The sequence below is a fragment of the Phaeobacter sp. BS52 genome, assembly GCF_045040595.1.
GTDB classification, from domain to species: Bacteria; Pseudomonadota; Alphaproteobacteria; order Rhodobacterales; family Rhodobacteraceae; genus Phaeobacter; species Phaeobacter piscinae.
In genome coordinates, this window is record NZ_CP090662.1 from 173,976 (window position 1) to 286,642 (window position 112,667).

The following is a 112,667-nucleotide window of genomic DNA, read 5'->3' on the forward strand; positions in this document are numbered from 1 at the left end:
TTGGTGGCAGCGTGAGATACAGCGCAATGGCGTTCGCTTGCCACAGAGTCGCAGCGGATTTCTGGTGCCCCATGATCCGCAGAAGATGGCGGATTTGCAGCAATCGCTGCCGGGGGCGACCGAAGATGTTGTGTGACCGCAGAGACTGAGCTTAGCGCCCCCTGCTGGGAAACCAGCTCAGCCGGTTGGGTTTTCTTCGCCCTGTAATCTGCGCGCCTCCGCTGAAGAGCGCAGCAACTGCCCGATCCAGAGCAGCACCGGCAGGGCGACAATTGCGCCCACCGGGCCCCAAATCCACAGTCCGAACACAATGGCAAGAAACACCACCAACGGGCTCAGATGCAGTTGATGACCAACAAAGGCGGGCGTCACGAATTGTGCCTCAATCAGGTTGAGCGCCAAAAACAGCGCCGAGCGGCATCAGCGCTGCAGCACCGCCCAGTTGCGTCATCCCAACAAAGGTCAGCCCTGCGATCATCATCAGCGGGCCAAGGTAGAGAATGAAGTTCAGCAACATCGCCGCAAGCCCCCAGATCAACGCGCTGTTGATCCCAAGCGTCGCAAGACCAATTGCGGTGGTGACGCCCAATCCTGCATTGACCAGCGTCACAGCAGCAAAATACCGCGCGACCTCATGTTCCGCACGGTAGAGCCGTTTGCCCAACGATCCGGCCGCCGCGTAGATATCGGTTCGCGTCAGCACGAAAAAGAACAGCGTTCCGATGAAGATGAACACCTGCGCGCCAAAGTTCGGCGCCACCCACAGCGCATCCATCAACGTTGGAAACCCACTTGTGACGTCTGTTTCGGTAGCGCCCGTGCCGACCGTTTGCTCGATCTCTTGGCTGATGGCTTCTATCCCGCGCAGCAGGCCGGACATCATGTAGATCCAGCTTTTTATCTCCTGTTTGATCTTTGGCAGATCCTCGACCACGCCGGAGATCAGCGGTTCCAGTGACAGGAACAGCAGTACGATAACGGCGCAAGAAAACAGCAACAGGCTGGCCGCAACGATCACGCGTGCAACACCAATCCCCTGCAATCGGTCCGCCAGCGGAGAAACGACGATCCCGACGACTATCGCGAAGACAACGGGCGCAAGAACGGGTTTTGCGAAGAAAAGCGCAAGGCCAAGGGCAAGGGCTGTCAGGATGAGCAGCATGATACGTGCGGCCCGGTCAGAGAGCATGGAATTCAACATCGCAAAGGCCTTGTTCAAAGAAAACCCCTCCGGCATCGTCAGTGCGGAGGGGAATTGTGAGCTCAGTCGAGTGAGGCACGCAGGGCGTCACGCCCTTTGCTGACCTGATGGTGTAGGGCTGTTTCGCCCTTGTCGGCAAGACTGCGCATCTCCTGTTGCAGAATGTCGCGGGCCTCTGCCATCAACGCATCGCGCTTCTCGCCGAGGAGCGCATCTTCCTGCCGGGTCTGCGGCAGCAACGCCGCAGCTATCGCACCAAGGCCGAAGGCCAGCCCGCTTACCACCAGCGGCTGGGCCGCTATGCCCTCCTGCGAGGCCCGGCTAAGCTTGGCGGCGCGGCGCTCAAGGTCTTCCTGAATGTGGAGCGCGGACATGCGCGCCTTGCGGACCTGTTTGCGGGCTTTGGGCGGCAGTTTGTCCAACCCGTGATCCAAGGCGGCGCGCAGGCGTTTGGCACTTGGACCTTTGCTCGCGACTGACTGCACTGTTGGTGTCACAGGCGTCTGGACAGGGGCGCTGGATTGCGGCCGCGCGGGGGCGTCGCGGCGCTGACCAGCGCCGGACATCAGCAGCGCAATGCCGGTGCCAACCAAGGCCAGTGCCGCCGGGTTGGCCCGCGCGGTTGACCACAATTGCTGCGAGATTTCGCCGCCATAGTGCGATGCAGTCGCCGAGACCTGCGTTGCGATGCGATCAGGCGATAGGCTAACGGCCAGTGTATCAAGGGATTTGGACAGGGCCACGCGGTCGCGGGCCACTTCACTCTCAAGGTCGGTCAGATCAGATGTCTCAGGCATGACGGGTGGTCTCCTTCAGGGTCTTCAGGTCGCGCTGGACGTTGCGCAGGCTGCGATCGGGCATCAGGGCGGACGGGGACAGGCGGTTGACGCCCAGCATGACCAGACCAACCGCCAGCGCGATCAGCGGTCCACCAACAATCAGCGCGGCGGTGCCGACGCTCAGGCCCAGAGCAGCGATTGCTGCGACCAGAGCGGCGGCCAGCACATGCAGGCCCACAATGGCCAGTACGGCGCCGACCGCGATCATCGCAAGCGCCACGCCCGCGCGGGAGAGGTTGCGGGACATCTCTGCCCGGATCAGACGCACCTCATCCTGCATCAGCTGGGACATCTGCTTCAGCACGGTCACCATAATGCCCGGCGCCTCGGACGGGCTGGCTGCTGTATTCTGCTCTTCCATCAGGACACCCTCCGCGTGGCGCCTGGGGCAGATCCGTGACCGGTCTCGCGCGCCGTTGCACCGTGGTCAGAGTTGGCGTCGCTGGTCGGATAGACGTGGTTTGCCTCGTAGCTACCCCATGGGTCATCGGCGGTGTCGTCTGCGACAGAGGTGGTGTGGCCTGCATCCGGGGCCGTGGACTTCAGAAACCGGGTCGCGGCAAAGCCAAGCAGCGCGGCCCCGCCAAGAAATAGCATCGGGTTCTTACGGGCGAAATCGCCGGTATCGCGGAGCACCTTGTCGAGATCGGCAGTCCGGACCTTGTCGGCAAATTGTTCCAGGCCCTGCGCAAGTTGCTGGGCAGCTTCGGCTTGCAGCGATCCCGGCGGCAGTTCGGATGCTGCGGCATCTGCGGCGCGGGCCACTGTGGCGGCCTCACCGGCGGCCTGCGCCTGAGCCTCCTCAGCGCGGGCGCGCGCTTCACTTCGTAGCGTATCCTGCGCCTGTTCAGCCAGTTCGCTGGCGTGGTGTTTGGCCCGCTCAATGGGGCGCGGGGTGGTGCTGTGATCAGTCATTTGCCTCTCCTGTTCTGTCTGGATGGCTCATGCTCTCAACGCCGATTGTGGCGGTTGGTTCCCGATCCTCTGCTCAGTTTACGGGTGCGGTCAGGCAACCGGCAGAAGATGCGGCTCAGAGTGCCAGCGCTTGTGCGCACAGCAAAATTTCCGGGAACCAAGCCGATATCGGCACGTTGGTTAGGCGACGACACCGCAACAGCAGGAGCACGCTATGAATCAGGACCAGATCAAAGGCAATTGGGCGACCCTGAAAGGGAAATTCCACGAAGCCTATGGTGAGTTGACGGATGACGAAGTGGAGCAGGCCAAGGGTGACCGCGAGCAGCTGGTCGGCCTGTTGCAAACCAAATACGGCAAAGCCCGCGAAGAAGCGGAGCGCGAATTGGACAAATTCTTCGCCTCTGTCTGACCGGCCCCCGTATCGACCGAAGCAGTTGCAGACAGCAGCACAGGGAACGGGCTGAAGCCCGTCCCCGGCACAAGCCCGAAGACAGGCGCGAGCATAGAAATAAAAGGATTTTACCCGTGGCACGACAGACCGAGACAAAAGACGACGCGATTTCTCAACTCTGGCACCAACTGGAAAAACGCCGCACCTCCATGCTGGCGGTGCGCGACAGCGACCAGCACCCGCAGCCGATGACTCATTTCGCCGATGCTGAGAACGGCGCGATCTGGTTCATCAGCTCATCCGACAGCGATCTGGTCAAGGCAACCGGCCTTGGCGCTGACGCGCAGCTGACCTTTGTGTCGGATGGTCAGGACTATCACGCCAGCGTACGCGGCCCGATTGAGGTCACCAACGACCCTGATAAGCTGGACGAGCTGTGGAGCTTTGCAGTCGGTGCCTGGTTCGAGAAGGGGCGCGATGATCCAAAGGTCACGCTATTGAGAATGACCCCGCGGGAGGCGGCGGTCTGGGCCTCGCAGGGCAACGCGGTTCTGGTCGGTCTGAAACTGCTGCGCGCGAGCATGAGTGAGACCGAGGGCCACCCGGACGTCGGCGTACACCACGTGCTTCAGCTCAATACCTGAGGTCGTTGTGGGCCTCCCGAACATGCAAAACAAACAGCGCCGTCTCGCAAAAGACGGCGCTGTTTTTGTATCATCGAAATACAGCGCAGCGGCTAGCGCGCGCGCGGACCAAAAAGCAGCCAGCAGATGAACCCAAATATGGGCAAGATCAGAACAAAGACCACCCAGATGACCTTTTTGCCCGTGCTGGCGTTGGATCCGACAATTGATACGATTGCCCAGATCGATAGCAGCAGGACAATAAGCCCGCCAATTCCAGCATATTCTACCATCTATCACGTCTCCTGATTGGAAGGGGTTAGAGACCGCGCAGCGCGGGCCTGACCGTGTCAGCCGTTGCGCAAAGCCTTAATCAGTTCGTCTTTGCTCATGGTCGAACGCCCCTCAACCTCAAGCTCGCGGGCACGCTCCATCAACTCATCCTTGGTCCAATCCTCATATGGGGGCGCTTTGCCGCCTTTTTCAGAGGGGGCCATATTGTCGTTGGCCTGGGCATTGGCGATCGCTGCGGCCTTGGACTTGCTATAGCCCTTGTCGCGCAGGGCATCATAGGTGCTGTCATTCTTAATGGAGGGGCTGTGGGTTTTTGCCATGGGATGCTCCTTTGTCTCTGGGGCAACGCAGAGACATCAGCGATTGTTCCGCAGAAACATCGGCCCACACGGTTGCGTTGTGCGAAGTTTATTCCGCTTTCTGACCCTCACTCAGCAGATCGCCACCGCCGTCGGGGGCGTTGCGTTCACGGGTGGCGGCCTCCTCATTGGCGTCTTCAACCCGCGCGGGATCAGCGGCTGCCGGAAGGGGGGTCTCTGCCGCAGCTGGTGCAGGTTGCGGCGACAGATCGGCGGCGTCACCACGCGGCTGATCGGTGATCGGCAACAGGCTGGCCGCTGCATTGGCATCCACGCGCAGGCGGTAGATCGGCTCCGGCAGGCCAAATCCGTTGCTCTCCAGGGCGGTCTTGGCGGTGCGGATCGCCTCGCCGCGCGCTTTCAGGAAGCTGCTGCGGGTCTGGTCCACCCAGCCGGTGAAGGTCAAGATCACGTTGGAATCGCCCACTTCCTTGACCCAGGCCCCGACCGACGGATCGCGCAGCACAAAGGGCAGCGATTGCAGTGCGTCGACTGCCGTCGATAGGGCCGCCGCCAGATCGGCGTCCGCATCCACCCCCAGCTCAAACTCAAACCGCCGGTTGGCGTCCCGTGTATAGTTCACAATCCGGCCCTTAAATACGGTCGCATTGGGGATGCGGATATGGTTGCCCTCCGGTGAGATCAGAATGGTTGCACGCGAGGTCAGCCGGGCCACAGTGCCCATATCGCCAGCGATCTCTACAAAATCATTCGGTCGGAAGGGTTGCCGCAGGCTCAGCAGGATTGAGGCGATGAAATTCTCTACCGTGTCGCGCACCGCAAAACCAACCGCGAGACCTGCCACACCTGCAGCCCCCAGAACCGCACCCAGCAACGCGGTTGCGTTGAGGATATCCAATGCTACCACCAGACCCAGAATGATGAAGGCGATGCGAGCAACGGCGCTGTAGACCTCTGCTATAAAGGAATTGGGCGCCAGACGCTGCCAGATCCGCAGCCGGGTGGTGACCAGCCAACCAAAGGCGGAGATCATCACGAAGACCAGCATCGCAACAAAGAAGATCGGCGCATTGGCAATGATATTGCGGGTCCGCTCTTTCAGTCTTGAAAACGCAGAGTCCAGCCGCTCGTCCAGCCGACCGTTGACCAGGGTCTGGTTCTCAATCGCCACGACGCCGTCAATCCGCTCAATCATGGTGGTAAGCTGGGTCTGGCGCGCATTATCCAGCACCTCGCCCGCAAGGGTCACCACACCATTGGAGACTGAGACACCGACCTTATCAAACCCGTCGATTTCCCCCAGAAGTTCGACGATCCGGCGGCGGATCTGCGAATCCGGAGCCGCTTTGCCGTCCAGTTGGATGGCACTGTCGGTCTGAACCGGTTCGCTGCTGGTCTGGGCCGTCGCCAGAACCGGCATCAGCAAGGATATCACCAGGGTTGCTACCACCAAACCGTGCAACAGCATCTGCAGTGCGCGCTGGGGGCAGGGGATGCATGCCATGGTAGGGCGCGCGCCCAATACAGCGATGACTGGGGGGCGGGCAGGGCAGTCTGGCATGGGCATCCTCGGTCTGGGGCGCAGATGTAAAAGTTCGGCAGCGGATCGAAATCAAAGCGGACTGCCGCACCGCAATGGTTCTGTGACTTCAGGGCTAGGTCAACCGCAGACGGGCGTCGATGTCACGACAAAATTCGCAGGCTCTACCTCAAATACAAAAAACACCCCGCCAGAACGGATCTGACGGGGTGCTCGGGCGCAGTTGGTTTACTGCGCTTCCTGAGATTCTTCGGTAATGGCATCGCCAAGATCTGAGACGTCGCGGCCGAACCCTTCGGTGGTTTCGCAAGCGGCCAGACCGGCCAGAGCAATAGCAGCAATGAAAAGTCGCATATCAATTTCCTTTCGTTTCGCGGCGCTGGGGCCGTTTCCAATCCGGAATGTCTCCCGGTCTTATGCGCGCCAGTCTGCGACCAGCGGAAGGGTGGGGCGCGGGCAAATGCCCGGTCGCGGCCCCGGTTGCCCCCAATCAGCTGGGGCCTGCCCCGTCTCATCACGGGGTTGCGCTGTGCTAACGCCTCGCATCAGGAAACGGTTCCCGCAGACGTTGCGGGTTCCTTGAAAAACTGCGGCCGAGTGGTGGGCTGGAGGTTGGCACAATGGCTTGGTTCGGCGGGTTGCGGCGCGGACACGACGGAACCACGGCGGCTTGAACACGTTTTGCCCGTGTATCGGACGCGCGCCGCCAACAGGAGCCTGCACAGAATGACCGCCGAAAACCAACCCGTTGCCGAAATGATCGACGCCACAACAGAGCTGCTTGAGGAAGACAGCATCAGCGTTGCGGACGTTGTGGAGGATCTGGGCCACTCATCGATGTCGGCGACCCTGCTGCTCCCTGCAATGGCGGTCGTGTCCCCTCTCAGCGGGGTGCCGCTATTCTCCACAATCTGCGGGATGTTGATCTTCCTGATTGCGGGTCAGATGGCATTGGGACGCGATCATCTTTGGTTGCCGGATTGGCTTCGCAGGCAGCGGGTCTCCTCTGACCGTGCGCGAAAGGTTCTGGGGCCGATGCGCCGCATGGCGCGGTTTCTGGACCGTCACACGGAGGCCCGCGTCAAGATTTTGCTGCGGCAGCCTTTTCTGACAATCCCACGGGTCATCTGCGCGCTCTGCGGGCTGGCAATGCCCTTTCTGGAACTGGTGCCGTTCAGTTCCTCCACACTGGGGATTGTCGTCAGCAGCCTCGCCGTTGCGATGTTGACCCGCGACGGGTTGGTGATGCTGGTGGCCCTGCTGTTGCTGGCGACGGCGGCGGTCGGCCTGCCGTATCTGCTGCTCTGATGTCAGGTCATCCGGGCCGTTGATGACGTCGCCGCACCTGTGCCGGGCGGCCTGGGATGGACAGAGCCGCATCACCGCGCGCGCTTCGGCTGATCACCTTGCCGCGTGAAATCACCGCAAGGCGCGCAGGCCGCAGACGCAGCGCCTCGGTCGGAGTGGCGGCATCCAGCACCACCAGCGATGCACGGTCACCTTTCTTCAGCCCATAGCCCTCCAGCCCCATGATGGCGGCATTGCTGTCGGTCACCATGGTGAAGCAATGGGCCATCTCATTCGGGTGGGTCATCTGCGCCACATGCATCCCCATGAAGGCCACATCCAGCATGTCCCCGGTGCCTAGGCTGTACCAGGGATCCAGCACGCAGTCCTGCCCCCAGCCCACCGTGACACCTGCCTCCAGCAGTTCCTTCACCCGCGTCAACCCGCGTCGTTTGGGGAAACTGTCGTGCCGTCCCTGCAACACGATATTGATCAGCGGATTGGGAATGGCCGGAATCTCAGCCTCAGCGATCAGCGGCAGCAGCTTGGAGACGTAGTAATTGTCCATCGAATGCATGGAGGTGAGGTGACTGCCTGCAACGCGTCCCTGTAACCCGTGTCGCAGGGTTTCCTGCGCCAGGGTCTCAATATGACGCGAGTGGGGGTCATCGGTCTCGTCGCAGTGGATATCAACCTGCAAACCCCGATCCGCCGCGATCTTGCAAAGGTCACGCAAAGAGTCCGCGCCGTCCTGCATGCTGCGTTCGAAATGTGGGATGCCACCGACCACATCGACCCCCATATCCAGCGCGCGGATCAGGTTTTTGCGCCCGTTTTCAGCGCGATAGAGCCCATCCTGTGGGAAGGCGACCAACTGCAGGTCGATATACTCCTTCACGGCCTCGCGCACCTCCAGCATCGCGGTCACGCCCCGCAGGTGGTCGGGGGTGGTATCGACATGGGTGCGGATCGCCAGCAACCCCATGCTGGCCGCCCAGTCGCAATAGGTCAACGCGCGGCTGACCATATCCTCAACACTGGCCTCCTCGCGCAGCTCCCCCCAGAGACTGATCCCCTCCAGGAGCGTGCCGGAGGCGTTGACCCGTGGCAGCCCGTAGGACAACGTCGCATCCATATGGAAATGCGGATCGACAAAGGGCGGCGCGACCAGATCGCCGCTCGCCTCGATGGTCTCTCCGGCTGTCGCGTCAATGGAGGGCGCCACCTCGGTGATGGTGTCACCGGTGATGCCGATATCCGCGATAGAGCCATCGGGCAGGGTGCCGCCCTTGATCAACAGGTCCAACATCATCTTTCTCCCTTGTTGAATGGCACCATCAGCGCGGCAGGCACCTCGGCGCGGCGCGACATCAGGATCAGCGCCAATATCGACAGAATATAGGGCAGCATCAGGAACAGCTGATAGGGCACCACCGCGCCGATCCCAGTTTGTTGCAGGCGGATCTGCAGCGCATCAAAGGCTGCAAAAAGGATCGCCCCCAGCACCGCCTTGCCCGGCCGCCACGCGCCAAAAACCACCAGCGCAATGCAAATCCAGCCGCGCCCATTCACCATATCGAAGAAAAAACTGTCAAAGGCAGAGAGCGTCAGGAACGCGCCGCCCACCGCCATAAACCCGCTGCCGACCACCACCGCGCCCATGCGGATCGCGGTCACCGACAGCCCCTGCGCGGCCACTGCCGACGGGTTCTCGCCTGCGGCCCGCACAGCAAGGCCCAGCGGCGTGCGATACAGCGTATAGGCGCACAGCCCGGCCAGCACAAAGGCGGCATAGGTCAGTGGTGTCTGGGAAAACAGCGCCGGGCCAAGTAGTGGCAGATCCGCCAGAAACGGGATTTCATAGGGTTGGAAGGCGTCGATCTTGGGCGGCGATGACACCTCCGGCAGCACCACGCGGTAGGTGTAGAAGGTCAGGGAGGTGGCCAGAAGTGTCAGCCCGATGCCCACCACATGCTGCGACAGCCCAAAAGGCACGCTGAGCGTGGCATGTAGCAGGCCAAAACCCATGCCGGTCAGCAGCGCCACACCAACCCCGCCCCAGAGCGGCAGTCCGGCCCAGACGGCAATCCAACCGGAGAAGGCGCCAGCCACCATGATCCCCTCAATCCCAAGGTTCAGCACCCCGGCGCGTTCGCAGATCAGCTCTCCCAATGTGGCGAAAATCAGCGGGGAGGCGATGCGGATGGCGGCGGCCCAGAAGCTGGCGGAAAACAGGATTTCGAGAATGTCCATCTCAGTCCCTCCGCAGCCGGAATTTGCTCAGAAGGATCGCCAGCACCATCAGCAGCAGAGCAGAGGCCAGCATGATATCGGCCAGATAACTCGGCACCCCGGCAGCCCGGCTCATACTGTCCGCACCGACAAAAATCGCCGCAACAAACAGCGCTGCAAAAACAACTCCTATGGGATGCAGCAGCGCCAGCATTGCAACAACGATGCCCGTGTAGCCAAAACCGGGGCTGAGATCGAGCGTCAGCGCCCCTTTCAGACCCGCCACCTCGGAATAGCCCGCCAACCCGGCCAGCCCCCCTGATAGCAGCGCGGTTTTCAGGATCACCCGCGTCACTGGAATACCCGCAAATCGAGCGGCCTCGGCGTTCTGGCCAACTGCGCGCATCTCATAGCCCAGGGTTGTGCGGGTATTGATCACCCAGATCGCGACCGCCGAAATCAGCGCCAGCGCAAACCCCCAGTGCAGCCGCAGACCGTCCACCACTCGGGGTAGCCGTGCGTCGGGGCTGAGCCGGGGGGATTTCGGCCAGCCCATCCCCATCGGATCCTTCAGCGGTCCTTCCAGCAGGTAGGAGACAAACAGTAGAAAAATGAAGTTGAACAAAAGCGTGGTGACCACCTCATCCACCCCCAGCCGCGTTTTCAGCAGCGCAGGCCCCAGCAATAGCGCCGCCCCGGCGACCATCGCGGCCAGACCCAGAAGCGGCAGTAGCAGCGGGGCAGGCAGGGATAGCGCGCCGGTGCCCAGCACAACTGTGATCACCGCCCCGGCATAAAGCTGCGCCTCAGCGCCGATATTCCACAGCTTGGCGCGAAAGGCGACGGCAATGGCGAGGCCGGTAAAAATCAGCGGCGTTGCCCGGTTCAGCGTCTCAAGGAGCGCAAATTTCGACCCGAACGCGCCGGTCAGGATCAGGCCAAAGATCGACAGCGGCTCTCCGCCCGCGATCTGCGCCAGCAGCGCGGCAATGGCAAAGGTCGCCAACAGCGCCAGCGCAGGCGGCATCAGCCGCCGCGGCCAGCTTGGCGCGGCAATCGGTTCAAGCCGCATGGCCATCCTCCGTCTGTGGCGTATCAAAGCCATGACCGGCCATCCAAGCCCCCAGGTCTTCTGGCTGTTTAGAGCCTCGGGCAAACCCGGGGCTTAGACGCCCTTCGCTGATCACATGGATCACATCAGAAAGCTGCATGATTTCATCCAGATCCTCGGATATCAGCAGAACCGCCGCACCCCGGGCGCAGGCTTTGGCCAGCTGTTCATGCACATAGGTAACCGCGCCAATATCCAGCCCGCGCACCGGCTGATTGGCGAGGATGATCTGCGGGGCCTGCTCCAGCACGCGGCCAAGGATCAGCTTCTGCATATTGCCACCGGACAGCAGCCGAATGCGGGTGTCCGGGCCGGGGCAGCGGACATCATAGCCCGCGATCACGGTCTTGGCGAAGTCACGCGCGGCCCGCCAGTCAAGCCAGCCCCGGTGGCTGAAACGGGTGGCGTAGGTTTCAAGGATTGCATTCTCCGTCAGATCGAAATCCGCGATTGTCCCGGTTTTGTGACGATCTTCGGGAATGCGGGCGATACCGGCGGTGATGGCTTTGCGTGGTGTCCAGTTGGCAATATCGCCGCCATTCAGGACCAAGCTGCCAGTTTGCGGCGAGATCAGGCCTGAGACCAGGTCAGACAGCGCCGCCTGTCCATTGCCGGAAACCCCGGCCAGCCCTGTGATTTGCCCTGCCGCCAGATCCAGCGAGACCCGCTGCAATCCGGGGGCTGCGCCGATGGTGGGGGTGGTGACGTCGCGCAACTGCAACAGGGCAGGGCCGGGTGTGTTGGCGACAAATTTCGCGGGCACCACATCGGCCCCGACCATCAGCGCAGCCAGTTCGTCACTGTCAGTGTCAGCGGACAGTCGTTCGGCCACCAGTCTGCCATGGCGCAGCACCAGAACCCGATCTGAAATCGCCATCACCTCATGTAGTTTATGCGAGATGAAGATCACGGACAGCCCCAAGCTGATCGCTTCGCGCAGGGTCGCAAACAGCGCGTCGGCCTCCTGCGGCGTCAGAACCGCCGTCGGCTCATCCAGGATGAGGATCCGGGCGTCCCGGTAGAGCGCCTTCAGGATCTCAACCCTCTGACGCTCGCCAACGGTGAGCCGCGAAACCTTTGCGTTGGGATCGACCTTCAGGTGAAACTGCTCGGCCAGCGCGCGAATGCGGGCCTTGGCTAAGCCCTGCCCGCAGGCCGAAACCCAACAGCGGCTCCACACCAAGGGTGATGTTTTCCCAGACTGTCAGATTGTCCGCCAGCGTGAAATGTTGATGCACCATGCCGACGCCGCCATCTAGCGCTGCGCGCGGCGCACCGGGCGGCAGGGGGGCGCCAAACAGCTCCACGCCGCCGCCATCCGCCGTGTACTGACCAAACAGAATGTTCATCAGCGTGGTCTTGCCCGCCCCGTTTTCCCCAAGCAAGGCAATGACTTCGCCCGGAAACAGATCAAAGCTCACGTCATCGTTTGCGGTGACATTGCCAAAGCGTTTGGTGATGTTCTGCAGGCGCAACACCGGGGCGTTGCCCGGTGCCGCCGCCATTTTATCCGACGCCATGCGCGGCCCCCTGTCAGGAGGACGCAGGCTCAGCGTCGTTGATTTCCACCTCGTAGGAGCCATCCTTGATGGCCGCCGTGCGGCTGGCGATCAGGTCCAGTGCCTTTGGGGGGATCTTACCTTCAAAGGTGCCAAATGGGGCCAGCGAGGCGCCACCCTCCTTCATGAAGGAATAGACGCCATAGTCCGCCGCGGTGAAGCTGCCGTCACGCACCTTGGCAATTGCGGCATCTAACGTTGGCTCAAAATGCCACAGGGCCGAGGCCGCCACCGTGTCGGGGTAGTCGCCCTGTGTGTCGATTACATTGCCGATGGCCAGAACGCCCTTTTCCTTGGCTGCATCCGACACCCCGAAGCGTTCCGCATAAAGCATGTCGGCGCCGTTCTCGATCATCGCAAAGGCGGTTTCTTTGGCCTTTGGCGGATCAAACCAGCTGCCGATGAAGGAGACCTGGAATGTGATATCGGGATTCATCTCCCGCGCACCCGCCATAAAGGCGTGCATCAAGCGGTTCACCTCAGGGATGGGAAAGCCGCCGACCATGCCGATATTGCCGCTCTCGGACATAGCACCAGCCACGATACCCGACAGGTAGGACGCATCCTGAATATAATTGTCGAACACTGCCAGATTGGGCAGGGCGGGATCTTCCTTGAAAGAGCTTCCCATCAGGAAGGCCACATGGGGGTAATCTGCGGCCACTTCGCGGGCCTCGGCCTCAACGCCAAAAATCTCACCGATGATCAGTTTGTGGCCCTGTTCGGCATACTCCCGCATCACGCGCGGGTAATCGGTGTTCGAGGTGTTCTCGGAGAACGTATAGGTGATGTCACCGCGATTCTTTGCTGCGAGGGCGGCAACGTGGATGCGGCTGACCCACTGTTGCTCGACGGGCACCGTGTAAATGCTCAGCAACCTTGATCGGTTCTGCGGCCTGTGCCTGCCCAGCCAGCGAGGGTCCGAGCCCAACGGTCAGCGCGCCAGCGGCACAGCTGAGCAGAAATTGGCGGCGCGACATCCGCGCGCGGGTCTTGGTCGATGTCATGTCATTTCCCCCTGTCGATGGCCCTGCGATGTTGCAGGCTCTTTCGGAACGTCGCCGGTCAAGCCCGCGTGGTATCGACGCTAGGGGCTCGGTCGTGAGCCCGGCAATACGCGCCATATGTTCCGCAGGGGAAACTATAGGGGGGCGCTTCTCTTTTCGGCAAGGACGAATTCAAATATCAAAATTTGTGCGTTATTTGAACGGCTTGCTAGGGGTGGATTGCTGGCAGCGGAGGTCCGTCTCAGGGTGCATTGCCATGCCAAGGCCGGACCGATATCCCTGATGCAGACCCGCCCTCCGGCGTGGCCGTCACCGAACGAGGAACATATGACACAGATCGAACGCAGCCATACCGGCCCCCGCATGAGCCAGATCGTCAAACATGGCGAGACCATTTATCTGGCCGGTCAGGTCGGCACCGCAGGCGCCAGCGTTGCTCAGCAGACGCAGGATTGCCTCGACAAGATCGACACGCTGCTGGCCGAGGCAGGCAGCGACAAATCCCGCATGCTGCAATGTACGATCTGGCTCTCGGATATGGCCAACTTCGCAGCGATGAACGAGGTGTGGGACGCTTGGGTGCCTGAGGGCGCGGCCCCGGCACGGGCCTGCGGTGAAGCCAAGCTGGCACGGCCCGAACTGCTGGTCGAGATGATCGTGGTGGCTGCTGTCTGACGTCCTCAGCTGCAGAAGGCCCCCGGGATATGCGCGGGGGTCTTAATCGTCTGTTGTGGCGGCAGGCTTAGCGCCGCCGCAGCAGCCAGATGAAGAACACACCGCCAACCAGTCCGGTGACTAGCCCGATCGGCATATCCTCCGGGGCCATCAGAGTGCGGGCGGCAATATCGGCGGCGACCAAGAACAGCCCGCCAAACAGCGCCGAGACCGGCAGCACCCGGCGATGATCACCGCCGACGACTAGCCGGGCCACATGTGGCACGATCAACCCGACAAAGCCGATCATGCCGGAAAACGCGACCATCACCCCGGTGATCAGCGCACCGACGCAGAAAGTCATCAGGCGAAACCGTGCCACCGGGATGCCCAGCGTCGTGGCCGTCTCGTCCCCGACCGTCATCGCGTTCAGATCGCCGGAGCGGGACCAGAGCCAGCCGCCGCAGAGCACCAGCACTACCAGAGGATAGGCCAGATGATTCCACTGAGCGAGGCCAAGCCCCCCCAGCATCCAGAAGACCACCGTATGCGTGGCGCGCGGATCGCCTAGGAAAATCAGCACATTGGCCCCTGCCATAACGACAAAGGACACCGCTACACCCACCAGCACCAGCCGGTCTGCGGTGGTCGCCTCGGCAAAGCGGGAAACAGCCAACACCAGCGCCGTGGCCGCAAGGGCGCCGACAAACGCCAGCAGAGGCACCGTCAGCAGCCCCAGAAACAATCCGGTATGCAGCAGCGCCAGAATCGCACCAAAGGCGCCGCATGCGGAGATGCCCAGCAGATGCGGATCGGCCAGCGGGTTGCGGGTCACCGCCTGCAGGCTGGCCCCCACCATGGCAAGCCCGGCGCCGACCATCATCGCCAGCAGGGCGCGTGGAAACCGGATGTCCCAGACAATCGCTGCCTGTCCCTTGCTCCAGCTCACATCAAATACACCGTCTGCCGCAAGCGCTGATCCGTGTGTCAGCTTGTGGGCGACGATACCCCAGACGGAGGTCAGCGGAATGCCAACCGCGCCCACAGAAACGGCAATCGATAGGGTCAGGGCCGTCAGAACGGCCCCGCCCAGAATCCAGGCCAGCCGCCCGCGCAGGCGCCGCCGGGCGCGCGCGCTGAGGCGCGGCTCAGATGCGGGATGTGCGTGGGCGGTAGGCATATCAGTTGCTTACCGCATCCGTGCGCGCCGCGTCAAAGCTGGTGGCCAACGTCTTGATCGCGCGGATGTTGCGCGGGCCAGGCGTGGCTTCGACGTACTCAAGGGTTACAAAACGGTCGTTCTTCACCGCGTCGATCTCTGCAAAGGCCGGGTTGCTCCGCATGAAGGCACGCTTCTCTTCAGCCGTGACCGACCCGTAGTTCACGATGACGATCACCTCGGGATTGCGCTCCACCACGGCCTCCCAAGTCACGGTGGCCCAGCTTTTCTCCAGATCATCCATGATGTTGCTGCCGCCTACCGCCTCGATCAGCGCGGTGGGCATGGCGTATTTGCCTGCGGTGAACGGCGTGTCCTCGCCGCTGTCATAGACAAAGATGCGCAGCGGGTCGCTGGCCTCGGCACGATCCTTGGCAAAGGCTGCCAACTCGTCCTTGTACCCCGCAACCAATGCCTCGGCGGTGTCTTCAACGGCAAAGATCCGCCCGAGGTTCAGCAGGTCATTATACATGTCATCCATGCTGACCTTGGCCTTCTCGCCGATGTGAATGCAGCTTTCGGTCAGCTCATAGACCTTGATGTCAAACGGGGCGAGGGTTTCTGGCGTGACTTCTCCGCCCACCTTCATGCCGTAGTTCCAGCTAGGCAAAGAAGAAATCCGCATCGGCGCCGATCAGCACCTCCTTTGAGGGGTATTTCGCCGACAGCTCCGGCAATTCCGCAACGCCTGCGCGCATCACCGGATCCAATGTCTTCCAGCCGGAAATCCCGGTGTAGCCCACCATCCGGTCGGCCAACCCCAGCGCCAGCATCATCTCGGTTAGATTAACGTCATTGGAGATGGCACGTTGCGGCGGGGCATCAAATGTCACGCTGCGGTTGCAGCTCTCTACCGTGGTCTCTGCCTGCGCCATCGGGGCGAGGGAGACGGCCATAACACCGGCGGCGAGCAGCTGCGTCACTGTGGGAAAACGGGCAGTCATAGTCAGGGGTATCCTTATGAAACAGGGAGGTGAAAGGTCAGGTGATCCTGCCCGGAGGGGGTCAGGGTTTCGCGTCTGGCAGCGACGTTGAAGACCCGGCTAACGGTGTCCTCGCTCAGCACGTCCTGCGGCGCACCAAAGGCCAGCTGGCGGCCCTCGGACATCAACAGAATTTCGTCACAGGCACCGGCTGCGATGTTCAGATCATGCAGGCTGGTGACAATGGTCACATCCAGATCCCGGATCAGGTCCAGCACATCCAGCTGATGGCGGATATCCAGATGGTTTGTCGGCTCATCCAGCACCAGAAGTGCGGGTTCCTGCGCCAGTGCCCGCGCCACCATGACCCGCTGACGTTCGCCACCCGACAGGGTGCCAAAGGCCCGGTCAGCCATGCTGTATAGGTCGAGACGGTCCAGCATCCCCTCAATGATCGCCGCATCGCGCGCGCCCGGCGTTGCAAACCCGGAGCGATAGGGCGCCCGTCCGAGGGCAACGATCTCCGCCACGGTCAGGGCAAAATCGGTGGGTTGTTCCTGCAGCACGGCAGCAACGCGCTGTGCTGCAGCCTTTGGAGTCAGGGCCCAGATATCACTGTCACCAACCTCAACCGTGCCGCTGCGCGGTTGGTTGAAGCGGTAGATCACCCGCAGCAGGCTGGACTTTCCGGCACCATTGGGGCCAACCACACCCATCACACGGCCCGCATCCAGATGAAAGCTGACCGGATGCAGGATCAGCGGTGCCGTACGGCCCGGCCCCCAGCTGACGTCTGTCACAGTGAGCGCGGCTGCGGTCATTCGGCAGGCTCCATCGGCGCGGTTGTTTTTGCCATGTCGGCTTTTGTCGGGGCGGCGGGGAACAGGGCCGGGATGCGCGACAGAGTGGAGCGGCGCAGTTTTCCGGGGCGATCAACCGAACTGCACCAACCGTCCGCGAGCACCTTGTAGAGATCGGCAAAATGCAGAATGTCCGTCAGATCGTCCTGAAGGTTAAGATCGCCAAACACATAGCTGGCCTTGCCCTCGGCCTGAAATCCGACAGTGCAGGGATGGCTGCATCCGGCCATACAGGCCACGCCCGCCACCTCCACCACGGTATCGCCGCGCCGGTCAAGCTCGCTGCGCAAGGCGTCAATCAATTGCGGCCCCGGACGGGTGCCGGGGTCTGTCCCTTTGCAGGATGTACACACCAGAATGCGGTGCCGTGCTGTCCCGTCCATAGCGCCCTCCGCGCAATCCGATCAGGGGACAAAGAGGGAAGGGGACCAGCCACGCCAAAGCGTCGTGCCGCATCATCCTGCCCGCCGGAACACCCCGTCCGGTTCAATAGGTTTCCTGTGGATGGCAGGTCTCCTGACTTGCGGGTTGCTGCGGGCCTCGGCCTTCCCGGCCCAAAGGCCAGTGGTCTATCGAGGTCGCTCACCGCTCACAGTTGCGGGGGCAGTCGTGGATTTGGCGCCTTTTGGCTACACCACACCACGTTCCCTTTTCATCCCGTGACCGCTTTGGGGCCGTGGGAACCATCTGCGACTTTGGGTAGATTTCTCGCCAAGGTTTGTAAAGAAAAATCATCACCGCTGCACAGTCGGGCGCAAGCGGGGCTGCCTTTCAGGGGGTGTCGGCCGCGATCAGCTCACCATTTGGGCTGAGCCGGGGGCGGGGCAGGTGCTGCAACAGCGATGCGACACGTTGGCGGCAGTGTTCTCCGGCCCAGTCATTGGGATGAAAGCGGGGCGGCAAATCAGGATGCCGCAACACCACACGGCGCCAGCGATGCACGATCAGGGTGCGTAGCGTGGCGATCTGTGCCGGATCAAGGGCATTTGTATCCGCATCAAGCTCCGGCGGTTTGACGCCGCATAAGGTACTGTCGAGCCGGGCACAGGCCAGTTTCAGAGCCTCTGGGAACAGCCGCTGGCGCAGCCAGTCAGGCACCGCCAGATCCGGTTGATCGACCACCAGAAATCGGTCCCTTTCCCGTGGCAGGGGGCCATGGCCCAGCACGGTAGAGCGGTTGACCGCGACGTAATTTGGCTGCTGCAACAGCGCATCCAGCGCGCCGCCTTGCCCGTCCTGTGCAATCAGCAGATGCCAGTCATCGGGGGTGGGTGTCGCCGGGGCATAGATGCGCGGGGTGACAGCGGCGGACTGGCTGCGGCCCATCGGGGTCAGAAAATGCACCGACGCGCGGCCTGAGCGCGTGCTGTCGATCCAGCCGTCCTTGCGCAGCCGGTGCAAGGCAACACGGATTGCCTCAGGCTTGATCCCCATCGGGGTGATAATCCGGGTGAGGGCGCTGCCGCCAATCTGGTCCCCGTCCCGCTGCGCCAGATCGCCAAAAAGCGAGACGATAATCGACCAGACCCGCTGATTCTGCGGATCGCTCAGGGCAGCTACGGTGGTGTCGAACCAGGAGGTCTGTGCGTCGGTCATATATAATAGATAAGTCGCCCGGCCCGGATAGGCCAGACCGGACGACCGTCTGATGACAGGGGCCGATCAGAACGCGTTCATGGTCAGCAGGTCATATTCGGCGGCAACTTCATCATCCTGATTGGTCAGGGTGACATGCCAGCGCACCTCGCCGTATTCCTCGTTGCGAGGGGTCTTCTTCTTGACGGTCAGGCGCACCTTGATGCTGTCGCCCGCGGAAACAGGCTTCATGAACCGCAGATTGTCGAGCCCGGTATTGGCCAGCACCGGCCCCTCATCAGGTTGCACAAAAAGGCTGGCTGCAAAGCTGATCAACAGATACCCATGGGCCACACGACCGGGGAAGAACGGGTTCCGCGCGGCAGCTTCGTCATCCATATGGGCGTAGAAGGTATCGCCGGTGAAATGGGCAAAGGTCTCGATGTCCTCCAGCGTGATCTGGCGCGCAGCACTGTGCAGGGTTTCTCCCAACTGCAGGTCACCGAACTTGCGGGTAAAAGGATGCACCTTGGCGGCGATCTCTGTGCCACCCGGCACCCATTGTTCGCCAATTGCTGACAGGATGTCGGGCGAGCCCTGAATGGCGGTGCGCTGCATATAGTGTTTGACGCCGCGCACTCCGCCCAGCTCCTCGCCGCCGCCAGCACGACCTGGCCCGCCATGCACCATATGGGGCAGGGGGGAGCCATGGCCCGTCGATTCCTTCATCGAGTCGCGGTTGTTGAAGTAGAGCCTGCCGTGGTACGCGCCCGCACCAATGGCAACCTCGCGGGCGACGTCCGGGTCATGGGTGATGACTGAGGCCACCAGCGAGCCCTGGCCGCGGTTGGCAAGGTCGATGGCGTGGTCCAGATCGCGGTAGCCCATAATGGTAGAGACGGGGCCGAAGGCCTCGGTGTCGTGCACGCGGCTCGCATTGTCCGGGTCGGCGCAGTGGAACAGCATCGGCGGCACAAAGGCGCCTTTGTCTGCGTCTGCACCGTCAACGGAGAAGTTTTCCGGGTCGCCAAAGACGCGCTCGGCTTCCTGGCCGATGATCGCGGCCTTTTCCAGCACGTCGCGTTTCTGGCTGTTTGAGACCAGCGCGCCCATGCGGGTGGTTTCCAGCCGGGGATCGCCGATCTGGGTCTTTGCCAGGCGGGCAGAAAGTGCTTCGATCACCGCCTCCACCTGCGCCTCCGGCGCGATAATGCGGCGAATTGCAGTGCACTTCTGGCCCGCCTTGGTGGTCATCTCGCGGCTGACCTCCTTGACGAACAATTCAAATTCTGGCGTTCCCGGTTGCGCATCAGGACCAAGGATGGATGCGTTGAGGCTGTCCTGTTCGGCCACAAAGCGAATGGAGTTTCTCAGGATCACCGGGTTGGCACGCAGCTTCAGCGCGGTATCGGCGGAGCCGGTGAAACTGACCACATCCTGCATGCCAAGATGGTCGAGCATATCGCCAAGGCCACCGGACACCAGCTGCAACGCGCCCTCGGGTAGAATGCCGGACTCCAGCATCAGCCGCACCGCCAGCTCTGTGACATAGCAGGTCGCAGTGGCTGGTTTCACAATGGCGGGAACACCGGCCAGCAGGGTTGGAGCCAGCTTTTCCAGCATCCCCCAGACCGGGAAGTTGAAGGCGTTGATATGTACCGCAACCCCTTGCAATGGCGTGCAGATATGCTGGCCAAGGAAGGTACCATTGCGCGACAGCTGCTCAACATCACCGTCCAGATAGACATGGGCATCCGGCATCTCGCGCCGTCCCTTGGAGGCGAAAACGAACATGGTGCCGATGCCGCCGTCGATATCGATCATATGGTTGGCCTGCGTGGCGCCAGTATCGAATGACAGATCATAAAGCGCTTGTTTGTGCTGGTTCAGATGCGCCGCCAGCGCCTTCAGCATCCGGGCGCGATCATGGAAGGTCAGTTTGCGCAAGGAGGGGCCGCCCACCGTGCGGGCATAATCCAGCATCCCCTGCACATCCAGCGCGTCATTGCCCGCCTGCGCAAGCGGCGCACCCGTAATTGCACTGGCAATGCTGCGCGCGCCTGCACCCGGTTCAATCCACTGGCCAGCGGCAAAACTGGAAACATCAAGAAGGCTCATGGGCGGGTTCCTTTGCGTCTGGACCGGGGGCTGCACGGTCTGAATATGAGAAGTCGTAAATATATTGACCAACCGGTCGGTTTATGCAAGGTCTTTGTCAACAACTGCACGAGGGGAGGCGCTGCAATGTCTGAAACGCTGTTGGTGGAGGACCACGGGACATGGGTGGAAATCACCCTGAACCGTCCGGACCGGTTGAACAGTTTCACCGAGGAGATGCACCACGCCCTGCGCGCAGCCCTTGAGGCGGCCCGTGATGGCGGTACCCGTGCGGTGCTGCTGACCGGGGCCGGGCGCGGGTTCTGCGCCGGGCAGGATCTGGGCGACCGCGATCCGCGCAAGATGGACGGGCCGCCTGATCTGGGCCACACCGTCCGCACCTTCTATGCGCCGCTGGTGAACCTGATCCGCTCGCTCAACTTTCCGGTCATTTGTGCCGTGAACGGCGTCGCAGCCGGGGCAGGGGCCAATCTGGCGCTGGCCTGCGATGTGGTCCTCGCAGGGGAGAGCGCCAAGTTCATCCAGTCGTTTTCCAAGGTCGGCCTGATCCCGGACACCGGCGGCAGCTGGCATCTGCCGCGGCTGCTGGGCGAGGCCCGCGCCAAGGGGTTGGCGCTGACCGCCGAACCTCTGCCAGCCAAGACAGCCGAAGACTGGGGCCTGATCTGGAAGGCGCTGCCGGATGCCGATCTGATGACCGAGGCCCGCGCCATGGCGGAGAAATTCGCAAATGGCCCGACGCTGGGTCTGGGGCTGACCAAACAGACGATTCAGGCCGCCGCCGTCAACACGCTGTCTGATCAACTGGAGATCGAAGCTGACGCGATGAAGACCTGCGGAGAAAGCGCGGACTACGCCGAGGGCGTCGCGAGTTTCCTTGAAAAACGAGCGCCTGCGTTCAAGGGTAAGTGACCATGACGCCAAAAGACCGCGCAGAAAAATCCGCCGCTGCCATGTGGGCGGGCGACCATGCCTCCAAATGGGCGGGCATGGAGATCACCCATGTGGACGAGGGCGAGGCCACGCTGGAGCTGATCGTGGCCCAGCACCACTGCAACGGCCATGGCATCTGCCATGGCGGGGTGACGTTCATGCTCGCCGACAGTGCCTTTGCCTTTGCCTGCAACAGCCGCAACCAATCGACGGTGGCGCAGCACAATGTGGTCAGCTTTACCGCGCCGGGGCGGCTGGGCGACCGGCTGATTGCCAAGGCACATGAGGTCTCCCTGACCGGGCGCAGCGGCATTTACGACGTGACAGTCAGCAACCAGAACGGCCAACAGATTGCTGAATTTCGGGGCTTCTCCCGCGCGATAAAGGGCCAGTTGTTTGATGAATAAGCTGTATTGCAAAGACGAGCTGTGGAGGACGCCATGAAAGACCTGACCCCAAACAAGGCGGATCTCGATCCGATTGAGATTGCCTCCATCGACGAAATCCGCGCCCTGCAGCTGGACCGGCTGAAATGGTCGTTGCGCCATGCCTATGACAATGTACCGATGTACACGCAGCGCTTTGACGAGGCGGGGGTGCATCCCGATGACCTGCAACAGCTCTCTGATCTGTCGAAGTTCCCATTTACCTATAAAAATGACCTGCGGGACAACTACCCGTTTGGCCTGTTTGCTGTGCCACGCAGTGAGATCACGCGCCTGCATGCGTCCTCCGGCACCACAGGCAAGCCGACCGTGGTGGGCTATACGGCGAATGACATCAGCAATTGGGCCGATCTGGTGGCACGCAGCCTGCGCGCCTCCGGCCTGCGCAAGGGCGATATGGTGCATAACGCCTATGGCTACGGGTTGTTCACCGGCGGTCTTGGCGCGCATTATGGGATCGAACGGCTGGGCGCCACTGTTGTTCCGATGTCGGGTGGCCAAACCGAGAAGCAGGTGGGCCTGATCACTGATTTCAAACCCGACGGCATCATGGTGACGCCCTCCTACATGCTCAACATTCTGGAGCAGTATCACAAGGTTGGCATGGACCCGCGCGACTGCTCGCTGAAGGTGGGCATCTTTGGCGCTGAACCCTGGACCGATGCGATGCGTCGCGAGGTTGAAGAGGCCTTCGATATGCACGCGGTTGATATCTACGGCCTGTCCGAGATCATGGGGCCGGGTGTGGCCAATGAATGTGTTGAGACCAAAGACGGCCCGGTGATCTGGGAGGACCACTTCCTGCCCGAAATCATCGACCCGCAGACCGGCGAGGTACTGCCGGATGGAGAGCTGGGCGAGCTGGTCTTTACCACCCTCACCAAAGAAGGCCTGCCAATGGTGCGTTACCGCACCCGCGACCTGACCCGACTGTTGCCGGGTACCGCGCGTTCCATGCGGCGGATGGAGAAGATCACCGGCCGCAGCGATGACATGATCATCCTGCGCGGCGTCAACGTCTTCCCCAGCCAGGTCGAGGAGCAGCTGCTGGCGACCGGTGGCCTGGCGCCGTATTACCAGATCGAACTCTACAAATCGGGCCGCATGGATGCGATGCGGGTGTTTGTGGAGGCGACTCCGGACGCCACAGATGAGCTGAGCAAGACCGCAGCGGCGCGCATGCTGACCAAGCGGATCAAGGATATGGTTGGCGTCTCGACCGAAATCATCGTCGGCGAGCCGGGATCGGTGGAGCGCAGCCAGGGCAAGGCCAAGCGCGTTGTCGACAACCGCAGCAAGGAGTAACACGGCTTGGCCCGCACCATTGCAAAAGACCACGACGAGAAACGCGCCCAGATCTTGAAATCTGCGGCCAAAGTCTTTGCCGAGCAGGGATTTGACCGCGCGTCGATGACCCAGCTGGCGCGGGAATGCGGGATCTCCAAGGCCAATATCTACCACTATTACGATAGCAAGGATGCCGTATTGTTCGGCGTCCTTGATACCTATCTGAGCGATCTGCGCGATCGGGTCTGCGGTGTGGACGTCAGCGCGCTTTCCCCTGATCAGCGGCTGCGCCGCATCGTCTCGGAAATCCTGCTGGCCTATCAGGGGGCCGACCACGAGCATCAGGTGCAGATCAGCGCCATGGGAGCCCTGCCGGAAGAGCAGCAGAAACTGCTGCGCGCCTATCAGCGTGAACTGGTGCACCTTGTCAGTGACGCGCTTGCCGGGGTCGCGGCCGAGGGCATCGCCAAGGATCCGGCGAAGCTGCGCGCCGCCACGATGTCGGTCTTCGGGATGCTGAACTGGTATTACATGTGGAATTCCGGCGCCGGATCTGAGGCGCGCGAAGATTACGCGCAGATGGTGGCAGATCTGACCATGAACGGTATCCGATCACTGTAGCTGGCTGACCGGGTCAGTCCGGTGGTGGCGCTCTCCGGCGCCGGCAAAATAATTTACCCCAGACATGCAAAAGGCCGCCTGAAACGGGCGGCCTTAGGGTGATTCTATCCACAGATTTCCGTGGTCAGAATGTCTTTAGATGGATGGGCGCGGAAACTCCGCGCCGCGATCCTTACAGCAGTTCCAGCGAACCTGCGGACTGCTTGCCGTCACGACCAGTTTCCAGCTCGTAGGAAACTTTTTGGTTGTCGTTCAAACCATTAAGGCCCGAGCGTTCAACCGCAGAGATGTGTACAAACACGTCCTTGCCGCCAGACTCAGGCTCGATAAAGCCGTAGCCTTTTGTTGCGTTGAACCATTTCACGGTGCCATTGGCCATCCGAATTCTCCAGTATCTATCTCCCCGCAGGGTGCGGGATCGTAAGGCCTGATATCACAGAGTGACCGGCGCCACCATGCCCACAATGTCATAAGTTTTGCGAAGGATGGGGGCTGTGATCTCTCGGGCACGCTCTGATCCGCGTGCAAGAATCTTGTCGATCTCGTCCTGATGCTGCATCAGCCGGGCCATTTCGGTGGTGATCGGGCTCATTTTTGCAACCGACAGGTCGGCCAGCATCGGTTTGAACTCCGAAAACGCCTTGCCACCTACATCCGCCAGCACCTGTTCGACAGATTGCTCGGCCATGGCGGCGTAGATGTTGACCAGATTGCGCGCCTCAGGCCGCCCGTCCAGCCCCTCAACCTCGGAGGGCAGGGCGTCAGGGTCCGTCTTGGCCTTGCGGATCTTCTTGGCGATGGTGTCGGCATCATCGGTCAGATTGATGCGGCTGGCATCAGACGCATCCGATTTCGACATCTTCTTCGACCCATCCCGCAGCGACATCACGCGTGTGGCCGCGCCCTCGATCACCGGTTCGGTCAGCGGAAAGAAGTCGACGCCGTAGTCGTGATTGAACTTGGCCGCAATGTCGCGGGTCAGTTCCAGATGTTGCTTCTGATCTTCGCCCACAGGCACATGGGTGGCGTGGTAGACCAGAATGTCTGCCGCCATCAGCGCCGGATAAGCAAACAGTCCAAGCGAGGCGTTCTGCGCGTTCTTACCGGCCTTGTCCTTCCACTGGGTCATTCGCTGCATCCAGCCCATGCGGGCCACGCAGTTGAAGATCCACGCCAGCTGCGCGTGTTCGGGGACCTGGCTTTGGTTGATCAGGATCGACTGTTCAGGATCAAGCCCAGCGGCGATGAACCCGGCGCAAAGCTCGCGGGTGGATTTCTTCAGATCCGCCGGATCCTGCCAGACGGTGATCGCGTGCATGTCCACCATGCAATAGATGCTCTCTACGTCCTTGGCCTGCCAGTCCACGAACCGCTTCAGCGCGCCAAGATAGTTGCCAAGGTGCAGATTGCCCGATGGCTGGATGCCGGAAAACACGCGTGGCGTGAATGTGGTCTCGGTCATCAAGAAACTCCCGTCTGGAATTAGGATCCTCGCTGGCTTAACCATGGCGGGAACCATCGTCAACCGCGCGCGGATCAACCGGGCTGCGGGGCAGGGCGGCAGAGCAGGCAAGCAGGAGCAAGATCACAATGGACTACCAAAAAGAACCGTCTCCGGTGAATCCGCTGCCGCCGGTTGTGGTGGCGCTTGTGCTGATCATCATGGCGATCGAAGCCGGGTTTTCGCTTGGCGCGCGCGGGATCTTTGGCGGGCCTGAGGCGGTGGGCTGGCGGCTGGAGGCGATCCAGACCTATGCTTTCTCCTCGGAGGTGCTTTGGTGGATGTGGGACACGGGGCAATGGCCGACGGAGCATCTGATCCGCTTTGTCTCCTATTCCTTTGTGCATGTCGCCTTCACCCAGACGCTGTTTGTCTGCGTCTTCGTCCTCGCCATGGGCAAGATGGTGGGCGAGATCTTTGGTGATCTGGCCATGGTGCTGGTCTTTCTGGTCTCCGGCGTTGGCGGTGCTGTGGGCTATGCGCTGCTGACCCAGTCCTCGGTGCCGCTGATCGGTGGCTTTCCCGCCGTCTACGGGCTGATCGGGGCCTTCACCTATATCCTGTGGCGGCAATTGTCGCGTGTCGGCGCCCAGCAAAGCCGTGCCTTCACGCTGATCGCCTTTCTGATGGGGATCCAGCTGCTGTTTGGCCTGTTGTTCGGCGGCACGCTTGACTGGGTCGCTGACCTTTGCGGCTTTGCCACCGGCTTTGGCCTATCCTTCTTCCTCGCCCCGGGCGGCTGGGCCCGCATCCGCAACCGCATCCGCCGGGAGTAGGGGGGGATGTCGGTCGCAATGGGAGTTGTGCTGAACTTCCCACCTTCAGGTAGTTCTACAGCGTTTCCAGAGCGCTTGATCCCGTTGGCCTATCATCGCGCCATAGATCATTTCATCTAAACACTCATGCCTATAGTTCTCGTAGAGGTACTTCGCGTCAAGGACCAGAACGGAGTTACGGTTCACTATGAGCGGTATGGGATGAAGTCGAAAGCTCAAGCCTGCGCTTTTTAGGAAAGTCGAACTTCCGGGTTGAGAACGTGATATTTTCTCGACATCAAGCCCTAGTTGCGGTGCAAACTCCACATTCTTGATGTCGTCGAATCCATCAAGAAGCAGCACCCAAATATCAACATCCGCCAGGCTGGTTGGCTTGCGTGAGGAGAGCTGGCCTTTGGTATCTGACATCAAACTCGAGAACAGGGGGGATTTGAATATAGTTCTTCACCCTGCCAAAATATGAACGTCGACGGATTAATCCTCTGTTCGTAACGGGCTAATGTGTCGTTCTTCATCGAGCCCAAGGCGAAAGCGAAATATGCGACCAAAAACAGCAGGTAAACGCCCGCTAGTTTTATAGCCCAGCCTAGAGATCGTCTCATATTTAGTAACCTCAAAATTATTTCAATAACGTCGCAATATTGAAGAATCTTGCAGAGGGACAGTATTAGTCAACATCGGGAAGGAGCTTAAACCGGTCATGCAGCACCTGCTTGCAAAGCAATGGTTCTTATCTGATTGTTAAAGACCAGAGTGCGCACCCTTTACACGTGCTCTACACTCAGTCTCGCCATTCGAACCCATCACTCCGTGCCACCACCTCGCCGCACAGCACGTCTCAGATCTCCCAGGCGCACCGCGCCGATGATCTGGCCGACGCCGAAATAGACGACTGCGCCCAGCACGATCAGCGCCAACAGCGCGAGGTAGCGCCAGCTGGGCAGGTAGAACAGCCAGCCAAACTGCTGCACCACACCAAAGAGCACAGCGCCCATGATGGCGGAGGCGATGAGAATGCGCAGGCTCCTGTCGTAGAACCGCTGGTCGAACCGCGCGACCTCGCCCATGCGGCGGGCGCCCAACCACAGGCAGGCCACCATCGCCCAGCCCGCCACCGTAGCGGCAATTGCCGGGGCAATCCAGCCGACATAGGGTTTCAGACCAAAGGCCAGCACCGCATTGATCACCATCGCCACCAGCGCGTAGCGGAACGGTGACCGCGTATCCTCACGGGCGAAAAACAGCGGTTGCAGCACCTTTTGCAGCACGAATGCGGGCAGGCCCGCGCCATAGATGGCAACTGCCAAGGCAATAGCGGCCACATCCTCCGCCCCGGTTGCGCCACGCTCATAAAGAACGGAGACAAGCACCACAGGCACCGCTAGAAACGCGGCGGTTGAGGGCAGGGTAAGCAGCAAAGAAAACTCCCCCGCTCGGGAAAAGGCATCGCGCGCCCCGGCGTCATCCCCCGCCCGCAGGCGTCGTGACAGATCCGGCAGCAGCACAATCCCGATGGCAATCCCGACAACGCCGAGCGGCAGCTGATACAGCCGGTCCGCCACAAATAGCCAGCTCACCGCGTTTTCAATGTCAGAGGCCACCTGCTGCCCGACCACCAGATTGATTTGCGTGACCCCCATCGCCAGTGCTGCCGGTAGTGCCACCCGCACGAGGTTTTTCATCTGCGGTGTCCAGCGAGGCTTAGCCGGGGCGCAGGCGAATACCGGCACGACCAGCGGCGATCCACACCAGCGCCAACTGCGCGACACCGGCCACCGGGATGGTCCAGACCAGCCAGGTGATCACCGCGCCTCCCATCGTGGCCCCGGCAATCATCGCCGCACAGGCAAAGATATTAAGCAAGACAGGCGCCGCGGCTGCCGCTGCAAACCGCCCGGTGGCATTCAGCACACCAGAAAACAGCGCCGCCAGCGACATAAACAGAATATAGGGAAAGACGATCTGCCCATAGCCCACCGCCAGGTCAAACCGCGCATCGCCCACAAAACCGCCCGCCGTGGCCCAGACCAGTGCGGGCATGAACACCATGCCAAGCCCGACCAGCAGCAGAACCGTGATGGCCAGCAGGTTGAACGCCTCCTGCGCAAAGCCTTGCGGGTCATCTCCGCTCTCCAACCGCTTGGCAAACATCGGCACAAAGGCCGCGTTAAACGCCCCCTCGGCAAAGAAGCGGCGGAACATATTCGGCAGCCGGAAGGCCGCCACAAAGGCATCCATCAATGGGCCAGGGCCGATATAGGCGGTGATCAGGATTTCGCGCAGAAACCCCAGGATGCGGCTTGCCAGCGTCCAGAACCCGACGGTGAGAAAGCCTGACAGCAGTTTGATCGGCTTCATGATCCGGCCCGCTTTGCCCCTTCGGCGATGGCCTTGCGCAGCTTGGCCTCCAGCGATTTCTGCTTGGATTCGGCATAGTATTTCAACCCGAACATATCCTTCACGTAGAAGGCATCGACCACCTGCTCTCCATAGGTCGCGATAACCGCGTTGGCGATATAGATATTCGCCCCCGCCAGCGTGCGCGCCAGATCGTAGAGCAGACCGGGACGATCGCGCGTATCCACTTCGATGATGGTGTAAATCTCAGATCCGTCGTTGTCGAAGGTGATATGCGTGGGCACGTTAAACGCCCGCTCGCGCTTCTTGATCTTATCGCGGGACTTTAGCGCCTCGCCGGTGATCACCTCGCCCCGCAGGGTCTTGTGGATCATCTCGCGCAGTCGCGGCAGGCGCTCCGCCTCATAGGGGTGGCCTTCGGAATCCTGGATCCAGAAGGCATCGGTCACATAACCGTCCTTGGTCGTATAGGACCGCGCATCAACGACATTGGCGCCGACCAGTGCCAGCGCGTCGGCAATGCGGGCAAAGATGCCCGGGTGATCGGCCATGCAGAAACAGGCCCGCGTCGCATCGCGGTCTTCGTCAGGGTGCAGGCGGACAATCATCCCACCCGGATCATCCAGATCGGTCAGCTCCCGCAGCATCTCGGCGAAATCAATATGGGCGGTCACATGCAACCCCTGCCAATAGGGATCATAGTGGCGCGCGGTCTCCACCTTCAGCTCCGCCTTGGACCAGTCGGGCAGGGCGGCGCGCAGGGCCTTCTTGGCCTCCGTGCCGCGATGGGCGCGGTTCAGCGCCTCCATGCCGTTCTCCAGCGCCTCGCGGGTCTGGTTATACAGCGCGCGCAGCAGCGCTGCCTTCCAGTTGTTCCAGGTATCCGGGCCAACACCGCGAATATCGCAGACTGTCAGCAGCAGCAGCAGATCCAGCCGCTTGATCGTCTTCACCGCCTTGGCGAAATCACGCACCGTGCGCGGATCGGCGATATCGCGTTTCTGCGCCATATCCGACATCAACAAATGATAGCGCACCAGCCATTCCACGGTTTCGCTGTCGCTCTTGTTGAGGCCCAGCCGGGGCGCTACCCGCCGCGCAATCTGCGCTCCGAGGATCGAATGATCCTGCTCGCGCCCCTTGCCGATGTCATGCAGCAGCATGGCCACCAACAGCACCTTGCGGCTCAGCCCTTTGCGCAGGATTTCTGAGGACAGCGGTAGCTCATCCTCCAGCTCCCCCCGTTCAATCGCCGCGAAGTTGGCGATCACCTGAATGGTATGCTCATCCACGGTGTAGGAGTGGTACATGTTGAATTGCATCATCGCCACGATCGGCTCGAACTCCGGCACAAAGGCGCTGAGCACCCCCAGTTCGTTCATCCTCCGCAGTGCGCGTTCTGGGTTGCCGTGTTTCAGCAGCAGATCAAGGAAAATGCGCCGCGCTTCCTTGTCGTTGCGCATCTCGTCATCCACCAGATGCAGGCTGGCGGTGACCAGCCGCATGGCATCGGGGTGGATCAGCATCCCCGTGCGCAGCGCCTCCTCAAAGATCCGCAACAGGTTTAGTTTGTCCGCACAAAAGGCTTCGGGGTCGGCCACATCCAGACGATTATGGACCACCACATAGCCGGGCTTTACCCGTGGGCGACGGCGGAAAATCCGTTCCAGAAGCGGCTCGCTTTTCTGATGGGTGGCTTCTAGCTTGGTCAGGAAAATTCGTGTCACGTCCCCCACCTTGGTGGCGTGACGGAAATATTCCTGCATGAAGACCTCAACCGCACGGCGTCCGGCGCGATCCTCATATCCCATGCGGGCGGCGACCTCGACCTGGAGGTCAAAATTCAGCTGCTCGGTAGCGCGCTTGGTTAGCAGATGCAGATGGGCGCGCACCGCCCAGAGGAAGTTTTCAGCCTTGGCAAAGGAGTCCAGCTCTTCCGGGCTGAACAACCCCATGGGCACCAGTTCGGCCACATCCTGCACCTGATAGAGATATTTCGCGATCCAATAGAGCGACTGCAGATCGCGCAGGCCCCCCTTGCCCTCCTTGACGTTGGGCTCCACGACATAACGCTCACCCTGTTTCAGATGGCGGGCGTCGCGTTCGGCCAGCTTGGCCTCGACGAAGTCACGGGCGTCCTTGGAAAACAGCTCCGCATTCAGCCGCCGGTCCAGATCAGCCGCCAGTCCGGCGTCGCCGTCCAGAAACCGCTGTTCCAGCATGGCGGTGCGGATGGTAAAATCCTCACCCCCCAGCCGGATGCAATCGCGGATGGTGCGGCTGGAATGCCCGACCTTCAGACGCAGATCCCACAGAATATAGAGCATCGATTCAATCGCGCTCTCAGCCCAAGCGGTGATTTTGTACGGCGTGAGAAACAGCAGATCCACGTCGGACTGCGGCGCCATCTCACCCCGTCCGTAGCCGCCAACCGCAATCACCGCGATCCGTTCGCCCTGGGTGGGGTTGGACAGAGGATGCAGCAGGCTGGTGGCGGTAAAATAGGCGGCAGTGACCAGACCGTCGGTCAGATAGACATAAGACCGGGTCAGCGCCCGCGCCGCAAAAGGTTCCTCGGCAAAGGCCTCGGCGATGGCGGCGCGGCTAAGCCAGATTGGCCTCGCGCAGGATTTTGACAACGCCAGCGCGCAGCTCCGCCGCCGAGCAATCCCGCGACAGGGCGGTGATGGCGGCGCGTACTGCAACGGCGTCAAAAATTTTGCCGGGGTCGCAGATCAGCGGCCCCAGCAAAGGTGGAAGATGGACGGTGTCCGGCAGCGCTGGATCAGAATCCGGCACCGGCGAAGCTGCTGGGAGCTGGGTCAATAACCACAACCTTCTGTTCTTGGATTGTCGCAACCGCAAGGCCGCGTTCATTGGTGCCATCCGGGCGCAGGCGGAAAATCCCACCGGTCCCCTGGAACCCATTGCCTCGGGTCAGCGCGGCTGCGGTAAGGGCATCGGATTTGCCAGCACTCACCAATGCGCCAATCGCGGCGACCCCGTCATACGCAAGCCCACCGATGGGGTGCGGCGCGGCGCCATAGCTGGCCTGATAGCGGCTACGGAACTGCTGCGAGCGGTTGGTATCAGGCATTGCGAACCAGCCGCTCTGCACGCCCGGCAGTGCCAGCGTCTGTGCTGGGATATCCCAGCGGGTGAGGCCGATATACTGTGTCGCGACAGGATCCACGCCCGCCTCCGGCATCAGCTGGGTCAGCAGGGGCAGGGCGCCGAGCGGTATTCGCAGTCAGGAACACCGATTGCGCGCCGCTGCTGGCCACGGTTGAGCGGATCGTCGGGATGGCGTTGATCACGCCCTGCTGAGACAGCTCATAGCTGACTGCGCCATTGATGTTTGCGCCGTTGCCTGCCGCCGCGCGTTCAATCGCGACGCGACCGGCCTGACCTGCCGGATCACTGCCGCTGACAACCACCATATTGCCCTTGCCCTGACGGGCGGCATAGCTGGTCAGACGGCGTGCTGTGTTATCAAAGGTCGGGCCAAGGATGAAGACATTGCCACCGGCAATTGCGGTGTTGTTTGAGAAGGCCAGAACGTTGACGTTGCGCTGTGCGGCAACCAGACCCGCGGCATTGGCGGCCTCGGCATAAACTGGCCCGAGAATGATCCGAGCGCCGTCATTGATCGCGGTGGTCGCGGCTGTCGCGGCCTGCTGTGGCGTGCCTGCTGTGTCATAGATTCGCAGGTCGATCTGCGCCCCGTTCAGATCGGCAATCGCCATCCGGGCCGCGTTCTCAAGGCTCTTGGCCAGCAGCGCATCACCGGGCTGGGCCGATCCGCGCGGCACCAGCAGGGCGACGGGCACGGGCTTGGTTGTGTTGATCGACGGGCCGCCACCGGTTGGCAAGGTGTCACAGGCGGCCAGTGCCAGCGTCGAAACCACGGTTGCAGCGGCCATTGCCGCCTTGCGGGCGTGTTGAAAAACAGCAAACATAATGGACTTGAAACTCCCTTGTCCGGCGGCGTACGCCGTGTTGGTACCTGAGGGATCATAAACGACCAACAAGGCGGGTCCAGCGTGAATCACAAGATCGTCCATTTGCCATCCGGCCTCTACTTTGTTGCGACGCCCATCGGCACAGCGCGCGACATCACTCTACGGGCGCTGGATGTGCTGGCCTCGGCCGATATGATCGCTGCCGAAGACACGCGCTCTTTGCGCAAGCTGATGGAAATTCACGGTGTTCCGCTGAACGGGCGGCAGATTGTGGCCTATCACGATCACAGCGGTGCAGGGGCTCGCGCACGCCTGCTGTCAGCGCTGGAGGAGGGGCAATCGGTTGCCTATGCGTCCGAGGCGGGTATGCCACTTATCGCCGATCCGGGCTATGATCTCAGCCGCGCCGCTGCTGAGGAAGGGCATCTGGTGACCGTGGCGCCGGGGGCCTCTGCGGCGCTGGCGGCGCTGACACTGGCTGGTCTGCCAACCGATGCATTTTTCTTTGCAGGTTTCCTGCCCAATGCCAGCGGCGCCCGCCGCAAGCGTCTGGAAGAGCTGATAGCCGTGCCCGGCACGCTGGTATTTTACGAATCGCCGAAGCGGATCGCGGCCTCCCTGCGCGATATGGCGGCGGTTCTCGGGGATCGCCCCGCCGCGCTCTGCCGTGAAATCACCAAGAAATTCGAGGAGGTGCGCCGTGACAGCCTGCTGACCCTCGCCGAGGGGCTGGATCAGGCCCCGGTCAAGGGCGAGATCGTGGTGCTGGTGGACCGTGCGCGTGGCACCAGTGTCAGCGACGGCGATCTCGACAGCGATCTGCGCGCTGCGTTGAAGGACAACTCCGTGAAAGACGCTGCCTCCATCGTGGCGGAGATGCACAATCTGCCTCGCCGGAAGATCTACCAGCTGGCGCTTGATATGGCCAAGGACGCAGGCTGAGCATGACCGGGCGGCAGGACACCCCGCCCAAACGCGCCTCTGCCCGTGGGCTGCGCGGTGCAAGATCCCATCACGCCGGACAGGCGGCGGAGCAGTTGGTGGCGGGCTTCTATGAGCGGCAGGGCTATCAGGTCGCGGCACGCCGTTGGCGCGGTGGCGGCGCTGAAATCGACCTCATCCTGCGGCTGGAGGCGATGTTGGTGTTTGTAGAGGTCAAACACAGCACCACCCGCGATCAGGCCATGGCGCGCATCAATGCCGCGCAGATGCAGCGCATGATGGCCAGTGCCGCCGCGTTTCTTGCGGATGAACCGGCGGGCCAGCTGACCGAAGCACGGCTGGACGTGGCCGTGGTCGATGGCACCGGCAGGGTTGAGGTGCTGGAAAACGCTTATGGTCAAGGTTGATCAGTTCAGCCATTGAACCCGCCGCCAAGCTGGGCCATGTATTCGGCGTGGGCGGTTTTGCCCATGTCATTTTGCCCAGGTCATGAGGGACTGACATAATGAAAATCGCCTTCCAAATGGATCCGATCACCGACGTTGACATCAACGCCGACAGCAGCTTCCGCATCGCGGAGGAGGCGCAGGCGCGCGGGCATGAGCTGTTTTTCTACAGCCCCGACCAGCTCGCCTATCAGGAAGGGCGGATCACCGCGCGCGGCCATGATATGACGGTCCAGCGCGTTGCTGGCAGCCCGGCGGAACTCGGTCCGCGCCGCGAAGTGGATCTGAGCGACTTTGACGTGGTCTGGCTGCGTCAGGACCCGCCCTTTGACATGCATTACATCACCTCGACCCATCTGCTGGACCGCCTGAAGGGACAGGCGCTGGTGGTGAATGATCCGTTCTGGGTCCGCAACTACCCGGAAAAACTGCTGGTTCTGGACTTCCCCGAGCTGACGCCACCGACCACCGTCGCCCGCGATCTGGACACCATCAAGGCGTTCAAGGAGAAACACGGCGACATCATTTTGAAGCCGCTCTATGGCAATGGCGGGGCCGGGGTGTTCCGGCTTGACGCCAATGACCGCAACCTGACCTCGCTGCATGAGCTGTTCACCGGCTTCAGTCGCGAGCCGCTGATCGTGCAGAAATTCCTGCCGGATGTGTCCAATGGTGATAAGCGAGTGATCCTTGTCGATGGCGAACCCGTTGGGGCCATCAACCGTGTGCCGAGCGGCGGGGGAGACCCGCTCCAACATGCACGTTGGTGGTCGGCCCGAAAAAATCAGCCTCAGCGATCGGGATCGTGAGATTTGTGCCGCCATCGGTCCGTTGCTGCGCGAGAAGGGCCAGATCTTTGTCGGCATTGATGTGATCGGCGATTATCTCACTGAGATCAACGTGACCTCCCCCACCGGCATTCAGGAGCTGGAACGCTTTGACGGGGTGAATATCGCCGAAAAGATCTGGCAGGCGATCGAGGCCAAGCTTTGAGCCACGGGCGCTGGAACCCCGTCTAGGCAGCAATCCGAAAACTGATTGCTTCAGCGATATGGGGGCGGCGGACATCCGGCGCCCCATCCAGATCCGCGATGGTGCGGGCCACCCGCAATACCCGGTGATAGCCGCGCGCGGTCAGCCCGAAACGGTCCGCTGCCTGCAACAACAGCGCGCGGCTCTCAGCATCGGGGGTCGCCACCTCCTCCAGTAATTGCCCCTCCGCATCGGCATTCTGGCGCAGTCCCGGATGGTCCCGGTATCGGCTGGTCTGGATTTCACGTGCGATGGCGACCCGCATCGCCACATCTGCTGATGGTTCGCTGTCGCCCGGCATATCCAGATCGGCAAATGCCACTGCCGGTACATCCACCCGCAGGTCAAACCGGTCCATCAATGGCCCGGAGATGCGGCCAAGATAATCTGCCGAACATTGCGGCGCCCGCGCACAGGCCCGACTGGCATCGCTCAGCGCACCGCATTTGCAGGGGTTGGCGGCTGCCACCAGCATGAAGCGGCTGGGGTAGCTGACGTGGGCATTGGCGCGCGCCACATTCATTTGGCCGGTCTCCAGCGGCTGGCGCAGGGTTTCCAGCACCGCGCGGCTGAACTCCGGCAGCTCATCAAGAAACAGAACCCCGTTGTGGGCCAGGCTGATCTCCCCCGGCTGCGCCCGTCGTCCACCGCCGACAATCGCCGCCATAGATGCGGTGTGATGGGGTTCGCGGTACGGGCGGTCGCGGCGAATGCCACCGTCGTCGATCAGCCCGCAGAGCGACTGGATCATGGATGTCTCCAGCGCCTCAGCCGCCGTGAGGGGCGGCAGGATAGAAGACAGCCGCGCCGCCAACATGGATTTCCCCGATCCCGGCGACCCCACCATGAACAGATGATGCCGTCCGGCGGCGGCGATTTCCAATGCGCGTTTGGCCCGTTCCTGACCTTTCACATCGCGCAGATCCTTGCCTATGGGGCCCTCAATGACGTCACCGGGTTCTGCCGGGGGGATCACCATCTGTCCGGTAAAATGCCGCACCACATCTGATAACCCGCTGGCGCCAATCACCGTTGCATCACTGACCCAGGCGGCCTCCGCGCCAGAGGCCTTGGGGCAAAGCAGGCACCGTCCTTCACTGGCGGCCGCCATGGCGGCAGGCAGCGCGCCCACCACGGGCACCAGACTGCCATCGAGCGACAATTCCCCCAGCGCGATGGTCTCGGAGGCGGCTTCCGGCGGCACGATTTCGATGGCGGCGAGCAGCGCCAGCGCGATGGGGAGGTCGAAATGGCTGCCTTCCTTGGGCAGATCTGCTGGCGACAGGTTGACGGTGATCCGGCGCGAGGGCAGGGCAATCGACATGGTCGCAAGGGCGGAGCGCACCCGTTCGCGCGCCTCGCTCACGGCCTTGTCGGGCAGACCCACGATGGAGAAGGCAGGCAGGCCGGGTGCGACGGCGCATTGCACCTCCACCGGGCGGGCCTCTATGCCTTGGAAGGCCACGGTATACGCGCGCGAAATCATCTCTCCCCTTTCCGCTGTGGGTGGGAGAGATGCTTTGGCAACGTGGTTTCGGAGTCGTTAATGCGCGTGCGAAACCCTTGGGGTTTTACGTATTATTTACCTTGAGGGCCGACCGGAGGCTCAGCTCAGCTGCCAGGGTTTGCGCGGCAGATCAATCGGATAGGGGTCACTGGCATAGCTCACCTCATCCATCCGGTCCCGCCAACGGCGCAACACAGGGTCAGAAAGCGTGACCCGGCAATAGGCGCGCATCGCCTCCGAAACGGGCAGATCAAAGCCAGCAATGCGTGCCGCCACCGGCGCATAAAAGGCATCCGCGATGGAATAGCTGCCAAAGAGCCAGCCCTCCGCGCAGCCAGAGACCGTCCGCGCATGGTCGAACAGCGCCTCAATGCGCTGCAGATCCGCCAGAACCGCGTCAGAGGGTTCAAATCCCTGATAGACATGGGCCAATTGCATCGGACAGGCGCTGCGCAGCGCGCCAAAGCCAGAGGCCATCTCCGCCACCAACCAGCGGGCCGTTGCGCGCTGGCGCGGATCCTCGGGCCACATGCCAGCCTCGGGGTGGCGCTCCGCCAGCGTTTCGGCGATGGCGACGGTTTCGCCAATCACGGTCCCATCGGGGAGTTGCAGCGTGGGCAGCAGCCGCGCAGGCGCCAGCGCCGCCATCTGCGCCTTCATGGCGCCCGAGAACATCTCAATCAAGGAGACCTCATGGGGCAGGTTGAATTTTTCCAGCATCAGCCAGCCGCGCAACGACCAGCTGGAGTACTTGCGATCACCGATATAAAGTTGATATGTCATGGCGCGAGGCTAGCGCGTCACAAGTCATTCCCAAAGGTAATATTTGTGCGCACATCCATCACGGAGTGTGATTGATTTTACCGCAGCCCCAGCCCTGCTCCCAATCGGTTCCCTGATGGGTGAGTTCCGTGACCGACAGATTGTCGATCCGGTGAGAGAAGGCCTCCTCGGCAGTCAGCCGCTCGGCCCGCTGGATTTGTGTCAGGATCTGGCCGAAGTGGCCCACCACAATCAGATCGCGCCCGCGATGGGTGTCGATCAGCCCGTTGATGGCGCCATTTACCCGCGCGCAGACCTGGTTCCAGCTCTCGCCGCCGGGCGGGGTCACGTCGCCGGGGGTTTCCCAATAGGCGCGGATGCGTTCGGGGTCTTCGGCGTCAATCTCCCGCCAGCTGCGCAGCTCCCAGGCGCCGAAATGAATCTCGCGCAGATCCGGATGATCCTCCAGCCGCTGCCGGTCGCGGCCGATGGCGGTGGCCGTATCGCGCGCCCGGCTCAGATCGGAGGAGACCACCAGCGCCTCAGCGGGGAGATATCCATGCAGCCGGTCCAGCGCGCCCGTGTCCGACAGGTCCGCAGGCAGATCGGACCAGCCGACCATGGATTTGGCATGGGTGGGACCGTGGCGGACCAGAAACAGCCGTGTGATCGCATCGTTGCTCATAGCGTTCCTTTCAGCACTTGCGGCAGTCCGGCGGTGACCAGAACGGCCCGGTCGGCCATCCTGGCCAATGCGATATTGAGCCGCCCCTGCGCCTCGCGGAAGGCGCGCGCCAGCGCATTGTCCGGCACAATGCCGTGGCCCACCTCGTTGGAGACGACCATCACCTCAGCCGCGCAACGCCCCAGCGCCTCCAGCAGGTCGCGCTGAGCGGCCTCCAGATCCGCCTCTGCCAGCATCTGATTGCTGAGCCACATGGTGGCGCAATCCACGAGGCAGATCTGATCTGCCGTTAGCGAGTCGAGCACCGGCGCAAGGTCCATTGGCGCCTCACGGGTGGTCCAGCCGGTGCCCCGCTGATGGAGGTGGCGATCAATTTTCGCCCGCATCTCATCGTCAAACACTTGTGAAGTGGCGAGGTAAACCCTGTCTTTACCAGAGTTTAGGCAAAGGTTTTCGGCAAAGGCAGACTTGCCCGACGCTGCGCCGCCCAGAATGAATGTGACTTTAGACGGCACTTTTATTACCCTGATTGCATCGAGTGTTGCGTGACTGGGTAGCCACGGGTGCGATGCAGCACAAGATGTGTTGACCACAAGAGCGCATCAACCTGCCGAGGGTGGCGCCATATTTCAGACGTTGATTGCACCCCAGACCGGCCCGATGTGGCAGCGCGTTATGCGTTTTTCTCCACGCCCCATCCGACCGCAAACAACCGTCCCGACCTTATTTTCGGGAATTTGCCAATTGTGAAGTGATCCAAATCCGCGCAGCGCGCGTAATTAGATCAAAATTCATCTACGGGGAAGAAAAATGGCACTTGATACCATGATCGAAAACCCGTTGCCCAAGCGGGCAATGAAGGCGGAATTGCTGGACGCGGAAACAGAGCTGCAACTGGCCTATGCTTGGCGGGATGAACGCGATGTGCAGGCGCTGCACCGCTTGATCAACGCCTATATGCGACTGGCCATTTCGATGGCGTCCAAATTCCGCCGCTACGGCGCACCGATGAACGACCTCATTCAGGAGGCGGGTCTGGGCCTGATGAAGGCGGCGGATAAGTTTGACCCGGATCGGGGTGTGCGGTTCTCCACCTATGCGGTCTGGTGGATCAAGGCCTCCATTCAGGACTATGTGATGCGCAACTGGTCGATGGTGCGGACCGGCTCGACCTCTTCGCAGAAATCACTGTTCTTCAATATGCGCCGGGTGCAGGCCCAGCTGGAGCGTCAGGCCCAGTCCGAGGGCTCACGTCTGGATCAGCATCAGCTGCACCAGCAGATTGCCACCGAAATCGGCGTGCCGCTGCGGGACGTTCAGATGATGGACGGGCGGCTGGCGGGCGCGGATTTCTCTCTAAACGCTGTCCAGTCAGCCGAGGAAGAGGGGCGCGAGTGGATCGAGGCGCTGGAAGATGACAGCGCTCAGGCCGCCGAGCTGGTCGAGGAGAGTCATGACACCCAGCAGCTGCGGACCTGGCTGGTGGAGGCGATGCAGGCGCTGAACGACCGCGAACGCTTCATCATTACGGAGCGCAAACTGCGGGACAAGCCGCGCACATTGGAGAGCCTCGGAACCGAGCTGGGCCTGTCCAAGGAGCGTGTTCGCCAGCTGGAGGCAGGCGCCTTCCAAAAGATGCGCAAATCGCTTGAAACCTGCTCACGGGAAGTTCAAAACTTCCTCCTATGACAAACCATAGTAATTCTATCAACAAAGGCGCGACCCACATCGGACGCGCCTTTTTCATCTGCGCGGCGGCGCTGCGTCCCATGGCCCTCGGCGGCCTAGTATCTGCCGCTGCAATCATCGGTACTGCCCGCGCAGATCAATCGGTCAGCCAGACCGCCCAGACAGCGACGGCAGCGACCTCCGTTTTAGACGTGGTGCCACGGCTCACGGATGCGGATGTGGTGTTTCTGGGAGAGGTGCATGACAATCCCGCCCACCATACAGCGCAGGCGGAGATTATCGCCGCGCTAGCGCCTGCCGCCGTGGTTTGGGAAATGATCACCCCGGCGCAGGCTGCCGGTCTGCCCCCGGATCTGTTGCAGGATGGTCCTGCATTGGCGGAGGCGCTGGACTGGGCGCAGTCCGGCTGGCCGGAATTTGCACTCTACCAGCCGGTTTTTGCGGCGGGCCACGGGGCCGCGCAGGTCGGGGCCTTGGTGCCGCGCGCTGAGACCCGCCGCGCGATGGAGCAGGGGGTGGCGCGTTTTTTCGGCGCGGAGGCAGCCGTATATGGTTTGACCGAACCGCTGCCAGAGGCCGAACAGGCCGCGCGGGAGGCCGACCAGCTGGCAAATCATTGCAACGCAATGCCCGCCGAGATGCTGCCGGTACTGGTCGACCTGCAACGGTTGCGGGATGCCGCACTGGCGCGTGGTGTTGTGACGGCGTTGGAGCAGCTGACAGATGGGATCGCCGACCAACCGCGCGCGCAGGTGGTTGTCATCACCGGCAATGGCCATGCCCGGCTGGACCGTGGCGCGCCTGCGGCCTTGCGATTGGCCCGGCCTGATCTCAAAATTGTCGCCCTTGGCCAGTCGGAAGGTGGGCAGATCGACGGTGTGTTTGACGTGCTGCTGGATGCGCCGCCGGTTTCGCGGCCCGACCCCTGCCTTGCGTTCCAGTAAGGAGGAGCAGTTCAACCGAGGGACGACCACTTGATCGTGGACCCCGTGGAAAACCGTTTCACACTGGCGACAGGGCGCAGTAGAGTTTGCCGGGATCTGCGGCAAGGATAGGCAAATGCTGGCGAACAAACGTATTCTCCTGATCATCGGTGGCGGAATTGCCGCCTATAAATCGCTGGAGCTGATCCGCCGTCTGCAGGATCAGGGCGCCGAGGTGGTGCCGGTTCTGACTAAGGCGGGCGAGGAATTTGTCACCCCCTTGTCAGTCTCGGCGCTGGCCGGGCAGGCGGTGCATCGCGATCTCTTTGATCTCACCGCCGAGGCTGAGATGGGCCATATCCAGCTATCGCGCAGTGCGGATCTTCTGGTGGTGGCCCCGGCGACGGCGGACCTGATGGCGAAAATGGCCAATGGTCACGCCAATGATCTGGCCTCCACCCTGCTGCTGGCGACGGATACCCCGGTGCTGCTGGCGCCTGCGATGAATGTCCGCATGTGGCAGCACCCCGCAACGCAGCGCAATCTGGCCGCGCTGCTGGCGGATGGCATCACCTGCGTCGGCCCCGATGAGGGCGGCATGGCCTGCGGTGAATTTGGCCCCGGTCGTCTGGCTGAACCGGACGCGATTGTTGCCGCCATTACCGCCAAACTCACCGACGGGCCGCTGAAGGGACGCCGCGTTGTCCTGACCTCCGGCCCCACCCATGAGCCGATCGACCCGGTGCGCTATATCGCCAACCGCTCCTCCGGGGCGCAGGGGACTGCGCTGGCCCGTGCTCTGCGCGATCTGGGCGCTGAGGTGGTCTTCATCACGGGCCCGGCCAGCGTCGCGCCGCCCGAGGGGGTGGAGGTGGTGGCGGTTGAAACCGCGCAAGAGATGGCCGACGCGGTGTCCGCCGCCCTGCCTGCGGATGCCGGTGTCTTTGCCGCAGCGGTGGCCGACTGGCGCGTCACCAGCGCCTCGGACCGCAAGCTGAAAAAATCAAAGGACGGGCTGCCGGTGATGGAATTTGCCGAAAACCCCGACATCCTCAAAACCGTGTCGCATCTGAAAGAAGGACGACCGGGGCTGGTTGTGGGCTTTGCCGCAGAAACCAATGATGTGGTGGACAACGCCACCGCCAAACGCCTGCGCAAGGGCTGTGACTGGATTGTGGCCAATGACGTCTCCCCGGCGACGGGCATCATGGGCGGCAGCGAGAACGCGGTGATCCTGATCTCCGATGCAGGCGCAGAAAGCTGGCCGCGCATGGACAAGAGCGCAGTCGCACGTAAATTGGCGGATCGCATCGCAGCGGCGCTCACAGAGAGAGGCTGAGCCGCCCGAATAGCAAACATCGAATAAGGACAGGGCACAGGAATGGTCGAGATCCGCATCACATATGACGAGGGCGCAGACAGGGATGTGCCGCTGCCCGCCTATCAGACGGCCGAAGCGGCAGGTGCCGATCTGCGCGCCAACCTGCCGGATCGTGCGCACCTGACCCTTGCCCCCGGTGCCCGCGCGCTGGTGCCGACCGGGCTGCGACTGGAAATCCCGCAAGGGTACGAGGTGCAGATCCGTCCCCGCTCCGGCCTTGCGCTGAAACATGGCATCACCCTGCCCAACGCGCCCGGCACCATCGACAGCGATTATCGCGGCCCGCTGGGGGTGATTGTGATGAACGCAGGTGACGCCCCATTTGAGATCGCCCATGGCGACCGCATCGCGCAGATGGTGGTTGCGCCGGTCCTGCAGGCGCGATTCCAACTGGTCGACGGCCTGAGCGACAGCGCGCGCGGCAGCGGTGGCTTTGGCTCCACGGGGCAGCACTGATGCTGTCGATTGTTGTTCTTGCCGCGCTGATCTGGTGGGGCGGGCGGGTTCTCGGGCTGGGGCGCAACCTGCGTCTGGGCCTGCTTGGAGTGCTGTATCTCGCTATTCTGGCGGTGCATCTGACCCTGCCTGAAACGGCACCGCTGCGCGTGGGCACCGGTGGATCTGTGGCGCCCTGGCTGGTGCTGGCTCGGCATGGTGGTTCTGGTGCTGGCCTATCGCCATGTGCTGCGCCGCCTGCGCAGCCGCGCGCAGCCGGAGGAGGACGCACAGGAGGGCCCCCAACCCCGCCCGGATAAATTTTCGGAGAGCGAGCTGGACCGCTACGCCCGACATATTGTCCTGCGCGAGCTGGGCGGGCCGGGGCAGAAGAAACTCCGCAAGGCGCGCGTTCTGGTGATCGGAGCCGGGGGCCTTGGCGCGCCCGCGCTGCAATATCTTGCCGCCGCCGGGGTCGGCACCATCGGGGTGATCGACGATGATCTGGTGGAAAACGCCAACCTGCAGCGACAGGTGATCCACCGCGATCAGGACATCGGGATGCCCAAAGTGTTTTCGGCGCAGGCCGCGATGGAGGCGCAGAACCCCTATGTCACCGTGCGCCCCTATCACCGTCGCTTGGATGCGGAGATCGCCGCCGATCTGTTTGGCGATTATGATCTGATCCTGGATGGCACCGATAATTTCGAGACGCGCTATCTGGCCAATCGGACCGCTGTGGCACTGGGCAAGCCGCTGATTTCAGGCGCACTGTCGCAGTGGGAGGGGCAGATTTCGCTGTTTCACCCCACCGCAGGCGGCCCCTGCTATCAGTGCATCTTTCCTGAAGCGCTTCGGCAGCAGGCCTTGCCCCCAGCTGTTCTGAGGCGGGGGTCGTGGGCCCATTGCCCGGCGTGGTTGGCGCGATGATGGCACTTGAGGCGATCAAAGCCATCACCGGCGCGGGTCAAACCCTGCAGGGCGAGATGCTGATTTATGACGGGCTTTATTCCGAGAGCCGCAAGATCACCCTCAGCCAACGCAGCGATTGCCCGATTTGCGCGGGCGGAGCCGAAGCCGGAGACGACAGCAGCAAAGATACGGGCGCGCCGCGCTCCGTTGCGGAGGCCACCTGAGACACTCTGACGACGCAATCACATCACCAAGGGGGAGGATAAGATGACATTCACATGGACTGGGACGGCGCTGAAAACAGCGGCCGCAACCGCAGGGGCGGCCTTGCTGGCAAGCGCAGCTATCGCGGCGGATTTGCCGGATCTTGAGGGGCGCGAAGTGGTCGTGTCGGTGGAAAACGCCTATCCGCCACTGCAATTTGTTGAACCCTCCAGCGGCAAGGCAATCGGCTGGGAATATGACGCGATGGCGGAGATCGCGGAGCGGATCAACATCACCGTCGTCTATGAGACGACGAGCTGGGACGCGATGATCCCGGCGGTCAGCGATGGCCAGTATGACATGGGCATGACCGGCATCACCATCCGCGATGATCGTAAGGAAAAAGTCGATTTTTCAGACAAATACCTCACCTCGCAGATGCGCATGATCGTAGCCGGGGATGAGAGCCGGTTTGATGATGCCGAGAGCTTTGCCGCGGATGCGGATCTTCTGGCAGGTGCGCAGCCCGGCACCACGCCGTTTTACGTGACAGTTTACGATATCCTTGACGGCGATGAGGCGAACCCGCGTATCAAGCTGTTTGAAACCTTTGGCGCGGCCATTCAGGCGCTGCGCACGGGCGATGTGGATCTGGCATTGTCTGACAGCACCGCCGCAAATGGCTATGTGCAGGCGTCTGATGGTGCGCTGAAAATCGTGGGTGAGCCGCTGGGGACCGAGGATTTCGGCTTCATCTTCCCTAAGGGCAGCGATCTGGTGGCGCCGATCAATGCAGCCATCGCCGCAATGGAGGCAGACGGCACTCTGGATGCGCTGAACACCAAATGGTTCCTTGAGTATAAGCTCGGCGGATAACCCTGCACAGACAACGACCAATCCCCGGCCCAGGCGCCGGGGATTTCTACATCAAGGGGCAGATATGAGCGCACAAGAACCAAAGCCGCGCAGGGCGGACGGCAAGAAAGACGATTTTCCCTGGTGGCTGGCGGCGGTGCTTCTGATTGGCGGGACGCTGATCTGGCGGGTGGCCTCGGATGATCTCTATCTCACCATTCTCAGCACGTTGATGCGCGGCGTGCAGCTGACCATCTTTGTGACGCTGATCAGTTTTTTTCTCGCATCACTCCTGGGCCTTGGGCTGGCGCTTGCGGCGGGGTCACGCTGGCTGGTGATCCGTCAGAGCGCGCGCTTCTACATAGAGGTGGTGCGTGGCATTCCGATCATTGTGCTGCTGCTCTATGTCGCCTTTGTTCTGGCCCCGGCGCTGGTGGAGCTGCGCAACTGGATCGGTGCACATCTGGGGCTGGACCCGATCCGCACCCGCAATTTTCCACTACTGTGGCGGGCCATTATTGCGCTGATGATTGCCTATTCCGCCTTCATCTCCGAGGTGTTTCGCGCCGGTCTGCAATCGGTGGATGAGGGTCAGATCGAGGCGGCGAAGGCGCTGGGCCTCAGCCGTTGGCATCGCTTCCGCTTCATCGTGTTTCCACAGGCAATCCGCACCATCCTGCCGCCGCTGGGCAATGATTTTGTCGCCTTGGTCAAAGACAGTTCGCTGGTGTCGGTGCTGGGCGTCGCGGATGTCACGCAGCTGGGCAAGCTGACGGCGGTGGGCAATTTTCGCTATTTCGAGACCTACAATGTGGTGGCGCTGATCTATCTGACGCTGACAATTGGCTTGTCTCTGCTGCTCAGACGGTTTGAAAAACACCTGCGCCGTCGTGAGGAGCGCCGGTAGCGGTGGTCCTTCGGCGATGATTGGTGAAATTCTCTTGGCTGCGCCTCTGGACGGCGGGCGGGGGCAGGCATAGCTTCCTCTCAAAGGAGATTTGCCATGACCAATCCGCTGCTGTCCACCTGGGATACGCCGTTTGAAATTGCCCCCTTCGACCAGATAAAGGACGGCGATTTTGCCCCTGCGCTGGAGGAGGCCTTGGCTGCGCATAAGGCACAGATTGAGGCCATTGCCAGTTCAGATGAGGCGCCGACATTTGCCAATGTGATCGAGGCGCTGGAAACCCCCTGCCGCGCGCTGGAGCAGGTTCTGTCGGTGTTCTACAGCGTGGCTGGGGCCGACAGTAATCCCGAGCGCGAGGCGCTGCAGCGGGCGTTTTCGCCGAAACTGGCGGCGCATTTTTCCGCGATCACCGCCAACAAGGCCCTTTATGCCCGCGTCAAAGCCGTGTGGGATCAGCGTGACACGCTGGATCTGAGCGAGGAGCAACAGCGCGTTCTGATGTTGACCCATCGTGGATTTGTACGGGGTGGTGCGGCGCTAGAAGGCGCGGATGACACCCGCATGCAGGAGATCAAATCCCGTCTGGCGACGCTTGGGACCGAGTTCACCCAGAACCTGCTGGCGGATGAGCGCGACTGGTTCATGGCGCTGAGCGAAGACGATCTGACCGGTCTGCCGCAGTTTGTCGTCGATGCCGCCCGCGCCGCGGGCAAGGACAAGGGGCTGGATGGCCCGGCGGTGACGTTGTCGCGCTCGCTCATCACGCCGTTTCTGCAGTTCTCGCCCCGCCGCGACCTGCGCAAACGCGCCTTTGAGGCATGGGCTGCACGCGGAGCCAATGGTGGTGAGAGCGACAATCGTGAGATTGCTGCCGAAATTCTGGCCCTCCGCGAAGAACGCGCCAAACTGCTGGGCTATGAAAACTTCGCGGCCTACAAGCTGGAAACCGAGATGGCCAAGACCCCGGCTGCGGTGCGCGATTTGCTGATGCAGGTCTGGGAGCTAAGCCAAGGCGCAGGCGGAGGCGGATGCCTGGGTTCTGACCAAGATGATGCAGGATGATGGCATCAATGGCGCGCTGGAGCCCTGGGACTGGCGCTACTACGCGGAGAAACGGCGCAAGGCGGAGCATGATCTGGATGAGGCGGAGCTGAAGCCCTATTTCCAGCTGGACCGCATGATCGAGGCGTCGTTTGACTGCGCAACCCGCCTGTTCGGGCTGGAGTTCACCCCGTTGGATGTGCCGCTTTACCACGAAGATTGCCGCGCCTGGGAGGTGACCCGCAATGGCGCACACGTGGCTGTGTTCATTGGCGATTATTTTGCCCGCTCGTCCAAACGGTCCGGCGCGTGGTGTTCGGCGATGCGCAGTCAGGCGAAGTTCCCCGAGGCGCAGACCCCGATCGTGATCAACGTCTGCAACTTTGCCAAGGGGGAGCCTGCGCTGCTGTCTTATGATGATGCGCGCACGCTGTTTCATGAGTTCGGCCATGCGCTGCATCAGATGCTGTCGGATGTAAGATATGAAAGCATCTCTGGCACCTCGGTGGCGCGCGATTTCGTGGAGCTGCCCTCGCAACTGTACGAGCACTGGCTGGATGTGCCAGAGGTTCTGGGCACATTCGCAACCCATGCTGAGACTGGCAAGCCGATGCCGGTGGAGATGCGCGACCGGGTTCTGGCGGCTTCGACCTTTGATATGGGGTTCCAGACGGTGGAATATGTGGCGTCTGCGCTGGTGGATCTGGCGTTTCATGATGGGCCCGCACCGAAGGATCCGATGGCCAAGCAGGCTGAGGTTTTGGCAGAGATCGGCATGCCGTCTGCCATTATCATGCGCCACGCAACGCCGCATTTTGCGCATGTCTTCTCGGGTGATGGCTATTCCTCCGGCTACTACAGCTACATGTGGTCCGAGGTGATGGACGCCGACGCCTTTGCTGCCTTTGAGGAGGCGGGCGGCGCCTTTGATGCGGAGCGCGCCGAGGCGCTGGAGGCGCATATCCTCTCCACCGGTGGCTCCCGCGATCCGGCTGAGCTGTACACCGCGTTCCGGGGGCGCCTGCCGGGCGTTGATGCGTTGCTGAAAGGACGCGGACTGGCGGCGAAATAATCCACGTCGACCGTTCGAATGGAAAAGGGCAGGCGCTATGCGTCTGCCCTCTTTCATGGGTGAACTGTTTGAGCGTTTGCCCGTGATCCTAGAACAGCTGCAGGTCTTTCTGGCCGTTCTCGATTTCGCTGAAGCTGGGCATGTTCTGGATCATGCAGGGTACTGCCTCAGCACATGGCATCGGCACCGTTGGCTTCATCGCGGCGGCCATGCCAAAGCCGGGCTGATCCAGCTCGCCGCGAATATCGCGCAGCAGGGTTTTGTGATCGGGCATGGATTTGAGGATCTGCGCCAGATCCACCTTCGCGCCTTTCCACCACTGGAACCAGATCGGTTTCTTCAGCGGGCGCAGCCGGTCCCGGATGCCGGGGCCATAGCCCGTATCATAGACTTGTTTGCCCAGAAGCACGGTCTGATAGACGCGGTAGTCAAACAGGGTCGCGAACTCAATATCATGGGGCATCGGTAGGCGGTGCTGCCAGAGTTCCAGGTTCTCGGCCAGACGATCCGGGATCTTCATCTCGGTGCGGGCGTCGATCCAATACTGGTCGTCGGTGCGGTTGCCCAACCGGTAATGCAGGCAGATAAACTCCAGCACCTCGTCGTAGAGCTTGTCCATCTGGCGGTTGTATCGGCTGCGCAGGGACGGGGCGATGTCGCGCGTGGGCATATGTTCGGTGAGCCAGCGCACCGCGTGATCAATCATATGGATCGCGGTGCTTTCCAGCGGCTCAATGAACCCGCTTAGCCAGACCGATAGCCACACAGTTCTTTACCCAGGCATTGCGCACCCGCCCGATCCGCATTGGAATGATGCGCGGGGTCGCACCTTTGCCGCTGTCGCCCAGCCATTCAAGGTACTCATCCGCTGCCTGATCATCGGTGCGATGGGCGGAGGAGAACACATAGCCGGTGCCGACCCGGTTATAGAGCGGCACCCGCCAGGTCCAACCGGCGCCAAGGGCGGTGGAGCGGGTGAGGCTTTCGATTTTTTCCGGGTCCGGGTGGTCGATCTGCAGCGCCATCGCGCGGTCATTGGGCAGATAGTCGGAGTAATCCATAAACGGCTCACCCAGCGCCTGATTGATAATCAGCCCGCGGAAACCGGTGCAGTCGATGACCATCTCAACATCGTGGCGACCGCGCTGCTCCAGCATCAGATGGCTGACATTGCCCTGCTCATCCAGCTCAACCGATGTCACCTCATCCTGAATATGTTCCACGCCATGTTTGGTGCAGACCTTGGTGAGCATGCCTAGGCAAATTTCACCGCGTCCAGATGGTAGGCATAGCCAAAGCGCTGCTCAAACTCCGGCTGACCAAGCGGGCGGGCGCCCTTGCACAGACGGCCCAGATCATCATGGGGGGAGATGGACTGAGTGTAGTCCCGATCCCCATTGCCAAAGCGCAGGAAGTATTCGGCAGGTTCCAGACCCTCCAGCAGCTGACCATGGGCAAAGGGGTTCACGTAGTCGATGCGATTACCCTTGGCGTCGGTGTTCCAGTTGCAGAACTTTACCCCCAGCTTGAACGAGGCGTTGGTCTCACGGAAAAAGGTGCGCTCTGAGATGCCAGCCTGACGGAGGGTTTTGGGCATTCGCGGCACGGTGGCCTCGCCCACACCGACGGTGGCGATATTCGGGCTTTCGATCAGGCAGATTTTTGGCCGGTCCTTGGGCGCTGATGTGCGGGAGAGTTCTGTCTCCAGGATCAGCGCCGTCATCCACCCCGCCGTGCCGCCGCCGACGATGGTGATCTTCCTTAAGCGATTGTTCATGTGTTCCGTCCCTGTTTTATAGTTTTTTCAAGGACCGTAGCGCAGCTATCTGGCGTCTGGCTAGCAACAATTCCGCAAATTGCTGTGTGGGCTCTGTTATCAGGCGGTCCGGGGCGCGATGCGCTGTCGTGCGAAGAGGCACAGGCTGGGCACATCAGTCTTCAAGTTTTGAAAACTACCGCTCTGCAGCAGGGTCTACCGGGCCGTTGGGGGACTGGGACTGGGCGGCCCGATCGGCAAGGCGCACGGGTTTACCGGTGCAGCCTGTGGTTGTCCGGGGTGGCTCTGGGGCTGGATCAATCTATCAGTTGTTGATCAGGGCCTGGGTCTGCAACCAGATGGTTGCGGCATAAAGTGGACGGCGCCGCCACGGGGGGCGGAGGAGGGCGGGTTGATGGCCCGCGTGCTCAAATTCTCTGCACGACCCCAGAGGGTGGGGCCCGGTTCCTGGTCGGAGCCGGGGTGCCAAACCCGGATCCTGCAATCGCGATTGGGGCCAGTCTGGCACAGCGGTCTGAACCAATCCTGAGCGCGGCGTGCGCTGGGTTTGCAGATCGTTAAGTCCTATCCGCTGCGTATCTGGCCCTAATACCCAAGCCTGCGATCCACCTTATGCAGGAAGGCGTCATCAGCCTCACCCCGGCGGATATTCTCAGCAATGACGCGGGCGGCGGTGAGGGGGCGTGTCTCTGCGGCGATATGTGGCGTCACGGTCACATTGGGATGGGCCCAATAGGGATTATTCATCGGCAGTGGCTCTACGCGGAAGACATCAAGCGTTGCATGGTCGATCTGACCCGTGTCGAGCGCGGCCAGAAGGGCGTCATCGTCGATCAGGGGGCCGCGACCGGGGTTGATGATCCGAGCGCCCTTGGGCAGCAGGGCGAGGGTGTCGCGGTTGAGGGTGTTTTCCGTCGCCGGGGTATCAGGCAGCAGCAAAACGACGATTTCTGCCATCGTCAGCGCATCCCGCAGGCCTGCATCGCCATGGCGGCAGGTGATGCCGTCTATGGATTTCTCGGATCGCGACCAGCCGGTGACCGGAAAGCCCAGTGTCGCCAGCATCTGCGCACAGGCCTGCCCCAGCGCGCCAAGACCCAGAACCGTCACCGGGCGTTCCTCTGCAAGCGGGGGGACCACCGGGGCCCAGCGGTCCTGCGTGTGGGTCGTGCGGTCGATATCGAGGTGATAGCGCAGCACATGACCGGTGACCCATTCCACCATGCCTGCGGTCAGACCGGGGTCGACCATCCGGCAGAGCGGCATCGTCAGGGTCTGATTGCCCACGATCTTCTCCACCCCGGCCCAGAGGCTGAGCACCGCCTTGCAGCGGGTATAGGGTTTGAAATCCTGCAGGTCCGAATTGGGTGCATAGACCACGTAATCCACATCAGCCGGGGCGTGATCAAGGCGCAGATCAACCTCCAGCCCGGCCTCCGCAAAGGCGGCGCGCAAAGGCGCCTCATAGGTGGCCCAGCGTTCAGGCAGGGCGGCGAACTGGACGTTGATCATCTGGCGAACACTCCGGCCATATCGGAAAATCCCTTGATTTCAATCGGGTTGCCTGCGGGATCGTGAAAGAACATCGTGCTTTGCTCACCCGGCTCGCCCGCAAACCGGGTGGTGGGAGCGATGGTGAACTCCAGCCCCGCCTGTTCCAGCCGATCCGCCAGCAGGCGCCAGGCGTCCTGCGGCAGGATCACACCCAGATGGGGCATCGGCACCATTTGATCGCCGACCTTGCCGGTGTTGGCGGTGGCAAAAACCGGCCCGAGATGGAGCGAGATCTGATGACCGAAGAAGTTGAAATCGACCCAGGTCTCTGTGCTGCGCCCCTCCTGACAGCCCAGCAGGCCGCCATAAAAGCCGCGCGCCTGATCAAGGTCATCGACGTGATAGGCGAGGTGAAAAATGCTCATCGCTCTGCTCCCTGTAATCTGTGGCCTTAGGGATAGAAGGGGGCGATGAAAAAGGGTAGCTTGTTTTTCTATATTCAAACATAAGAGAAACTATGGATACACGGTTCCTCTCCAGCCTCGTCACCACGATAGAGGAGGGATCCCTGGCGGCGGCGGCGCGCCGGGAGGGGATCACCGCATCGGCGATTTCGCAACGGATCGCGGCGTTGGAGGCCGATGTTGGTGTGGGGCTTTTGTGCCGCGCCGGGCGCGTCATGCAGCCCACGGCGGAGTGTCGTCGCCTGTTGCCAAAGATGCGAGAGGTTCTGCGGGCTGAGGCAGAGCTGCGAGGGCAGCTGCGCGGGGCCAGCCTCAGCGGCACGCTACGGCTGGGGGCGGTGTCGACGGCCATGGGGGATTACGCGGGAGTGATCCTTCGGCACCTGAGAGGGGCCGCGCCGGAGGTTGCCTTGCAGCTGGTGCCGGGCACGTCAGAAGGGCTTTATGCTTTGATGCAACAGGGGCAGGTGGATGCCGCACTGCTGATTGAGCCACCGTTCGCGCTCCCCAAAGCTTATGTTTTCAAAGAGGTCGCCCGCCAGCCCATTGGTCTGTTGCAGGCAGAAGGCGACGGTGAGGGGCTATCTGATGGGGCGCTGCCGTTCCTGATCTACAGCCGCGAGGCCTGGGGTGGGGCGCGCTGTTGGCAGGCGCTGACACAGCGGGTTGAGACGCTGGACATTCTGGCGGAACTGGATGCGCTGGAACTGATTGCGCAGATGGTGGCAGAAGGCACCGCACAGGCCGTTGTACCGCTGTGGGAGGGGCTGCGCAGGCATGCTGGCCTGCGGTTCACCCCGTTTGACGGGGAGGCCCGGCGGTTGGGGGTTCTGCTGCACCAACGCGATGCCGACAGTGCGCTGACACAGATGCTTCTGGCGGCCTTAACCGGCGCTTAGCGCGGGCGGTGGATATTCGCGCTTTGCACGAGGCCAAAGGCACCCATCAGCACCAGCATCACCGAGCCACCGTAGGACACCATCGGCAGCGGCACGCCCACCACCGGAGCGAGGCCCATCACCATCGACATGTTCACTGCAAAAAACAGAAAGAAGCTGATCGCAATCCCCAATGTGACCAGCGACGCAAAGCGGTCCTTGGTGGCGAGCGCGGTGGCGATGCAGAAGGTGATCACCAGCATATAGATGAACAGCAGGGCAAACCCGCCGATGAAGCCGAATTCCTCGGCCAGGGTGGTGAAGATGAAATCGGTGTGTTTTTCCGGCAGGAAGTTCAGCCGCGATTGTGTGCCCTGCATGAAGCCACGCCCGGACCAGCCGCCGGAGCCGAGTGCGATCTTTGACTGGGTGATGTGATAGCCCGCTCCAAGCGGGTCCTGTGAGGGATCCAGAAAGGTGTCGATGCGGCGGAACTGGTAATCCTTCAGCAGTTGCCAGTCGGTGCCCCGGCTTTTGAACACGGTCGCCACAAGCCCGACCCCGGCCCCAATGACAGCGGCGAAATAAGCCCAGTGGACGCCTGCGAGGAACATCACACCGCCACCGGCCGCCATCAGCAGGATGGAGGTGCCAAGGTCCGGCTGGCGCAGCACCAGAAACGTGGGCAGCAGGATCAGGATAACTGGCAGGATCACCCATTGCGGACGCGAGCAGCGTTCCGGGGGCAGCCAGTCGTAATAGGCCGCCAGCAGCATCACGAGTGTGATCTTCATCAGCTCGGAGGGTTGCAGCCGCATAAAGCCGATATCGATCCAGCGCTGCGCGCCCATGCCGACGGTGCCAAAAAACTCCACCGCCACCAGCAGCAGGACGGAGACCAGATAGGCCAGAACAGAGATATTGCGCCAGAACCAGATCGGTATCATGGCGACGACCAGCATCACGGACAGGCCCAGAACGAAGCGTTTGACCTGCGGCTCCACCCAGGGGGAGATACTGCCCCCCGCCACCGAGTAAAGCATGAGGAAGCCGACGCTGGCGACGCTGGCCAGTAGCAGGACCAAGGGCCAGTTCAGATAGAGGATCTTGCGCAGGCCGGTGGGAACCGATTGTGCGTTATTGGCGAGATAACTCATGCTGACCCTCTACGCCTGCCCGCTGCCGCTGTCGCGATTGCGCTGAATGCGCTCACGTTCCAGACGTTGCTGCAGGGCTTCGATGTTGGTGCGGTCCTTCTTGGGGTAGGCCTCCAGCGGCGGGCTGCCGTCATAGAGCGCCTGCAAGAGCACATCGCGCGCGATGGGGGCCGCTGCTTTGGAGCCGCCGCCGCCATGTTCGACCACCACCGCCACGGCAAATTTCGGATCATCTGCTTGGCGCATAGGCCACAAACAGCGCATGGTCGCGGCGTTCCCACGGCAAATCCTCGTTGCGGATCACCCCGGCGGCGCGTTCTGCGGCGGTGATATTGCGGACCTGGCTGGTGCCGCTTTTGCTTAGCCATACGCATACCATCGGCGATGATCCGGGAGCGGTAGCCGGTGCCGCGCCGCTCATTGCTGACCGAATACATGCCCCGGCGGATGGTGCGCAGGTTGTTTTCATTGACGCCGATTGGTTCCCCCGCGCCGCTGGGCTGTTCCACCCCATCAATGGACTTCAGAAGGCGCGGCGTAACCGACCGGCCAGTGGCCAGACGCGCTGTCATCACCGCCAGCTGCATTGGCGAGGCCAAGAGATAGCCCTGCCCGATAGAGGAGTTCACGGTGTCGCCGACCAGCCAGTCCTGACCGTAGGTCTTCGACTTCCATTCCTTGTTTGGGGCGATCCCCTTGGCCACGGCGGACATCGGCAGATCGTGCCGCACGCCAAGGCCGAAGCGTTTCGCCATGGCGGAAATCTTGTCGATGCCCACCTTGATGGCGAGGTCGTAATAATAGACGTCGCAAGAGCTTTTGAGCGATGTGTTGAGATCCACATGGCCGTGGCCTGCGCGTTTCCAGCAGTGGAAGCGGCGGCCTGAGACCTCCAGATGGCCGGGGCACCAGACGGTGTCTTCGGTGCCGATCAAGCCTTCCTCCAGCGCGGCGAGGGCGGTGATCATCTTGAAGGTGGATCCCGGCGGATAGGTGCCCTGCACCGATTTATTGGCCAGCGGGCGATAGGGGTCTTCGGTCAGCATCCGGTAGTCGGCGACCGAAATACCGCGCACAAAGAGGTTGGGATCAAAGCTGGGGGAGGAGGCAATGGCGCGCACATCGCCGCTCTCGCAATCGATCACCACGGCGCTGGCGCTTTCCTTACCCAGACGGGCCTGAGTGTAATACTGCAAATCCGCATCAACGGTCAGCTGCATATCCGCGCTAGCCTCACCCTCACGGCGGTCCAGCTCGCGCATGACCCGCCCGGTGGCGTTGACCTCGACCCGCTTGGCGCCGGCCTTGCCGCGCAAGACGTCCTCACGCTTGGCCTCGAACCCGACCTTGCCGATCTGGAAGCGCGGGATCATCAGTACCGGCTCGGGGTCCTCCATCTTGCTCAGATCATAATCGGAGACCGGACCGACGTAACCGACCACATGGGCAAAATCCTCCTGCTGGGGATAGACACGAGTCAGGCCAACCTCAGGCGTGATGCCGGGCAGGGCAGGGGCGTTCACGGCAACTTTGGAGATATCGTCCCAACTAATCTGATCGGCCAGGGTAATCGGCAGGAACGGAGGTGAGCGGCGCATCTCGGCCATCGCGCGTTCGATGTCTTCTGGGTCCAGCGTCAGCAGGCGCGACAGCTTGTCGATGACGTCACCCACGTCACCTGCGTCCTCCGGCACCACAGTGATCCGGTAGGATTGGGAGTTCTGCGCCAAAATAGTGCCGTTGCGGTCATAGATCTGCCCGCGGGCGGGCGGGATCAGGCGCAGGTTGATGCGGTTTTCCTCGGCCAGCAGGCGGAACTGATCGGCTTGATCGACCTGAAGGTGGCGCATTCGCATCGCAAGACCACCAGCAAAGGCCAGCTGCAATCCGCCCAAAAGCAGGGCGCGACGGCTGAGTTTGCGATGTGTGGCTTCGACGTCTTTGACGTTGCGTTTCATCAGCGGCTTCCCAAGGCTTCTGCCTCTGCGGGGGAGAGTTTGCGCACCCCCAGCAGGCTTTGGCTGGCCAGAGCGACCAGCGGATAGATCAGCAATGTTGCCACCATCTGGATCAGAATCAACCCCAGCGACGGCTGCACCACCCCCAGAACCGCGAGGATCAGCCGGTTGAGCAGGGTCACAGCGGTGATGGTCATGGCCACGGTGACCCATTCCCCGATGAAGGCGGTTTCGCGGTGCGGCTGAACCTGTGACTTCAGAAAGCTGCAGGCGAGCACCACCAGAAGCGCCATCAGCCCCGGTGGCCGTTGAAACAACAAATCCGCCAGCAGGAAGGTCAGCGCAATCAGCACGGTCGGCACATAGTCAGGGCGGCGCATCGACCAGGCCATGACCAGCGCCAGCAGCAGATCCGGCGGTGCCCAGCGGGAGGGCAGCGTGTCCAGCGGCAGCAGATGAAAGAACATGATCACCAGCGCTAGGGACGGAAAGGCCGCCCGCATGACCCAGATCCGCGCCGGGGCGTTATTCGCCATTGCCGGCCTCCGCTGCGGCCTCATCGCCCAGACCTTCGGGGCGGGGCTGAGGGATATTGATGCCCGGTGCAGGCACCACCAGCCCACCGGGGTCCTTGATCACCTCAGAGCCGTGGTGGCGCAGCACCCGCAGAAATTCGAGCCGCTCATAATCCGCCGAGAGCCGCACCCGCAGGCGGCCAAACCGGTCTTGCGTGACCTGCCCAATCAGCAGGCCCGCCGGAAATACATTGCCATCGCCCGAGGTCACCACCCGGTCACCGGGGCGCACCAGATCCGGGTTTTCAAGGAAGTCGATCACCGGTGCGGGGCTGTTGTCGCCGACCACCAGCGTGCTCTGCCCCGAAGGCTGGATCAGGGCTGGTACGGCACTGGCCGCATCGGTCAGCAAGATCACCCGCGCGGTGTCCTGCCCGGTGCCGGAGATCCGCCCGACAAGGCCGATGCCATCCATCGCCGCCCAGCCATCGCGCACCCCGTCGCGGGCGCCCACATTCAGGATCACCGACTGGCGAAACGGAGACCCGCTGTCGGCCATCACCACGCCGGTCACATAGGTAAGACGCGGGTCTAGCCGCACATTGTTGAGATCCAGCAGACGGGCGTTTTCCTGCTCCAGCTGCAACGCGGCCTCTTTCCAGGCGCGCATCTGGCGTAATTCGCTGCGCAATTCCCGGTTCTGTTCGGCAAGCCGCTGATAACTCTGGAAATCGCGGAACAGGTTGATTGCGCCCTCAACCGGGATCATGGCCCAATCCATGCTGGGGACCACGGCGTCAACCACCTGCGCGCGGAACCGTTCAACCCGTGGGCTGTCGATGCGCCAGACCAGAAAAATACCTAGCAGGCACAGGCAGACAACCCCGGTCAGCAGGCGGCGCAGCGGGGCGGTGTAGTCATCGCGCTGGGACCGATCTTTGGCCAAGGTGTTCCTTCCCGGTGCCGGGCGTCGACCATCTTAGCGATGGTCTGGCCGCTCAGCTGTCGTAATCAATGGCATGTGCCAGCTGTTTTTCGTATTCCAGTGCCTTACCGGTGCCAAGCGCCACGCAGTTCAGGCTCTCATCGGCGATGGAGACGGCCAGACCGGTCTGTTCCCGCAGGGCCAGATCCAGATCGCCCAGCAGTGCGCCGCCGCCAGTGAGCATGACGCCCCGGTCGACGATATCTGCCGCCAGATCCGGCGGGGTGGTTTCCAGCGCGGTCATCACCGCTTCGCAGATCTGCTGCACCGGTTCGGCCAGCGCCTCGGCGACCTGGGCCTGGCTGACTTCGATCTCTTTTGGTACACCGTTCAGCAGGTCGCGCCCACGAATTTGCATCGACTGGCCACGGCCGTCATCGGGCATGCGCGCGGTGCCGATGGAGGTTTTCACGCGCTCAGCGGTGGATTCCCCGATCAGAAGGTTCTGCTGGCGACGCAGATAGGAGATGATCGCCTCATCCATTCGGTCACCACCAACGCGAACGGAGCGGGCATAGACGATGTCACCAAGCGACAGGACCGCAACCTCGGTCGTGCCGCCACCGATATCCACAACCATGTTGCCGGTGGGATCGGTGATCGGCATGCTCGAGCACCAATGGCTGCGGCAATCGGCTCTGCAATCAGGCCAGCACGGCGCGCCCCTGCGGACAAAACCGACTGGCGGATCGCGCGTTTTTCAACCGGGGTGGCCCCATGCGGCACGCAGACGATGATCTTGGGCTTGGAGAAGGTGGAGCGTTTATGGACCTTGCGGATGAAGTGTTTGATCATCTCTTCGGCAGTATCAAAATCCGCAATCACCCCTTCGCGCATCGGGCGGATCGCCTCGATCGAGCCGGGGGTCCGGCCCAGCATCAGCTTGGCGTCTTCGCCAACGGCCAGCACTTTCTTGACGCCATCTTTCACGTGATAGGCCACAACCGACGGCTCTGACAGGATGACACCGCGACCTTTGACATAGACAAGCGTGTTCGCCGTGCCGAGGTCAATTGCCATATCAGACGTGAACAACCCGCCAAGACTTCCGAAGATCGACATATATTAAGACCCTGTAAAACTGCCACCTGTCCCGCGACTCTGCTGAGAGCGGGCTTTATGTCTTATAAGCAGCGCTGAGAGGTGGCGAAAGGGCGGATTCGGACCAAAAGGCGCCTTTTCGCCACCAGTGCAAGGGTGCCCCATGGGAAAGGCAGACGTCGGATCCCACTGGCAGGGCGGGTGCGTTGCTTCTCTTGTTTGGACAGGCTTGATAAACTTTTTCATAACGGGCGTGTGATCGACGGAGGGAACGGCGATGAAGCGGCGGAATTTCTTACTGGCTGGTGGGGCTGTCGGCATGGCAAATCTGATCACGGGACCAAACGCAATTGCCGGATCGGGATTTTTTGTTCCACCGGAGGAGGCGCCACACCAGCGCAGCTTCATGCAATGGCCGGTCAGCCGCAAAGTGCATCCCGATCCTGTGTTCCGCGACATGGCGCAGCAGACGATTGCAGATATCGCCAACGCGATTGCGGCGTTTGAACCTGTCACAGTGCTTGCGGCGGCAGCGGATCATGCCCGCGCGCGCGCCAAGCTGTCTGCGGATGTGGAGCTGTGGGATATCCCGACCGAGGATCTGTGGTGCCGCGATTCCGGGCCTATTTTTGCCGTTGATGGCGCAGGCAACATGGCTATCAGCCATATCCAGTTCAATGGCTGGGGTGAAAAGCAGGTCAACCGGCGGGACAGCCAGATCGCAGAACGGGTGGCTGAGCGTTTGGAACTGCCGCTGTTGCCAACTGGTTTGCGGGGCGAGGCAGGCGGCGTAGAACAGGATGGGCACGGGCTGCTGATGGCGCATGAAAGCAGCTGGGTGAACAAGAACCGCAACCCCGGCCTGTCGCGCGCCCAGATAGAACAGCGATTGCTGGACGCGTATGGCGCGGATCGCATGATCTGGGCGGAGGGTTTACGCGGCGAGGACATCACCGATTATCATATTGATAGCCTCGCACGGTTCACCGGGCCGGAGCGTGTTCTTATGAACCTGCCCGATACCCCTGACAGGACCGATCCGTTCCATATGGCCGCGTTGGACACGCATGACCGGTTGATTGCGGCGGGACTGGCGGTAGAGGTGATCCCCGAACCACATATCCGCCGGGTCAACAGCTACGACTTTGTCGCCTCCTACGCCAATTTCTACGTCTGTAACGGCGCGGTGATTGCGGCGGAATTTGGGGATCGCAAAACCGATGAGATCGCGCGGGAGGCGCTGGCGCGGCATTATCCGGGACGGGAGATTGTTACGCTGGACGTGGACCCGCTGGGCGAATTGGGCGGCGGCATTCACTGCGCAACGCAGCAGATGCCAGCGGTCTGAGCCGTCGGATCCAACGCACTCGGCTGCGGCAAAGGGCTTTTGTCCGGGGCGGTTTGGCGCTAGAGGGCTGGGATGCTGTCATATCAACATATCTACCACGCCGGAAATCTGGCCGATGTTCAGAAACATGCGCTGCTGGCGCGGATGCTGGCGTATCTGACCCAGAAGGACAAACCGCTCAGCTATATGGAGACCCACGCAGGGCGTGGCCTCTATCAGCTGGACGCCGCAGAGGCGGTGAAGACCGGAGAGGCCGCGGCGGGGATCAACCGCCTGCTGGACGGGGCGATGCTGGATGTGGACCACCCGCTGGCAGAGGCCATCACCCGAACCCGCCGCGCCGCTGGCGAGAACGCCTATCCCGGCTCCCCCCTGATCGCAGCGCATCTCCTGCGGGCAGAGGACAGTCTGCATTTCGCAGAGCTGCACCCTCAGGAGAACGCGGCTCTGCGGGAGGCGCTTTGGCCGCATGGGCTGGGACGGCGCGTTCATGTGCATCAGCAGGATGGGTTCGAGCTGGCGCAATCACTGGCGCCGCCAATCCCGCGCCGTGGGCTGATGCTGATTGACCCGAGCTATGAGGTGAAGCGCAACTATGCGCAGATCCCCGGCCATATCGCCAAGCTGCACCGCAAGTGGAACGTGGGGGTGATTGCGCTGTGGTACCCAATCCTGACCGATGGGACCCATAAGCCGATGCTGACCGCACTAGAAGGCCAGAACCTGCCGGGTGCGCTGCGCCACGAGGTGCAGTTTCCGCCCGCCCGCGAGGGCCACCGTATGGTCGGCTCCGGCATGTTCATCGTGAATGCCCCCTACGGCACCGCGGATGAGGCACAGAGGCTGACAAGGCTGTTCGCAAAGCTGGGTTAGATCCCCACCGGGATAGCTGTCGTTAAAAAGGCCACCCGCTTTGGGTGGCCTTTTGTTATTCTGGTTTCGCGCGCGACTTAGGTGATATCCTTGTAGGAAATCTCACGCGTATCGGCGCCTGCGCCCATTTTGTCGCGGCGGATAATCAGACGGTTCAGTGCGCCGATATAGGCTGCGGCAGAGGCGACTACCGTGTCGGTGTTGGCGCTTTCGCCGGTGGCAATCACGCCGTTTTCTTCCAGCCGGACAGAGACCGTGGCCTGCGCATCGGTGCCTTCGGTCACCGCATGGACCTGATAGAGCTGCAGATGCGCCGAGTTCGGATGGATTTTGCGGATCGCCCTGAAGGCCGCATCAACCGGGCCGTCGCCTTCTGCGGTCTCAGACACATCCTTGCCCTCGACTTCCATCTCAAGGGTTGCCTCAGCCGGGCCGCCGGTGCCGCAGACCACCTTCATGGAGACCAGTTTGAGGTGATCATCCTCATCGCCGCTTGTGCGCATCAGGGCGATGATGTCGTCGTCGAACACCTCTTTCTTGCGGTCGGCGAGTTCCTTGAAACGGACAAAAAGATCCTTCAGCTGGTTGTCGCCCACCTCAAAGCCGAGCTGGCTCAGCTTGTCGCGCAAGGCTGCACGGCCGGAGTGTTTGCCCAAGGGCAGCGAGGTGCCGGCAATACCCACATCCTCAGGCCGCATGATCTCAAAGGTTTCCTTGTTCTTCAGCATGCCATCCTGATGGATACCGCTTTCATGAGCAAAGGCGTTCTTGCCGACAATCGCCTTGTTCGGCTGCACGACGAAGCCCGACACCGTGGAGACCCGGCGGGAGATATGCATGATCTTCTGGGTGTCGATGCCAGTGGTGAAGGGCATGATGTCGTTGCGCACCTTCAGCGCCATCACGACCTCTTCCAGCGCGGTATTGCCAGCGCGTTCGCCCAGACCATTGATGGTGCATTCGATCTGCCGCGCCCCGCCCGCTACCGCCGCCAGCGAGTTGGCCGTCGCCATGCCAAGGTCGTTGTGACAATGGGTGGCAAAGATCACGTCATCGGCGCCTGGCACGGTTTCGATCAGGCGCTTGATCAGATCGGCGCTTTCGACCGGGGCGGTATAGCCCACGGTATCGGGGATATTGATGGTGGTCGCGCCTGCCTTGATCGCAATCTCGATCACCCGGCAGAGGTAATCCCATTCGGTGCGCGTCGCATCCATCGGCGACCACTGCACATTGTCCACCAGATTGCGGGCATGGGTGACCGTCTCGTGGATCTTCTCGGCCATCTCATCCTTGGTGAGGTTGGGAATGGCGCGGTGCAGGGGGGAGGTGCCGATAAAGGTGTGGATGCGCGGCTGGGCGGCGCGTTTCACCGCTTCGGCGCAGCGGTCGATATCTTTGAAATTGGCGCGCGCCAGGCCGCAGATCCGGGAGTTTTTGGAGCGTTCTGCAATCTCGCTTACGGCTTTGAAGTCGCCTTCGGAGGCGATGGGGAAGCCCGCTTCGATGATGTCCACGCCCATATCGTCAAGCAGCTCGGCAATCTCAAGCTTTTCGTCATGGGTCATGGTTGCGCCGGGGCTCTGCTCGCCATCGCGCAGGGTGGTGTCGAAGATCAAAACGCGATCTTTGTCAGCTGCAGTCGTCATGTCGGTATCTTTCTTGTCTGTCCTAAAATCCAATCCTTGTGGCGCGCATGCCTTCCCCTCTGAGCGGGCGCGCCGGATGGCACGCTCAGAGGCGGATTAGGATCAGTAGGGCGCGCAGATCTGCACCGCGAAACGCGGTGGCGGAGCGAAGGATATCTGCACGCATGGTCATGACGCAGAGTTATACAGAGCCAATGACGAATGGGAAGACAGAATTTATCTGCACAGGGCCAAAGCTTGCGACTGTCGCCCATGCGCCCCTGTCAGAGGGGGCTAAATCGGAAACGACGCCTCGGTTCAGTTGCTGGCACCGTCACCGGTTTCGGGGCTTGCGGTGTCGCTGGCCTGATCTTCGGCGGCCTGATCGTCGCTGGCAGCGTCCTCACTGGTCTGTGTGGCGCCGCCGGTGGTTTTCAGGGCACCGTTTTCCCAGGTGCCTTCGGCCTCCTGACCGCTGGCGTAACGCATCACGCCGGGCCCTTGCCGTTTGGAGTTGAGGAAGCTGCCCTCGTAGACGTCGCCATTGGCGTAGGTGGCTACGCCCTTGCCGCTGATCTTGCCCTCGGTCCAGTCGCCTTCATAGCTGAAGCCGTCGGTCATCACGATCTTGCCGGTGCCATGACGCTGGCTGTTGGCGAAACTGCCGGTGTAGACCGAGCCGTCAGGGTAGGTGACGACCGCATCGCCGTGGCGCTGGCCGTCTTTCCAGCCGCCTTCGTAGCGGTAGCCGTCGGGATAGGTCATCACGCCCTGACCGTGGTTTTTCGCGTTCTTGAACGCGCCGGTATAGACCAGCCCGTTGGGGTAGGTGGTGGTGCCGGTGCCCTCAATCACGCTCGACCACCCAGTCGCCTTCGTAGGTAGAGCCATCGGGATAGGTGATTTTGCCGACCCCATCCGCGAGATCATCGCGGAACTGCCCTTCATAGACCGAGCCGTCGGGATAGGTGACACGGCCCTTGCCCTCAATCTGACCCGCCAACCATTCGCCGGTGTAGACATAGCCGTCGGTCTTGGTGAAGGTGCCCTCGCCGTGGCGCAGATCATCCTCGAAATTGCCGATATAGACATCGCCATTGGCGTGGATCTGCTTGCCCTCACCCTGACGGCGCCCGGCCACCAGCGGACCTTCGTAGATGTCGCCATTGGGCTGGGTCAGCACCCCGGTGCCATCCATCTGGTTCGCAGCCCAGTCGCCCTCATAGATCAGACCGTCGGGCATGATCAGCTTGCCGGTGCCCGCCAGTTGGCCGTTGCGGATGTCGCCCTCGTAGGTGGCGCCGTCGGGGTAGGTGATCTTGCCGGTGCCATCCTTCAGGCCATCGACCCAGTCGCCCTCATATTGATAGCCGCCGGGGTTGCGCATCAGGCCCTTGCCGTGGTGTTTGGCATCGCGGAAGCCGCCTTCGTAGCGGGCGCCGTTGGCATAGACCGCGACGCCCTGACCGTTGATCACCCCGTCGGACCACTCCCCCTCGTAGGTGCCGCCATCGGCAAAGGTGATTTTGCCCACGCCCTCCGGTTTGCCCTTGGCGAATTCACCCTCGTAGACGGAGCCGTTGGGAAAACGCGCGACGCCGCGTCCGCGCACCTCACCATCGACCCAATCGCCGGTATATTCATAGCCGTTGGGCAGGGTGTAGGTGCCGGTGCCATGCTGCAACCCACCGCGAAAGGTGCCCTCATAGATGCCGCCGATTTCGTCCTGTGTGGTCAGGACCTTGGCATCATCCTGCGCCAGAGCCGGACGGATACCCCCGGCAGCGCCAAGCGCCAGGGCAGAGGTCAAAAGAGCGGCGGTGGTGAAACGGGTCATGGAATATCTGCTTGCCATAAGGAGAGCCGCGGTGCGGGCCTGTTGATCTGTTTGACAGGAAACTATGCCACAGCCGCCGCCGTCGCAATGTCTTTTGCCGCTGTGGTCTTTCCCTCGGGGCGCGATCTGTTTAATGGCAGAAGGCAGGATTATCGAAGGACGCAAGCAGGATGGCTGATCGTTTTCGCGTGACACTGGCCCAGTTGAACCCCACCGTTGGGGATCTGGCGGGCAATGCAAACAAGGCCCGCGAGGCCTGGGCCGCAGGCTGTGACGCCGGGGCGGATCTGGTCGCTTTGCCGGAAATGTTCATCACCGGCTACAACACGCAGGGACCTGGTGCGAAAGCCGGTTTTCCATCAGGCCGCCATCGCCGAGGTTGAGCGGTTGGCCGCCGATTGCGCCGATGGGCCCGCTCTGGCCATTGGCAGCCCCTGGGTCGCGGATGGAAAGTTGTTCAACGCCTATCTGATCCTGAAGGGTGGCAAGATCACCACGCAGGTGCTGAAGCACCATCTGCCCAATGCCACAGTGTTTGACGAGGTGCGGATCTTTGATGCGGGCCCTCTGGGGGGGCCATATGCGGTTGGCGACACCCGGATCGGCAGCCCGATTTGCGAGGATGGCTGGTATGAAGATGTGGCCGAGACCTTGGCCGAAACCGGTGCCGAGTTCCTGCTGATCCCCAATGGGTCGCCCTATTTCCGAAACAAGATGGATGTGCGGTTCAACCACATGGTGGCCCGCGCGGTCGAAACCGATTTGCCGGTGATCTACCTCAACATGGTGGGCGGGCAGGACGATCAGGTTTTTGACGGCGGTTCCTTTGTGCTGAATCCGGGCGGCGCGCTGGCGCTGCAGATGCCGGTCTTTGACGAGGCGATACAGCATCTCGATCTGGAACGTACTGCCGAGGGGTGGCGCGCCGTTGACGGCCCCAAGGCCTCATTGCCGGATGAGTGGGAGCAGGACTATCACGTCATGACGCTGTCGCTGCGCGATTACATGCGCAAGACCGGCTTCAAGAAGGTGCTGCTGGGTCTCTCAGGCGGGGTGGATTCCGCCATTGTGGCCACCATTGCAGTTGATGCCTTGGGGGCGGAGAATGTCCGCTGCGTGATGCTGCCGTCGGAATATACCTCGCAAGAGTCCCTCGACGATGCTGAGGCCGTGGCCAAGGCGCTGGGCGTGCATTACGATTACGTCCCGATTGCCGAGGGACGCGCCGCCATCACCAATACGCTGGCGCCGCTGTTTGCCGGTCTGGACGCGGGGCTGACGGAGGAAAACATCCAGTCCCGCCTGCGGGGCCTTCTGCTGATGGCAATGTCGAACAAATTTGGCGAGATGCTGCTGACCACCGGCAATAAATCCGAGGTCGCCGTGGGCTATGCGACGATCTATGGCGATATGGCGGGGGGCTATAACCCGATCAAGGATCTCTACAAGACCCGCGTGTTTGAGACCTGCCGCTGGCGCAACGCCAATCACCGCGACTGGATGATGGGGCCGGAGGGCGAGGTGATCCGCCCGAATGTGATCGACAAACCGCCCAGTGCTGAGCTGCGCGACGATCAGAAAGACAGCGACAGCCTGCCGGATTACCCGGAACTGGATGCGCTGCTGGAAATCCTGGTGGACCGCGATGGGTCGATTGCCGATTGCGTCGCGGCAGGCTTCTCGCGGGAGAATGCCAAACGTGTGGAGCACCTGATTTATATCAGCGAATACAAACGGTTTCAGTCTGCGCCCGGTGCGCGTCTGACGCCGCGTGCGTTTTGGCTGGACCGGCGTTATCCCATCGTGAACCGCTGGCGCGACCCAAGCTGAGGCAAAGACGGCCTGAGGCAAGGGCGGCGGGGTGGTGCAGTCCCTGCACAGCTGCGTCTGCGGTCGCCCGCGGCACCTGTGCCGATGGGTGCTGACGGTCTTATGACCCTGAAAACGGCCCTTCCGCCGGGTTGGCCTTCTGGCAATCCACCACGCAGTTGCGACCTGCGTCCTTCGCGGCATAAAGCGCGCGGTCCGCAGCATGCATCAGATCCTGTGGCAGCAGCCCATCTTCGGGGTAGCTGGCCACCCCGATGGAGATGGTGACCCGTGGCAGGGTGCCGGATCCATAGCGCAGGGTGATATCCTCGATTGCAGCGCGCAGCGCCTCGCCCACCTCCATGGTCTGTTCCTTGTCGGTATCGGGCAGGAACACTGCAAATTCCTCACCCCCCATCCGGCAACAGACCTCTCCGTTGTGAAACAGCTCCTTCAGCGTGTCGCCAATGGCGCGCAGCACCATGTCGCCGGCATCGTGGCCATGGGTGTCATTGAAGGTCTTGAACCGATCCGCATCAAAGCTGAGCACCCCCAGCTGGCTGGCGCGCCGGTCGGCCAGGGCCACCGCATTGCGCAGCTCTCCCAGGAAATAGCGCCGGTTATAGACGCCGGTCAGCGGATCGCGGGTGGATTGGTCGTGCAATTCGTCGCGCAGCCGCACATTGGCCACCGCCAGCGAGATATGCTCACCGCAGCGCAGCGCCAGACGATGCAGCGCCACCTTGCGTTTGGCATCCTCTTCCGGCGCAAATTTCACGTGCAACAGACCCACGGTATTGCCATGGGCGACGACCGGGAAGCAGACGTAATCCTCATGCTCGCTGGTACTGGGCTGCTCTTCCACATGGGCGCAGGCAAAGGCAATCTTGTCGGCGGAATAGAGATATTGCCGCCCCCGTCGCAGCGCCCAGCAGGCATCGGGGAAGATGTGGTCATGCGCCTCGCCGCCACCCCAGTGGCATTTGCCGTCCAGAACATCGCGTGAGTTGGAATAGATATACAGCTCCCCCCGGGATTGCGGAAACAGCTGCGCCATGAAGGCGCTGACAATGCGAAACAGCTCCTCCTGGGATTTGCAGGAGTGCAGCCATTCATCCAGCTGGGACAACAGCTTGGCTTCCTCGCGCCAGGATTGCTCTGCCGCGAGCGTTTTCAGGGCAGTCAGCTCGGCCTCTTCGGCGGCCTGTCGCGCCTGGGTCAGGTCCCGCGCACTGCGCTCAATCTGGGTAACATCGGTGTAGCAGGTGACAAACCCCCCGGTGGACAACCGCCGCGTGTCAATTTGCAGCCGCCGCCCGGAGGGCATTCTACGGGTCGCTGAAAATCGCTGTTTGTCCGAGCTGAAATCCTGCTCCGCCTGCTTGGCGCTCTCTTCGGTCACATGGCCGAGTTTGACGGCGGTTGCGAAAAACGCCGCGCGGGAATAGCCGGGAAAGATATCGCCGTTCTGTAGCTCCAGAAGGGTGAGGAGACGTTCGTTAAAAACTTGGCAATGCCCGTCCTCAGTCCAGACCATTACCCCCTGATCCAACTTGTTCAACACATCCATAAGCCGGGCATGGGACGGCTCGGGCAGGCTTTGCTCCTGCAATATCTCGCTCGGGATCACTTTGTTCACGGGAGACCCCATTTGCTTCGTACCAATATGACATGTTGTGCTGCGACAGGCTGACACAGGAAGTCTGAATCAAATCTAAGCCATCCCCCGGAAAAACGCCGAAACTTTGAAACGACTCTTGAGCAAACTCAGCAGCTGTGGCGCAACTGGACAAAACGGCGTCCATGTGACATGGGGCAGGGCAACAGGAGACTTGTGATGACAACCACCCGATTTGCCCCGTCGCCGACCGGCTATATCCATGTTGGCAACCTGCGCACCGCGCTCATGAACTATCTGATTGCCCGCAAGGCTGGCGGCAGCTTCATCCTGCGTATCGACGACACCGATCCCGAGCGGTCAAAGGAAGAATACGTCGACGCGATCAAACAGGATCTCGAATGGCTGGGCCTCACCTGGGACCGGGTTGAGCGCCAGTCCGAGCGGCTTGAACGCTATGTTGCTGCGGCGGACAAACTGCGCGAGATCGGCCGGTTTTATGAGGCCTTTGAGACGCCGGTTGAACTGGACCTCAAGCGCAAGAAACAGCTGAACATGGGCAAGCCGCCGGTTTATGATCGCGCCGCCCTGGCCCTGTCCGATGAGGAAAAGGCCGCCCTGCGCGCCGAGCGTGGCGATGGTGTCTGGCGGTTCAAGCTGGATCATCAGCGCATCGAATGGGCCGACGGCATCCTGGGCGATATCTCCATTGATGCGGCTTCGGTCTCCGATCCGGTGCTGATCCGTGGCGACGGTCAGTTCCTTTATACCCTCGCGTCGGTTGTCGATGATACCGAAATGGGCGTGACCCATGTGGTGCGCGGCTCGGACCATGTGACCAACACCGCGACCCAGATCCAGATCATCGAGGCGCTGGGCGGCACTGTGCCTTCGTTCGCGCACCACTCGCTGCTGACCGGCCCACAGGGCGAGGCACTGTCCAAGCGTCTCGGCACGCTGGCGCTGCGGGACCTGCGCGAGGCAGGCGTGCAGCCAATGGCGCTGCTGTCCTTGATGGCGCGTCTGGGGTCCTCCGATCCGGTTGAGATCCGCAGTGAGATGGCAGAGCTGATCGACGGCTTTGACATCAACCGCTTTGGCGCGGCGCCGACCAAATTCGATGTGGAGGATGTCTACCCGCTGACGGCACGCTACCTGCAGTCGCTGGCGCTGGCGGATGTGCAGACCCATGTGGACGCGCTGGGGGTTCCGGCCGAGAAACAGGCGGCGTTCTGGGATGTGGCCAAGGAAAACATCACCACGCTGAAGGATCTCGCCGGTTGGTGGGAGCTGTGCCGCGATGGCGCCGAGCCGCTGATCGCGGATGAGGACAAAGAGTTCATCGCAGAGGCGATGGCGCTGCTGCCCGAGGGGCCTTACGACAGCGAAAGCTGGGGAAAATGGACCGCCGCGGTGAAAGAAGCCACCGGCCGCAAGGGCAAAGGCCTGTTTATGCCGCTGCGCAAAGCCGTCACCGGCATGGAACGCGGACCCGATATGTCGGCCCTGCTGGCGTTGATGGAGACGGTGCGCGCTCGCGGCTGAACTCAGCCAATATTGTTTTGAAAAGGCGGCTCCGGGTGGGCCGCCTTTTTCGTTTGGGCCGGGAGCGTCAGCTCCCCCATGTGTCAGGTCTCAGCGATCAGAGCGCTGCTCCCGCATCTTTGTGGCGGCTTTGGCCATGGCCGGGTTGGGATGGTGCCCCAGCGCTGTGAGGGCTTTGTCCATCCAGTCAATCACCGCCGGGTCATCCCCTCCGGCGTGGGCGATGGGCGGGAAGGCGCAGGACAGAAGATGCCGGGCGGATATGGCAGGCATGAGCACTCGGTCAAAGGACGGATCCTGCCCGATCAGCGCGTCCTCATCCGGTGTATTCTCCCACAGCAACCGTTCCAGCCGCCCCATGACCTCCTGCGCGGTGCCGGGATCATTGACCCCGGGAGAGAGCGCCCGCTGAGCGGTTTCCGCAAGCAAGGTCAGCCCAAATGAGGGATCTTGATCAAAACTGCGCACATCGCCGATTTCGATGCAGCGGCTTGCGGCCTCGCTCAGGTCCTCATCGGCCGATTTTGCATAGGCCACAGGCCGCCCGCGCAACACAAATTCTCCCGGCGTGCGATGGATCGCAATCTCGGTGCCGGCTTCTTCTGCCAATGTCTGCAGCTGCGCCACATCCACAAACCGCACAAACCCCGACGCCTGCGCCGGGATCGCTGTGCCGTCTGCCTTGAACTGGCTGTCATCTTCGGCGCGTTGCGCGCCCAGACAGGGCGCATCGGCGCGCTGGCGCAGGCTGGTGCGGCTGCGGTCTTCAATCAGGCGCAGGGTGTGATCCATGCTGCCAAGCCCCGACAGGTGGTCAATCCAGCGTAAAATCGCCCCGACAATCAGCGCCACAACCCCGACGGTGAGTGCAAAGACCACAATGGCCGCGTCTTCGCTATAGAACCCTGCCCGAAACAGGATCACCGCGCTCAGGCTGAACACAAACCCGCCGACAAAGGTGGCCAGAACGCTCTGGGTGATCGTGTCCTCCAGCAGCAGGCGATACACCCGTGGTGTCGCAGTGGCGGCGGCGGTGCGATAAGCGGAGACCATGACATTCAGCGAAAATGTGGTCACGGCCAACATGCCGGAGGCAAGGATATTCAGCACTGGCAGCGCGGCCTCGCGTCCGAACCGCTCGCCCAGATCCTCAGGAATGAACGGGGTGAGCCAGGGCGCTATGGCCAGTGCCAGTAAGGAACAGGCCGAGATCAGCACCACCCGGAACCACAGCTGCCGGGTGATCCGCTGAATGTAGAGAAGCGTGCGTGAGATCACTATTCCGCCTCGATCAGTTGTGCGCCCAGGGCAGTTAGATGCTGGTCCACCAGATCACGTTCATCCGTGGTCAACGTCTGTGCCCGGGGATAGCGGGGGGTGGCGCGGTCATTCAGGATTGGCGCGTCCCAGCCATCGGTCGTGCGGATGAAGTCGGCAACGCCTTTGGTGCCAAAGACATCGAGATAGCCTTGGATCACCACATCAAGATAGCTCAGCAAAATTGGATGGCGTAGGCTGGCTGCACGCTGACTGCTGGCGGGGATCGCATAGACGGCGATCTCGGTCTCTGGCGCCAGATCATGCTGCACCGCGTCCCGCGCCGCCAGACGATCATAGCCGAACTCACGGTCATCCAAAGCCGCCCAATCCGCGCCGGGGACTTCGGCGATCAGCCCGTCGATGCGACTGTCACCGCAGGGCACCGCAGAGAGATAGGCCACCGGGCGCAGATCGGTCTGCACCCAGGCCCGCCGCCAGCCGCTGAGCCGGGCCGGACGGGCCTGCCCATAGGCATGGGTGCGGGTGTTCACCAGGCTGCCGTAGCCAAAAAAATAGGGGGCTGGGGGAAGGGGGGCGGGCATTCGGATCTCCTGTCAGCAATGTCTCAATCGGCAATATCTGCGCCGTGTGTCGGATCAGGGCAAGGCGGCTGGCCTTTGCCCCGACGGCGGTGTCGGCGGTGGTGCACCCCGGCGACGGCAAACATCCGCACAGAGCTGTAGCAGCTTTGATACATGTCAAAGTGGCCTTTGCGCAGCCATGTCATGATCCGGCGATCAAGGCACCTTGGAGGGGCGATCATGCGGATCACAAAACGGACAAATATTGCAGTGCGGCTGTTGATGTACTGTGCGGCCCATGCGGACCGCCTGGTCACCAAATCGGAAATTGCGGCGCGCTGCAATATCTCCGAGAACCATTTGGCGCAGGTGATCAACCAATTGGCGCAATTGGGATATCTGCATACCCAACGGGGCCGCAATGGCGGCATGTCACTGGGCAAGCCTGCGGTAGAAATCGGCATTGGCGATGTGTTCCGCGATGTCGAGGGCACGGTGCCGATGGTTGAGTGTTTTGCCGATGCCGACAATACCTGCCCGCTGGTGTCGGCCTGCCGGTTGCGCCTTGCCTTGTCGGAGGCCGCGCAGGCCTTCTACCAGTCGTTGGATGGCATCACGCTGGAGGCGCTGATCTGTGACAATGACGACCTGTTTGCGCTGTTTCAGCCGCCCGTCACCGCCAGCTGCGCGCGCTATGTGAATTAGGTCGGCCCAGCAGTGCTGGAAAAGACACCAGCCTGTCGCAGCTGGTGTCCGATGTGTTTGCCTCTTCCGCGCCAAAGCGGTGTGCGGGTCTAGTCGCGTGCCCGCAGGATTCGTGCAGGGCGCACCTGAAGCGGCCCCCAGGCAAAGGCAAGCCCGGCCAGCAGCGTGGTCAGGATGCCACCGCTGATGATCGCCAGCGCGTTGCCCCAGATCACCTGAAAGTCGCTCTCAAACACATAGGTGTTGATCGCCCAGGCACCGCTCATCCCCGCAATCAGCGCCACCAATCCGGCGCCTGCTCCCAGAAACACCGACCTGAGGGCGAAGCTGATCAGAATGCGGCGTCTGGATGCGCCCAGTGTCTTCAGCACAGCGGCCTCATAGCGGCGGGCCGGTTCCCCGGCCGCGGCGGTGCCGATCAGAACCATGAACCCGGTAAGCAAGGTGGCTGCCGCGCCATAAGCGGTGGCGGAGGCCAGCTGCCGCAGGATGTCTGACACGCGGTCCAGCGCATCCCGCACCCGGACGGCGGTAATATTCGGCATTGCCTTGGCCAGATCCCTCAGGATCTGCGCCTCGGCCTCCTGCTCGGCATAGACCGTGGCGATATAGCTGTGCGGCGCTCCTGCCAGGGCGCTTTCGTTTAGCACCATGACAAACCCCATGCCGAGCGGTGGAGAAATCCACCTCGCGCAGGCTGGTGATTGTCGCAGTGATGTCGCGGCCCAGCACATTGATCGTCAGCGTGTCTCCCAGATCCAGGCCCAGTTCCTCGGCCTCCTCGCGGGCAAAGCTGACCTGCGGCGGCCCGGTGTAGTCCTCAGGCCACCATGCGCCAGCCACGATCTGCGTTGTTTCGGGCTGTTTCGCGGCATAGGTGATGCCGCGATCGCCGCGCACCACCCAGTGGTCGCTCGGCCACCTCGGTCGCGGGCTGATCGTTGATGGTGGTGAGCACCCCGCGCAGCATCGGCGCGCTCTGCACTCGCTCCACAGCCGGATCGCCCTCAACGCGGGTGAGGAAGTCCGGCATCTGGTCCCGCTGGATATCAACAAAGAAGTAGGAGGGGGCCACATCGGGCAGGTTGCCCTCAATCGCGCGGCGCATATTGCCATCGACCTGACCGATGGCCGCCAGCACCGTCAGGCCAAGCCCCAGCGCCAGCACCGTTGGCACGGCGCCATCGCGGGAGGTCCCGATCGCGGAGAGCGCCCAACGCAGCGCCGGATTGCCACGGGCCAAGGGCGCGGAGCGGCGCGCGATCCAGCTCAGCACCAGTGCTGCCAGCAAGAGCACTGCCAGCGCACCAATCAGCCCGCCCGCAGTCCAGAGCGTCAGCTCAACCGCGCCACTGAACAGGGCCGCCGCGCCGATCAGCACAGCTACGGCAACGACGGTGGCCAGAATATACCGGGGCGCGGGCCAGCGGCTGCGGCTGTCCAGCGCATCGCGAAACAGCGCCGCCGCCCGGATCCGTTCCGCCCGGGCCAGCGGCCAGAGCGCGAAGACAAAGGCCGTCAGCAAACCATAGAGGGCTGCCTCGCTGAGGGCGGGAACCGAGATGCCAAAGACCGCAGGAAACGGCAGCTGCGCCGCGATCAGCGGTCCCAGCAGCACCGGAGCCAGCCCGCCGATCAAAAGGCCAATCGCGATGCCCAACAGCGCCAGCGCACCGATTTGCAGAAAATACGTCAGGAAGATCGTCCGGCGGTCGGCACCAAGGGTGCGTAGTGTGGCAATGGTTGCCGTTTTGCCCGCCAGATAGGCGCGTACCGCTGCGGAGACGCCAATCCCGCCGACTGCCAGCCCGGAGAGGCCAACCAGCACCAGAAACCCGGCCAGCCGCTCGACAAAGGTGGCAATGCCCGGCGCACCGTTGCGGGCATCGGTCCAGCGCATGCCGCTGTTGTCATACTCTGCCTCTGCGCGGGTTTTCAGCTGCTCCAGATCGGTATCCGGGGGCAGGGTCAACCGGTATTTGCTGGAAAACAACGTGCCGGGCTGCAAGAGGCCGGATTGCGCCAGGTCCTCTGTGCGTACAAGCGTTCGTGGGCCGAGGGTGAACCCTGCGCTGGCCGCATCAGGTTCAGTCTCCAATAGCGCCGTCAGAGCAAATCGCTGGCTGCCAAGGGTGAATTCATCGCCAACCGACAGGCCAAGCCGGTCCGCCAGAACCCGCTGCATCACACCGCCGGGTAAATCCCCTGTTCCTGCCAGTGCTGCCTCCAGCGGCATGTCGGGGGAGAGGGTCACCGTGCCCACCAGCGGATAGGCGTCATCCACGGCCTTCACCTGCGTCAGCGCGCGTTCGTCGCCCACCGTCGCCATGGACCGGAAATCAATGATTTCAGACCGGGCGAGGGCGCGGGCCTCCATCCAGGCCTGTTCCTCAGCGGTGGCGCGCCGATAGGTAAAGCCCAGCTCGGCGTCGCCGCCCAGCAGCACCGCGCCTTCCTCGCTCAGCCCGGTCTGGATCGCCGAGCGCAGGGAGCCGATCCCGGCAATCACCGCAACCCCCAGCGCCAGACAGATCAGGAAAACACGAAACCCAGACAGACCACCGCGCAGCTCTCGCTTGGCAAACCGCGTGGCCAGCGACAGGGAAGAGGGGCTCATTCAGCGGCCTCACGCGCGGCGTCCTGATCCAGTCGCCCGTCCCGCAGCCGGATCACCCGGTCGCAGCGCGCCGCCAGTTCCGGCGCATGTGTCACCATGATCAGCGTCGCCCCATAGCGGTCGCGCAGGTCAAACAGCAGGTCCATGATCGCATCGCCATTGGTCGCATCCAGATTGCCGGTCGGCTCATCCGCCAGCAGGATGCGGGGGCGGGTGACCAGAGCCCGGGCCAGCGCCACGCGTTGCTGTTCGCCGCCGGACATCTGCGCCGGGAAATGGCCCGCGCGATGACCCAGTCCAACCGCCTCCAGCTCGGCCTGCGCGCGATCAAAGGCATCCTTGTGACCGGCAAGTTCTAGCGGTGTGGCAACATTTTCCAGCGCGGTCATGGTCGGGATTAGGTGAAAGCTTTGAAAAACGACGCCCATATTGTCACGGCGAAAGCGCGCCAGCGCATCCTCATCCATGGCCGTCAGATCCTGTCCCAGCGCCGAGACGGTGCCGCCGGTGGCCTGCTCCAGCCCCCCCATCACCATCAGGAGAGAGGATTTGCCAGAGCCGGAGGGGCCGATCAGGCCCAGGGTTTCTCCGCTCTCCACCGCCAATGAGATATCATGTAGAATTTCGACAGGTCCGGTATTGCCAACCAGTGACAAAGACGCATGTTGGAGGTTCAGAATGGGATCGGATGAGGGGATCGTGCTGGACTGCATGTGATATCGCGCCTGTTTTGGGACCACTCTGGATATGGAGCCTTTGTAGCAATGCGCAAGATGATAGCAGGACTGATTTTTATGTTAACTGCGGCAATTGCGCAGGCAGAGCCGGTGCGCGTTGCAGCACTGGGGGACAGTCTGGTGCAGGGCTATGGCCTGCCGCAGGGGCAGGGCTGGGTGCCACAGCTGCAACGCTGGCTGGGGGGAAAAGGCGCCGAGGTGCGGCTGATCAATGCCGGGGTTTCTGGCGATACCACCGCAGGCGGCGCCGCCCGGATTGACTGGACGCTGGCGGACGGACCGGATGCGCTGATCGTGGCCCTTGGGGGCAATGATCTGCTGCGCGGCCTTGCGCCATCCGAAAGCCGTGCCAATCTCACCCGCATTCTGGAGGTCGCAGAGGCCAATGCGGTGCCGGTGCTGCTGGTTGGCATACAGGCACCGGGCAATTACGGCGCGGATTTCAAGGCTGAGTTCGACGCGATCTTTCCCGATCTCGCGCGGGACTATGACACGTTGCTTCACGCAGACAGCCTCGCCGGTATCCGGGCCGCAACCGGGGATGATATTCAGGCTGCTGCGCAATATCTGCAGGAGGACGGGATTCACCCCAATGCCGAAGGCGTGGCGTTGAATGTGGCCGCCATCGGTCCGAAGGTGCTGGAACTGGTCGAGTTGGCAAAGCAGTAGGCGTCTCGCCAGGCGGGGCTGATCCGGTGGTTGCAGCTCTCAAAATCTGTTCAGCCCGGAAAACCAACCCCGCAACAAAAGACGGCCCCGATGAAGGGGCCGACAGCTGATCTTATTGTCGTTCTGGCCGCTCAGGCCAGTTCGATATTCACCGCAGACTCGCGGCCATCACGGCCCGGTTGCAGCTCATAGGTGACTTTCTGATTGTCGGCGAGGCCGGTCAGCCCGGACCGCTCTACCGCAGAAATATGTACAAATACATCGCTGCCACCCGCATCGGGTGCGATGAAACCGTAGCCTTTGGTGGTGTTGAACCATTTGACGGTGCCTGTGGCCATCGTCTTCTTCTCCCAGTCTTTACTCAAATCCCTGTCCGCGACATGCGACAGCCCGGCAATGTCATTGCGTATTCATGACCGAGCCTCCTAGGACAGCGATGAGTTCTGCGTAACCTTGCGGTAACGATCTTGTCGCCAAAGGTCTTTCGGCGCAAGTGTTATAGCGGGGGGTGCCTGTCAGTTGGGCAGCGCAGGGGCTGCGACGGCGCGCTGATCGGCAAAGCTCAGCACGCAGGCAGGCAAGCTGGCGCCGAAGCGACGCCAGATCACACGTCGTCGCTCTGGTCTGATGTTGGTCAGAGCACCGTCACCACGGTTCCCAATGGCACCCGCTCATAGAGATCGACAATATGCTCATTCGTCATGCGGATACAGCCGTTGGAGACAGAATGCCCGATGGTCTGCGGCTGATTGGTTCCGTGAATGCGGAAATAGGTGTCGATGCCGTTCTGAAACAGGTAAAGCGCGCGCGCGCCCAGCGGATTGTCGGTGCCACCGGGCTGGATGTATTTGTTATCGACAAAGCGGGCATAGCTGCGTGGATCGCGCTCGATCATCTCGGGCGTGGGACGCCAGGTTGGCCATTCTTTCTTGGCCTGAATAACGGCGGTGCCGGTGAATTCGAGACCCGCGCGACCAACCCCAACCCCATAACGGCGCGCCCGTCGCGGCTCCGTCACGTAATAAAGGTAATAGGATCGCGGCAGCACAAGGATCTGCCCGGGGGCGTATTGCTTCTTGATGCGGACCTCTTGCGGGGTCGGATCAAAGACCGTTTCGGCTGACCCGATCTGGGGCCAGAGCGAGGCTGCGGCGGAGCTGGCCAGAAAGGCGCGGCGTGACAACATGCGGGGCTCTTTCAGTTTTGGAACAGATTCAGCCAGTCTGCGGGGTGGGGACAATCCGGTCAATAGGTGCCCCGGTGCGGGGCGGTTGCACCATGGCCTGCGCGACGTCGGTGCAACAGCTGCCCGCAGTCAGGCCGTTGTCTCCTTGGCAGATCAGGCTTCGTCAGATCACGAAGCTGTGATACCCTGTGATCGGATCGCGTTTCTGATCCACCGCCAGTTTCGGCGGATTTCAGTGATTGGCGACAGTATTTCCGGCGCGGCTGCGGGGGCAGTTCCACCGGCTTGGTCGCACGGGGGTATGCGTTATTTCTAACGGTTTGGTGTTGGGCCTGTTTAGCCTGCAACCGGACTGACCCTGTCTGAAATCGGCCGGGTGTTGTGCGCAGCACGGCTGGCGGTCTGTCGGGGGTCATATACTGGAGTAACGATTGTGACTGTTTCATTTGGGGGGCGCGCGGTCTTGGCCGCGCTGACGATGGCTGTGGGTATGACCGCAGCCCACACGAGTAAGGCGCAGGAGGGGGGTGGGTTTCTCGCAACCTCGCTGCGCTATTCAGAACGGATGCTGGACCGGCAGGAGGATGTGACCAATAAGGTCGCGATTGCCCTGCGCGCACGGCAGTCCGGACAGCTGGGCATCAACAAGATCACTTTTGGCGGGCGCTTTCTGGGCACGGTGATCTATGAGAACACCAATACGCCCGGCAAATTTCCCATTCTGTCGCGCCTGCCGCCGACCCATACCAGCGGCACCTCTGATACCTATGGGGTGATCAATGATATCTCGCTCACCGCCACCGTGACCACATCGGTGCTGACCGCCTTTGTGCAGGGCGAATATACCGAGGTCGAATACCCCGGTCAGAATGATATCCAGCTGCGCAAGGCCTGGCTGGCCATCGGCGATTTGGACCGCTCTCCCTTCTATGTGGCAGTGGGGCGCAAGACCGTGAACTTCGGTAATTTTGCCAGCTACGCGCCCTTCACCCACACCCATAGCAGCCATTACTTCTGGGCCCAGACCAAGGATCCGCTGATTGAGATCGGCTATATCACCGACCGGACCGAGCTGGCCCTGTCGATCATCCGCAACCATCGTGGCAACCGGGTGGTCAGCAGTCCGAAGAACGATGACCACTACACCAACTACGCGCTGAACGCGGCCCATCGTATCCCGCTGGCCAATGGGCTGGGGCTGAAACTCGGCGCGGGCTTCCTGCGGGGCACCATCTACGACAGCACCATCGCCCATCATCCGCCCGGCAGCGGCATTGATCGCGGCTGGAACGGCGCCTGGGATGTCCACGCCACCCTCAGCGGGGAGCGGTTTGACGTCATGGCAGAATTCACCCAGACCACCGACCGCTGGCCCGCCACCGACCACAAGGTCAGCGCGCTGACGGTGCAGGGGCGCTACCGGAGCGCGTTTCTGGGGCGCCCTGCGGTTTATTCGCTGTCGGCCAGTCACGGGCGGCAGGGGGCATCGGGCACCGAATGGGAATCGATGTCGCAGGTCATTCTGGGGATGGAGGTAGCGGTGGCCCCCAATGTCACATTGGGCGCTGAGTATCTGTTCAACGATGGGTTTGTGCCGCTGATCCTGCCCCGGCGTACCGGCGACGCCAGCGTGCGGTCCCATAGCGTCATTCTGGGGGCAAAGCTGACCTTCTAGGCGCAGGCCGCAGGCGCGCGCGTCGGCAGGGCCTTGTCCCGCGCGCAGTCTCCCGTATATCGGGAAGGAGGTCGCACCAGCGGCCTTCTGCAAGGAGTGATCGCGACATGGGCGCCAAAACCCTGACCTGCCTCAGCTGTGCGCAGCTGAACCGCGTGCCGGAGGACCGTCTGGCCGCGGGCCCCAAATGCGGCACCTGTGGTGCGGCGCTGATCCCGGCGGGGCCGGTAGATGTCGATCCGGCAACCCTGCAAAAGGCTGCGGCACAGGATGATCTGCCGCTGGTGGTGGATTTCTGGGCGCCTTGGTGTGGCCCCTGCAAGATGATGGCGCCGGATTTTGCCAAGGCGGCAAAATCTCTGATGGGGCAGGTGCGGCTGGTCAAGCTGAACACCCAGACCCATCAGTCCACTGGCGCGCGCTATCGTATCAAGGGGATCCCGACATTGGTGCGCTTTGCCCGTGGCAAGGAGCAGAAACGACAAGCCGGTGCCATGCGGGCAGGGCAGATCGTCAGCTGGGCCAAGGGGTAGATGTAACGGGTGTCACGGTCCGGGCAGATGCCTGCCAGGGGCGCCGCTTCAGGCAGTGCGCTGCAGCTCATCCCGCTGCGGCTGCGCCATTGGGCGTAATCCGGGCGGCAGATGGCTCATGACCAGAATCGTCAAAATCGCACTTGTTGTCCCGACAGTGGGATAGAGCATCAGACTATACCAGAGGGGCATCGCATAGAGGGCGTAGGCCGCCACAGCAGAGAAAATCCCTGCAAAAGTGCCCACAATGATCCCGATCCACGCCATGGTCCTACCCTTTGGGTTGAGTTGCATTTAATCTACAATTTTTTAAGCGGATCGCAACGCTTTGATATCCACAAGAATAGTTCAAATTTTCTATAGATCTGGTTAACGCCTGGGCAGGTCACCGCCTCGCCCGTCACAGCTGTTCCGTTAGGATGTTGTTTTGAAAGAGGAATTAGGTGATCATTTTGGTTGGGTATGGTCTGGTAGCCATCCTGAAATTGACTAATCCTGCGAATTTTGCGCCGTCATCTTGCGCGAAAACCCGCCGCTTTTGATCATCAGGCACAGAGTGAGCCCCAGTCCAAGCAGCCCGCCCAGGCCGGAGTAGAGCAGAAACAGGCCCCAGATCGGAAGGTCATAGGCCACATGGCCCAGCACGGTGATCAACATCGTCACCCCAGCACTCGTTAACATCGCCAACCAAGCCATCGCACCCTCACATCAATTGAGGTAAATGTGACCTAAAGTAGGCCGTGCAATCAATACGCCTTACGGTCATGCGGCGAGTATACTGGCATGTGTTGCAGCTTATTCGCGATTTATGGCAGGAACAGCACAGGTTCGCGCGTATAGCGCGCAAAATCGCGTTGTGTGCGGGGTTTTTGCAAAAAGATCAGGCGCGTGCGGGTTTCCCGGCAAACTCCGGATGGGCGGCCTGCGCCAAATCGTCCAGCGCCTCCTGCCCAAACGACTCGCGCGCGGTTTTCTGCATCCAGAGCAATAGGATCGCCAGCATCGCCGAGGGGACTCCGAACAGCGGATACAGCAGCAAGCTCATCCCGAAGGAGAGACCGATCAGCGTATAGCCCAGAATAGCGGCATTCAGCCCGCCGATGACGCCTACCAGAATACCAATCCCTGCCATGCTCCGCCCTTTCTCTGGCCCTATCCCCAAGCGGTTCTCGCCCGGGGCATCGTGAGAATATGGTTAAAGACTAGCGATGATTTTGTTCAAATTATGCCGATCAGGTGGCGGAGTAGGGGATGGAACAAAGGGGAGGCCGTGCAACTGGGCACACTTGTTGGGCCAGCCGAGTGTCATGCGACGACTTGGGTATGCGAGCCGCGATCTGTTTCGCGGCATTTTCTCAACAGCAGACAATCTGACGATGAAGGGCCCGGCACAGGGCGGCGCTTCCACTACCCCACGTCAAAAAATCGACGCTGGAAGAATTTTGGCTATGGCCTGTCCGACCCAAGCTTGAAGGAGGCCTATATAGGCCTCCTTCTTCTTACAAGATACTCATGTTTCGGAGTGGGGGCGCAGCGATGGCCAGGTCTACACGACCGCTGCGACTTTAAAGCCCGAACCAAGGGCTCTCTACCGGGAGAGCCCCTCACATCACCGCACAAACTTCTTGTGCTTCAACCGCTTGGGCTCCAGCGCGTCGGGGCCGAGACGGCGTTTCTTGTCCTCTTCGTAATCCTCGAAGTTGCCTTCGAACCACTCCACATGGGCGTCACCCTCAAACGCCAGGATATGCGTACAGATCCGGTCGAGGAAGAAACGGTCGTGCGAGATCACCACGGCGCAGCCGCACGAAATCCACCAGCGCGTCTTCCAGCGCCCGCAGGGTTTCCACGTCCAGGTCGTTGGTCGGTTCGTCGAGCAGGAGAACGTTGCCGCCCTCTTTCAGCAGGCGCGCCATGTGAACGCGGTTGCGTTCACCACCGGACAGGAGGCTCAATTTTTTCTGCTGATCGCCACCTTTGAAGTTGAACGACGAGCAATAGGCGCGGGAATTGACCTGCGCATCGCCCAGTTCGATGATTTCAGCGCCGCCGGAGATCGCTTCCCAGACGGTTTCATTGTCATCCAGATCATCGCGCGACTGATCCACATAGGAGAGCTTCACGGTGTCGCCATAGCTGACATTGCCCTCATCGGGCTGTTCCTGACCGGTCAGCATGCGGAACAGGGTTGATTTACCCGCGCCGTTGGGGCCGATCACGCCGACTATGCCGCCGGGGGGCAGGTCAAAGGACAGCCCCTCAACCAGTTGCTTGTCGCCGTAGTGTTTGGAAATGCCCTCAACCTCGATCACCTTGGAGCCAAGACGCGGGCCATTGGGGATGACAATCTGGGCGCGGGTCAGCTTCTCACGCTCGGACTGGCTGGCCAGATCGTTATAGGCGTTGATCCGGGCCTTGGATTTGGCCTGACGGGCCTTCGCGCCCTGACGCATCCACTCCAATTCGCGTTCCAGCGTTTTCTGTTTGGATTTGTCTTCGCGCGCTTCCTGCTCCAGACGTTTGGCCTTTTGTTCCAGCCAGGCGGAGTAGTTGCCCTCATAAGGAATGCCCTTGCCGCGATCCAATTCAAGGATCCAGCTGGTGATATCATCAAGGAAATAGCGGTCGTGGGTGACGCAGAGGATGGTGCCCTTGTAGTCGATCAGATGCTGTTGCAGCCAGGCGATAGTTTCCGCATCAAGGTGGTTGGTCGGTTCGTCAAGCAGCAGCATTTCCGGGGCTTCGAGCAAGAGCTTGCACAGCGCCACGCGGCGACGCTCACCGCCCGAGAGGTTGGCGATTTCCGCATCATCCGGCGGGCAGCGCAGCGCCTCCATCGAGATGTCGATCTGGCTGTCCAGATCCCAGAGGTTTTCCGCATCGATGCTGTCTTGCAGCGCGGTCATCTCTTCCATCAGCTCATCGGTGTAGTTCTCGGCCATCTCAACCGCGATCTGATTGAAGCGGTCGACCTTGTCTTTCTTGGCTTTGACACCCAGCATGACGTTTTCACGCACGGTGAGGCTCTCGTCCAGCTTCGGCTCCTGCGGCAGATAGCCAACCTTGGCGCCCTCAGCCGCCCAGGCCTCACCGGTGAAATCGGTATCCAGACCGGCCATGATTTTCATCAGGGTTGATTTACCGGCGCCGTTGACGCCGACCACACCGATTTTCACACCGGGGAGAAAGGACAGGTGAATGTTTTCAAAGCATTTCTTGCCACCCGGGTAGGTCTTGGAGACACCCTGCATGTGGTAGACGTATTGATAGGCGGCCATGTGACTGCTCCGTGATGGGGGAATTTCGCTGGCTGGTGTGATAACGGATGGGGCGGGCCGGGGCAATGCGGGATGCAGGCGGCGGCTCTTGCAGTTTCTATCGGTGCGGGACGACGCCCCGCAGCACGCCCCGCGCCCGGCCTGCCTTGTGGGACGTCCTGTCAGGCCTGTTGTCGCCGGGGCTGCAGGGCTACTCGGTGAAACAGGAAGAGATCTGGTTTAAGGCTACGTGCCTATGTCGTCGATGCGCGCCCCGCAGATTTCCAGGCTGGACTGCCACGAAGTGTCGCTTCAGGCAGGCGAGTAGGTGTGAGAAACGCAACCTGTTCTTCGGCAGGCCCACAACACCTGATTGATCTCTCTCCTAACTCTGTGCATCAAGGCGGGTATGACGCATCGCCTGCCCCATATCCCGCCCGGAACCACTGTTGGCCTGTTGGGCGGCTCCTTTGATCCGCCGCATGAGGGGCACCGGGCGATCTCGCTTGCCGCGTTGAAGCGGTTCGGGCTGGATCAGCTGGTCTGGCTGGTCTCCCCCGGCAATCCGCTGAAGGCGCATCCGCCAGCCCCCTTGGCGCGGCGGATTGCGGCGGCGCAGGATCTGATGGATCACCCCCGGGTGCAGATCAGCGGGATCGAGGCCGATATTGGCACCTGCTACACCGCCGAAACGTTGCGCATGCTGCGCAAACGCCACCCCGGCGTGCGGTTTGTCTGGTTGATGGGGGCGGATAATCTGGCGGATTTTCATCGCTGGAAGGATTGGCAGCAGATCCTTGAGACGGTGCCGGTGGGGGTGCTGGCACGGCCCGGAGACCGGATTTCGGCCCGGCTGTCACCTGCGGCGCGGCTTTATGCGCCCTACCGGCTGAAGGGCGGGCAAAGCCGCCTGTTGGCAAAGGCCTGCGCGCCGGCCTGGTGTTTTGTGAATGTACCAATGGTCAACGCCAGCTCAAGCGAGATCCGGGCGCGGGGTGATTGGTCAGTGACGCAGCCGCGCTGAGAGAAGCCCGGCGCCGATCACCACCGCAAGCCCAGCCCAGGTCAGCGGGTCGGGCCATTGCGCAAACGCCCACCACCCAAGCGACACCGCTGCGATCAGCTGGAAATAGACCAGTGGCGCCAGACGCGATGCGGGCGCCTGCGCATAGGCAAACAGCAGCAGAAGATTGCCCAGCATCGAAAACCCGGCGCTGCCAAAGGTCAGCGCGGCGGTGCTCAGGCTGGGGGCGGGCAGGGAAGCCAGCCCCAGTGGCAGGGTCAGCAATGCGCTGATCGACAGCTGTGTCAGGCTCAGCTGCAACGGTGTGCCCAGATGTGACAGCCAGCGCGAGCTGGTGAGGAAACCACCATAGCAGACGCCTGCGACCGCGGCCCAGATCAGATTGGCCGAGCCGCCAAGACCGGGGCGCACAACCAGCAGCACGCCACAGAACCCCACCGCCATCAACAGGCTGCGCGCCAGCGTCACCGGTTCACGCAGCAGCAGCACCGATAGACCATAGCTGACAATCGGCCCGACAAAGAAGGCCGCAAAAACATTGGCCAGCGGCTCCGTCTTGAGAGCGATCTGAATGGACAGGATGCCACCGCTCAGCAGGGCGGCCCGCAGCCACAGCCGCCAGTCGCCAAACAGCGGCCACGCCCCGCGACAGGCAAAGGGCAGCACCAATACTGTGCCGATTGCAAACCGTGACCATGCCACAAATCCCGGTGTCGCCAGACCGCCCGATGTGAGCAGTTTCCCGCAAAGGTCCCCGGCAGGGATCATTGACATGGCGACAAACATGATCATCACTGCCCGTACCATCGCGCCAGCGGTAACAGGCATCCACCTCCGGGGAAAGCGGCCAGATCTCCGCGGCCCCGCGACATAAAAACCTGTGGCGCGTTTGCAGAATTGTAGGGGTTTTGAGTAGACTATTGCTAATATGATTTCGCGACGTTTTTTCCTGACCTCCTGCCTTGCCTCTGTGGCGGCGTCCACTGCGCTGGCCAATGCGCCTGCGGTTTCTCTGCGTCCGGTGGCGCGCGATCCGGCCAGTCTGATCAGCGCGGGTGGCGGGCTGAAGGGGCTGTTGTCCCGGGCTGGCCTCTCGGGGGAGGTCGCCTGCGCGGTGGCAGATGTGAAAACCGGTCTGCGGCTGGAAGCCGAAGGGGCAGGTGCGGGCTTGCCGCCCGCCAGTGTCGCCAAGGCGCTGACCGCGCTTTATGCGCTGGATGCGCTGGGGGCGGACCATCGCTTTACCACGCAGATTGTCGCGACCGGCGGCATCAGCGGCGGTGTGGTGGCGGGCGATCTGGTGCTGGTGGGCGGTGGTGATCCGATGCTGAACACTGACACTCTGGCGCAGCTGGCCAAGGCGCTCAACGCTGCGGGCATCCGCGAGGTGCGCGGCGCCTTCCGTGTCTGGGAGGGCGCGCTGCCGCAGATCAAGTCGATTGATCCCGGCCAGCCCGATCACGTGGGGTACAGCCCGGCGATTTCAGGGCTGGCGCTCAATTACAACCGGGTTCATTTCGAGTGGAAGCGTGCGGGCCAGGGCTGGGCCGTGACCATGGATGCCCGGACCAAGAAATATCGCCCCGAAGTCTCTGTTGCGACGATGAAAATCGCCCAGCGCAGCCTGCCGGTCTATAGCTACTCCGAGGGTAAGGATACCGACCGCTGGACGGTCGCCAGCAAGGCGCTGGGCAAAGGCGGCGCGCGCTGGCTGCCGGTGCGCCATCCGGGCGCTTATGCGGCGGATGTCTTCCGCACCATGGCGCGTGCCAATGGCATCAAACTGCCAGCGCCGAAGATCGCCAGATCGCGCCCCTCGGGGCAGGTGGTGGCCCATCACAACAGCCCGCCGCTGGATCTGATGCTGAAAGCGACGCTGAAATACTCCAACAATCTGATGGCCGAAATGATCGGTCTGGCGGCCACGCAGGCGCGCGGCGGACGGCCCCGCACGCTGAAGGATTCTGCCGGTGCGATGAACCGCTGGGCGCAGGCCACCTATGGCATGGCCAACACCCGGCTGGTGGATCACTCAGGCCTGGGCGAGGCTTCGCGGGTGACCCCCGATGATATGGTCAGCGCGCTGGTGGCCTCCTATCGGGATGGGCGGTTGAAACCTTTGCTGAAATCCTTCCCCATGCGCGACAGCAAGGGCCGCATTCAGAAGGGCCATCCGATCAAGGTCGCGGCCAAAACCGGTACGCTCAACTTCGTATCTGGTCTCGGCGGGTTCATGACCGCCACCGATGGCACCGTGCTGGCCTTTGCCATTTTCAGTGCCGATCAGAAGGCGCGCTCCCGCATATCACGGGCGGAACGCGAACGCCCGCAGGGGGCAAGATCCTGGAACCGCCGCGCCAAGCAGGTGCAGCAAAAACTGATTGAGCGCTGGGGGCGGGTTTACGGCAGCTGATCCGGTGCAAGACCAGACGCGCGGCTTTATCCGCCTGTGTTTAATCCGCCTGTGTGCCTTTATGCCGGCCTGTTCTGCGGCTCGGCCGTGGCCCTGGCCAGCTGCGCTAACCGCCCGCCATGGCGTGGACCCAGATCTCTGCCTGCGGCTCATGCGGGGCGCGGGTGCCGTCGGTGACAGCCCCCAGCCGCCTTGCCACTGCCTGCGACCGTAGATTGTCGTGATCAATATAGCTGTAGAGGTGATCCAGCCCCAGATCCTCGGAGGCCCATGTCCTCACGGCCACGGCGGCTTCGGTGGCAAAACCCTGTCCCTCGGCCCCTTCAAACAGATGCCAGGCCAGCTCAATCTCTGGCCAGTTGGAGTGTTTGATCAGGCCGACGCGACCGACGGGTTCACCGCTCTCCCGCAATGTGACCGTAAAGAAGCCAAAGCCATGCCACTGCCAGTGGCCAACCCCGGTTAGAAACCCGAACCAGGCCTGATCTGCGGTGATCGTCTCACCCTGCGCAACCATCGAAGGCGCGCTGGTCATAAAACGGGTAAAGGCGGGCAGATCGTCGCGCTCAGGCCCGCGCAGGACCAAACGCGCAGTTGTCAGCCGGGGGGCGGTGGTGAGCGCTGTCATACCTGCGTATCCCTGCCTGCCCGTCCCTCTGTCACATCAGACCATATGCCGCGCGCGGGCGCCGCGTTCGATGGCGGCGGCGTGCAGGCGGTCGATGTTCAGCTCATAACGGATCTCTTCCAAAAGCCGCAGTTCGGACTCCGCCAGGCTGCCATCGGCGGCGGCCACATCGCAGGCCAGCGCATAAGCGGTCTCAAACAGGCGCTCCGGCAGATCCTCACGGATCAGCCCAAACAGCGCGTCCAGCCCGTCTTCCTGCTCAAACAGGTCAAACACCGTCTGCGAGGTGCGATTGACCCGATCGATGTCGTAATCTGCAAACACGGGCAGCATGTTCACCGCCGACTGGATCTTCACCAGTTCAGCGGTGCGGATATTCTCATCCGAGGCCGACACCGCTACCATCAGCGCAACAAGGCAATCCTGCGGGGTAAAGGGATGGGCGGTTTGGGTGTTCATTATGAAATCCAGTAAATTGGCATGTGTTCTGCATAGAAGAATAGGCATCGTGTGGACCCCGATCAACGGGACAATGCGTCATCGTGCATATTCCGCCGCAGGCACCGGCACGGAAGGGGTGTCAGGGCTGCTGTTTCTTGACTCATTTCGCCTGCCGCCATAGGTGAGGCCGACCGGGTGCATGGGGTGCCCGGCAGTGGTTTGCCGCCCGTAATATCGCCGCCCATAGCGGCACCACCCGTGGCGGCAGGCAGCCCGACCGGAGCAGTGCCCGGTTGCCGATGGAGAAAACAATGTCTGATCTGCGCGAAGAAGCTCTGAAGAGCAAAGCCTGGCCGTTTGAAGAAGCCCGCCGGGTTCTCAAACGTTATGCCAAGGGCGCGCCGGAGAAGGGCTATGTTCTGTTTGAAACCGGCTATGGCCCCTCCGGCCTGCCGCATATCGGCACCTTCGGCGAGGTGGCGCGCACCACCATGATCAAAACCGCCTTTGAGGTGATTTCCGACATCCCGACGAAGCTGATCTGCTTCTCGGATGATCTCGACGGCATGCGCAAGGTGCCGGGCAATGTCCCCAACCCAGAGAGCCTGCAGGATCATCTGCAAAAGCCGCTGACCAGCGTTCCGGATCCCTTCGGCACGCATGAGAGCTTTGGCCATCACAACAACGCCATGCTGCGCCGCTTCCTGGACACCTTTGGTTTTGAGTATGACTTCTACTCGGCCAAAGAATTCTATGAATCCGGACAGTTCGACGAGGTGCTGAAGCGCGCCGTCGACAAATACGACGACGTCATGGCGATCATGCTGAAGTCCCTGCGCGAAGAGCGCCGCCAGACCTATTCGATCTTCCTGCCGATCCACCCGGAAACCGGCCGCGTCCTCTATGTGCCGATGAAGAAGGTCTGCGCCGAAACCTATACCGTCACCTTTGACGATGAGGACGGCAAGGAATGGACCCTGCCCGTGACCGGCGGCAATGTGAAACTGCAGTGGAAGCCGGATTTCGGCGCCCGCTGGGCCGCACTGGGTGTCGATTTTGAGATGTACGGCAAAGACCATTCCACCAATACGCCGATCTACGACGGCATCTGCCGGGTGCTGGGCCACCGCGCGCCGGAGCATTTCACCTATGAGCTGTTTCTGGATGCCAACGGTCAGAAGATCTCCAAAACCTCCGGCAACGGCATCTCGATCGACGAATGGCTGACCTATGCCTCGACCGAGAGCCTGGCCTATTTCATGTACCAGAAGCCGAAGACCGCCAAGCGGATGCATTTCGATGTGATCCCCAAGGCGGTGGACGAATACCACCAGCAGCTGCGCGCCTATCATGGCCAGGACCTGAAGGCACAGCTGAACAATCCTGTCTGGCACATCCACGGCGGTGACGTGCCGCAGTCGGATATGGTGGTGCCGTTCTCAATGCTGCTGAACCTCGCCTCCGCCTCCAGCGCCGAGGACAAGGCCACCATGTGGGGTTTCATCAACAAATACGCACCTGATGCGACGCCCGAAAGCAATCCGACAATGGATCAGGCGGCAGGTTTTGCGGTGGCCTATTTCAACGATTTCGTGAAACCGGAGAAGACCTACCGTCTGCCGACCGATCAGGAGCGCGCGGCGCTTCAGGATCTGGCAGATGCGTTGAAATCGTCGGACGCTGCGCTGGCCGCAATCGCCAAGAAGAACGAAATCGCTGGCAACACGGATCCGCTGCCCGAGGCGGATTTTGCGGATGAGGAATTTCTGCAGTCCGTCGTCTTTGCCATTGGCAAGATCCACGGGTTTGAGCCGCTGCGGGCCTGGTTCTCGGCCATCTATGAGGTGCTTCTGGGCGCGTCCCAAGGCCCGCGGTTTGGCGGGTTCATCGCCCTTTACGGGGTTGAGGACACCATCAAGCTGATTGATCAGGCGCTGGCAGGCGAGCTGGTCTGACCGGCAGGCAGACCACAGGAAGACATTGTAAAAGGGCGCCCCCGACGGGTGCCCTTTTTCCATTGCGGGGCAGGTTTTGTCAGGTTGGCGTGAATTGACGGGTGCAAGCGGCGGCCTAGCTGATCTCTCATCAAGGGAGATGTTTTATGCGCAAGTTTATGTTGATGAGTGTCTGCGTCGCCATGATGGCGCTGCCTGTTTCCGCCTCTGCCGAGGGGCGCGATACGGCCATTACCGGGGTGATCAGCGATCAGATCGCGGCCTTCCTGCGCGGCGATGCGGAGGCTGCCTTTGCCCATGCGTCCCCGATGATCCAGGGACTGTTTGGCAGTTCTGAGCGATTTGCGACCATGGTGCAGTCCGGCTACCCCATGGTCTGGCAACCGGATGAGGTGCGCTATCTGGATCTGCGCAATGTCGCGGGCGGCCTGTGGCAGCGGGTGATGATCACCGACCCTGAGGGGCGCGTGCATCTCCTTGATTATCAGATGGTTGAGACTGCGGCGGGCTGGAAAATCAACGCGGTCCAGCTGCTAACTGCGGACGCCCCGACGGCCTGACCCGCCCTCTCGCTGACCAATCGACCGCCCCCTTCTACAACGGGGGTGGTGCATACCCTGCGAACGCCCCTCTGACAGCGCGTTAAATCCCGCCCGGTATAACCCTTTCCCTGATTGAACCGGGCTGCGGCCTGCGATGCCGGAAACGGCGGTTTTGGAAAGGGTGACTGATGAACATAGCGATCACTGACGGCGTAGAGCTGATGCCCCCGGCCTTTGCTGAAGGACTGAACAACTGGTCCAGCGGCAATGGCACACCGGGATCGGACACCTATCAGGGGGCGGCCAATGCGGCCTTTGTCGCGGCGGACCCCGATTTCGGCGGCTGTCTGGAGCTGCAAAAAACCACCTCGGTGCAAAAACTGCGCAATATGACCCGCACCATGCTGACGCCGGGCTGCTATCTGCAGATCACCGCAAAGGTGAAGGCGATCAGCGGCGCCCTGCCCACAGTGCGCATCGCGGCCTGGGCCGGACAGCCCGGCGGCGGCCATCTGGGCGGCGTGGTGGAAACCGGGCCGGGCACCAGCCTCTCCACCTACGGCGAGGTGGTTGAGGTCACAGCCATTGTCGGCACCGGCAGCCGCAATGGCGTCGATATGCCCTGGGGCCGCGCCGCGCGCTTTGCCCATGTGGGGCTGGATCTGATCGGGGCAAACGGCGGCGTGGTGCGGATCGAGGATATCGCGGTGCGCGATGTCACTGGCGTGTTCCTGCGCGATATGATCAGCCTTGTGGATGTGACGGATTATGGCGCCGTCGGCGATGGCAGCACCGACAATACTGCCGCCTTTGAGGCCGCAGATGCCGCCGCCGCAGGCCGCCGTGTACTGGTTCCCGCGGGGGAGTTCTTCCTCGCCAGCACGGTCTCCATGAACCATGAGGTCCGGTTTGAGGGCACCGTCCGCATGCCCACCAACCGGATGCTGCTGCTCACCCGCAACTTTGATTTCCCCAGCTATGCTGCCGCCTTCGGGGATGAGGAATTGGGCTTCAAGAAGGCGTTTCAGGCGCTTCTGAACAACGCCGACCATGAATCGCTCGATCTCTGCGGGCGCAAGGTGACCCTGCGCGGGCCGGTCGACATGCAGGCGGCAGTGCCCAACAAGACCAGCTATGCCACCCGCCGGGTGATCCGCAACGGCCAGCTGGAGGCCGCCGCCAATGCGGCCTGGGACACCGACACGGTGACTGCACAGGCGACTTACAGCACCAGCGACGCGCGCAAGCTGACCAATGTCGCCAATATCGCCAATATCCCCGTCGGCGCCTTGGTCGAAGGCAGCGGCGTCGGGCGCGAGATCTATGTCCGGGCCAAAAACGTGGGCGCACGGGAACTGACCCTGACCGCGCCGCTTTATGATGCGGTCGGCACACAGCAATTCACCTTCCGCGACTTCAAATACATGCTGGATTTCAGCGGTTTCAGCGCGCTCAGCAAATTCGGCATGACCGAGGTGGAAATCCAATGCGCGGGCCGTTGTAGCGGGATCCGTCTTGCGCCTGCTCAGCACGGTGTTCAGCCTGGATCACTGTTTCATCTCGCGTCCGCTCAATCGCGGCCTCACCTCCATCGGGTCGGGCTGTCAGGGCATTCTGGTGGACAATTGCCAGTTCCTCTCCGATGAGGAGCCGCTGAATGTCTCCGCGCGCCAGTCCATCGCGCTGAATGTGAATGCCAATGACGCCAAGCTGCGCAACAACCGTGCGACCAAGTTCCGCCATTTCGCCCTCCTGGGCGGGCAGAACCAGACCGTGACCGGCAACCACTTCTTTCAGGGTGACACCGTCGCCGATGGTAGTCGCACCGCCGGGCTGATCCTGACCAGCACCAATTGCGCCTCCACCGTGTCGGACAACTACATCGACAACTGCTTTGTCGAATGGACCAATGAACGCGATGCGCGGCCGGATTTCAGCAGCGGCTTTTCCTTCAGCGCGCTGTCGATCACTGACAATGTGTTCCTCTCCGGTGATGTGGCCCGGTGGTTCAGCTACATCGTGGTCAAACCCTATGGCAGCGGTCATTTCCTCAATGGGATGACGGTGTCGGGGAATAAATTCCGCTCCATCAATGGCTCCATCGACCGGGCGGAACGGGTGGATACCAGCTTTGCGGATCTCGATTTCAGTCGCTCCAAGAGCATCTTTTACGAGGGCAACACCTATCACAATGTGTCAGCCGCCGTCGCCAATCCGCTGCGGATTGAACATGTGCAGGGCAGTACGGCCAAGACCTGGACCGTCGACACCGATGATAAGCTGCCGTTCCGCGGGCAGGCGCGGGGGGTCGATAGCGTCATCGCGATTGGCCCGGTGGAGGTCAGCGGCGGCGCAGATCGCCACGCCATGCCACACACCAAACTGCGGGTTGGCAGCCGTCGCGATCAGGTGCAGCTGATCTGGCCCGAGGCGGTGCGCGGCACTGTGCAGGTGACCGTCCGGGTGGACAAATAACCCCTCGCCTAGACAGGCGCAGGCGGTGGTCAGAACCGGTGCCAGATCGCCAGTTTGACCCCCAGCGACCGGGTCTCGGTCCGTTTGTGTTGTAGGCCAATCACCAGCTCTGGCGCGTCCTTGCCGAAGCGACGCGCCAGTGGCACCCGCAGACTGGGGGTGACCGCAACGGAGAGTGACGCCCCAGCCGTTTTGCTGGTTTCCACCTGCACCAGAGGCGCCAATTTGCCGGGGCGGTTCAGCCCGAATGTGGCATCCAGTTTCCAGGTCTGCTCCAGCCCCTTGCTGCGCCATTCATGGCCCAGGTCCAACGCCACCCATCCCGAAAGCGGCCGGTCGCGCCACCGGGTGTCAAACCCGCGCCCGTATGACAGCGTCAGCCGCTGCATTGGCGCCCAGACCGCGCTGCTCTGGTTCAGCCCCAACGCCAGTTCCACCGCTGTATTGGCACGCCCCAGCCGGGGCAGGGGATGGCGCACGAACAGCAGCGCATGGGCAGAGCTGCCCCGGCTCAGGTTCAGATCCACCCCCACGGTCCAGCGCGGATGCAGCCCGTATTCACTGTAATAGCCAACCTCAGCCGGGATGCGCTGTCCTGCGTCCAGCCCCTTTATCGCGGCCAGATCCCGCCGCAGGGTCAGACTGGTTGCGCTGAACCCCTGTCCCTTTTGCTGTAACCACGCCCCGGCAAAGACCGGCGCCGAAGGCATCAGACAGGCCAGGATCAGTGCCAGAAGACGGGCGAAGTGATGAGACATGCAAACATCTTAAAGTTGTTTGCACTTTTGACCACTCTTTTTATGGAACAGCAGGCTGGCCGCCCGGTGTGGCAAAAATCTCTGCCGGATTTTCCCAAACCGGCGTAGGCTGGACCCGGACAACGGAGGAAGCCATGCCGACGATCGCGACCAATACCGAAACCCAAACCGTCATCACCACATTCGAGATGACACCGGGCACCTGCCAGGATCTTCTGGACGCCCTGACTGAGGCCTATGCCGAGTTTATTTCCCATCAGCCGGGGTTCATTTCCGCCGGGTTGCATGTGAACGATGCTCAGACGCGGATTGCCAACTATTCCCAGTGGCGTCGGCGCGAGGATTTTATGGCCATGTTGCGCAGCGCCGAGATGCGCAACCGCAATCGCAAGATCAATGAGCTTTGCCGCAGCTTTGAACCGGTGATGTATGAGGTCGCCGCAACCTTTTGATCTGTGGCGCGTTTCCCATCTGTGGGCGGCTGATCTTGATCAAGGCAGGCGCTTCAGGCCTGTCCCATGATACGCCTGTCCCATAATGCGGTCACAGACAGAGGAAAGCGCAGATGTACAGCCATATTCTTGTCCCGATTTCATTCGACCCGGATCGCGATGTCAGCGGCCCGCTGAAACTCGCGGGGCTGCTGGCCACGCCGGAGGCGAAGATCACGCTCTTGCATGTGGTCGAACAGGTGCTTAGCCTATGCGATTTCCTACATGCCGGTTGATTACCTCGATGCGGCGCGCAAGGCGTTGCAGGCGGAGTTGGACGGGCTGGCCAAAACCCTGCCGAATGCCAGCGGCCTGCTGATCGACGGCCATTCCGGCCGCGCCATCCTCGACTGGGCCGAAGACAATTCTCCCGATCTGATCATCATCGCGTCACACCGTCCCGGAATGCAGGATCTGTTGCTCGGCTCAACCGCCACCCAGGTGGTGCGACACGCGTCCTGCGCGGTTCATGTCGTACGCTGAGGCTTGCGTTGTTTTGACGCCGGGCGCGCAATATTGCGCCGCAAGACTTGTCGTGCGGCAAAAGCGACCCCACTTGCAATGCAATCATGTTTTGTGAGGAGAAAACGATGCAATGTCCAATTGATGGCACACAGCTGGTCATGACCGACCGGGCCGGAGTGGAAATCGATTACTGTCCGCAATGCCGGGGTGTCTGGCTGGATCGCGGTGAATTGGACAAGATCATTGAGCGATCCGCGCCGCAGCAATCCGCACCGGCGCGTGACAGCCATCGCCCCGAGAAACGCGATTCAGATCGGCATTATTCCGAAAAACGCTACAAGAAAAAACGTGGTGGATTTCTTGAGGATCTGTTTGATTTTTAAGAACGACATGCCCGGGCGTCAGGGTTGGCTGACCGAAAAGGTGCAGTAAAACCGGCGTCCGGGCCTCACTCTGCTGCGCCCCTGATCGTGCAGGTCACAAAAAAAGCGCCCCGATACCATGATCTGGTATCGGGGCGCTTTTTTTCATAACATAATGTTAGATATGTGCTTTACTGCCACGGGGCCCAGCGATCAGCCATGCGATCAGGCCAATGACAGGCAGGATCAGAATGACGAGGGTCCAGACCACCTTGGCCACGGTCGAGGCGCCTGAGGTCAGAACCTGATAAATCGCATAGAGATCGGCAATTAGAATGATCAGACCAAGAAGACTGTAACCCATTTTCTCTCTCCAATGATTGTGTTCTGCCATCCCAACCAATCAACGGCTCAAAATGTTCCGATAAAAATATTGGGAACCATTTCAACGGATATCTCGTTTCCTCTCCGAACCATCATTGAGATGTATCGCAATCGGAAAGGAACCACGTTATGAAAACCGCTACTGGAATTGTTCTGGGTGTTATTGCCGTCATCGCCGTTGCGATTGGCATCTACATGGTGGACGTCGATCAGACAGAAGAAGCCAGCCTGCCCGACGTTGATGTCAGCGTTGAGGGTGGCAACCTGCCAAAATTCGATGCTGAGGTTGGATCCGTCTCCATCACCGAAGAAACCGCAACGGTGAAGGTTCCGGACGTCGATGTGACCATGGAAGAAGCTGAAATCTCGGTTCCGGGCCTGAAAGTGACCCCGCCGGAAGACGCCGCTGACGAAGTTGCCGCCGAATCCAACTAAGAGAAGCAGCTGCCTGATCCGGCACAGTTTGCCCCCCGCCATCGCGGGGGGCTTTTTTCGTGTCCGGTTTGTCGGGGGGCGGGCGCTGTTGCCTCCGCTATCTTCTCGTGGCCCAGCTAGCCCCGCTGATCCTACGACGAGAACTTCTTCTGCGACTTACCCCGATAGGCCCGTGTCCCGGCCTTGCCCGCAGTGGAACGCCCTCGTGATTTCACCGCCGCATCTGATGCGGCCTCAATCGCGGATTGCCGCGCCAGAGGATCGTCAGAGACCGCCAGATCCACCGCTTCCAGCCGCTTGACCTCGTCGCGCAGCCGCGCGGCTTCCTCGAACTCCAGGTTCTCGGCGGCCTTGCGCATCTGCTCGCGCAGCCCGGCCAGATGGGCCTCCAGATTGGCACCATGCATCGGTTTGTCGATGGTGGCGGTGACGCGGTTCATATCCACATCGCCCTCATAGAGACCCGCCAGCACATCCTCGACGTTTTTCTTGACGGTTGCGGGGGTGATGCCGTGTTCCTCGTTGTAGGCGATCTGTTTCTCGCGGCGGCGGTTGGTCTCGCCAAGAGCGCGTTCCATCGAACCCGTGATGCGGTCAGCATACATGATAACCCGGCCTTCAGCGTTTCGGGCCGCGCGACCGATGGTCTGGACCAGCGAGGTTTCGGAGCGCAGGAAGCCCTCCTTGTCGGCATCCAGAATGGCGACCAGCCCGCATTCGGGGATATCCAGACCCTCACGCAACAGGTTGATGCCGATCAGCACGTCAAAGGCGCCAAGCCGCAGATCGCGCAGGATTTCGATCCGCTCCAGCGTGTCGATGTCGCTGTGCATATAGCGGACCTTGATCCCCTGTTCGTGCATATATTCGGTCAGATCCTCGGCCATGCGTTTGGTGAGGGTGGTCACCAGCGTGCGGAACCCATCTGCGGTGACGCGGCGTACCTCGTCCAGTAGATCGTCGACCTGCATATCCACCGGGCGGATTTCGACCTGCGGATCCAACAGGCCGGTTGGGCGGATCACCTGTTCGGCAAAGACGCCACCCGATTGCTCAATCTCCCAGGCCGTCGGCGTTGCCGAGACAAAGACCGATTGCGGGCGCATCGCGTCCCATTCCTCAAACTTGAGGGGACGGTTATCCATGCAGGACGGCAGGCGGAAACCATGTTCGGCCAATGTGAATTTACGCCGGTGGTCACCTTTGTACATGCCGCCGATCTGCGGCACGGAAACATGGGATTCATCCGCAAAAACAATGGCGTTGTCCGGGATGAATTCAAACAGGGTAGGGGGCGGCTCCCCCGGAGCGCGGCCGGTCAGATAGCGCGAGTAATTCTCGATCCCGTTGCAATGGCCGGTGGCCTCCAGCATTTCTATGTCGAAATTGGTGCGCTGCTCCAGCCGCTGCGCTTCCAGCAGCTTGCCCTCACCCACCAGCTGATCCAGCCGCATCTTCAGCTCTTCCTTGATCGAAATGACCGCCTGTTTCAGCGTCGGTTTCGGGGTCACATAGTGGGAGTTCGCATAGACGCGGATCTGATCGAAGGAGCCGGTTTTCTCGCCGGTGAGCGGGTCAAATTCGGTAATCCCCTCCAGTTCCTCACCAAAGAAGGACAGCCGCCAGGCGCGATCCTCAAGGTGGGCGGGGAAAATCTCCAGCGAATCGCCGCGCACCCGGAAGCTGCCGCGCTGAAACGCCTGATCGTTGCGTTTGTATTGCTGCGCGACCAGATCGGCCATGACCTGCCGCTGGTCATACTCATCGCCGACCCTCAAATCCTGCGTCATCGCCGAATAGGTCTCTACCGAGCCGATACCGTAGATGCAGCTCACAGACGCGATGATGATCACATCATCCCGCTCCAACAGCGACCGGGTGGCGGAGTGGCGCATCCGGTCGATCTGTTCGTTGATCTGGCTTTCCTTCTCGATATAGGTGTCGGAGCGCGCGACATAGGCCTCTGGCTGGTAATAGTCGTAGAAGGAGACGAAGTATTCGACGGAGTTCTCCGGGAAGAAGCCTTTGAATTCGCCGTATAATTGCGCCGCCAGTGTCTTGTTCGGTGCCAGAATGATGGCCGGGCGCTGGGTCTCCTCGATCACCTTCGCCATGGTGAAGGTCTTGCCCGTTCCGGTCGCCCCCAGCAGCACCTGATTGCGCTCGCCGTCCAGCACGCCTGCTGACAGCTCCTTGATTGCGATGGGCTGGTCGCCCGCCGGATCAAACTCCGTATGCATCACAAATTCCCGCCCACCTTCCAGCTTGGGGCGGTGCTGCGGCGCGCGGTCAGCCATCATCGGCATGGATTTGTCGGAATGGGCGTATGGCATTGTGGCTCTCTCCTGCTAGGGGCAGAGATTGGTCTGTTTTTGTTCTTATTCAAGGGGGATTTTGCCTGCGTGCGTGGATGAAGGCCCCGCTTTGCGCTCAAACCTGTCGTGAAGGTCCTGAAATCCCCGGTTTTCCACCCAAACCTGCGCAATCTGCGGCATTTGCCACCTTGCCCGCCCGCAGGGTTCAGCGCATATAGGGGGCAGAGATTGACGAGGAGATATCCCATGCGAGCGCGGATTTATCGGCCAGCCAAGAACGCCATGACCTCCGGTATGGCCAAAACCCGCAAATGGGTTCTGGATTTCGTGCCGACCAGTGCGCGGGAAGTGGACCCGCTGATGGGCTGGACCTCCTCTCAGGATACCCAGAGCCAGGTGCGCCTGCGCTTCGACACCAAAGAGGCCGCGCTGGAATACGCCGAGGCCAACGGCATCGACGCCGTGGTGACAGAGCCCAAGAGCCGCAAGGCCAATGTCCGCGCTGGCGGCTACGGCGAAAACTTCGCCACCAACCGCCGCGCCCCCTGGACACATTAAGGTTGTAAATCTTCCACGAGTTCGCACCGTTTCGGCACGAGTTCTCACCAAGATCTACATATAGGGCGCCCAGCGGGCGCCTTTTTTATCAGTTGATGTCGGTTCATCTGCGTTTGAAATCAGACGGGGTATGCAACTATCCGCCCTCCACGTGGTGATGTAGGGTGTTTGGAGTTTTCCTGTTGCTGCCTGTGATTGGCCTTGCTGAAGGGCTATGAGGCCTGTTGCGCTTGCCGGTGCCATCATTGTTCCGAAGCGCTTTAGCTGTGGGCTATAGGTGCCATGATCGGGCGAAATCTGCTTGGTCACCCTGCAAAGCGCCCGGTACATACGCCACTGTCGGGACGCGGCTGTGACCTGTGATGTCCGCTCTGTCAATCCACCACACAAAACGACAATCCCTTGGACCCCAGTCATGCTGATTGGCCACGAAGCGCGGGTGCAACGGATGGCGCCCTCACCGAAGCTTCTTCTGGCTTCTGCGGTTTCAGACTCGCAGGCGAGAAAGACACGTGGGTATATTTTCAGAGTTGACAATTTATACGATGCCGTTATTTGTCAAATGTGACAAAGAATGGAGTCGCCATGCCTCGCCCTAGTTTAAGGGATCAGCGTTCCGAGGAGATCCTCGACGCGTATCTGACCTGCGTTGCCCGCTTCGGGTTGGAAGGTGCAACACAAGAACGCATTGCCGCAGAAGCGGGAGTAAAGCGTCCACTTCTGCGGCACTACCTTGGCAATCGCGATCAGATGATTGCTGCTCTGACCCAACATGTCGTTGACACGTTCAATGCTTCGACCAGCTCATTGGCTACCGCCTTGGCTGACGCAGGGAACGCGGAAGACATGGTTGCAATATTGTTTGCCGAAGATGCACCGAATGACCCGAGGCTGCTGCTCGCCTGGCAGGGGCTCTCAATCTCGGCTTCAGAAAACCCGGGAATGCGGGCTGACCTTCTGGACAGCCTTGAGCGTTTTCTGACGGTTCTCAGCGACACGCTGAACCGGATCGTACCCGGGGCAAGCCCCGCAAGGGTCCGGGCCGTGGCACAGGGCATTTCATCAAGTTTCGTGACACTCGACTCCCTATCACCGCTTTCTCCTCCCGCAGGGTGGCGGCAGGAACTAAAGCAGGCGGCCTTGCTTCTTGCGCAGACTCTGGAGGGATCGGCATGACGCGTCAGAGGGGCGTGAACTACATTGCCTTTCCGATCCTCGGGGGCGCTGCGGTTCTCGGACTCTATTGGGTTTGGGGGCTGCTGTTTCTGTGGTGGCTGGTGCCTGCCGTGAGAAGCGGCCAAGCCCATTTTGTGTTTGAGGTCGCCCGCAGCGAGGATCCGCTGCTGTTTTGGGCCGTGCTGCTCCTCTGGGGCTTGTCCGGCGTCATGATGATCGCCGCCAGCCTGTTCCCGCACTACGCCCCCTGGCTTGTCTGAGGCAAAACAATGACTCGCATGTACCACAACCTCCCCGTCTCCGCTTACACGTCGCAAGACTGGTTCGACCGTGAACAGGCGCTGATTTTTTCCCGCAGCTGGCGCTATGCTCGACCTTGCAGAGGATGTCCCGGAGCCTGGCCATTACATCTCGGTTCAGGCTGGCCTCAACAACCTCTTCATCGTAATGGGGCGGGATCGCCGTTTGCGGGCGTTTCACAACATCTGCCGCCATCGCGGAACCCAACTGATCCGCGCAGTCGGCAAGTCGCAAAAGGCGCTGACCTGTCCGTATCACGACTGGACCTATGATCTGGAAGGCAACCTGATCTCGGTTCCCGACGAGGATCGCGAGTATCCTAATGGCATCGACAAGAGCTGTCTGGGTTTGAAACCGGCACGTGTCGATGTCTGGCGCGGCATGCTGTTTGTGCACCCGGACCCGCAGGCCCCCGGATTGGCACATTGGTTTGGCGCTGTGGATCCGTATCTGGGCCCGCACAAGCCCGATGAACTGGTGGAATACCCTGAAGCGCGCAAGTCCTACGAGATCAAAGCCAACTGGAAGATCGTCGTGGAAAACTACATCGACGTCTATCATCTCAGTCACCTGCACGCGAATACGCTGCACATGTATGACCATTCGCAGGCGGACTATGGCTGGAAGGGGCCACACTACCATTTCTGGGAACCACCCAGCGAGGCTTATGGCGCGGATCTTGAAAAGAACCTGCCTACCCCGAGGGTGATCCCTGAACCGCATCGCGGCACATGGGTGCCAATGCTGTTTCCCGGTATTGGGATTGGCGCGAGCGAGGACAGTTGGAACCTGTTTGTCATAACGCCTTTGGGCCCGGAGCTGACGCGGATCGAAAATCGCACCAAACTCGCCAATGTCTCTGAGTGGGACTTCAGCAAGCAGGCGTGGAGCAGCCACGGTTTCTGGAAAGACTTCGGTGGCGCAAAATACGACGAGGCTGACCTGTCGGACGAAGAGGATCCAATGGCGTCGGGCGATTTCACAACCGAGGACGTCTATGCATGTGAGCAGCAGCAGAAATCGCTGCAAAGCCCCTATTTTGAGGTTGGCCCGGCGGCGGTCGGAGAAAGCCCAGTCACCCGTCACCAGCAAGCCGTCCTGGACTTCATGGCCGCGCAAGAGGCCCGAAACGCATGAGGTCCCTCCACAAGGCGCCGCGTCGGACCGCTGACAGACCGGCCGCTCACCCTGCGTGGGTTGCTGCGCGCCTTTTGGCTGCAGATCAGTGTGACATGGGGGCTAACCTTGGCGGAGGTGGTGATGTTTGCTCTGATCCCCTTGCTGATCGGCAAGGCCATCGACGGACTGCTGATCGCGGATCTCGGGGCATTTATCCAGCTAGGTGCGGTGCTGGGCGGGCTGGTCCTTCTGGGCACCCTGCGTCGGGTCTATGATACCCGGGCCTACGGTCTCATGCGGGTCGAGTTGGGTAAGGAGCTTGCCCGAAGATCAGCAGGCACACCTGTCTCGCAGTTGAACGCGCGGCTGGGTATGGGACGGGAACTGGTGGATTTTCTGGAATCTGAGGCGCCGGAAAGCATGACAGCGGTTGTCCGGGTTCTTGCCGCGCTTGTCATCCTGGCAGGCTTCCATCCCCTGCTGGCATCGTCAGCGATGGCAGCGTTGGCCGCAACCATGCTCATATACGGGCTGGCGCACAAACGGTTTTTCCAACTGAATGCGACACTTAACGCCCGGGCTGAGCAGCAGGTTGGCGTGCTGTCGACCCGGTCGACGCCGCGCCTGGGGGCGCATCTTCTGTCATTGCGAAAATCAGAGATCCGTATCTCAGATACCGAAGGCCTGATCTACGGACTGATTTTCACCGCCCTGCTGGGCATGGAAATGTTCAACCTTTGGTTTGCAACCCAGTCACTGGGCGTCACCGCTGGCGGTGTGTTTTCCATCGTCACCTACAGCTGGGACTTCGTTGAAAGCGCTCTGATCTTGCCGATGACTTTGCAAACGCTGTCGCGCCTGTCCGAAATCACGGCACGGATCAACCAACTGGAGGGCGTTGAATGAAACGCATTGCCACTCGCGCGACCGAGCCTCTCTTGGCTGCCGCGCTGTCTTCCATCTATCGCCACCGTTGAGGCTGCAATGAGCATCGATTTTCACGCCCTGACCATCGCCGACATCCGCCAGGAGATCGGCGGCAACGCCACCAGCATTACCCTGGCCGTGCCGCCAGAGCTGAGCCAAATATATAGCTGGCAGGCAGGGCAGCATTTGCCATTGCGCCTGAGGATCGACGGCGAAGAGCATCGCCGTTGTTATACGATCTCCAACCCGCCCGGTGCGCCGCTGCGTATCACGGTCAAGCGGGTGAAAGGTGGTGTGGTCTCGAACCATATCGCGGAGAGCCTTAAGATTGGAGAGACCCTGGACGCGATGCCGCCGTTGGGACAATTCGCGCTGCAGCCCGACCCGATGGCGCGCCGCACCCATTATTTCTTTGGCGGTGGCAGCGGAATTACGCCTCTGTTTGCGATGATCAAAGATGTCCTGGCGCATGAACCGCATTCCGTGTCGCATCTGATTTTCGGCAATAAAACCGCGGATGGAATTCTATTTCGCGCGGAACTGGCGGCCCTCGCCGATGCACACGGGGATCGGTTCACCCTGCGCCACATACTCTCGGCCCCGTCCCTATTGAGCTGGTTCTCCCCCTGGCGCAAGGGGCGCCTCGGAGCAGACGCCATCAGCGCAGCTTTTGCGGAGAGCCCGCCGGTGGCGCAGGACGTCAAATATTGGATCTGTGGTCCGGGGGCGATGAACAAAGATGTGCGCGACGCTTTGATGGCACTGGATGTGCCTGCAGATCGCATTCATCTGGAGAGCTTTGGCGGCGCAGAGATGGATATTGGCAGCCCTGTCAACGGAATGGCAGCGACAGCATCGGTGATCCTCAATGGCAGGCGTCGCGATGTCTCTATGGCTGCGGATCAGACGGTTCTGGAGGCCGCGCTCGCATCGGGGCTGAAGCCTCCCCACAGTTGCTGGTCCGGGGTCTGTGGAGCCTGTAAGGCACGGCTTAAGACGGGTAAGGTTCTGATGCGCACGCAGATGGCGCTTTGCGAAAGAGACATTTTGCAAGGCGACATCCTTACCTGTCAAAGTGTCGCCCAAACCCCCACGATAGAGGTTGAGTTTCCAAACTAGCGCGCAAAGAAGCCTCCCCAGTCTTGCGCGACTTGAAGCGGCGGCCCCCCACAGGTTGCTGTCGATGACCATTCCCTGTGCTGCACCGCTTTGGGGGGGGAATGGCAGACTGACACGCTTCGCTGGAATGCTGGGCGCTCTACAGATCCACCACCTATGATTGATTCGACCGTGGGGCAGCGACCAGTTGTCAATTCGCCGTTCTGCGTGGGGTTGCGGCGCTGGCATCTCTCTGCACAACTTCGCCCATGCCCCGACGTCAATGGGCCAGCTTTTGCCGAAACGAAGGGATGGCGAAAAACTCACCAAAAATAGTGAGTTGAACGATCATTCAATTCGGAAACGATCAGGGCGCGAAACCAATATATCTATAATCTCCGAGGTCGGCCGATGGCTGCCCGGGCGCTCCGCTATGCCTGCGGAGGGCTGCGGGTGAATTTTGCCCAGCAGGTCTGACCACTCGGGGTTGAATGACAGGGAGGCAAACATGCCCGCAACAACCGACAGCACCACCGAGTGGTGGACCAATGATCAGACGCCGGAGAACCCCTTTGGCAAGAGCGAGGATTACGAGGGATTCCTCGACTACCTGGGCGCGCTTGGCCGTAGCCTGACCCCGGAAATCGCCGCTGAACCCTTGGTGATCAACCTGACCGGGCTGAACGATCACCCGGCCTATAAGGACGCCGCCATCGGTGCGCTGGAGATGTGGTCCTCGGTCACGCCATTGCAGTTCGAGATTGTCGATGATGCGCCCTATGATGCGGATCTCCATTGGATGGAGGTGGTCAGCCCCGAAATCGGTGAGCCGAGCGACGGCAGCGCCTTTTCCAGCGACCGCTATGTCAGCGTCGGCCAGCGCTTCCACGACACCGAGCCGAATATCACCGATCTGGGCGGCTATGTCTTTGACACTTTCGTGCATGAGTTCGGCCATGAATTCGGCCTGAACCACCCTGGTCTTTATAACTACAGCGGCCCCGGCGGTGTGCAGATCAACTATCTGAACAATGCCACCTGGACCTATGACCGTCAGCAATACAGCGTCATGTCCTATTTTGACGGCATCGACGTGGGAGAGGAGACGCGCTGGTCGGCGGTGACCCCGTTGATGGGCGACATTGAGGCGATCATCCGGCGCTATTATTCGACCGTCGATGATGACGGCGTGCGGACCTACCAGACCATCAACCTCAATACCGACGACAACACCTATGGTTTCAACAGCACCGACTATGGCTACCTGTTGACCGAGGACGGGCCGCAGCATGACATCGGCTTTGTGATCCATGACACCGGCGGTGATGACACTATTGATTTCTCCGGTTCCACCGCCAGCACCATTCTGGACCTGCGCGCGGGTGAGTTCTCCAGCGTCAACGGCCACAGCAACAATGTGTCGATCTTTGCGGGCCACAATGCCGACCAGACGGAATATTACATCGAGACAGGGATCGGCAGCAGCTATGACGATATCCTGATCGGCAATGACGGCGACAACGTGTTGGACGGGCGCGCGGGCAATGACCGGATGGCGGGCAATGGCGGCGATGACGTGTATTTTGTTGATTCCATTGATGATATCGTCCGCGAGGAAGAAAACGGCGGCAATGACACCGTGATCGTGGTGGCCGATGGGCTGGATCTGGGCGACATCGCCAATGTGGAGACCATCATCTACGCTGGCGGCACGCCGGGAACACCGGGCAACGACGCGCCGGATGCGCCAAACGGCGGGCCGACCGACGCGACCGACAGCCTGATCATCGGCGATGAGAGCAATGAAACCCTGGACGGTGGCGCAGGGGGCAACACGATCTTCGGCCTTGGCGGCGATGATCTGATCATTGGCGGGCGCGACACGCTGGCCAGCCGCGACATCAACAACACCATCGCGATTGAGGATCTGGAGGATCAGACCGAAACGGATGATGGCAATGATGCGCTTTATGGTGGCGACGGCAATGACACTATCAACGGCGGGGCCGGTGATGACCTGCTGGACGGCGGTGACGGCGATGATCTCTTGCGCGGTCAGGCCGGTCAGGATGTGTTCCGCGGCGGTGCCGGGAGTGACACCGTTGATTTCAGCCAGGAAAGCCCGTTCCAATTGCTGGTCAATCTGGAGACCAATGTGGCCAGCGGTGGCACCGCGTCGGGCGATACCTTCTACAGCATTGAAAACCTGATCGGCTCGGATGACCGCATCGACCGCTTTATCGGCACCTCCGACAACAACCATTTCTGGGGTCAGGGCGGCGGCGACGTTTTCAATGGCGGCGGCGGTGACGACACGCTGGACGGCGGCAACGACGGTGACATGCTCTATGGTGAGGACGGCGACGACGTTCTGATTGGCGGCAGCGGTCAGGACTATCTCGACGGTGGCGCAGGCGTGGACACGGTGCTCTATACCACCAGTTCCGTTGGCGTGACGGTGGATCTGGAAAACGGCACCGCCCGTGGAGGCGATGCGGATGGTCCGGTGCAGATTGTCGGGCGCGGCACCACCATTCGTCATGATATCATTGTCGATGTGGAAAATGCGACCGGCTCCTTCCACGACGATTACCTCATTGGCTCCGAAGGCGACAATGCCCTGCGCGGCGGTGCGGGTGATGATGTCCTGAGCGGTGGCGGTGGGGCAGACCTGCTGGATGGCGGGATTGGTCGCGATACCGCCGACTACGCGCAGTCGGCCCGTGGCGTGAAGCTGAACATGACCAATGGCAAGACCGAGGGCGACACCTATGTCTCTATCGAAAACCTGTCTGGTTCTGGTTTCAATGACCGGATGAAGGGGGATGAGGGTGCCAATGTGCTGACCGGGCAGGGCGGCAATGACACCCTGCGCGGGGCAGCCGGCGATGACATTCTGCTCGGGGATTTTGCCGATGCCGCAGAGGCCCTGCCAGAGCCCGGCATGGGCACCGGCTATGCCACATTGGGGCCGGACGCCACCAACAACTCGATGGAAACCGCCTTTGATATCTCGGACAATTTCTCGCTGACCGAGGATCCGGATATCTTTGACTCCACCACCGTGCTGCACACCACGGTGAATGCCACCGGCAACGGGCAGGGGGGCTATTACAGCATTGATCTGGCGGCAGGCACTGTGCTGACCATCGACATCGACGGCATCGCCGATCCCAATGTCCACGACAGCTGGGTCCGCCTGCTGGACGGCGAGGGCAATATCGTCACCCAGAACGATGATGGCGGCGGCGATCCCGGCTCCACCAGCAACCGCGATTCCAGCACCGTCTTTGTGGTTGAGGAAACCGGCACCTATTTCATTGTCGAGGGCAGCTGGTCGCCGGATGCCGCCGAAGGCTGGTCCGAAAGCGTGCCGGAAGGCTCCACCTATGAGCTGAACGTCTCGGTTGAATTCCCACCGGCACCGGCGCAACCGGGTGAGGCTGGCGCAGATGTTCTGCGAGGCGGGCGCGGCAATGACCTGCTGGATGGCGGGCTGATGGACGATACGCTGATCGGTGGCAAAGGGGATGATTTCTTCCGCTTCTCCACCGAACTGGGGGTGGATAACATTGATGAGATCCGCGATTTCGATGCCGCCAGCGATACGATCCTGCTGGACAGCGCCATCTTTACTGAGGTGGGAGAGGTCGGCGTGCTGGACTTCAACGTCTTCCACAGCAGCGCCTCTGGCACCGCTCTGGATGGCGCGGACCGCATTGTCTACAACTCCAACAGTGGGGCGCTCTCCTATGATGCGGACGGGATTGGCGGCGTTGAGGCCATCCAGTTTGCGCAACTGCAGTCCGGATTGCAGCTGGGCGCAGATGATTTCGTAATCATCTGATCCGGTTCAGAAATAGCCGGTAAACTTGGCGCAGGGGGTCTCATCACTCCCTGTGCCTGCCTCAGGCCGACAAAGGATAAACCATGCCCCACCATCCTCATCGCCGCGCGTTGCTTCTGGGGGCTGCCGGTTTCGCGCTGACGGCCCTGACGTATCGCGCCAAGGCCCAGTCGGAGGTCGTGCAGGGCAGGTTGATTTTTGCAGGGGACGCCAAGATTCCAAAAGGGCGGATCACCATTTCCCTATCAAATCCGGGTCAGTCTGGCACCTCGGATCCGACGCTGGAGTTTGACCTGATCAGCACAGGCCGGGCCAAGCGGATCGACTTCACCCTCTCATCGGCGGCGCTGTCCGCCCTCTCCCCGACCCTGCAGGTGGTGGCGCGGCTTGAACGCGCAGATGGCTGGCTGATCGCCCGCGGCAGCACCAAAATGCCGACAGGCTCTCCGATCCATATTACTCTCAACCAGGTGATGTACTGACATTCAAAGAGCCCGCACTGCGCAGGTATCTCAGAGCATCCATTCGATCGGCAGTAGTCCCAAGATTACAAGAATGATTTGCTGGAAGCCGGTGGCACCCGGTTCCTCCTGATAGATCGTGAGTTCGCCATCTTCGCGAACTTCCTGCCAGACCATTTTGTCTTCCGGTGTGAGCATGGGCTGATAACTGACGCGCTCTGCGGGACCATTGAACTGGTCACTCAATCTGATCGCAAGGGATGGGCTATGAACCAAAAAGCCCATCTCGCAATTAAGGGCTGCCGAACGTGGATCAAAATTGAAAGAACCAATGAAGATACGTGCGTTGTCGATGGCGAATGTCTTGGCATGTAAGCTGGCACCGGAGAGCGGCATGCGCTGTGTTTCAGCGTTTGTGCTTCGCAATTTCAGTTCATAAAGGCTGACGCCGGAGGCCAGCAGATCCCGGCGGTACTTCGTATACCCAGCATAAACCATCAGAACGTCAGTGGTGTTCAGGGCATTGGTTAGGATATTGACCTGTTTCCCGCTTTCGGCGAGTGACGAAAACAGCGCTGTGCCTTCAATCGCCGGAACGAAATAAGCGGAGACCATATCAAGCCGGGTTTCCACGCCTCCAAGGATTTCGATAAGTCGGGTGATTAGCAACTGTTCGCGCGATGCGATCCCGAGGCCCTTTGCCGGATCATCGGCAAACAGCTCTACGCGGGTCCATTCCAGTTCGGTATCACCGTTTGTGTAGCCTGTAGCGCTATCCACCGCACCTTGAAGGATCTCTGTGGCAATCGCACTGGAATTGACCTCTTCAACGCGATCCTGAAAGGCTGGCAGGTCTCCCCTGCCGGTGATGACAGTTTCCACCTCAAAGACAGACTGGCTGTTCCAGTATTGATCGAAAACCCTCGCCGTTTCAGGCACAACTGTTCCTGCGGCCAGGACATCCAGATCAATGTAGTAGTTGTCATCGGACACCTGAAAATACTCATCGCCAATGTTACGCCCACCAATGATCGATACAGCGCCATCCACGGTCAGAGACTTGTTATGCATGCGGCGGTTCATGCGAAAGAAATCATACGTATAGCCGAGGAACTTTGGACTGCGGATCGTTGATGGGTTGAAGAGGCGAATGCTGAAGTTCTCATGTGCATTCAGGGCGGCCATGAAATCATCCAGCCCGGCCACGCCATTGTCGTCGAGCAACAGCCTTACCCGCACCCCGCGTTCAGCGGCCTGATACAACGCATCCATCAACAGGATACCCGACGTGTCGTTGTGCCAGATGTAATACTGCGCATCGACCGACTGCACCGCAGCTTCGATCAATGCAATGCGGCTTGCCAATGCATCATGCCCATTGGCCAAGGGGAACACCCCGGTTTTGTCTCCTCCATGGGAGGCGCTGTCGTCACTAACGATCTTGCCCAGGGTGGTGTTGGCACTGATCGGGATTGCCGAACTCACGAGGCGGTTCGAAATGTCCGGAAGCGGGAATATCAGGCGTGCAGCCATAATAGCGATGACTGCTATGATGCTAACGCGAATGATCAAATGCAAAAGTGTCTTCATCATGTGTCCTTTGCCGTTCGCAGGCGATGATCCAGCGCTTAGCTGCTTGCTCAGCATTGCATAGCTGACTGTTTAACTTTATAAAGTCGGCTATGCAAATTGAACTCTAGGAGCCTTTGTATATGACCTCTCTCTCTGTTCTTGACCTCTCAGGTGCGCTATGAGCGCCGCTGCTGCACAGGCAGAGGCCGACAATGTCACCTTGATCAATGCCTTTGAAGTTCCGGAAGGTGCTTTGCAGGCCTCGATCGATTATTGGAAATTGTCCCGCGATTTTCTGCAAACCCAACCCGGATATGTCTCAACCGCTCTGCATCAGTCGATCGCGCCAGATGCCAAATTCATGCTGGTCAATGTCGCGGTTTGGGAAAGCGCAGAGGCGTTCAAGGCGGCTTCGGCAAAGATGATGCAAACTGCAGGGATTGCGCCTGTAGACGGGCTGAAATTCACTCCGGGTCTCTACACGGTGATCGAAACCGACTGAACGCGGCTGGCCATCGGACCCGCTGATCACGGCGCCATCTTCGCGCCGCGTCTCTGCGATGGCTCGGGTCATCAGATCCCATGCGGGACGACCCCTGGATTCCGGTAGAAGCCGCTGAACAGGAGCGGTGTTCCGGGCGACTATTGCGGTCAGCTATTAACTGTATTCACGCGCGGGATGTTCTGTCAGACTGGCAGCATACCGTTTCGCGCGGAGAAAATGCTGATGGACAAGACGCCGCTCAAGGGGTGGAACCATGTTCCGCCTGTTCCGATCAAAGTATCCCCGTTTTTCACTTGGCCGCCACGGCCGCTGGCGATGGCGGGGTGGCTCTGGAACTCCTGGTTCCTGATTACCGAAAAGTTGATCCTCGTCGCGGTCGCATTTGTGTCCTATTATTGGTTTCAACCCCCTCTCGCGGAGAGCAGAGAGTTTGCCTTTGGCTGGATTGCCCAGATGTATCTGCGCAATCTTCTCCTGATGATAGCGGTCGCTGCAGCGGGCTGCATCTCTATTTCTACACCTTCACCAAACAGGGCCAGAGGCTGCGATATGATCCGCGCCCGCTGATGAAGGCCGGACGGCAGTTCACCTTGGGCGGGCAGATCCGGGACAATATGTTTTGGACCTTGGCGAGTGGCGTGACGGTCTGGACCGCCTATGAGGTCCCTGATGTTCTGGGCTCTGGCCAATGGCTACGCGCCGACGCTGACCTTTGCGGCGCATCCGGTCTGGTTTGTTGCATTGTTCCTGCTGATCCCGATCTGGGAGAGTTTCTATTTCTACTGGATCCACCGCCTGCTGCATGTGCCATTTCTCTACAAACACGTGCATGCGCTGCATCACCGGAACATCAATGTTGGTCCCTGGTCGGGGCTGTCCATGCACCCGGTTGAGCATCTCATCTTTCTTGGCTCGGTACTGATCCACTGGATTGTTGCGGCGCACCCGATCCACATTCTGTTTCATCTGCAATATTATGCGCTGACCGCCGCCACGACCCACACGGGTTTTGAGGGATTGCTGGTGAAGGACAAGAACCGGCTGGCCCTTGGGACGTTCCACCATCAGATGCATCATCGCTATTTCGAGTGTAATTATGGCTCGCTTGAGATCCCTTGGGACAAATTCTTCGGATCCTTCCATGACGGGACGACGGAGGCAGACGCGCGTATTCGGGAGCGTCGCAAGCGTTTGATGAAGAGCTGAGCCCAGATGCGTTCTTTGTGACGGAATATGTTTGATAATCTGGTTGTTATTCGTCGCGAACCTGTGTCTCATATAGGTGAAATGGGATGCGATGCGGCGCAGATCCGATGCGGACACAAGGAAGACAGACATGTTCGATGCAGATCGTGTGCAGGAGGTCGCCCAGTCGCAAATCGTGACCGCGCTTGACCTGTCGATGTTCTCTGACAAGGACATTCTCAACACGGTGTTGCAGCGCTCTGAGGTTCTCTTTGATCTGGATCGCCCTGGCCTGCCGATCCGGCAATGGTCCAAGGGAAAACCCGACGCGCTTCAGGCGGAGGTGGCCCGACGGGGCGATCTGCTGCTCAGGCGTGCGATTTCGGTTCTCTATCTCGAATATCTCGCGCTGAAACCCACCATTGCAACCCTCGCTCCGAAACATGTCGCGGACATAGGATGTGGCTACGGGTTTATTGACCTGTTCATTGCCCGGGATTTCCAGCCCGCGCTGACGCTGATTGATCTGGAAAGCAATGACGCGACGCATTTCGGATTTCACACAGAGGGGGCAGCCTACAGCAGCCTTGCGACGGCGCGGGCGTTCCTATTGGCCAATGGGGTGGCGGCAGAGGCCGTGACAACGCTCAACCCCGGACGCGAGGAGGCAACGCGGACCACGGAGGTCGATCTGGCGCTGTCCTTGCTCAGCTGCGGCTTTCACTACCCGGCGAATACCTATGCGCAGTTCTGGGGAAAAAGTGTCACCAAGGACGGCGCTATCATCCTTGACCTTCGGGATGCAGAGGCTGCCCGCCAGCGCGAGGAGCTGGGTCAGATCGGAGCGCTTCGCGACCTGTGGCGCGGCGAGAAATGGACCCGGGTTCTGATCGACAAGGGAGCGGTCTAGGCGCCGTGTCGGACAGAGGTCTGGGCAAGGATCGCGGCCACAGCTGATCCGCAGAAACTCTCACTCTGCTGTTGTTTTCAACCCTGATTTTGAGCTATCGGATCCGCCATCAGATGGGGTCTGGGGCGAGGTCGGCCGCGCCACGGCTTGCTGTCTTGGAAACCTGTGGGCGCCTTTTGGGGCGCCTGTCTTCTGTCCTGCCGCTGCGGAGCGTTTTTATGACCATCACCCATCTTGTGACCCATTCCGGCGGGTTTCATGCCGATGAACTTCTGTCCTCGGTGATCCTGACCCGCCTGTTTCCCGATGCGGAGCTGATACGCTCGCGAGAGGCTGCATGGATCACGCCGGACGCGGGGCGGATCATCTATGATGTGGGGCAGGCCTATGATGCGGCGGCGCAGATTTTCGACCATCATCAGCGCCCCAATCCCCTGCGCGAAGATGGCCAGCCCTACAGCTCCTTCGGTCTGATCTGGCACCATTTCGGGCGTGATTACCTTCGCAGCCTCGATGTGCCGGAGCCCGACATTGACGCCATCCACCACAGCTTTGATCAGGGCTTCGTGCTGCCGGTGGATCTGCTGGACAATGGTGCGATTGATCCCGGTGTGGCCGGGCCTCTGGCGGGGATGACGCTGCCGGTATTGCTGGAAACCCTGAAGCCGGTGTTTGACGACCGTAGTGAAGGCGCGGATGATCAGGCGTTCCTTGCGGCGCTGCCGGTGGCACGGGCCTTTGTCGAGGCGTCGATCCGGGGCAAGGCTGCGAAACGGCGGGCGGAGACCATGGTGCTGCAGGCGATTGAGGTCGCAGGCGCGGGCAGGGTGCTGGAGCTGCCGATGGGCATGCCCTTCCGCTCAGCAGTGGAGAAGGCAGGCGCCGATCATCTGCTGTTCGTGGTGCATCCGCGCGGCAGCGACTGGACGCTGACCACCATCCGCAAGAGCGGTGACAGTTTCGAGAGCCGCGCCGATCTGCCTGCGGCCTGGGCCGGTCTTACGGATGAGGCGCTTGAGGCGGCCTCTGGTGTTGCAGGGGCAAAATTCTGCCACAACGCGCGCTTCATCGCGGTTGCGCGCAGCCGAGAGGCGATTATGGAACTGGCGAAGCGCGCTGTTCAGGCGGTCTCGCAGACCACTGAATAGCCTGCCTCTGTCAGGGAGGGGACTTACACCCCGCCACTTTGCGTTATGCAGGAGCGGCAGGGCTGAGATACGGAACGGGGGGCGACATGCGCCGTAGTCCGCAGAGGTCCACTCAGTCGCGGATCACAGTGTACAGCGCCGGTCCGGGAACCACGCCTTCGATACGGGGCAGATTTGCGGTTTCGCGCATCAGGGCAGTGGCAGCCTGATAGGCCTCCGGGGTTTCCCACTGGGCGACGTTGATCAGCTGGTACTGCGCATCCGTCGAAAGCGACTGGTGCAGTTTGGTCGAGATATAGCCGGGCTGTGTGTGCAGGAAGTCACGGGCGGCGTCCCACATGGCAATGGCCTCATCCAGCTTGTCAGCGGGAACGGTGAACGTGTTGATCAGCACCACATTCTGGGTGCTCTCATCCGCCTGTGCAGGGGAGAGGCCAAGGCTCAGCGACAGGGCGGTGATCAGGGCAAGCAGATGTTTCATGATGGGTCCTTTCTTGATGTTAGTGGCGGTGGCGGGCAAGTCTGCGGAGGCAGGCGGGCGCGGGACTGCGTTTCAGGCTGATATTTTCAACGCGATACAGCCGAGAATGGCGCCGATCATCGCAACGCCGATGCGCAGGTTATGAAGCATCAGCCACTGATCCAGCTTGGCTGCCGTGGCTGCGACCTCGATGGATTTACTGGCAAAGGCGGCATTCGTCGGCACGAAATAGGCAAACGTCAGACCCAGAACCACCAGCATGCACAGGCTGCTGGCCACCCAGAGCGCAAAGCCTGGGGCACCCCACCCGGCCCAGAGGGAACCGCCAAGGCCGATTAGCGTCGGCCCCACAATGAGAGGGATCGTGTTCGAGACAAAGTGATTGTTGGCTGCAAACCAGGTCAGGAACTCTTCGGGCGGCAGGCTGCGCCAGTAGCCACCCAATGTGATCCCGATGCATAGCATCACGCCGGAAAACCCGGCGGCGCCGCAAATCGCGAGGATGTTGAACGTCTGTTGTATCATTTTGCATTTCCGTCCGCGCGTGTGCCGTACCACATCCGCCAGATCAGGCCGTCACGTTTGATGAAATGGTGATAGAGGGCCGCTCCGACATGCAGCACCAGCAGGCCGACAATGGCCCGCGCCCCGATCCCATGGGGTATCCGGGGGGCATAGTCGTGGAAATTCGGCAGATCCCCGGCGGCACCGCCAAGGATGAGTGCACCGGCTCCGGACAGCGCCAGCATGCCAATGCCGCTCGCTGCCATTCCGAGGATCACCACATAGAACAGCAGATGCACGGCTCTGGCGCTCAGGCTCTGCCAGATCGGGTCGCCCTTTGGGCTGGCGGGTTTTGTGTCGGCAAAGACCCACCATGCAATGCGTGCCAGAGTGAGAGCCAGAATGGTGACCCCCATGGGCACATGCGCGCTGAGAAGCCCGATCTTGGCGCCGCTATCCGTCATGCCTGCAGCACGAAACCCTGAGGCAAGAAGGGCACAGATGAGCAGCGCGCTTAGCCAGTGAATAGTGATAGCGACGGTGCCATAGCGATTGGATCGGCTTTTCATATTGGTCCCTCCTTGTCTGATCTGTGGCGGCTCACTGCTCAGAGAGCGCGGCGCGGTAGGTCTTGATGACGGTGTAGCCTCGCAGGAATTCTTCACGGCTCAGGAAAGCATCATCATTGCTATC

Annotated in this window: 98 protein-coding genes, 18 pseudogenes and 1 riboswitch (2 of these 117 cut by a window edge); of the genes and pseudogenes, 51 read left to right on the forward strand and 65 right to left on the reverse strand. The window is 61.3% G+C overall.

Translation table 11 applies throughout. The features are described from left to right. Positions 1-136: the end of a phospholipase D-like domain-containing protein gene (locus L0Z65_RS00820; protein WP_102896434.1), read on the forward strand. It extends 1,382 nt beyond the left edge of the window; the window shows 136 of its 1,518 coding nt (coding positions 1,383-1,518); the start codon falls outside the window, past its left edge; the stop codon is at positions 134-136. Between the two features lie 41 nt (positions 137-177). Here L0Z65_RS00820 and L0Z65_RS00825 read toward each other — a convergent pair whose 3' ends face one another. Genes L0Z65_RS00825 through L0Z65_RS00845 form a run of 5 tightly spaced genes read right to left on the reverse strand, consistent with a single transcriptional unit; the run spans position 178 to position 2,955 of the window. Then, positions 178-402 (reverse strand): AI-2E family transporter, encoded by a 225-nt coding sequence (locus tag L0Z65_RS00825; RefSeq protein ID WP_405109879.1) that lies wholly within the window; start codon positions 400-402, stop codon positions 178-180. Beyond that, on the reverse strand, positions 383-1,219 hold the full coding sequence (locus L0Z65_RS00830) for an AI-2E family transporter (RefSeq protein WP_405109882.1): 837 nt from the start codon (positions 1,217-1,219) through the stop codon (positions 383-385). Before L0Z65_RS00830 ends, L0Z65_RS00825 begins: the two co-directional genes overlap by 20 nt. 44 nt (positions 1,220-1,263) lie before the next feature. Continuing rightward, positions 1,264-1,998: a hypothetical protein gene (locus L0Z65_RS00835; RefSeq protein ID WP_405109885.1), complete on the reverse strand. Its 735-nt coding sequence runs from the start codon at positions 1,996-1,998 to the stop codon at positions 1,264-1,266. Then, entirely contained in the window at positions 1,991-2,401 is a 411-nt protein-coding gene (locus L0Z65_RS00840) for a phage holin family protein (RefSeq protein WP_102896437.1), read from the reverse strand. Before L0Z65_RS00840 ends, L0Z65_RS00835 begins: the two co-directional genes overlap by 8 nt. Continuing rightward, positions 2,401-2,955, reverse strand: coding sequence for a hypothetical protein (locus L0Z65_RS00845; protein WP_405109888.1), 555 nt, complete (start codon positions 2,953-2,955; stop codon positions 2,401-2,403). The genes L0Z65_RS00840 and L0Z65_RS00845 overlap by 1 nt, the downstream gene beginning before the upstream one ends. 214 nt (positions 2,956-3,169) lie before the next feature. On the opposite strand from L0Z65_RS00845, the gene L0Z65_RS00850 reads away from it, so the two are divergent. Together L0Z65_RS00850 and L0Z65_RS00855 are read left to right on the forward strand one after the other, a co-directional pair. Then, complete coding sequence (locus L0Z65_RS00850) at positions 3,170-3,367, forward strand: CsbD family protein (protein WP_014875600.1); 198 nt, start codon at positions 3,170-3,172, stop codon at positions 3,365-3,367. A gap of 116 nt (positions 3,368-3,483) precedes the next feature. Further along, positions 3,484-3,993, forward strand: a complete 510-nt coding sequence (locus L0Z65_RS00855) for a pyridoxamine 5'-phosphate oxidase family protein (RefSeq protein ID WP_027246379.1) — start codon at positions 3,484-3,486, stop codon at positions 3,991-3,993. A 92-nt stretch (positions 3,994-4,085) separates the two neighbouring features. Here L0Z65_RS00855 and L0Z65_RS00860 read toward each other — a convergent pair whose 3' ends face one another. The 4 genes from L0Z65_RS00860 to L0Z65_RS00875 all read right to left on the reverse strand — a co-directional run bounded on the left by L0Z65_RS00860 (position 4,086) and on the right by L0Z65_RS00875 (position 6,480). Then, positions 4,086-4,265 (reverse strand): PLDc N-terminal domain-containing protein, encoded by a 180-nt coding sequence (locus L0Z65_RS00860; RefSeq protein ID WP_027246380.1) that lies wholly within the window; start codon positions 4,263-4,265, stop codon positions 4,086-4,088. A 57-nt stretch (positions 4,266-4,322) separates the two neighbouring features. Then, the gene (locus L0Z65_RS00865; protein ID WP_405109893.1) at positions 4,323-4,586 is read right to left on the reverse strand and encodes a Rho termination factor N-terminal domain-containing protein; all 264 of its coding nucleotides are present in this window, start codon (positions 4,584-4,586) and stop codon (positions 4,323-4,325) included. An 88-nt stretch (positions 4,587-4,674) separates the two neighbouring features. Beyond that, positions 4,675-6,021 carry a mechanosensitive ion channel family protein gene (locus tag L0Z65_RS00870; protein WP_405109896.1) on the reverse strand — a complete coding sequence of 449 codons (1,347 nt, stop codon included), beginning with the start codon at positions 6,019-6,021 and terminating at the stop codon, positions 4,675-4,677. Between the two features lie 333 nt (positions 6,022-6,354). Further along, positions 6,355-6,480, reverse strand: a complete 126-nt coding sequence (locus tag L0Z65_RS00875) for an entericidin A/B family lipoprotein (RefSeq protein ID WP_405109899.1) — start codon at positions 6,478-6,480, stop codon at positions 6,355-6,357. Between the two features lie 372 nt (positions 6,481-6,852). On the opposite strand from L0Z65_RS00875, the gene L0Z65_RS00880 reads away from it, so the two are divergent. Next, entirely contained in the window at positions 6,853-7,434 is a 582-nt protein-coding gene (locus L0Z65_RS00880; RefSeq protein ID WP_405109902.1) for an exopolysaccharide biosynthesis protein, read from the forward strand. A gap of 7 nt (positions 7,435-7,441) precedes the next feature. Here the strand turns inward: L0Z65_RS00880 and L0Z65_RS00885 are convergent, their stop codons facing one another. The 6 genes and pseudogenes from L0Z65_RS00885 to L0Z65_RS00910 form a co-directional block, all read right to left on the reverse strand. Continuing rightward, the gene (locus L0Z65_RS00885; RefSeq protein ID WP_405109905.1) at positions 7,442-8,722 is read right to left on the reverse strand and encodes an amidohydrolase family protein; all 1,281 of its coding nucleotides are present in this window, start codon (positions 8,720-8,722) and stop codon (positions 7,442-7,444) included. Beyond that, positions 8,722-9,666 (reverse strand): ABC transporter permease, encoded by a 945-nt coding sequence (locus L0Z65_RS00890; RefSeq protein WP_102896444.1) that lies wholly within the window; start codon positions 9,664-9,666, stop codon positions 8,722-8,724. Before L0Z65_RS00890 ends, L0Z65_RS00885 begins: the two co-directional genes overlap by 1 nt. Before the next feature lies 1 nt (position 9,667). Beyond that, positions 9,668-10,717 carry an ABC transporter permease gene (locus L0Z65_RS00895; protein ID WP_405109909.1) on the reverse strand — a complete coding sequence of 350 codons (1,050 nt, stop codon included), beginning with the start codon at positions 10,715-10,717 and terminating at the stop codon, positions 9,668-9,670. Beyond that, on the reverse strand, positions 10,707-11,633 hold the full coding sequence (locus L0Z65_RS00900) for an ATP-binding cassette domain-containing protein (RefSeq protein WP_405112419.1): 927 nt from the start codon (positions 11,631-11,633) through the stop codon (positions 10,707-10,709). Before L0Z65_RS00900 ends, L0Z65_RS00895 begins: the two co-directional genes overlap by 11 nt. A gap of 162 nt (positions 11,634-11,795) precedes the next feature. Further along, positions 11,796-12,339: pseudogene (locus L0Z65_RS00905) on the reverse strand (ATP-binding cassette domain-containing protein); the annotation flags it as partial. Continuing rightward, a pseudogene (locus L0Z65_RS00910) lies at positions 12,290-13,322 on the reverse strand (BMP family ABC transporter substrate-binding protein). The pseudogenes L0Z65_RS00910 and L0Z65_RS00905, both read right to left, overlap by 50 nt. 327 nt (positions 13,323-13,649) lie before the next feature. Between L0Z65_RS00910 and L0Z65_RS00915 the strand changes: the two are divergent. Continuing rightward, the gene (locus L0Z65_RS00915; protein ID WP_405109912.1) at positions 13,650-13,997 is read left to right on the forward strand and encodes a RidA family protein; all 348 of its coding nucleotides are present in this window, start codon (positions 13,650-13,652) and stop codon (positions 13,995-13,997) included. A 67-nt stretch (positions 13,998-14,064) separates the two neighbouring features. Here the strand turns inward: L0Z65_RS00915 and L0Z65_RS00920 are convergent, their stop codons facing one another. The 6 genes and pseudogenes from L0Z65_RS00920 to paaZ all read right to left on the reverse strand — a co-directional run bounded on the left by L0Z65_RS00920 (position 14,065) and on the right by paaZ (position 20,671). Continuing rightward, positions 14,065-15,156: a FecCD family ABC transporter permease gene (locus L0Z65_RS00920; protein ID WP_405109916.1), complete on the reverse strand. Its 1,092-nt coding sequence runs from the start codon at positions 15,154-15,156 to the stop codon at positions 14,065-14,067. Position 15,157: 1 nt separating this feature from the next. Further along, positions 15,158-16,139, reverse strand: a pseudogene (locus L0Z65_RS00925) (ABC transporter substrate-binding protein). Positions 16,140-16,153: 14 nt separating this feature from the next. Further along, positions 16,154-16,939: an ABC transporter ATP-binding protein gene (locus tag L0Z65_RS00930; RefSeq protein WP_405109919.1), complete on the reverse strand. Its 786-nt coding sequence runs from the start codon at positions 16,937-16,939 to the stop codon at positions 16,154-16,156. After that, a complete protein-coding gene (locus tag L0Z65_RS00935) occupies positions 16,936-17,361 on the reverse strand; it encodes a DUF1636 family protein (protein WP_405109922.1) in 426 nt (141 codons plus the stop codon). The genes L0Z65_RS00930 and L0Z65_RS00935 overlap by 4 nt, the downstream gene beginning before the upstream one ends. 105 nt (positions 17,362-17,466) lie before the next feature. Beyond that, a riboswitch (cobalamin riboswitch) is annotated at positions 17,467-17,681 on the reverse strand. A 68-nt stretch (positions 17,682-17,749) separates the two neighbouring features. Further along, positions 17,750-18,574, reverse strand: a complete 825-nt coding sequence (locus tag L0Z65_RS00940; RefSeq protein ID WP_405109925.1) for a PaaX family transcriptional regulator C-terminal domain-containing protein — start codon at positions 18,572-18,574, stop codon at positions 17,750-17,752. Between the two features lie 66 nt (positions 18,575-18,640). Beyond that, entirely contained in the window at positions 18,641-20,671 is a 2,031-nt protein-coding gene (gene paaZ / locus L0Z65_RS00945; RefSeq protein WP_405109928.1) for a phenylacetic acid degradation bifunctional protein PaaZ, read from the reverse strand. 126 nt (positions 20,672-20,797) lie between these two features. On the opposite strand from paaZ, the gene paaG reads away from it, so the two are divergent. From paaG to L0Z65_RS00965, 4 genes are read left to right on the forward strand one after another with little or no spacing between them, the layout of a single operon-like run. Then, on the forward strand, positions 20,798-21,583 hold the full coding sequence (paaG, locus tag L0Z65_RS00950) for a 2-(1,2-epoxy-1,2-dihydrophenyl)acetyl-CoA isomerase PaaG (protein WP_405109931.1): 786 nt from the start codon (positions 20,798-20,800) through the stop codon (positions 21,581-21,583). Positions 21,584-21,585: 2 nt separating this feature from the next. Beyond that, the gene (gene paaI, locus L0Z65_RS00955) at positions 21,586-22,011 is read left to right on the forward strand and encodes a hydroxyphenylacetyl-CoA thioesterase PaaI (RefSeq protein WP_405109934.1); all 426 of its coding nucleotides are present in this window, start codon (positions 21,586-21,588) and stop codon (positions 22,009-22,011) included. A gap of 33 nt (positions 22,012-22,044) precedes the next feature. Continuing rightward, on the forward strand, positions 22,045-23,355 hold the full coding sequence (paaK, locus tag L0Z65_RS00960) for a phenylacetate--CoA ligase PaaK (protein WP_405109937.1): 1,311 nt from the start codon (positions 22,045-22,047) through the stop codon (positions 23,353-23,355). A gap of 6 nt (positions 23,356-23,361) precedes the next feature. Further along, positions 23,362-23,958, forward strand: a complete 597-nt coding sequence (locus L0Z65_RS00965; protein WP_096872215.1) for a TetR/AcrR family transcriptional regulator — start codon at positions 23,362-23,364, stop codon at positions 23,956-23,958. Positions 23,959-24,130: 172 nt separating this feature from the next. Here the strand turns inward: L0Z65_RS00965 and L0Z65_RS00970 are convergent, their stop codons facing one another. Next, a complete protein-coding gene (locus tag L0Z65_RS00970) occupies positions 24,131-24,337 on the reverse strand; it encodes a cold-shock protein (protein ID WP_014875579.1) in 207 nt (68 codons plus the stop codon). A 54-nt stretch (positions 24,338-24,391) separates the two neighbouring features. Further along, a complete protein-coding gene (gene trpS, locus L0Z65_RS00975) occupies positions 24,392-25,420 on the reverse strand; it encodes a tryptophan--tRNA ligase (protein WP_040175385.1) in 1,029 nt (342 codons plus the stop codon). A 128-nt stretch (positions 25,421-25,548) separates the two neighbouring features. Here trpS and L0Z65_RS00980 point away from each other — a divergent pair, with 128 nt between their 5' ends. Further along, positions 25,549-26,235, forward strand: a complete 687-nt coding sequence (locus L0Z65_RS00980; RefSeq protein WP_405109942.1) for a rhomboid family intramembrane serine protease — start codon at positions 25,549-25,551, stop codon at positions 26,233-26,235. Between the two features lie 45 nt (positions 26,236-26,280). On the opposite strand, the gene L0Z65_RS00985 is transcribed toward L0Z65_RS00980, so the two are convergent. From L0Z65_RS00985 to L0Z65_RS01000, 4 genes and pseudogenes are all read right to left on the reverse strand, one after another. Next, the gene (locus L0Z65_RS00985) at positions 26,281-26,643 is read right to left on the reverse strand and encodes a hypothetical protein (RefSeq protein ID WP_405109945.1); all 363 of its coding nucleotides are present in this window, start codon (positions 26,641-26,643) and stop codon (positions 26,281-26,283) included. A gap of 395 nt (positions 26,644-27,038) precedes the next feature. Next, positions 27,039-28,593 (reverse strand): annotated as a pseudogene (gene murJ, locus L0Z65_RS00990) (murein biosynthesis integral membrane protein MurJ). Further along, positions 28,590-31,419: pseudogene (locus L0Z65_RS00995) on the reverse strand ([protein-PII] uridylyltransferase). The pseudogenes murJ and L0Z65_RS00995 overlap by 4 nt, the downstream one beginning before the upstream one ends. Then, a pseudogene (locus tag L0Z65_RS01000) lies at positions 31,379-32,552 on the reverse strand (penicillin-binding protein activator). Before L0Z65_RS01000 ends, L0Z65_RS00995 begins: the two co-directional pseudogenes overlap by 41 nt. A gap of 84 nt (positions 32,553-32,636) precedes the next feature. On the opposite strand from L0Z65_RS01000, the gene rsmI reads away from it, so the two are divergent. The 3 genes and pseudogenes from rsmI (at position 32,637) to gshB (ending at position 34,936) form a co-directional block, all read left to right on the forward strand. Further along, positions 32,637-33,497: a 16S rRNA (cytidine(1402)-2'-O)-methyltransferase gene (gene rsmI, locus L0Z65_RS01005; RefSeq protein WP_405109948.1), complete on the forward strand. Its 861-nt coding sequence runs from the start codon at positions 32,637-32,639 to the stop codon at positions 33,495-33,497. A 2-nt stretch (positions 33,498-33,499) separates the two neighbouring features. After that, entirely contained in the window at positions 33,500-33,904 is a 405-nt protein-coding gene (locus L0Z65_RS01010) for a YraN family protein (RefSeq protein ID WP_405109951.1), read from the forward strand. 98 nt (positions 33,905-34,002) lie between these two features. Further along, positions 34,003-34,936 (forward strand): annotated as a pseudogene (gene gshB / locus L0Z65_RS01015) (glutathione synthase). A gap of 22 nt (positions 34,937-34,958) precedes the next feature. Here the strand turns inward: gshB and L0Z65_RS01020 are convergent. From L0Z65_RS01020 to cobU, 4 genes are all read right to left on the reverse strand, one after another. Further along, on the reverse strand, positions 34,959-36,461 hold the full coding sequence (locus tag L0Z65_RS01020; RefSeq protein ID WP_405109954.1) for a YifB family Mg chelatase-like AAA ATPase: 1,503 nt from the start codon (positions 36,459-36,461) through the stop codon (positions 34,959-34,961). A gap of 120 nt (positions 36,462-36,581) precedes the next feature. Then, on the reverse strand, positions 36,582-37,265 hold the full coding sequence (locus L0Z65_RS01025; protein ID WP_405109957.1) for a glutathione S-transferase: 684 nt from the start codon (positions 37,263-37,265) through the stop codon (positions 36,582-36,584). A 58-nt stretch (positions 37,266-37,323) separates the two neighbouring features. Then, entirely contained in the window at positions 37,324-37,929 is a 606-nt protein-coding gene (locus L0Z65_RS01030) for a histidine phosphatase family protein (protein ID WP_405109960.1), read from the reverse strand. Then, positions 37,926-38,444 carry a bifunctional adenosylcobinamide kinase/adenosylcobinamide-phosphate guanylyltransferase gene (gene cobU, locus L0Z65_RS01035; RefSeq protein ID WP_405109963.1) on the reverse strand — a complete coding sequence of 173 codons (519 nt, stop codon included), beginning with the start codon at positions 38,442-38,444 and terminating at the stop codon, positions 37,926-37,928. The genes L0Z65_RS01030 and cobU overlap by 4 nt, the downstream gene beginning before the upstream one ends. A 295-nt stretch (positions 38,445-38,739) precedes the next feature. Here cobU and L0Z65_RS01040 point away from each other — a divergent pair, with 295 nt between their 5' ends. The 8 genes and pseudogenes from L0Z65_RS01040 to L0Z65_RS01075 all read left to right on the forward strand — a co-directional run bounded on the left by L0Z65_RS01040 (position 38,740) and on the right by L0Z65_RS01075 (position 47,348). Then, positions 38,740-39,618: an RNA polymerase factor sigma-32 gene (locus L0Z65_RS01040; RefSeq protein WP_040173382.1), complete on the forward strand. Its 879-nt coding sequence runs from the start codon at positions 38,740-38,742 to the stop codon at positions 39,616-39,618. Further along, positions 39,615-40,562 carry a ChaN family lipoprotein gene (locus L0Z65_RS01045; protein ID WP_405109966.1) on the forward strand — a complete coding sequence of 316 codons (948 nt, stop codon included), beginning with the start codon at positions 39,615-39,617 and terminating at the stop codon, positions 40,560-40,562. The genes L0Z65_RS01040 and L0Z65_RS01045 overlap by 4 nt, the downstream gene beginning before the upstream one ends. A 115-nt stretch (positions 40,563-40,677) precedes the next feature. Next, a complete protein-coding gene (coaBC, locus tag L0Z65_RS01050; protein WP_405109969.1) occupies positions 40,678-41,880 on the forward strand; it encodes a bifunctional phosphopantothenoylcysteine decarboxylase/phosphopantothenate--cysteine ligase CoaBC in 1,203 nt (400 codons plus the stop codon). Between the two features lie 42 nt (positions 41,881-41,922). Beyond that, positions 41,923-42,378, forward strand: coding sequence for a dUTP diphosphatase (dut, locus tag L0Z65_RS01055; RefSeq protein ID WP_405109972.1), 456 nt, complete (start codon positions 41,923-41,925; stop codon positions 42,376-42,378). After that, positions 42,378-43,493: pseudogene (locus tag L0Z65_RS01060) on the forward strand (HesA/MoeB/ThiF family protein). The gene dut and the pseudogene L0Z65_RS01060 overlap by 1 nt, the downstream one beginning before the upstream one ends. Before the next feature lie 43 nt (positions 43,494-43,536). Then, on the forward strand, positions 43,537-44,349 hold the full coding sequence (locus tag L0Z65_RS01065) for a transporter substrate-binding domain-containing protein (protein WP_096869266.1): 813 nt from the start codon (positions 43,537-43,539) through the stop codon (positions 44,347-44,349). Between the two features lie 64 nt (positions 44,350-44,413). Beyond that, positions 44,414-45,235 carry an amino acid ABC transporter permease gene (locus L0Z65_RS01070; RefSeq protein WP_096872189.1) on the forward strand — a complete coding sequence of 274 codons (822 nt, stop codon included), beginning with the start codon at positions 44,414-44,416 and terminating at the stop codon, positions 45,233-45,235. Positions 45,236-45,331: 96 nt separating this feature from the next. Then, positions 45,332-47,348, forward strand: a pseudogene (locus tag L0Z65_RS01075) (M3 family metallopeptidase). An 88-nt stretch (positions 47,349-47,436) separates the two neighbouring features. Here L0Z65_RS01075 and L0Z65_RS01080 read toward each other — a convergent pair. From L0Z65_RS01080 to L0Z65_RS01100, 5 genes are all read right to left on the reverse strand, one after another. Further along, positions 47,437-48,114 (reverse strand): tryptophan 7-halogenase, encoded by a 678-nt coding sequence (locus tag L0Z65_RS01080; RefSeq protein ID WP_405109976.1) that lies wholly within the window; start codon positions 48,112-48,114, stop codon positions 47,437-47,439. Further along, positions 48,080-48,601 (reverse strand): tryptophan 7-halogenase, encoded by a 522-nt coding sequence (locus L0Z65_RS01085; protein ID WP_405109979.1) that lies wholly within the window; start codon positions 48,599-48,601, stop codon positions 48,080-48,082. The genes L0Z65_RS01080 and L0Z65_RS01085 overlap by 35 nt, the downstream gene beginning before the upstream one ends. Before the next feature lie 2 nt (positions 48,602-48,603). Next, a complete protein-coding gene (locus L0Z65_RS01090; RefSeq protein ID WP_405109982.1) occupies positions 48,604-49,125 on the reverse strand; it encodes a tryptophan 7-halogenase in 522 nt (173 codons plus the stop codon). A gap of 585 nt (positions 49,126-49,710) precedes the next feature. Next, positions 49,711-50,637 (reverse strand): glyoxylate/hydroxypyruvate reductase A, encoded by a 927-nt coding sequence (locus tag L0Z65_RS01095; protein ID WP_102896472.1) that lies wholly within the window; start codon positions 50,635-50,637, stop codon positions 49,711-49,713. Then, positions 50,634-51,044, reverse strand: a complete 411-nt coding sequence (locus L0Z65_RS01100) for a VOC family protein (RefSeq protein ID WP_405109985.1) — start codon at positions 51,042-51,044, stop codon at positions 50,634-50,636. Before L0Z65_RS01100 ends, L0Z65_RS01095 begins: the two co-directional genes overlap by 4 nt. Positions 51,045-51,136: 92 nt before the next feature. On the opposite strand from L0Z65_RS01100, the gene L0Z65_RS01105 reads away from it, so the two are divergent. Then, positions 51,137-51,982 (forward strand): LysR substrate-binding domain-containing protein, encoded by an 846-nt coding sequence (locus tag L0Z65_RS01105; RefSeq protein ID WP_405109988.1) that lies wholly within the window; start codon positions 51,137-51,139, stop codon positions 51,980-51,982. On the opposite strand, the gene rodA is transcribed toward L0Z65_RS01105, so the two are convergent. The 5 genes and pseudogenes from rodA to L0Z65_RS01130 form a co-directional block, all read right to left on the reverse strand. Next, positions 51,979-53,118 carry a rod shape-determining protein RodA gene (gene rodA / locus L0Z65_RS01110; RefSeq protein WP_405109991.1) on the reverse strand — a complete coding sequence of 380 codons (1,140 nt, stop codon included), beginning with the start codon at positions 53,116-53,118 and terminating at the stop codon, positions 51,979-51,981. The two genes, L0Z65_RS01105 and rodA, sit on opposite strands and share 4 nt — an antisense overlap. A gap of 9 nt (positions 53,119-53,127) precedes the next feature. Next, positions 53,128-55,076, reverse strand: a pseudogene (mrdA, locus tag L0Z65_RS01115) (penicillin-binding protein 2). After that, positions 55,076-55,612, reverse strand: a complete 537-nt coding sequence (gene mreD / locus L0Z65_RS01120) for a rod shape-determining protein MreD (protein ID WP_096872176.1) — start codon at positions 55,610-55,612, stop codon at positions 55,076-55,078. Before mreD ends, mrdA begins: the two are co-directional and overlap by 1 nt. Beyond that, on the reverse strand, positions 55,602-56,537 hold the full coding sequence (gene mreC / locus L0Z65_RS01125) for a rod shape-determining protein MreC (protein ID WP_405109994.1): 936 nt from the start codon (positions 56,535-56,537) through the stop codon (positions 55,602-55,604). The genes mreD and mreC overlap by 11 nt, the downstream gene beginning before the upstream one ends. Positions 56,538-56,589: 52 nt before the next feature. After that, positions 56,590-57,638 (reverse strand): annotated as a pseudogene (locus tag L0Z65_RS01130) (rod shape-determining protein). 256 nt (positions 57,639-57,894) lie between these two features. On the opposite strand from L0Z65_RS01130, the gene L0Z65_RS01135 reads away from it, so the two are divergent. Both L0Z65_RS01135 and L0Z65_RS01140 read left to right on the forward strand, forming a co-directional pair. Then, the gene (locus L0Z65_RS01135; protein ID WP_405109997.1) at positions 57,895-58,965 is read left to right on the forward strand and encodes an agmatine/peptidylarginine deiminase; all 1,071 of its coding nucleotides are present in this window, start codon (positions 57,895-57,897) and stop codon (positions 58,963-58,965) included. 72 nt (positions 58,966-59,037) lie between these two features. Beyond that, entirely contained in the window at positions 59,038-59,838 is an 801-nt protein-coding gene (locus L0Z65_RS01140) for a 23S rRNA (adenine(2030)-N(6))-methyltransferase RlmJ (protein ID WP_405110000.1), read from the forward strand. A 77-nt stretch (positions 59,839-59,915) separates the two neighbouring features. On the opposite strand, the gene L0Z65_RS01145 is transcribed toward L0Z65_RS01140, so the two are convergent. Then, the gene (locus L0Z65_RS01145) at positions 59,916-61,487 is read right to left on the reverse strand and encodes a 2-isopropylmalate synthase (protein ID WP_040173428.1); all 1,572 of its coding nucleotides are present in this window, start codon (positions 61,485-61,487) and stop codon (positions 59,916-59,918) included. A 297-nt stretch (positions 61,488-61,784) separates the two neighbouring features. Further along, positions 61,785-63,303: pseudogene (locus L0Z65_RS01150) on the reverse strand (MORN repeat-containing protein). Between the two features lie 170 nt (positions 63,304-63,473). Here L0Z65_RS01150 and L0Z65_RS01155 point away from each other — a divergent pair. Then, positions 63,474-65,133 (forward strand): annotated as a pseudogene (locus L0Z65_RS01155) (NAD+ synthase). 100 nt (positions 65,134-65,233) lie between these two features. On the opposite strand, the gene L0Z65_RS01160 reads toward L0Z65_RS01155, so the two are convergent. After that, on the reverse strand, positions 65,234-66,751 hold the full coding sequence (locus L0Z65_RS01160; RefSeq protein ID WP_405110003.1) for a diguanylate cyclase: 1,518 nt from the start codon (positions 66,749-66,751) through the stop codon (positions 65,234-65,236). Between the two features lie 198 nt (positions 66,752-66,949). On the opposite strand from L0Z65_RS01160, the gene gltX reads away from it, so the two are divergent. After that, positions 66,950-68,275, forward strand: coding sequence for a glutamate--tRNA ligase (gene gltX, locus L0Z65_RS01165; RefSeq protein ID WP_096789642.1), 1,326 nt, complete (start codon positions 66,950-66,952; stop codon positions 68,273-68,275). Positions 68,276-68,365: 90 nt separating this feature from the next. Here gltX and L0Z65_RS01170 read toward each other — a convergent pair whose 3' ends face one another. After that, positions 68,366-69,553: a DUF2254 domain-containing protein gene (locus L0Z65_RS01170; protein WP_405110006.1), complete on the reverse strand. Its 1,188-nt coding sequence runs from the start codon at positions 69,551-69,553 to the stop codon at positions 68,366-68,368. Further along, a complete protein-coding gene (locus L0Z65_RS01175) occupies positions 69,553-70,137 on the reverse strand; it encodes a gamma-glutamylcyclotransferase family protein (protein WP_405110009.1) in 585 nt (194 codons plus the stop codon). Before L0Z65_RS01175 ends, L0Z65_RS01170 begins: the two co-directional genes overlap by 1 nt. Positions 70,138-70,356: 219 nt before the next feature. On the opposite strand from L0Z65_RS01175, the gene L0Z65_RS01180 reads away from it, so the two are divergent. Further along, on the forward strand, positions 70,357-70,821 hold the full coding sequence (locus L0Z65_RS01180) for an Rrf2 family transcriptional regulator (RefSeq protein WP_096789639.1): 465 nt from the start codon (positions 70,357-70,359) through the stop codon (positions 70,819-70,821). A gap of 89 nt (positions 70,822-70,910) precedes the next feature. On the opposite strand, the pseudogene L0Z65_RS01185 reads toward L0Z65_RS01180, so the two are convergent. Together L0Z65_RS01185 and L0Z65_RS01190 are read right to left on the reverse strand one after the other, a co-directional pair. After that, a pseudogene (locus L0Z65_RS01185) lies at positions 70,911-73,438 on the reverse strand (ABC transporter permease). Beyond that, complete coding sequence (locus L0Z65_RS01190) at positions 73,435-74,151, reverse strand: ABC transporter ATP-binding protein (RefSeq protein ID WP_040173448.1); 717 nt, start codon at positions 74,149-74,151, stop codon at positions 73,435-73,437. Before L0Z65_RS01190 ends, L0Z65_RS01185 begins: the two are co-directional and overlap by 4 nt. A 51-nt stretch (positions 74,152-74,202) precedes the next feature. Here L0Z65_RS01190 and L0Z65_RS01195 point away from each other — a divergent pair, with 51 nt between their 5' ends. Continuing rightward, positions 74,203-74,844, forward strand: a complete 642-nt coding sequence (locus tag L0Z65_RS01195; RefSeq protein WP_405110013.1) for an arylesterase — start codon at positions 74,203-74,205, stop codon at positions 74,842-74,844. A gap of 131 nt (positions 74,845-74,975) precedes the next feature. Here the strand turns inward: L0Z65_RS01195 and L0Z65_RS01200 are convergent, their stop codons facing one another. Together L0Z65_RS01200 and L0Z65_RS01205 are read right to left on the reverse strand one after the other, a co-directional pair. Beyond that, a complete protein-coding gene (locus tag L0Z65_RS01200) occupies positions 74,976-75,182 on the reverse strand; it encodes a cold-shock protein (RefSeq protein ID WP_014875536.1) in 207 nt (68 codons plus the stop codon). Between the two features lie 296 nt (positions 75,183-75,478). Further along, complete coding sequence (locus L0Z65_RS01205; RefSeq protein ID WP_405110016.1) at positions 75,479-76,030, reverse strand: L,D-transpeptidase; 552 nt, start codon at positions 76,028-76,030, stop codon at positions 75,479-75,481. A 433-nt stretch (positions 76,031-76,463) separates the two neighbouring features. On the opposite strand from L0Z65_RS01205, the gene L0Z65_RS01210 reads away from it, so the two are divergent. Continuing rightward, positions 76,464-77,705, forward strand: coding sequence for a hypothetical protein (locus L0Z65_RS01210; RefSeq protein WP_405110019.1), 1,242 nt, complete (start codon positions 76,464-76,466; stop codon positions 77,703-77,705). Positions 77,706-77,812: 107 nt separating this feature from the next. Beyond that, positions 77,813-78,238, forward strand: coding sequence for a thioredoxin TrxC (gene trxC / locus L0Z65_RS01215; protein WP_405110022.1), 426 nt, complete (start codon positions 77,813-77,815; stop codon positions 78,236-78,238). A 48-nt stretch (positions 78,239-78,286) separates the two neighbouring features. On the opposite strand, the gene L0Z65_RS01220 is transcribed toward trxC, so the two are convergent. The 4 genes and pseudogenes from L0Z65_RS01220 to ettA all read right to left on the reverse strand — a co-directional run bounded on the left by L0Z65_RS01220 (position 78,287) and on the right by ettA (position 81,516). After that, positions 78,287-78,505, reverse strand: a complete 219-nt coding sequence (locus L0Z65_RS01220) for a hypothetical protein (protein WP_096872145.1) — start codon at positions 78,503-78,505, stop codon at positions 78,287-78,289. A 222-nt stretch (positions 78,506-78,727) separates the two neighbouring features. After that, a complete protein-coding gene (locus L0Z65_RS01225) occupies positions 78,728-78,901 on the reverse strand; it encodes a hypothetical protein (protein WP_254683401.1) in 174 nt (57 codons plus the stop codon). Positions 78,902-79,118: 217 nt separating this feature from the next. Then, a complete protein-coding gene (locus L0Z65_RS01230; RefSeq protein ID WP_024096287.1) occupies positions 79,119-79,370 on the reverse strand; it encodes a hypothetical protein in 252 nt (83 codons plus the stop codon). A gap of 477 nt (positions 79,371-79,847) precedes the next feature. Then, positions 79,848-81,516: pseudogene (ettA, locus tag L0Z65_RS01235) on the reverse strand (energy-dependent translational throttle protein EttA). 388 nt (positions 81,517-81,904) lie between these two features. On the opposite strand from ettA, the gene L0Z65_RS01240 reads away from it, so the two are divergent. Then, positions 81,905-82,519: a nicotinate-nucleotide adenylyltransferase gene (locus tag L0Z65_RS01240; RefSeq protein WP_405110026.1), complete on the forward strand. Its 615-nt coding sequence runs from the start codon at positions 81,905-81,907 to the stop codon at positions 82,517-82,519. Here the strand turns inward: L0Z65_RS01240 and L0Z65_RS01245 are convergent. Further along, positions 82,499-83,347, reverse strand: a complete 849-nt coding sequence (locus tag L0Z65_RS01245; protein WP_405110029.1) for a DMT family transporter — start codon at positions 83,345-83,347, stop codon at positions 82,499-82,501. The genes L0Z65_RS01240 and L0Z65_RS01245 overlap by 21 nt on opposite strands. Before the next feature lie 100 nt (positions 83,348-83,447). Here L0Z65_RS01245 and dacB point away from each other — a divergent pair, with 100 nt between their 5' ends. Beyond that, the gene (gene dacB / locus L0Z65_RS01250) at positions 83,448-84,932 is read left to right on the forward strand and encodes a D-alanyl-D-alanine carboxypeptidase/D-alanyl-D-alanine-endopeptidase (RefSeq protein ID WP_405110032.1); all 1,485 of its coding nucleotides are present in this window, start codon (positions 83,448-83,450) and stop codon (positions 84,930-84,932) included. Between the two features lie 106 nt (positions 84,933-85,038). Here the strand turns inward: dacB and L0Z65_RS01255 are convergent, their stop codons facing one another. Together L0Z65_RS01255 and L0Z65_RS01260 are read right to left on the reverse strand one after the other, a co-directional pair. Next, the gene (locus L0Z65_RS01255; RefSeq protein ID WP_405110035.1) at positions 85,039-85,560 is read right to left on the reverse strand and encodes a GNAT family N-acetyltransferase; all 522 of its coding nucleotides are present in this window, start codon (positions 85,558-85,560) and stop codon (positions 85,039-85,041) included. Between the two features lie 36 nt (positions 85,561-85,596). Further along, positions 85,597-86,019 carry a tellurite resistance TerB family protein gene (locus tag L0Z65_RS01260; RefSeq protein ID WP_014875525.1) on the reverse strand — a complete coding sequence of 141 codons (423 nt, stop codon included), beginning with the start codon at positions 86,017-86,019 and terminating at the stop codon, positions 85,597-85,599. Positions 86,020-86,312: 293 nt separating this feature from the next. On the opposite strand from L0Z65_RS01260, the gene L0Z65_RS01265 reads away from it, so the two are divergent. The 3 genes and pseudogenes from L0Z65_RS01265 (at position 86,313) to L0Z65_RS01275 (ending at position 90,973) form a co-directional block, all read left to right on the forward strand. After that, the gene (locus L0Z65_RS01265; protein ID WP_405110039.1) at positions 86,313-87,956 is read left to right on the forward strand and encodes a lysine--tRNA ligase; all 1,644 of its coding nucleotides are present in this window, start codon (positions 86,313-86,315) and stop codon (positions 87,954-87,956) included. Between the two features lie 146 nt (positions 87,957-88,102). Next, a complete protein-coding gene (locus L0Z65_RS01270; protein WP_096872133.1) occupies positions 88,103-88,516 on the forward strand; it encodes a DUF4864 domain-containing protein in 414 nt (137 codons plus the stop codon). A 170-nt stretch (positions 88,517-88,686) separates the two neighbouring features. Next, positions 88,687-90,973: pseudogene (locus L0Z65_RS01275) on the forward strand (glycosyl hydrolase family 28-related protein). 29 nt (positions 90,974-91,002) lie between these two features. On the opposite strand, the gene L0Z65_RS01280 reads toward L0Z65_RS01275, so the two are convergent. Next, positions 91,003-91,731 carry a hypothetical protein gene (locus tag L0Z65_RS01280; protein WP_254683132.1) on the reverse strand — a complete coding sequence of 243 codons (729 nt, stop codon included), beginning with the start codon at positions 91,729-91,731 and terminating at the stop codon, positions 91,003-91,005. A 134-nt stretch (positions 91,732-91,865) separates the two neighbouring features. Between L0Z65_RS01280 and L0Z65_RS01285 the strand changes: the two genes are divergently transcribed. The 3 genes and pseudogenes from L0Z65_RS01285 to L0Z65_RS01295 all read left to right on the forward strand — a co-directional run bounded on the left by L0Z65_RS01285 (position 91,866) and on the right by L0Z65_RS01295 (position 93,070). Continuing rightward, complete coding sequence (locus tag L0Z65_RS01285) at positions 91,866-92,183, forward strand: antibiotic biosynthesis monooxygenase (RefSeq protein ID WP_014875520.1); 318 nt, start codon at positions 91,866-91,868, stop codon at positions 92,181-92,183. Between the two features lie 113 nt (positions 92,184-92,296). Then, positions 92,297-92,705 (forward strand): annotated as a pseudogene (locus tag L0Z65_RS01290) (universal stress protein). Positions 92,706-92,812: 107 nt separating this feature from the next. After that, positions 92,813-93,070 carry a zf-TFIIB domain-containing protein gene (locus L0Z65_RS01295; RefSeq protein ID WP_096872129.1) on the forward strand — a complete coding sequence of 86 codons (258 nt, stop codon included), beginning with the start codon at positions 92,813-92,815 and terminating at the stop codon, positions 93,068-93,070. A 157-nt stretch (positions 93,071-93,227) separates the two neighbouring features. Here L0Z65_RS01295 and L0Z65_RS01300 read toward each other — a convergent pair whose 3' ends face one another. Continuing rightward, positions 93,228-93,413 carry a PLDc N-terminal domain-containing protein gene (locus tag L0Z65_RS01300; RefSeq protein WP_405110044.1) on the reverse strand — a complete coding sequence of 62 codons (186 nt, stop codon included), beginning with the start codon at positions 93,411-93,413 and terminating at the stop codon, positions 93,228-93,230. Between the two features lie 149 nt (positions 93,414-93,562). On the opposite strand from L0Z65_RS01300, the gene L0Z65_RS01305 reads away from it, so the two are divergent. Further along, on the forward strand, positions 93,563-93,868 hold the full coding sequence (locus L0Z65_RS01305; RefSeq protein WP_096872125.1) for a hypothetical protein: 306 nt from the start codon (positions 93,563-93,565) through the stop codon (positions 93,866-93,868). Between the two features lie 131 nt (positions 93,869-93,999). Here L0Z65_RS01305 and uvrB read toward each other — a convergent pair whose 3' ends face one another. Beyond that, positions 94,000-96,201 (reverse strand): excinuclease ABC subunit UvrB, encoded by a 2,202-nt coding sequence (gene uvrB / locus L0Z65_RS01310; protein WP_405110048.1) that lies wholly within the window; start codon positions 96,199-96,201, stop codon positions 94,000-94,002. Positions 96,202-96,429: 228 nt separating this feature from the next. Here uvrB and L0Z65_RS01315 point away from each other — a divergent pair, with 228 nt between their 5' ends. From L0Z65_RS01315 to L0Z65_RS01350, 8 genes are all read left to right on the forward strand, one after another. Continuing rightward, complete coding sequence (locus L0Z65_RS01315) at positions 96,430-96,741, forward strand: ETC complex I subunit (protein ID WP_096869243.1); 312 nt, start codon at positions 96,430-96,432, stop codon at positions 96,739-96,741. Between the two features lie 564 nt (positions 96,742-97,305). After that, positions 97,306-97,917 carry a TetR/AcrR family transcriptional regulator gene (locus L0Z65_RS01320; protein WP_405112423.1) on the forward strand — a complete coding sequence of 204 codons (612 nt, stop codon included), beginning with the start codon at positions 97,306-97,308 and terminating at the stop codon, positions 97,915-97,917. Then, the gene (locus tag L0Z65_RS01325) at positions 97,914-98,177 is read left to right on the forward strand and encodes a hypothetical protein (RefSeq protein ID WP_405110051.1); all 264 of its coding nucleotides are present in this window, start codon (positions 97,914-97,916) and stop codon (positions 98,175-98,177) included. Before L0Z65_RS01320 ends, L0Z65_RS01325 begins: the two co-directional genes overlap by 4 nt. 106 nt (positions 98,178-98,283) lie before the next feature. Further along, positions 98,284-99,354, forward strand: a complete 1,071-nt coding sequence (locus L0Z65_RS01330) for an aromatic ring-hydroxylating dioxygenase subunit alpha (RefSeq protein WP_405110054.1) — start codon at positions 98,284-98,286, stop codon at positions 99,352-99,354. 60 nt (positions 99,355-99,414) lie between these two features. Next, positions 99,415-100,242 (forward strand): ABC transporter six-transmembrane domain-containing protein, encoded by an 828-nt coding sequence (locus L0Z65_RS01335; RefSeq protein WP_405110057.1) that lies wholly within the window; start codon positions 99,415-99,417, stop codon positions 100,240-100,242. A gap of 78 nt (positions 100,243-100,320) precedes the next feature. Next, positions 100,321-101,382, forward strand: coding sequence for a 2Fe-2S iron-sulfur cluster-binding protein (locus tag L0Z65_RS01340; RefSeq protein ID WP_405110060.1), 1,062 nt, complete (start codon positions 100,321-100,323; stop codon positions 101,380-101,382). Between the two features lie 487 nt (positions 101,383-101,869). After that, a complete protein-coding gene (locus L0Z65_RS01345; protein ID WP_405110063.1) occupies positions 101,870-105,208 on the forward strand; it encodes a M10 family metallopeptidase C-terminal domain-containing protein in 3,339 nt (1,112 codons plus the stop codon). An 83-nt stretch (positions 105,209-105,291) separates the two neighbouring features. Then, complete coding sequence (locus L0Z65_RS01350; RefSeq protein WP_405110066.1) at positions 105,292-105,690, forward strand: hypothetical protein; 399 nt, start codon at positions 105,292-105,294, stop codon at positions 105,688-105,690. Positions 105,691-105,720: 30 nt separating this feature from the next. Here the strand turns inward: L0Z65_RS01350 and L0Z65_RS01355 are convergent, their stop codons facing one another. After that, on the reverse strand, positions 105,721-107,262 hold the full coding sequence (locus L0Z65_RS01355; RefSeq protein WP_405110069.1) for a phospholipase D family protein: 1,542 nt from the start codon (positions 107,260-107,262) through the stop codon (positions 105,721-105,723). Positions 107,263-107,419: 157 nt separating this feature from the next. Here L0Z65_RS01355 and L0Z65_RS01360 point away from each other — a divergent pair, with 157 nt between their 5' ends. From L0Z65_RS01360 to L0Z65_RS01375, 4 genes and pseudogenes are all read left to right on the forward strand, one after another. Beyond that, positions 107,420-107,743, forward strand: coding sequence for an antibiotic biosynthesis monooxygenase family protein (locus L0Z65_RS01360; RefSeq protein ID WP_405110072.1), 324 nt, complete (start codon positions 107,420-107,422; stop codon positions 107,741-107,743). Positions 107,744-107,968: 225 nt separating this feature from the next. After that, positions 107,969-108,952: pseudogene (locus L0Z65_RS01365) on the forward strand (sterol desaturase family protein). A 130-nt stretch (positions 108,953-109,082) separates the two neighbouring features. Beyond that, positions 109,083-109,841 (forward strand): hypothetical protein, encoded by a 759-nt coding sequence (locus L0Z65_RS01370; RefSeq protein WP_405110074.1) that lies wholly within the window; start codon positions 109,083-109,085, stop codon positions 109,839-109,841. Between the two features lie 218 nt (positions 109,842-110,059). Beyond that, complete coding sequence (locus tag L0Z65_RS01375) at positions 110,060-110,989, forward strand: MYG1 family protein (protein ID WP_405110077.1); 930 nt, start codon at positions 110,060-110,062, stop codon at positions 110,987-110,989. Between the two features lie 112 nt (positions 110,990-111,101). Here the strand turns inward: L0Z65_RS01375 and L0Z65_RS01380 are convergent, their stop codons facing one another. The 4 genes from L0Z65_RS01380 to L0Z65_RS01395 all read right to left on the reverse strand — a co-directional run. Further along, positions 111,102-111,470, reverse strand: coding sequence for an antibiotic biosynthesis monooxygenase (locus L0Z65_RS01380; protein WP_096872101.1), 369 nt, complete (start codon positions 111,468-111,470; stop codon positions 111,102-111,104). A 72-nt stretch (positions 111,471-111,542) separates the two neighbouring features. Continuing rightward, a complete protein-coding gene (locus tag L0Z65_RS01385) occupies positions 111,543-111,995 on the reverse strand; it encodes an anthrone oxygenase family protein (RefSeq protein WP_405110080.1) in 453 nt (150 codons plus the stop codon). After that, entirely contained in the window at positions 111,992-112,543 is a 552-nt protein-coding gene (locus L0Z65_RS01390; protein ID WP_405110083.1) for a cytochrome b, read from the reverse strand. The genes L0Z65_RS01385 and L0Z65_RS01390 overlap by 4 nt, the downstream gene beginning before the upstream one ends. A 31-nt stretch (positions 112,544-112,574) precedes the next feature. Continuing rightward, a protein-coding gene (locus L0Z65_RS01395; RefSeq protein ID WP_405110086.1) for a signal transduction protein crosses the window boundary here: on the reverse strand, positions 112,575-112,667 show its end. 405 nt of this gene lie beyond the right edge of the window; 93 of the gene's 498 nt are visible here — the last part of the coding sequence; the start codon falls outside the window, past its right edge; it ends in the stop codon at positions 112,575-112,577.

What these genes read in the sequence shown, in the direction of transcription:
- L0Z65_RS01255 (WP_405110035.1), bottom strand. Translation starts at nt 85,560, where the DNA reads ATGACAGCGCTCACCACCGCCCCCCGGCTGACAACTGCGCGTTTGGTC.
- L0Z65_RS01180 (WP_096789639.1), top strand. Translation starts at nt 70,357, where the DNA reads ATGCGGATCACAAAACGGACAAATATTGCAGTGCGGCTGTTGATGTAC.
- mreD (WP_096872176.1), bottom strand. Translation starts at nt 55,612, where the DNA reads ATGGCGAATAACGCCCCGGCGCGGATCTGGGTCATGCGGGCGGCCTTT.
- L0Z65_RS01370 (WP_405110074.1), top strand. Translation starts at nt 109,083, where the DNA reads ATGTTCGATGCAGATCGTGTGCAGGAGGTCGCCCAGTCGCAAATCGTG.
- L0Z65_RS00980 (WP_405109942.1), top strand. Translation starts at nt 25,549, where the DNA reads ATGGACTACCAAAAAGAACCGTCTCCGGTGAATCCGCTGCCGCCGGTT.
- L0Z65_RS00915 (WP_405109912.1), top strand. Translation starts at nt 13,650, where the DNA reads ATGACACAGATCGAACGCAGCCATACCGGCCCCCGCATGAGCCAGATC.
- L0Z65_RS01140 (WP_405110000.1), top strand. Translation starts at nt 59,038, where the DNA reads ATGCTGTCATATCAACATATCTACCACGCCGGAAATCTGGCCGATGTT.
- L0Z65_RS01360 (WP_405110072.1), top strand. Translation starts at nt 107,420, where the DNA reads ATGAGCGCCGCTGCTGCACAGGCAGAGGCCGACAATGTCACCTTGATC.
- L0Z65_RS01260 (WP_014875525.1), bottom strand. Translation starts at nt 86,019, where the DNA reads ATGAACACCCAAACCGCCCATCCCTTTACCCCGCAGGATTGCCTTGTT.
- L0Z65_RS01070 (WP_096872189.1), top strand. Translation starts at nt 44,414, where the DNA reads ATGAGCGCACAAGAACCAAAGCCGCGCAGGGCGGACGGCAAGAAAGAC.
- L0Z65_RS01350 (WP_405110066.1), top strand. Translation starts at nt 105,292, where the DNA reads ATGCCCCACCATCCTCATCGCCGCGCGTTGCTTCTGGGGGCTGCCGGT.
- dut (WP_405109972.1), top strand. Translation starts at nt 41,923, where the DNA reads ATGGTCGAGATCCGCATCACATATGACGAGGGCGCAGACAGGGATGTG.
- L0Z65_RS00845 (WP_405109888.1), bottom strand. Translation starts at nt 2,955, where the DNA reads ATGACTGATCACAGCACCACCCCGCGCCCCATTGAGCGGGCCAAACAC.
- L0Z65_RS01265 (WP_405110039.1), top strand. Translation starts at nt 86,313, where the DNA reads ATGTCTGATCTGCGCGAAGAAGCTCTGAAGAGCAAAGCCTGGCCGTTT.
- L0Z65_RS00885 (WP_405109905.1), bottom strand. Translation starts at nt 8,722, where the DNA reads ATGTTGGACCTGTTGATCAAGGGCGGCACCCTGCCCGATGGCTCTATC.
- L0Z65_RS00835 (WP_405109885.1), bottom strand. Translation starts at nt 1,998, where the DNA reads ATGCCTGAGACATCTGATCTGACCGACCTTGAGAGTGAAGTGGCCCGC.
- L0Z65_RS01190 (WP_040173448.1), bottom strand. Translation starts at nt 74,151, where the DNA reads ATGCAGTCCAGCACGATCCCCTCATCCGATCCCATTCTGAACCTCCAA.
- L0Z65_RS00850 (WP_014875600.1), top strand. Translation starts at nt 3,170, where the DNA reads ATGAATCAGGACCAGATCAAAGGCAATTGGGCGACCCTGAAAGGGAAA.
- L0Z65_RS01380 (WP_096872101.1), bottom strand. Translation starts at nt 111,470, where the DNA reads ATGAAACATCTGCTTGCCCTGATCACCGCCCTGTCGCTGAGCCTTGGC.
- L0Z65_RS01030 (WP_405109960.1), bottom strand. Translation starts at nt 37,929, where the DNA reads ATGAGCAACGATGCGATCACACGGCTGTTTCTGGTCCGCCACGGTCCC.
- L0Z65_RS01300 (WP_405110044.1), bottom strand. Translation starts at nt 93,413, where the DNA reads ATGGGTTACAGTCTTCTTGGTCTGATCATTCTAATTGCCGATCTCTAT.
- L0Z65_RS01065 (WP_096869266.1), top strand. Translation starts at nt 43,537, where the DNA reads ATGACATTCACATGGACTGGGACGGCGCTGAAAACAGCGGCCGCAACC.
- L0Z65_RS01010 (WP_405109951.1), top strand. Translation starts at nt 33,500, where the DNA reads ATGACCGGGCGGCAGGACACCCCGCCCAAACGCGCCTCTGCCCGTGGG.
- L0Z65_RS00970 (WP_014875579.1), bottom strand. Translation starts at nt 24,337, where the DNA reads ATGGCCAATGGCACCGTGAAATGGTTCAACGCAACAAAAGGCTACGGC.
- L0Z65_RS01340 (WP_405110060.1), top strand. Translation starts at nt 100,321, where the DNA reads ATGAGCATCGATTTTCACGCCCTGACCATCGCCGACATCCGCCAGGAG.
- L0Z65_RS01240 (WP_405110026.1), top strand. Translation starts at nt 81,905, where the DNA reads ATGACGCATCGCCTGCCCCATATCCCGCCCGGAACCACTGTTGGCCTG.
- L0Z65_RS01025 (WP_405109957.1), bottom strand. Translation starts at nt 37,265, where the DNA reads ATGACATATCAACTTTATATCGGTGATCGCAAGTACTCCAGCTGGTCG.
- L0Z65_RS01135 (WP_405109997.1), top strand. Translation starts at nt 57,895, where the DNA reads ATGAAGCGGCGGAATTTCTTACTGGCTGGTGGGGCTGTCGGCATGGCA.
- L0Z65_RS01280 (WP_254683132.1), bottom strand. Translation starts at nt 91,731, where the DNA reads ATGTCTCATCACTTCGCCCGTCTTCTGGCACTGATCCTGGCCTGTCTG.
- L0Z65_RS01195 (WP_405110013.1), top strand. Translation starts at nt 74,203, where the DNA reads ATGCGCAAGATGATAGCAGGACTGATTTTTATGTTAACTGCGGCAATT.
- trxC (WP_405110022.1), top strand. Translation starts at nt 77,813, where the DNA reads ATGGGCGCCAAAACCCTGACCTGCCTCAGCTGTGCGCAGCTGAACCGC.
- rodA (WP_405109991.1), bottom strand. Translation starts at nt 53,118, where the DNA reads ATGAGTTATCTCGCCAATAACGCACAATCGGTTCCCACCGGCCTGCGC.
- L0Z65_RS01325 (WP_405110051.1), top strand. Translation starts at nt 97,914, where the DNA reads ATGACGCGTCAGAGGGGCGTGAACTACATTGCCTTTCCGATCCTCGGG.
- L0Z65_RS01285 (WP_014875520.1), top strand. Translation starts at nt 91,866, where the DNA reads ATGCCGACGATCGCGACCAATACCGAAACCCAAACCGTCATCACCACA.
- L0Z65_RS01145 (WP_040173428.1), bottom strand. Translation starts at nt 61,487, where the DNA reads ATGACGACTGCAGCTGACAAAGATCGCGTTTTGATCTTCGACACCACC.
- dacB (WP_405110032.1), top strand. Translation starts at nt 83,448, where the DNA reads ATGATTTCGCGACGTTTTTTCCTGACCTCCTGCCTTGCCTCTGTGGCG.
- trpS (WP_040175385.1), bottom strand. Translation starts at nt 25,420, where the DNA reads ATGACCGAGACCACATTCACGCCACGCGTGTTTTCCGGCATCCAGCCA.
- L0Z65_RS00985 (WP_405109945.1), bottom strand. Translation starts at nt 26,643, where the DNA reads ATGTCAGATACCAAAGGCCAGCTCTCCTCACGCAAGCCAACCAGCCTG.
- L0Z65_RS01295 (WP_096872129.1), top strand. Translation starts at nt 92,813, where the DNA reads ATGCAATGTCCAATTGATGGCACACAGCTGGTCATGACCGACCGGGCC.
- L0Z65_RS00935 (WP_405109922.1), bottom strand. Translation starts at nt 17,361, where the DNA reads ATGGACGGGACAGCACGGCACCGCATTCTGGTGTGTACATCCTGCAAA.
- L0Z65_RS01040 (WP_040173382.1), top strand. Translation starts at nt 38,740, where the DNA reads ATGGCACTTGATACCATGATCGAAAACCCGTTGCCCAAGCGGGCAATG.
- L0Z65_RS00880 (WP_405109902.1), top strand. Translation starts at nt 6,853, where the DNA reads ATGACCGCCGAAAACCAACCCGTTGCCGAAATGATCGACGCCACAACA.
- uvrB (WP_405110048.1), bottom strand. Translation starts at nt 96,201, where the DNA reads ATGCCATACGCCCATTCCGACAAATCCATGCCGATGATGGCTGACCGC.
- L0Z65_RS01085 (WP_405109979.1), bottom strand. Translation starts at nt 48,601, where the DNA reads ATGCTCACCAAGGTCTGCACCAAACATGGCGTGGAACATATTCAGGAT.
- L0Z65_RS00930 (WP_405109919.1), bottom strand. Translation starts at nt 16,939, where the DNA reads ATGACCGCAGCCGCGCTCACTGTGACAGACGTCAGCTGGGGGCCGGGC.
- paaK (WP_405109937.1), top strand. Translation starts at nt 22,045, where the DNA reads ATGAAAGACCTGACCCCAAACAAGGCGGATCTCGATCCGATTGAGATT.
- L0Z65_RS01245 (WP_405110029.1), bottom strand. Translation starts at nt 83,347, where the DNA reads ATGCCTGTTACCGCTGGCGCGATGGTACGGGCAGTGATGATCATGTTT.
- L0Z65_RS01330 (WP_405110054.1), top strand. Translation starts at nt 98,284, where the DNA reads ATGCTCGACCTTGCAGAGGATGTCCCGGAGCCTGGCCATTACATCTCG.
- L0Z65_RS01385 (WP_405110080.1), bottom strand. Translation starts at nt 111,995, where the DNA reads ATGATACAACAGACGTTCAACATCCTCGCGATTTGCGGCGCCGCCGGG.
- L0Z65_RS00865 (WP_405109893.1), bottom strand. Translation starts at nt 4,586, where the DNA reads ATGGCAAAAACCCACAGCCCCTCCATTAAGAATGACAGCACCTATGAT.
- L0Z65_RS01175 (WP_405110009.1), bottom strand. Translation starts at nt 70,137, where the DNA reads ATGCCCGCCCCCCTTCCCCCAGCCCCCTATTTTTTTGGCTACGGCAGC.
- paaI (WP_405109934.1), top strand. Translation starts at nt 21,586, where the DNA reads ATGACGCCAAAAGACCGCGCAGAAAAATCCGCCGCTGCCATGTGGGCG.
- L0Z65_RS01100 (WP_405109985.1), bottom strand. Translation starts at nt 51,044, where the DNA reads ATGAGCATTTTTCACCTCGCCTATCACGTCGATGACCTTGATCAGGCG.
- L0Z65_RS01095 (WP_102896472.1), bottom strand. Translation starts at nt 50,637, where the DNA reads ATGATCAACGTCCAGTTCGCCGCCCTGCCTGAACGCTGGGCCACCTAT.
- L0Z65_RS00940 (WP_405109925.1), bottom strand. Translation starts at nt 18,574, where the DNA reads ATGACCGACGCACAGACCTCCTGGTTCGACACCACCGTAGCTGCCCTG.
- L0Z65_RS00860 (WP_027246380.1), bottom strand. Translation starts at nt 4,265, where the DNA reads ATGGTAGAATATGCTGGAATTGGCGGGCTTATTGTCCTGCTGCTATCG.
- coaBC (WP_405109969.1), top strand. Translation starts at nt 40,678, where the DNA reads ATGCTGGCGAACAAACGTATTCTCCTGATCATCGGTGGCGGAATTGCC.
- L0Z65_RS00895 (WP_405109909.1), bottom strand. Translation starts at nt 10,717, where the DNA reads ATGCGGCTTGAACCGATTGCCGCGCCAAGCTGGCCGCGGCGGCTGATG.
- L0Z65_RS01045 (WP_405109966.1), top strand. Translation starts at nt 39,615, where the DNA reads ATGACAAACCATAGTAATTCTATCAACAAAGGCGCGACCCACATCGGA.
- L0Z65_RS00920 (WP_405109916.1), bottom strand. Translation starts at nt 15,156, where the DNA reads ATGCCTACCGCCCACGCACATCCCGCATCTGAGCCGCGCCTCAGCGCG.
- L0Z65_RS00875 (WP_405109899.1), bottom strand. Translation starts at nt 6,480, where the DNA reads ATGCGACTTTTCATTGCTGCTATTGCTCTGGCCGGTCTGGCCGCTTGC.
- L0Z65_RS01205 (WP_405110016.1), bottom strand. Translation starts at nt 76,030, where the DNA reads ATGTTGTCACGCCGCGCCTTTCTGGCCAGCTCCGCCGCAGCCTCGCTC.
- L0Z65_RS00840 (WP_102896437.1), bottom strand. Translation starts at nt 2,401, where the DNA reads ATGGAAGAGCAGAATACAGCAGCCAGCCCGTCCGAGGCGCCGGGCATT.
- L0Z65_RS01200 (WP_014875536.1), bottom strand. Translation starts at nt 75,182, where the DNA reads ATGGCCACAGGCACCGTCAAATGGTTCAACACCACCAAAGGCTACGGT.
- L0Z65_RS01220 (WP_096872145.1), bottom strand. Translation starts at nt 78,505, where the DNA reads ATGGCGTGGATCGGGATCATTGTGGGCACTTTTGCAGGGATTTTCTCT.
- gltX (WP_096789642.1), top strand. Translation starts at nt 66,950, where the DNA reads ATGACAACCACCCGATTTGCCCCGTCGCCGACCGGCTATATCCATGTT.
- L0Z65_RS01355 (WP_405110069.1), bottom strand. Translation starts at nt 107,262, where the DNA reads ATGATGAAGACACTTTTGCATTTGATCATTCGCGTTAGCATCATAGCA.
- L0Z65_RS01270 (WP_096872133.1), top strand. Translation starts at nt 88,103, where the DNA reads ATGCGCAAGTTTATGTTGATGAGTGTCTGCGTCGCCATGATGGCGCTG.
- L0Z65_RS00890 (WP_102896444.1), bottom strand. Translation starts at nt 9,666, where the DNA reads ATGGACATTCTCGAAATCCTGTTTTCCGCCAGCTTCTGGGCCGCCGCC.
- L0Z65_RS01105 (WP_405109988.1), top strand. Translation starts at nt 51,137, where the DNA reads ATGGATACACGGTTCCTCTCCAGCCTCGTCACCACGATAGAGGAGGGA.
- L0Z65_RS01020 (WP_405109954.1), bottom strand. Translation starts at nt 36,461, where the DNA reads ATGATTTCGCGCGCGTATACCGTGGCCTTCCAAGGCATAGAGGCCCGC.
- paaZ (WP_405109928.1), bottom strand. Translation starts at nt 20,671, where the DNA reads ATGAGCCTTCTTGATGTTTCCAGTTTTGCCGCTGGCCAGTGGATTGAA.
- L0Z65_RS01090 (WP_405109982.1), bottom strand. Translation starts at nt 49,125, where the DNA reads ATGAACAATCGCTTAAGGAAGATCACCATCGTCGGCGGCGGCACGGCG.
- L0Z65_RS01230 (WP_024096287.1), bottom strand. Translation starts at nt 79,370, where the DNA reads ATGGCAGGGATTGGTATTCTGGTAGGCGTCATCGGCGGGCTGAATGCC.
- L0Z65_RS01375 (WP_405110077.1), top strand. Translation starts at nt 110,060, where the DNA reads ATGACCATCACCCATCTTGTGACCCATTCCGGCGGGTTTCATGCCGAT.
- L0Z65_RS00900 (WP_405112419.1), bottom strand. Translation starts at nt 11,633, where the DNA reads ATGGCGATTTCAGATCGGGTTCTGGTGCTGCGCCATGGCAGACTGGTG.
- L0Z65_RS01305 (WP_096872125.1), top strand. Translation starts at nt 93,563, where the DNA reads ATGAAAACCGCTACTGGAATTGTTCTGGGTGTTATTGCCGTCATCGCC.
- paaG (WP_405109931.1), top strand. Translation starts at nt 20,798, where the DNA reads ATGTCTGAAACGCTGTTGGTGGAGGACCACGGGACATGGGTGGAAATC.
- L0Z65_RS01315 (WP_096869243.1), top strand. Translation starts at nt 96,430, where the DNA reads ATGCGAGCGCGGATTTATCGGCCAGCCAAGAACGCCATGACCTCCGGT.
- L0Z65_RS01345 (WP_405110063.1), top strand. Translation starts at nt 101,870, where the DNA reads ATGCCCGCAACAACCGACAGCACCACCGAGTGGTGGACCAATGATCAG.
- L0Z65_RS01390 (WP_405110083.1), bottom strand. Translation starts at nt 112,543, where the DNA reads ATGAAAAGCCGATCCAATCGCTATGGCACCGTCGCTATCACTATTCAC.